87 protein-coding genes, 2 pseudogenes and 1 riboswitch are annotated in these 92,094 nt (G+C 57.2%); of the genes and pseudogenes, 52 read left to right on the top strand and 37 right to left on the bottom strand.

Features of this window, described 5'->3' with window-relative positions; translation table 11 throughout:
• A partial coding sequence (locus LZP73_RS17155) for an integrase core domain-containing protein (RefSeq protein ID WP_234236168.1) occupies positions 1 to 261 on the top strand: 261 nt, incomplete at its 5' end.
• A gap of 172 nt (positions 262 to 433) precedes the next feature.
• On the opposite strand, the gene LZP73_RS17150 is transcribed toward LZP73_RS17155, so the two are convergent.
• Positions 434 to 1,000: a hypothetical protein gene (locus LZP73_RS17150; RefSeq protein WP_234236167.1), complete on the bottom strand. Its 567-nt coding sequence runs from the start codon at positions 998 to 1,000 to the stop codon at positions 434 to 436.
• Positions 1,001 to 1,062: 62 nt separating this feature from the next.
• Entirely contained in the window at positions 1,063 to 1,698 is a 636-nt protein-coding gene (locus LZP73_RS17145; RefSeq protein ID WP_234236166.1) for a hypothetical protein, read from the bottom strand.
• A 1,121-nt stretch (positions 1,699 to 2,819) separates the two neighbouring features.
• Between LZP73_RS17145 and LZP73_RS17140 the strand changes: the two genes are divergently transcribed.
• Positions 2,820 to 3,557 (top strand): class I SAM-dependent methyltransferase, encoded by a 738-nt coding sequence (locus LZP73_RS17140; RefSeq protein ID WP_234236165.1) that lies wholly within the window; start codon positions 2,820 to 2,822, stop codon positions 3,555 to 3,557.
• A gap of 589 nt (positions 3,558 to 4,146) precedes the next feature.
• Positions 4,147 to 4,464, top strand: a complete 318-nt coding sequence (locus LZP73_RS17135) for a hypothetical protein (protein ID WP_234236164.1) — start codon at positions 4,147 to 4,149, stop codon at positions 4,462 to 4,464.
• Between the two features lie 163 nt (positions 4,465 to 4,627).
• Here LZP73_RS17135 and hutI read toward each other — a convergent pair whose 3' ends face one another.
• Positions 4,628 to 5,854, bottom strand: coding sequence for an imidazolonepropionase (hutI, locus tag LZP73_RS17130; protein WP_234236163.1), 1,227 nt, complete (start codon positions 5,852 to 5,854; stop codon positions 4,628 to 4,630).
• A gap of 145 nt (positions 5,855 to 5,999) precedes the next feature.
• Between hutI and hutC the strand changes: the two genes are divergently transcribed.
• The 3 genes and pseudogenes from hutC to LZP73_RS17115 form a co-directional block, all read left to right on the top strand.
• Positions 6,000 to 6,710, top strand: a complete 711-nt coding sequence (hutC, locus tag LZP73_RS17125) for a histidine utilization repressor (RefSeq protein WP_234236162.1) — start codon at positions 6,000 to 6,002, stop codon at positions 6,708 to 6,710.
• A 101-nt stretch (positions 6,711 to 6,811) separates the two neighbouring features.
• Positions 6,812 to 7,168, top strand: a pseudogene (locus LZP73_RS17120) (urocanate hydratase); the annotation flags it as partial.
• Positions 7,161 to 7,811, top strand: a pseudogene (locus LZP73_RS17115) (aromatic amino acid lyase); the annotation flags it as partial. The pseudogenes LZP73_RS17120 and LZP73_RS17115, both read left to right, overlap by 8 nt.
• A 361-nt stretch (positions 7,812 to 8,172) precedes the next feature.
• Here LZP73_RS17115 and LZP73_RS17110 read toward each other — a convergent pair.
• The 3 genes from LZP73_RS17110 to LZP73_RS17100 all read right to left on the bottom strand — a co-directional run bounded on the left by LZP73_RS17110 (position 8,173) and on the right by LZP73_RS17100 (position 10,407).
• Positions 8,173 to 8,445: a hypothetical protein gene (locus LZP73_RS17110; protein WP_234236161.1), complete on the bottom strand. Its 273-nt coding sequence runs from the start codon at positions 8,443 to 8,445 to the stop codon at positions 8,173 to 8,175.
• A gap of 404 nt (positions 8,446 to 8,849) precedes the next feature.
• A complete protein-coding gene (locus LZP73_RS17105; RefSeq protein ID WP_234236160.1) occupies positions 8,850 to 9,464 on the bottom strand; it encodes a hypothetical protein in 615 nt (204 codons plus the stop codon).
• A 316-nt stretch (positions 9,465 to 9,780) separates the two neighbouring features.
• Positions 9,781 to 10,407 (bottom strand): DUF3157 family protein, encoded by a 627-nt coding sequence (locus LZP73_RS17100; RefSeq protein WP_234236159.1) that lies wholly within the window; start codon positions 10,405 to 10,407, stop codon positions 9,781 to 9,783.
• A gap of 291 nt (positions 10,408 to 10,698) precedes the next feature.
• Here LZP73_RS17100 and LZP73_RS17095 point away from each other — a divergent pair, with 291 nt between their 5' ends.
• Complete coding sequence (locus tag LZP73_RS17095) at positions 10,699 to 11,952, top strand: mechanosensitive ion channel family protein (protein ID WP_234236158.1); 1,254 nt, start codon at positions 10,699 to 10,701, stop codon at positions 11,950 to 11,952.
• Positions 11,953 to 11,979: 27 nt separating this feature from the next.
• Here the strand turns inward: LZP73_RS17095 and LZP73_RS17090 are convergent, their stop codons facing one another.
• Entirely contained in the window at positions 11,980 to 12,531 is a 552-nt protein-coding gene (locus tag LZP73_RS17090) for a lysophospholipid acyltransferase family protein (RefSeq protein WP_234236157.1), read from the bottom strand.
• A gap of 111 nt (positions 12,532 to 12,642) precedes the next feature.
• Here LZP73_RS17090 and LZP73_RS17085 point away from each other — a divergent pair, with 111 nt between their 5' ends.
• Positions 12,643 to 13,065 carry a YybH family protein gene (locus LZP73_RS17085; RefSeq protein ID WP_234236156.1) on the top strand — a complete coding sequence of 141 codons (423 nt, stop codon included), beginning with the start codon at positions 12,643 to 12,645 and terminating at the stop codon, positions 13,063 to 13,065.
• Positions 13,066 to 13,084: 19 nt separating this feature from the next.
• Here the strand turns inward: LZP73_RS17085 and LZP73_RS17080 are convergent, their stop codons facing one another.
• Positions 13,085 to 13,849, bottom strand: a complete 765-nt coding sequence (locus LZP73_RS17080) for an NRDE family protein (protein ID WP_234236155.1) — start codon at positions 13,847 to 13,849, stop codon at positions 13,085 to 13,087.
• A 76-nt stretch (positions 13,850 to 13,925) separates the two neighbouring features.
• Entirely contained in the window at positions 13,926 to 15,569 is a 1,644-nt protein-coding gene (locus tag LZP73_RS17075) for a metal transporter (protein ID WP_234236180.1), read from the bottom strand.
• Positions 15,570 to 15,805: 236 nt separating this feature from the next.
• Here LZP73_RS17075 and LZP73_RS17070 point away from each other — a divergent pair, with 236 nt between their 5' ends.
• The 4 genes from LZP73_RS17070 to LZP73_RS17055 all read left to right on the top strand — a co-directional run bounded on the left by LZP73_RS17070 (position 15,806) and on the right by LZP73_RS17055 (position 21,919).
• Positions 15,806 to 16,402 carry a YhgN family NAAT transporter gene (locus LZP73_RS17070; RefSeq protein ID WP_234236154.1) on the top strand — a complete coding sequence of 199 codons (597 nt, stop codon included), beginning with the start codon at positions 15,806 to 15,808 and terminating at the stop codon, positions 16,400 to 16,402.
• A 67-nt stretch (positions 16,403 to 16,469) separates the two neighbouring features.
• The gene (locus tag LZP73_RS17065; RefSeq protein WP_234236153.1) at positions 16,470 to 18,692 is read left to right on the top strand and encodes an MGH1-like glycoside hydrolase domain-containing protein; all 2,223 of its coding nucleotides are present in this window, start codon (positions 16,470 to 16,472) and stop codon (positions 18,690 to 18,692) included.
• Between the two features lie 99 nt (positions 18,693 to 18,791).
• Complete coding sequence (locus LZP73_RS17060; protein ID WP_234236152.1) at positions 18,792 to 19,109, top strand: hypothetical protein; 318 nt, start codon at positions 18,792 to 18,794, stop codon at positions 19,107 to 19,109.
• Between the two features lie 5 nt (positions 19,110 to 19,114).
• A complete protein-coding gene (locus LZP73_RS17055; protein ID WP_234236151.1) occupies positions 19,115 to 21,919 on the top strand; it encodes an immune inhibitor A domain-containing protein in 2,805 nt (934 codons plus the stop codon).
• Positions 21,920 to 21,987: 68 nt separating this feature from the next.
• On the opposite strand, the gene LZP73_RS17050 is transcribed toward LZP73_RS17055, so the two are convergent.
• Positions 21,988 to 22,551: a chorismate--pyruvate lyase family protein gene (locus tag LZP73_RS17050; RefSeq protein ID WP_234236150.1), complete on the bottom strand. Its 564-nt coding sequence runs from the start codon at positions 22,549 to 22,551 to the stop codon at positions 21,988 to 21,990.
• A 139-nt stretch (positions 22,552 to 22,690) separates the two neighbouring features.
• On the opposite strand from LZP73_RS17050, the gene LZP73_RS17045 reads away from it, so the two are divergent.
• Positions 22,691 to 23,092 carry a flagellar basal body-associated protein FliL gene (locus tag LZP73_RS17045; RefSeq protein WP_234236179.1) on the top strand — a complete coding sequence of 134 codons (402 nt, stop codon included), beginning with the start codon at positions 22,691 to 22,693 and terminating at the stop codon, positions 23,090 to 23,092.
• A 49-nt stretch (positions 23,093 to 23,141) separates the two neighbouring features.
• Positions 23,142 to 24,242 (top strand): 23S rRNA (adenine(1618)-N(6))-methyltransferase RlmF, encoded by a 1,101-nt coding sequence (gene rlmF / locus LZP73_RS17040; RefSeq protein ID WP_442800754.1) that lies wholly within the window; start codon positions 23,142 to 23,144, stop codon positions 24,240 to 24,242.
• A gap of 92 nt (positions 24,243 to 24,334) precedes the next feature.
• Here the strand turns inward: rlmF and LZP73_RS17035 are convergent, their stop codons facing one another.
• Positions 24,335 to 24,541, bottom strand: a complete 207-nt coding sequence (locus LZP73_RS17035) for a hypothetical protein (RefSeq protein WP_234236149.1) — start codon at positions 24,539 to 24,541, stop codon at positions 24,335 to 24,337.
• Positions 24,542 to 24,862: 321 nt separating this feature from the next.
• On the opposite strand from LZP73_RS17035, the gene LZP73_RS17030 reads away from it, so the two are divergent.
• The 3 genes from LZP73_RS17030 (at position 24,863) to LZP73_RS17020 (ending at position 27,289) form a co-directional block, all read left to right on the top strand.
• The gene (locus tag LZP73_RS17030; protein ID WP_234236148.1) at positions 24,863 to 25,405 is read left to right on the top strand and encodes a GNAT family N-acetyltransferase; all 543 of its coding nucleotides are present in this window, start codon (positions 24,863 to 24,865) and stop codon (positions 25,403 to 25,405) included.
• Positions 25,406 to 25,463: 58 nt separating this feature from the next.
• Positions 25,464 to 26,309, top strand: a complete 846-nt coding sequence (locus LZP73_RS17025) for a PfkB family carbohydrate kinase (RefSeq protein ID WP_234236177.1) — start codon at positions 25,464 to 25,466, stop codon at positions 26,307 to 26,309.
• A 281-nt stretch (positions 26,310 to 26,590) separates the two neighbouring features.
• Positions 26,591 to 27,289, top strand: a complete 699-nt coding sequence (locus LZP73_RS17020) for an MOSC domain-containing protein (protein WP_234236147.1) — start codon at positions 26,591 to 26,593, stop codon at positions 27,287 to 27,289.
• 33 nt (positions 27,290 to 27,322) lie between these two features.
• Here the strand turns inward: LZP73_RS17020 and LZP73_RS17015 are convergent, their stop codons facing one another.
• Positions 27,323 to 29,239, bottom strand: a complete 1,917-nt coding sequence (locus LZP73_RS17015) for a methyl-accepting chemotaxis protein (protein ID WP_234236146.1) — start codon at positions 29,237 to 29,239, stop codon at positions 27,323 to 27,325.
• Between the two features lie 304 nt (positions 29,240 to 29,543).
• Entirely contained in the window at positions 29,544 to 31,193 is a 1,650-nt protein-coding gene (locus LZP73_RS17010; RefSeq protein ID WP_234236145.1) for an electron transfer flavoprotein-ubiquinone oxidoreductase, read from the bottom strand.
• A gap of 376 nt (positions 31,194 to 31,569) precedes the next feature.
• Between LZP73_RS17010 and moaA the strand changes: the two genes are divergently transcribed.
• The 9 genes from moaA to LZP73_RS16965 all read left to right on the top strand — a co-directional run bounded on the left by moaA (position 31,570) and on the right by LZP73_RS16965 (position 37,657).
• Entirely contained in the window at positions 31,570 to 32,550 is a 981-nt protein-coding gene (moaA, locus tag LZP73_RS17005; protein WP_234236144.1) for a GTP 3',8-cyclase MoaA, read from the top strand.
• 178 nt (positions 32,551 to 32,728) lie between these two features.
• Positions 32,729 to 33,232, top strand: coding sequence for a cyclic pyranopterin monophosphate synthase MoaC (gene moaC / locus LZP73_RS17000; RefSeq protein WP_234236143.1), 504 nt, complete (start codon positions 32,729 to 32,731; stop codon positions 33,230 to 33,232).
• Positions 33,229 to 33,480, top strand: coding sequence for a molybdopterin synthase sulfur carrier subunit (gene moaD / locus LZP73_RS16995; RefSeq protein WP_169564923.1), 252 nt, complete (start codon positions 33,229 to 33,231; stop codon positions 33,478 to 33,480). The genes moaC and moaD overlap by 4 nt, the downstream gene beginning before the upstream one ends.
• 37 nt (positions 33,481 to 33,517) lie before the next feature.
• A complete protein-coding gene (gene moaE, locus LZP73_RS16990) occupies positions 33,518 to 34,003 on the top strand; it encodes a molybdopterin synthase catalytic subunit MoaE (protein WP_234236176.1) in 486 nt (161 codons plus the stop codon).
• Positions 34,004 to 34,148: 145 nt separating this feature from the next.
• A complete protein-coding gene (locus LZP73_RS16985) occupies positions 34,149 to 34,673 on the top strand; it encodes a hypothetical protein (RefSeq protein WP_234236142.1) in 525 nt (174 codons plus the stop codon).
• A 36-nt stretch (positions 34,674 to 34,709) separates the two neighbouring features.
• The gene (locus LZP73_RS16980) at positions 34,710 to 35,387 is read left to right on the top strand and encodes a response regulator transcription factor (protein WP_234236141.1); all 678 of its coding nucleotides are present in this window, start codon (positions 34,710 to 34,712) and stop codon (positions 35,385 to 35,387) included.
• 49 nt (positions 35,388 to 35,436) lie between these two features.
• Positions 35,437 to 36,696, top strand: a complete 1,260-nt coding sequence (locus tag LZP73_RS16975) for a sensor histidine kinase (protein ID WP_234236175.1) — start codon at positions 35,437 to 35,439, stop codon at positions 36,694 to 36,696.
• 35 nt (positions 36,697 to 36,731) lie between these two features.
• A complete protein-coding gene (locus LZP73_RS16970; protein ID WP_234236174.1) occupies positions 36,732 to 37,406 on the top strand; it encodes a TIGR01621 family pseudouridine synthase in 675 nt (224 codons plus the stop codon).
• A gap of 83 nt (positions 37,407 to 37,489) precedes the next feature.
• Positions 37,490 to 37,657 (top strand): YqaE/Pmp3 family membrane protein, encoded by a 168-nt coding sequence (locus LZP73_RS16965; protein ID WP_169564918.1) that lies wholly within the window; start codon positions 37,490 to 37,492, stop codon positions 37,655 to 37,657.
• A 66-nt stretch (positions 37,658 to 37,723) separates the two neighbouring features.
• Here the strand turns inward: LZP73_RS16965 and LZP73_RS16960 are convergent, their stop codons facing one another.
• Entirely contained in the window at positions 37,724 to 39,877 is a 2,154-nt protein-coding gene (locus LZP73_RS16960) for a TonB-dependent receptor (protein WP_442800753.1), read from the bottom strand.
• 185 nt (positions 39,878 to 40,062) lie between these two features.
• On the opposite strand from LZP73_RS16960, the gene LZP73_RS16955 reads away from it, so the two are divergent.
• Positions 40,063 to 40,236, top strand: coding sequence for a DUF2986 domain-containing protein (locus LZP73_RS16955; RefSeq protein WP_442800752.1), 174 nt, complete (start codon positions 40,063 to 40,065; stop codon positions 40,234 to 40,236).
• Between the two features lie 65 nt (positions 40,237 to 40,301).
• Here LZP73_RS16955 and LZP73_RS16950 read toward each other — a convergent pair whose 3' ends face one another.
• Positions 40,302 to 41,363, bottom strand: a complete 1,062-nt coding sequence (locus LZP73_RS16950) for an MBL fold metallo-hydrolase (protein WP_234236140.1) — start codon at positions 41,361 to 41,363, stop codon at positions 40,302 to 40,304.
• Between the two features lie 149 nt (positions 41,364 to 41,512).
• On the opposite strand from LZP73_RS16950, the gene LZP73_RS16945 reads away from it, so the two are divergent.
• Positions 41,513 to 42,124 carry a TetR/AcrR family transcriptional regulator gene (locus LZP73_RS16945; RefSeq protein WP_234236139.1) on the top strand — a complete coding sequence of 204 codons (612 nt, stop codon included), beginning with the start codon at positions 41,513 to 41,515 and terminating at the stop codon, positions 42,122 to 42,124.
• A 2-nt stretch (positions 42,125 to 42,126) separates the two neighbouring features.
• On the opposite strand, the gene LZP73_RS16940 is transcribed toward LZP73_RS16945, so the two are convergent.
• From LZP73_RS16940 to LZP73_RS16915, 6 genes are all read right to left on the bottom strand, one after another.
• Entirely contained in the window at positions 42,127 to 42,384 is a 258-nt protein-coding gene (locus LZP73_RS16940; protein WP_234236138.1) for a putative hemolysin, read from the bottom strand.
• A gap of 46 nt (positions 42,385 to 42,430) precedes the next feature.
• Complete coding sequence (locus LZP73_RS16935; protein ID WP_234236137.1) at positions 42,431 to 43,093, bottom strand: Bax inhibitor-1 family protein; 663 nt, start codon at positions 43,091 to 43,093, stop codon at positions 42,431 to 42,433.
• Positions 43,094 to 43,170: 77 nt separating this feature from the next.
• On the bottom strand, positions 43,171 to 44,007 hold the full coding sequence (moeB, locus tag LZP73_RS16930) for a molybdopterin-synthase adenylyltransferase MoeB (RefSeq protein ID WP_234236136.1): 837 nt from the start codon (positions 44,005 to 44,007) through the stop codon (positions 43,171 to 43,173).
• A gap of 13 nt (positions 44,008 to 44,020) precedes the next feature.
• Positions 44,021 to 45,274, bottom strand: a complete 1,254-nt coding sequence (gene moeA, locus LZP73_RS16925) for a molybdopterin molybdotransferase MoeA (protein ID WP_234236135.1) — start codon at positions 45,272 to 45,274, stop codon at positions 44,021 to 44,023.
• A 159-nt stretch (positions 45,275 to 45,433) separates the two neighbouring features.
• On the bottom strand, positions 45,434 to 46,519 hold the full coding sequence (locus tag LZP73_RS16920; protein ID WP_234236134.1) for an efflux RND transporter periplasmic adaptor subunit: 1,086 nt from the start codon (positions 46,517 to 46,519) through the stop codon (positions 45,434 to 45,436).
• Positions 46,516 to 49,605 carry an efflux RND transporter permease subunit gene (locus LZP73_RS16915; RefSeq protein WP_234236133.1) on the bottom strand — a complete coding sequence of 1,030 codons (3,090 nt, stop codon included), beginning with the start codon at positions 49,603 to 49,605 and terminating at the stop codon, positions 46,516 to 46,518. Before LZP73_RS16915 ends, LZP73_RS16920 begins: the two co-directional genes overlap by 4 nt.
• A gap of 267 nt (positions 49,606 to 49,872) precedes the next feature.
• Here LZP73_RS16915 and ftnA point away from each other — a divergent pair, with 267 nt between their 5' ends.
• From ftnA to LZP73_RS16900, 3 genes are all read left to right on the top strand, one after another.
• Entirely contained in the window at positions 49,873 to 50,403 is a 531-nt protein-coding gene (ftnA, locus tag LZP73_RS16910; protein WP_234236132.1) for a non-heme ferritin, read from the top strand.
• A 241-nt stretch (positions 50,404 to 50,644) separates the two neighbouring features.
• Positions 50,645 to 51,217 carry a hypothetical protein gene (locus tag LZP73_RS16905; RefSeq protein WP_234236131.1) on the top strand — a complete coding sequence of 191 codons (573 nt, stop codon included), beginning with the start codon at positions 50,645 to 50,647 and terminating at the stop codon, positions 51,215 to 51,217.
• Between the two features lie 5 nt (positions 51,218 to 51,222).
• The gene (locus LZP73_RS16900) at positions 51,223 to 51,750 is read left to right on the top strand and encodes a hypothetical protein (RefSeq protein ID WP_234236130.1); all 528 of its coding nucleotides are present in this window, start codon (positions 51,223 to 51,225) and stop codon (positions 51,748 to 51,750) included.
• A gap of 645 nt (positions 51,751 to 52,395) precedes the next feature.
• Here the strand turns inward: LZP73_RS16900 and LZP73_RS16895 are convergent.
• The 4 genes from LZP73_RS16895 to ribB all read right to left on the bottom strand — a co-directional run bounded on the left by LZP73_RS16895 (position 52,396) and on the right by ribB (position 55,997).
• Positions 52,396 to 52,827, bottom strand: a complete 432-nt coding sequence (locus LZP73_RS16895; RefSeq protein ID WP_234236129.1) for a VOC family protein — start codon at positions 52,825 to 52,827, stop codon at positions 52,396 to 52,398.
• A gap of 39 nt (positions 52,828 to 52,866) precedes the next feature.
• Complete coding sequence (locus LZP73_RS16890) at positions 52,867 to 53,319, bottom strand: helix-turn-helix domain-containing protein (protein WP_234236128.1); 453 nt, start codon at positions 53,317 to 53,319, stop codon at positions 52,867 to 52,869.
• A 333-nt stretch (positions 53,320 to 53,652) separates the two neighbouring features.
• Entirely contained in the window at positions 53,653 to 54,120 is a 468-nt protein-coding gene (locus LZP73_RS16885) for a helix-turn-helix domain-containing protein (protein WP_234236127.1), read from the bottom strand.
• A gap of 1,163 nt (positions 54,121 to 55,283) precedes the next feature.
• A complete protein-coding gene (gene ribB / locus LZP73_RS16880) occupies positions 55,284 to 55,997 on the bottom strand; it encodes a 3,4-dihydroxy-2-butanone-4-phosphate synthase (RefSeq protein WP_234236126.1) in 714 nt (237 codons plus the stop codon).
• A gap of 140 nt (positions 55,998 to 56,137) precedes the next feature.
• A riboswitch (FMN riboswitch) is annotated at positions 56,138 to 56,340 on the bottom strand.
• A gap of 318 nt (positions 56,341 to 56,658) precedes the next feature.
• Between ribB and LZP73_RS16875 the strand changes: the two genes are divergently transcribed.
• Positions 56,659 to 58,779, top strand: coding sequence for a S9 family peptidase (locus LZP73_RS16875; RefSeq protein WP_234236125.1), 2,121 nt, complete (start codon positions 56,659 to 56,661; stop codon positions 58,777 to 58,779).
• On the top strand, positions 58,776 to 59,087 hold the full coding sequence (locus LZP73_RS16870; protein WP_326490362.1) for a GIY-YIG nuclease family protein: 312 nt from the start codon (positions 58,776 to 58,778) through the stop codon (positions 59,085 to 59,087). The genes LZP73_RS16875 and LZP73_RS16870 overlap by 4 nt, the downstream gene beginning before the upstream one ends.
• A 35-nt stretch (positions 59,088 to 59,122) precedes the next feature.
• Here LZP73_RS16870 and LZP73_RS16865 read toward each other — a convergent pair whose 3' ends face one another.
• A complete protein-coding gene (locus LZP73_RS16865; protein ID WP_234236124.1) occupies positions 59,123 to 59,872 on the bottom strand; it encodes a DUF4097 family beta strand repeat-containing protein in 750 nt (249 codons plus the stop codon).
• 360 nt (positions 59,873 to 60,232) lie between these two features.
• Between LZP73_RS16865 and LZP73_RS16860 the strand changes: the two genes are divergently transcribed.
• Positions 60,233 to 61,597, top strand: coding sequence for a hypothetical protein (locus tag LZP73_RS16860; protein WP_234236123.1), 1,365 nt, complete (start codon positions 60,233 to 60,235; stop codon positions 61,595 to 61,597).
• 34 nt (positions 61,598 to 61,631) lie between these two features.
• Here LZP73_RS16860 and LZP73_RS16855 read toward each other — a convergent pair whose 3' ends face one another.
• The 6 genes from LZP73_RS16855 to hslR all read right to left on the bottom strand — a co-directional run bounded on the left by LZP73_RS16855 (position 61,632) and on the right by hslR (position 68,849).
• A complete protein-coding gene (locus LZP73_RS16855; RefSeq protein WP_234236122.1) occupies positions 61,632 to 63,524 on the bottom strand; it encodes a M14 family metallopeptidase in 1,893 nt (630 codons plus the stop codon).
• Between the two features lie 199 nt (positions 63,525 to 63,723).
• Positions 63,724 to 64,707 (bottom strand): hypothetical protein, encoded by a 984-nt coding sequence (locus LZP73_RS16850; protein ID WP_234236121.1) that lies wholly within the window; start codon positions 64,705 to 64,707, stop codon positions 63,724 to 63,726.
• A 64-nt stretch (positions 64,708 to 64,771) separates the two neighbouring features.
• Positions 64,772 to 65,491: a hypothetical protein gene (locus LZP73_RS16845; RefSeq protein ID WP_234236120.1), complete on the bottom strand. Its 720-nt coding sequence runs from the start codon at positions 65,489 to 65,491 to the stop codon at positions 64,772 to 64,774.
• 365 nt (positions 65,492 to 65,856) lie between these two features.
• Positions 65,857 to 67,464 carry a phosphoenolpyruvate carboxykinase gene (locus LZP73_RS16840; RefSeq protein ID WP_267960228.1) on the bottom strand — a complete coding sequence of 536 codons (1,608 nt, stop codon included), beginning with the start codon at positions 67,462 to 67,464 and terminating at the stop codon, positions 65,857 to 65,859.
• A 110-nt stretch (positions 67,465 to 67,574) separates the two neighbouring features.
• Complete coding sequence (gene hslO, locus LZP73_RS16835) at positions 67,575 to 68,435, bottom strand: Hsp33 family molecular chaperone HslO (protein ID WP_234236118.1); 861 nt, start codon at positions 68,433 to 68,435, stop codon at positions 67,575 to 67,577.
• A gap of 15 nt (positions 68,436 to 68,450) precedes the next feature.
• Positions 68,451 to 68,849 carry a ribosome-associated heat shock protein Hsp15 gene (hslR, locus tag LZP73_RS16830; RefSeq protein ID WP_234236117.1) on the bottom strand — a complete coding sequence of 133 codons (399 nt, stop codon included), beginning with the start codon at positions 68,847 to 68,849 and terminating at the stop codon, positions 68,451 to 68,453.
• 261 nt (positions 68,850 to 69,110) lie between these two features.
• On the opposite strand from hslR, the gene gspC reads away from it, so the two are divergent.
• The 16 genes from gspC to LZP73_RS16750 all read left to right on the top strand — a co-directional run bounded on the left by gspC (position 69,111) and on the right by LZP73_RS16750 (position 84,743).
• Positions 69,111 to 70,019: a type II secretion system protein GspC gene (gene gspC, locus LZP73_RS16825; protein ID WP_234236116.1), complete on the top strand. Its 909-nt coding sequence runs from the start codon at positions 69,111 to 69,113 to the stop codon at positions 70,017 to 70,019.
• Between the two features lie 18 nt (positions 70,020 to 70,037).
• Positions 70,038 to 72,152 carry a type II secretion system secretin GspD gene (gene gspD, locus LZP73_RS16820; RefSeq protein ID WP_234236115.1) on the top strand — a complete coding sequence of 705 codons (2,115 nt, stop codon included), beginning with the start codon at positions 70,038 to 70,040 and terminating at the stop codon, positions 72,150 to 72,152.
• The gene (gspE, locus tag LZP73_RS16815; RefSeq protein ID WP_326490361.1) at positions 72,145 to 73,716 is read left to right on the top strand and encodes a type II secretion system ATPase GspE; all 1,572 of its coding nucleotides are present in this window, start codon (positions 72,145 to 72,147) and stop codon (positions 73,714 to 73,716) included. Before gspD ends, gspE begins: the two co-directional genes overlap by 8 nt.
• 3 nt (positions 73,717 to 73,719) lie before the next feature.
• Positions 73,720 to 74,943: a type II secretion system inner membrane protein GspF gene (gene gspF / locus LZP73_RS16810; RefSeq protein WP_234236114.1), complete on the top strand. Its 1,224-nt coding sequence runs from the start codon at positions 73,720 to 73,722 to the stop codon at positions 74,941 to 74,943.
• Positions 74,944 to 75,012: 69 nt separating this feature from the next.
• Positions 75,013 to 75,447, top strand: a complete 435-nt coding sequence (gspG, locus tag LZP73_RS16805) for a type II secretion system major pseudopilin GspG (protein ID WP_169564887.1) — start codon at positions 75,013 to 75,015, stop codon at positions 75,445 to 75,447.
• 1 nt (position 75,448) lies between these two features.
• Positions 75,449 to 76,027, top strand: a complete 579-nt coding sequence (gene gspH / locus LZP73_RS16800; protein WP_234236113.1) for a type II secretion system minor pseudopilin GspH — start codon at positions 75,449 to 75,451, stop codon at positions 76,025 to 76,027.
• 4 nt (positions 76,028 to 76,031) lie between these two features.
• On the top strand, positions 76,032 to 76,400 hold the full coding sequence (gene gspI, locus LZP73_RS16795; protein WP_169564997.1) for a type II secretion system minor pseudopilin GspI: 369 nt from the start codon (positions 76,032 to 76,034) through the stop codon (positions 76,398 to 76,400).
• A gap of 79 nt (positions 76,401 to 76,479) precedes the next feature.
• The gene (gspJ, locus tag LZP73_RS16790) at positions 76,480 to 77,184 is read left to right on the top strand and encodes a type II secretion system minor pseudopilin GspJ (protein WP_234236170.1); all 705 of its coding nucleotides are present in this window, start codon (positions 76,480 to 76,482) and stop codon (positions 77,182 to 77,184) included.
• Positions 77,184 to 78,188, top strand: a complete 1,005-nt coding sequence (gene gspK, locus LZP73_RS16785; RefSeq protein WP_234236112.1) for a type II secretion system minor pseudopilin GspK — start codon at positions 77,184 to 77,186, stop codon at positions 78,186 to 78,188. Before gspJ ends, gspK begins: the two co-directional genes overlap by 1 nt.
• A gap of 51 nt (positions 78,189 to 78,239) precedes the next feature.
• Positions 78,240 to 79,424 (top strand): type II secretion system protein GspL, encoded by a 1,185-nt coding sequence (gspL, locus tag LZP73_RS16780; RefSeq protein WP_234236111.1) that lies wholly within the window; start codon positions 78,240 to 78,242, stop codon positions 79,422 to 79,424.
• 1 nt (position 79,425) lies between these two features.
• Positions 79,426 to 79,902, top strand: coding sequence for a type II secretion system protein M (locus tag LZP73_RS16775; RefSeq protein WP_234236110.1), 477 nt, complete (start codon positions 79,426 to 79,428; stop codon positions 79,900 to 79,902).
• 14 nt (positions 79,903 to 79,916) lie between these two features.
• The gene (locus LZP73_RS16770; RefSeq protein ID WP_234236109.1) at positions 79,917 to 80,678 is read left to right on the top strand and encodes a type II secretion system protein N; all 762 of its coding nucleotides are present in this window, start codon (positions 79,917 to 79,919) and stop codon (positions 80,676 to 80,678) included.
• A gap of 224 nt (positions 80,679 to 80,902) precedes the next feature.
• Positions 80,903 to 81,454 (top strand): ADP compounds hydrolase NudE, encoded by a 552-nt coding sequence (nudE, locus tag LZP73_RS16765; RefSeq protein ID WP_234236108.1) that lies wholly within the window; start codon positions 80,903 to 80,905, stop codon positions 81,452 to 81,454.
• A gap of 70 nt (positions 81,455 to 81,524) precedes the next feature.
• Complete coding sequence (cysQ, locus tag LZP73_RS16760; protein ID WP_234236107.1) at positions 81,525 to 82,337, top strand: 3'(2'),5'-bisphosphate nucleotidase CysQ; 813 nt, start codon at positions 81,525 to 81,527, stop codon at positions 82,335 to 82,337.
• Between the two features lie 2 nt (positions 82,338 to 82,339).
• A complete protein-coding gene (locus tag LZP73_RS16755; RefSeq protein WP_234236106.1) occupies positions 82,340 to 82,819 on the top strand; it encodes a GNAT family N-acetyltransferase in 480 nt (159 codons plus the stop codon).
• Positions 82,820 to 82,901: 82 nt separating this feature from the next.
• Positions 82,902 to 84,743, top strand: a complete 1,842-nt coding sequence (locus tag LZP73_RS16750; protein WP_234236105.1) for an MFS transporter — start codon at positions 82,902 to 82,904, stop codon at positions 84,741 to 84,743.
• Between the two features lie 28 nt (positions 84,744 to 84,771).
• On the opposite strand, the gene mnmH is transcribed toward LZP73_RS16750, so the two are convergent.
• The 3 genes from mnmH to LZP73_RS16735 all read right to left on the bottom strand — a co-directional run bounded on the left by mnmH (position 84,772) and on the right by LZP73_RS16735 (position 88,121).
• Complete coding sequence (gene mnmH / locus LZP73_RS16745; RefSeq protein ID WP_234236104.1) at positions 84,772 to 85,878, bottom strand: tRNA 2-selenouridine(34) synthase MnmH; 1,107 nt, start codon at positions 85,876 to 85,878, stop codon at positions 84,772 to 84,774.
• Entirely contained in the window at positions 85,878 to 86,918 is a 1,041-nt protein-coding gene (selD, locus tag LZP73_RS16740) for a selenide, water dikinase SelD (protein ID WP_234236103.1), read from the bottom strand. Before selD ends, mnmH begins: the two co-directional genes overlap by 1 nt.
• A gap of 96 nt (positions 86,919 to 87,014) precedes the next feature.
• Entirely contained in the window at positions 87,015 to 88,121 is a 1,107-nt protein-coding gene (locus LZP73_RS16735; protein WP_234236102.1) for a fatty acid desaturase, read from the bottom strand.
• Between the two features lie 149 nt (positions 88,122 to 88,270).
• Between LZP73_RS16735 and fabR the strand changes: the two genes are divergently transcribed.
• Positions 88,271 to 88,885 carry an HTH-type transcriptional repressor FabR gene (gene fabR, locus LZP73_RS16730; RefSeq protein WP_234236169.1) on the top strand — a complete coding sequence of 205 codons (615 nt, stop codon included), beginning with the start codon at positions 88,271 to 88,273 and terminating at the stop codon, positions 88,883 to 88,885.
• Between the two features lie 74 nt (positions 88,886 to 88,959).
• Here the strand turns inward: fabR and trmA are convergent, their stop codons facing one another.
• On the bottom strand, positions 88,960 to 90,063 hold the full coding sequence (trmA, locus tag LZP73_RS16725) for a tRNA (uridine(54)-C5)-methyltransferase TrmA (RefSeq protein WP_234236101.1): 1,104 nt from the start codon (positions 90,061 to 90,063) through the stop codon (positions 88,960 to 88,962).
• Between the two features lie 157 nt (positions 90,064 to 90,220).
• Between trmA and murI the strand changes: the two genes are divergently transcribed.
• On the top strand, positions 90,221 to 91,033 hold the full coding sequence (murI, locus tag LZP73_RS16720; protein WP_234236100.1) for a glutamate racemase: 813 nt from the start codon (positions 90,221 to 90,223) through the stop codon (positions 91,031 to 91,033).
• On the opposite strand, the gene LZP73_RS16715 is transcribed toward murI, so the two are convergent.
• Entirely contained in the window at positions 91,030 to 91,485 is a 456-nt protein-coding gene (locus tag LZP73_RS16715) for an RNA recognition motif domain-containing protein (RefSeq protein WP_234236099.1), read from the bottom strand. The genes murI and LZP73_RS16715 overlap by 4 nt on opposite strands.
• Between the last annotated feature and the right edge of the window lie 609 nt (positions 91,486 to 92,094).

Here is a 92,094-nt window from a genome sequence, read left to right as displayed (position 1 = left end):
TACCAAATAAAACAGAGCTTAAGTCGACGAGGTAATTGTTGGGATAACGCGCCGATGGAGCGCTTCTTCAGAAGTTTAAAAACAGAATGGGTGCCCTCATCAGGCTACACATGCTTTAGTGAAGCTAGAGCATCAATCACGCAATATATCGTTGGATATTACAGCCAGGTCAGGCCGCATCAATATAATGGTGGTCTGACACCAAGTGAGTCGGAGAGAAGGTTCTGGCTTGCGTATAAAACCGTGGCCAAAAAAGGTTGACCACTACACTATACGGTTTGTCTACTTTGCGGCCGGGAAAGCTGTGGCACTTCTGCTCACCTGAGGCAACTCAGATGGGAATGCACGCTTTTTCAATTTGACTGTGAGCTTTATTTGCGAGTTGTAGTTGCCACAAATGCAAGCTGATACATTTGGTGGCATTTTACGGGATTTACTCGCAAGTGGAGTCCTCGATCCGCAAATTTTCTATACGTGCTTCTTTCATATGAAAAATTATCGCTCCCTTTAAATGCGGAGCTGCAATTTCGTCGCCGAAGTCTGTAGGAACTCCGCAACTCCATCTGTAAAATCTCCTCACATCGTTGAAAATTAGGTGTTTATTATCTTTTTTCGATGGGAGTAGCTGCTCTATTGTGAAATCTTTAATCATGACCCCAGAGTCATCGAAGATGGCAGCTGCAGGACCGGTTTCTTCAGCAACGGGTTTATCAATGGTCAAAACATAACCTGAATTGGCAATTACAAAATTTAAGGGTGAGAAACGGTAGGGCAAGTAGATTGTATGGCTAAATACATAGCCGTTTTCGATTTCCCATTTGTAAATCGCGATACTTGCATTATGGGCTTGAATTTTTGAATCAGGGTAGGAGCCTGATGTCAGACGGGCTATCAAATTACCGTTCTCACTGATTTTGGTGACAGTTTCTTCCACTGGCCATTTGGTTGCCCAAGTTGAAAATGCACATAACATTAGGCTGATAAAGGCTAAAAATTTCATTGTGATATCCCAAGCAATATTGGCGTCTAGTCATCCAGTGAAAGTTAAAGCTACCAAAATATTCAAGACTGTCGAGTGTTTTCCATAGTTGGCTGTCTGGTGCTGGCAAGTCGGGTGAGGATAACCTGGCCCTCAGCCTCAACATTGCGTTGATCCGCAGGTAAGGTTGAGCCATGACAGGAATCAGTCCTGAATTTTCTCATTTTGATTTGAGTGTGGAGATTCTGTTCAGCCAGCCACTTGTTGCTGGCGACTTCTACGAATTCGTATTTTCCTTCAGCACGAGGGCAAATTGAATCTCCAAAACGGATGGATAATTTAGCGCCTTCAAGCACTTCCCTTTCCATTTGAAACCGGGAAAAAGCAATATCTTTATCCACCTCAAATGCAAGATTGAATTCATACGAGGGCTTTTTTTCTCGGTAAATCCACAATGCGGCCAGGTTATACTCTTTGTATTTTTGTGGGATATTTATAGCAACAAGAAAGTTTTCTTCATTTCTGATCGGATTTTCGATTACCAAACCCTCTGGAGAATCGAACTCTTCCATCGGTGAGTATAAAGTGTCTCTATAGATAGCTATATCGGGAAAATCTGTCGGCAGATGGCTGCTAGGTTTAGAGCAGGCAAAAACTGATGTAGCTGTTGTGACCAGCAGCAACATTAAAACTGCTGTGAGCTTTTGTATTCCCTTCATTTCAATCATCCATGCTGTAAGTGATATGTCTTTCATTCTACTGGTATTTGAAAGAGAAAGTCCCTATAACTCTCAGATTTTTTTGCTGATAAATATCCCCTCATTGTTTGTAGCCTTGGGCGTTTGAATCTGCTGCTCAAGAAGAAAAGTGAGGACACCCACAACTCTTTAGCTACTTGGAAGCGTCGGACAAGAGTAAAGACATCCACAATTTTTTAGCGACTCTAAGGCGTCAGTATGCCCCAGATCCCCATCTGGAGTCGTTGAGGATGGCGGGAAAAATTGCGTGGCCTAAGTGGAACGCCAGAACTGGCATTGCTGCGCCAGTGACCGTCGAAAACAAGGATGTTTTCGTCGAGCGGCCAGGGATGGCTTCACAGCGAGTCACTGGTGTAGCAATGCAAAAGCCCACGGCAGGTGATTGTCGACACAATCGCTGGCAGTCATCAGTTGCATCATTGAGAACCTCAGAGATTCAAGCCACTTGCCAAGCGCAACTTGGCCGGGTGTGGGAGAGCAAAGAATAGATAGGACTGCCATCACTTTTGCAGTCTCGTGATCTCCCGGCTGGGTTTTGATGTGTCCTTTTTTGCCTGTCGGGGCTTGCCATGACCACTGCCCGTCGCCAGTTGATTGATGCCGAAAGTACGCCCTTATCCAGCGATTAATCTCTGTGTTTGAAAGGCGCTTCTGTGTGGTGAAGGTGTGGTCACTGGGCGCGGTTGCGGGCACAGGCTGACCTGTGTAACTTACTGATTTCAGTGATTGACAGCATTCCTCACCTTGATTAGAATTCAGCCAATTTCATAGAGGTATCCTTTCATGACTCTTTACGCCTCGGATCAGCGAGTGACCCGAGTGTGCTCCGTACAGTTGCTTGCGATGAAGCCTTGTCCGGAGCCAAACAGGAAAGCCTGAGCTTTCTACCCAGTCATCGCCACGACATGCACTGTTGCCATCCCGCAAGGGAAGGGCGCGTATGTCTTGGCGCAGTCAACGGGGGCCACAGATGAACCTTCATCCGTGGCCCCTTTTCGTACCCGCCTTATGGCGATTCTCAAAAGCGAACCGGGTCCCGTTCGCTTTTTTTATACTTTGAATCCAGTTTTCAGGAGACAGTTATGTCACAAAATATCTATGACAATCAGGGCTTTTTTGATGCCTATGCACAGCTGCCCCGTTCGGTTCACGGGTTGGATGGCGCCCCTGAGTGGTCGGCGCTCAAGGCGATGTTGCCGCCGTTGGAGGGGCGCAGGGTGGTGGATCTCGGCTGTGGCTACGGCTGGTTTTGCCGCGCCGCTAGGGAGCTGGGGGCCGACTCGGTATTGGGGATAGATCTCTCCAGTAAGATGTTGGCCCAGGCGAGGGCAACAACCCAGGATGAAGCGATTGAATACCAACAGGGGGATCTCGATGGCCTTATGCTGGCACCAAAGAGTGTGGATCTGGCTTACAGCTCATTGGCGCTGCATTATCTTGCTGATCTGCGGCCTTTGTTTGCGACTCTGTATCGGGCGCTGAAACCCGGCGGCCGGCTGGTGTTCTCCACCGAACATCCCATCTTTACCTGCTCCCCGAATCAGGGTTGGCTGGTGGATGAGGCCGGCAAGCGTTCCTGGGCAGTCAACAGCTACCAGGCCGAAGGCGAACGTCGAAGCGACTGGATGGCCAAAGGGGTGATCAAATACCACAGAACCTTGGGCACTATGGTCAATGCCTTGTTGCAAGCCGGGTTTGAATTGCGCCAGCTGAACGAATGGGGCCCCTCGGCGCAGCAGATAGCTGCCAACCCCGCCCTGGCCGAGGAAGCTGAACGGCCAATGCTGTTGTTGATTGCAGCCCAGAAGCCAGTTGGTTAAATCCAAGCTGTCTGCATAGGTTAACCAGTGGATGTGCCACCGTGTGTTTCTGTCATAACTGTGTTGCTTGAAGCTGAAAGAGTGAGGGCATCACTTTTTAGCGGCTCTAAGGCGTCAGTATGACCCAGATCCCCATTTGGGGCACTTGGGATGGTGGGGAAAATTGCGTGGCCTAAGTGGAACGCCAGAACTGGTATTGCTGCGCCAGTGACCGTCGAAAACAAGGATGTTTTCGTCGAGCGGCCAGGGATGGCTTCACAGCGAGTCTCTGGCGTTCTAGATATCAGAGCAATGCAAAAGCCCACGGCAGGTGATTGTCGGCACTCTGGTCGGCATATGGCCTGCAGTCATCACCTACTCATTGAAGACAAAGAGTGAGGACGCCTGCAACTCTTTAGCGACTCGATGGCGTCAGTATGCTCTAGATCCCTATCTGGGGCCGTTGAGAAGCTGACAGCATTGGTCCCCCATCATTAGTTTGAAGCATGTCTTGTCGACTGTTCATAAACTGGGCAGCTGAGAGTGCATGCCTGGTTGTTTTATTATGGCCGGCCTCATACACTCCTTGCATCTTAAAAAGGAGTTTATTTTGAATAAGTTAATTACTGCGATAGTCATTTGTTTCTGCATGATGGGCTGTTCTTCGTTGAATGAGGTTCAAGCCGAGGCTAAGCCTGCATCAAGCTATGTTGGTGAAAATGTGAAGATCACGACTTACTCTGGGGAAACCTTCGAGTTTGAAGTTGAAGGTGCAACAGAGCTTGCTGTGTACGGAGAAGGCAAATCCATCAACATGGCTGACATAGAAAAAATGGAAGTCGAGGAGCTGAGTCTACTCAAATCTATATCACTCTCTGGTGGCCTGTATATGTTGTCGGCCGTGGTGATAGCCGTCGCTGTTTTGTGATACAAGATCCAGTCTGCAGCCGTTGAAGGTGTGAGCAGAGCCGGTGAGATAGCAGCCATGCCTAAGAGGAACCCAGCACTGGCATGGCTGCATCATAGGGATAGGGCACCGGGGAGAGCTAAGCCACGCCGTTGGGCGCAGCTTGGCATCCTGTCCTTTGCCATCATTGATGAATGAGTTTGCCGGCTTTGACCACATCCACCAGGGGATTGACCCCGTAGGAATAGGCCAGCTGCGCCGGGGTGGAGATGTTCCACAGGCAGAAGTCGGCCTGCATGCCGACGGCGAGTTGGCCGACGCGCTTGTCTATGCCGAGGGCCTTGGCGGCGTTGCGGGTGACGCCGGCCAGCGCCTCTTCCGGGGTCAGGCGAAACAGGGTGCAGCCCAGGTTGAGCATCAATAGGGTAGAGCAGATGGGCGAGGAGCCGGGGTTGAAGTCACTCGCCAGCACCATGGGCACGCCGTGTTGGCGCAAGAGATCGATCGGCGGCTTCTGGGTTTCCCGCAGGAAGTAGAAGGCGCCGGGGAGCAGCACGGCGCAGGTGCCGCTCTTGGCCAGGGCCTTGACCCCGGCCTCGTCGAGAAATTCTATATGATCCACAGACTTGGCACCCAGGCGCGCCGCCAGCTCTGAGCCGCCCAGGTTCGACAGTTGCTCGGCATGCAGCTTGATCTCCAGCCCTGCTGCCCTGGCGGCACAGAGCACCCGCTCCGTTTGTTCCAGGTTGAAGGCGATGCCCTCGCAGAACACATCCACAGCGTCGGCGAGGTTCTCCTCGAGCACCGCCGGCAGCATCTCGTTGACCACAAGATCCACATAGGCGTCGCTGTCGTGTTTGAACTCAGGCGGAATGGCGTGGGCGCCGAGGAAGGTGGTGACCACCTCCACATGGTGGTGTGTGCCCAGCTCGCGGGCCACCCGCAGCAGCTTGAGTTCCGTCTCTGTGTTCAGGCCGTAGCCTGACTTGATCTCCACTGTGGTGACCCCTTCCCTGGCGAGGGCATTGAGGCGTTGGCGCCCCAGCTCGAACAGCTCGGCCTCGTCCGCTTCGCGGCAGGCCTTGACGGTCGAGATGATGCCGCCACCGGCGCGGGCTATGTCCTCGTAACTGGCGCCCTGGAGGCGCAGCTCGAACTCGTTGGCGCGGTTGCCGGCGAACACCAAATGAGTGTGAGCATCTATCAGCCCTGGGGTGATCCAGCCGCCCTTGCCCCTGTAAACCGGGGTTGCCAACACATCGAATTCCGGCAGTTCGCTCCTGGGACCCAGCCAGGCGATCTTGCCGTCCCTGACCGCGACGGCGGCATCGCTGATGGCACCGTAAGGTGCTGATACCTGTGGACTCATGGTGGCTAAGTTGACGTCGATCCAGACCTGATCCCAAGACATGCTGCTTCCCCTTCAATGAATACTAGATGCAAAATTTGTGAACGACTTGTATTTACTTGTATATACAAGTTAGGATTGTAACCGAGTTCCTGGCGAGATTAAACATATCAGTTTAATCGTCCTGGATGCCAGCATAGGAAAGACCATGGCCACGCCTAAATTTGCCGAGATCAAGCAATACATCATCGCCCGTATCGAGACGGGGGAGTGGGAAGAGAACGCCAGGCTGCCGTCGGAGAACCAGTTCGCCGAGCAGTTCGGCTGCAGCCGCATGACGGCGCGCCGGGCGCTGACAGAGCTGACCGACAACGGCGTGCTGGAGCGCAGTCAGGGGCTGGGCACCTTCGTCGCCGGCCTCAAGTCCCAGTCCTCCCTGCTGGCGATCCGCAACATAGCCGACGAGATCAAGGACAGGGGCCATGGCTACAGCGTGCAGCAACTTGAGCTGGCCCAGGTCGAGGCCAAGACGCCGATCGCCATCGCCCTCGGGCTCGAGGTCGGCAGTCCGGTATTTTATTCTGTGCTGGTGCATTGCGAGCAGGGCGCGGCCTTGCAGCTGGAGGAACGTTACGTCAATCCGGCGCTGATCCCCGACTATCTGCAGCAGGACTTCAGGGTCCAGACTCCCCACGAGTACCTGTCCCAGGTGGCGCCGCTGACCGAGGCGCGCCACACCATAGAGGCGATAGTCGCCAGCGAACAGATACAGAGGCAACTGCAGATCCCGGCCAGCGAACCTTGCCTGCAGATCCTGCGCCGTACCTGGTCACGCCAGGGGGTGGTGAGCTTCGCCCGCCTGGTACATCCGGGCAGCCGTTTCCGTCTGGGCGGCCACCTGACCTTCGGCAAGGGCTGATTCAAACCAGGCCTGCCGAGGGCGGGCCAAACAGAACCCAAGTTAGAGCAATTAAAACAATATGCCCGAGCGCCAGAGGCCGAGGGTAAACACCACAGAGGTTGAAACACGATCCCAGCCGCCGCATCATAGCGCCCCATGGCACCACACTGAGCTGCAAGAGCTGGCTGACCGAAGCGCCGATGCGCATGCTGATGAATAACCTGCACCCGAACGTGGCCGAACGTCCCGAGGACCTGGTGGTCTGCGGCGGCATAGGCCGCGCCGCCCGCGACTGGCAGTGCTACGACAAGATAGTCGAAGTGCTGCAGCGCCTGGAAGACGACGAGACCCTGCTGGTGCAGTCCGGCAAGCCTGTGGGGGTGTTCCGCACCCATGCGGATGCGCCGCGGGTGTTGATCGCCAACTCCAACCTGGTGCCCCACTGGGCCAACTGGGAACACTTCAACGAGCCAGATACGCCATGCCGCCGAAGTGCTGGGCACAGAGGCCAACGGCGTCACGGACAACCCGCTGGTGTTCCAGGACACGGGCGACATCATCTCCGGCGGTAACTTCCACGCCGAGCCCGTTGCCATGGCGGCCGACAACCTGGCGATCGCCATCGCCGAGCTGGGTGCCATCGCCGAGCGCCGCATCGCGTTGCTGATCGACTCCAGCCTGTCCAAGCTGCCTCCCTTCCTGGTGAAGAACGGCGGCGTCAACTCTGGCTTCATGATAGCCCAGGTGACGGCGGCGGCACTGGCGTCGGAAAACAAGACCTATGCCCATCCGGCCTCGGTCGACAGCCTGCCGACCTCGGCCAACCAGGAAGACCATGTGTCCATGGCCACCTTCGCCGCCCGTCGCCTGCGCGACATGAGCGAAAACACCCGTGGGGTGCTGGCGGTGGAACTGCTGGCCGCCGCCCAGGGACTGGACTTCCGTGCGCCGCTGACACCGAGCGTCGCCGTGGCCAGGGCCAAGGCCGAGCTGCGCGAAGTGGTGGCCTACTACGACAAGGACAGATACTTCGGCCCGGATATCGAAGCCGCCACGGATCTGTTGTACACGGCCAGCTTCAACGCCTACCTGCCGGCAGGGGTGTTGCCCAGCCTGTAATTGACAGCCTGGCTCGCGCCGGCATTCAGTGAAATGAAAAAGGACCCCAGGGTCCTTTTTTGTTGCGCCCAGGAAAGGTTGAATCCATGGGTTAGTCACAGAGGCGGGTTTTTGATTTCCACATTTCGTTTGGATTGAAGTCGTGGGCTGCCCGCCCACACCCGGGCAAGGAGGACTGCTCGTCCTATCCTCCTTGCATCCACCATGACGCCCCGACGAAGCGGGCAGCCCCTAGGGCTTATGATGCCAATTGGCTATCGCGTCAGACGCTCATCCCTGATTCGACTGACGCTGCTTCGGCATCCATGCCTCGCCACGCCATTAGCCCCAACGCCCTTCGGCCGCTTCGATGGGGATGGTGTCATCTGCAGGTGTCTTTAAATTTCCATATATGATCACCAAACGGCACTTTTTCTAGAAAATCATCCTCAGCTAATTCATTTAATATGGCATTGGCTTCGTCGACGGAGGGGACTTTACAGCAATCTAGCTCTTTAATATGTTCGATCAAGTCATGAGTGCTGAAAAAACCTTTTTCCCCTTTGGCTTTCTCTTCGCCAGTTTCTTTCCTGTACTCGCTAACATTTGGGATAAGTGCTTTAAAATCACCAGCATTGCATTTTTTAATTTTCATTTTCATTCCTTAAAAATTAAAACTAATAAGGGCTTAAGTGTAGCGCTTGAGGCAGGTTTTTCTTTTGAGGGAAGCTTAGTGCTTTGTCTTGGTCCAAATTTGGCTTGCCTAAGTGTGAGGGCGCGTGATTTGTTTAAAAACTTAGTAGTCAAATGCAGCTGTAGACTACAACTATCCTCATCGGAGTTGTTGAAATAGCTACGGAATGAAAATTCCGTAGCCTCGTCATTACAGGGACGTAGCATCCGTGGTTTACGCCTGTGATGGTAATGCCGCCAATCTGCTGTCGGTGACCTTCTTCGACACTAACCCGCGACCCTTATCGCCGATCGTGGTGGCAGTGTCTCGCCGATGTTTATCCAGCCAGGCGCCCGAGCCGAGTTGCCGCAAGGCGCCCCGGTCTGCTACTTCAGCGTAATGGCCGTCCCGGCGGCTATGCTGGCCTGCACCAGGTCGAACACCAGATCATCGGCTTCCTCGCCCAAGTCGGCCTGGACATCGCCCAGATCGCCCATTTGGTCACCGAGTCTGTCCATCTCGGCGCTCAGCTGGTCCATTTCTGTTTCAATTGCCGTCAGCTGTTGCTCATCCTCCTCCTGCCTCAGGCGATTGTGCAGCCGGCTCATGGCATCGCCGTGGCTGTGCATCTCGTCGCCCAATTTTTGCATCCGCTCACCCTGCTGCTGCATGGGCTGCAATGCGGCCTGCACCTGCGCCAGGATCGCCGGCTCAGTGATTTCATAGCGGGCCTTCCTGGTCTTGACCCACAGATAGTCGCCGTCGTGACGGCTGCGTTCCAGTTGGCGCCATTCGTCGCTGTTGCCGGCACCGACCGTCATGCTGCCATCCGCTTGCAGCAGTACCCAGGAAAAGTGGGGATGCTTGCCTGTCTTGATGACATGCTCCTGGCTCTTGTGCTGCGCCTTGGCCGGCGGTGTTGGGGTTGCGGCGGCTTGCAGGGAGAGGGCGCCGACGGTGGGGAGCATGCAGGCCAGTAACAGGGTCAGGCGGATCTTCATAGTCTATTCCTTTCAGTTTGAGGTTTGCGCCCGGCACTTGCGGCCGCTCGATACGGCTGGTTTGCATCCTGGGCTAATGACAGCCAGGCTGCTGTATCCATTTACAACCTCCATACAGCAGTATCCGTGCCAATGCTGGGTTTCCGCCTTGGCCGCGGCCTCCAGGGGCAAGCTGTCCGCTAGGGGCGGGCCGTCTGCGTCCGCCCAGTGTCCGTAAAGTGTCCGCGGACAGCCAGACTGTCCGTTGGCCGCCATGGGTTTTTAGGATAAAAAAAGCGGACCCTGGGAGTCCGCTGGTCTTGGGTTCCGCCCGGCGCTAGCGGGTTTCTATTTCGGTGATCTTCAGGCTCAGGTGCTGCTTGCGCCATTGCTCAGGGCTGATGCCTTCGACCCAGAACACTTGGCTCTGACGGGTCTGGCCGTTTCTGAGATACGTCTCAGGTACCCGGGTGATGGCGCGCCATACCTCGAGCTTCTCCTGTTTGATGCGCATGCCTTGGTCGTCGAAGAAGCTGGCCTCGACTTCGACTCCTATGACGTGCTCCTTGCTGGAACTGGTCAGGGTGAACACCAGCCCCAGCTCAGCGCCGCGCCATTGGGCCCGTTCGAAGCTGACGCCTATGCCGTCCTTGGCCGTGTGGCCGAGCATGGCGCCGTGGCTCATGGCCTGGGCGGTCAGCTGCTCGCCCGCCGGCATCTCTGGCGTGGCCGCGACCGCTGTGACCTCAGGCATTAGGGCGGTGGTCGGCATCATGGGCTCCGCGGGGCGCCGGGCCGCAGGGGCCTCGATCGCCTGGGTGATGACATACTCCCAGGTGAAGTCGTCTTTCAGGCTCACCACGGCGCCATTTGCCAGTGTGGTGCGGGCAATTTCGTTGGCGGCGAATGCCTGGGATGCGAGTGCGCACCAGATGAGACAGGCGCAGGACAGGATTCTAGTCATATATGTCATCCTCTGACTGGTATGGACAAGTTGATTGGCGCTAGGATAAACAAGTCTGGGGCGGCTTGTCAGGTTAAATGTGCCTTCATGGGAAACTGTCCCATTTGTCGGGGCAGTTTATTCACCCGTGGCCTTGAGGCTAATGCCGCGCCATATCGCTTTGTTCCCTGGGTGGGTGTAATATTGAAACTCTTTTTAAAATAACCACATGTGACATATTTGTTGCCAGTTGCAGCCGGGCTGCCGGCGTCTGGCCGTCGATGGGGCCGTTAATGGATCGCGGGAGCTATTTTGGATACAGATTTAAGACTGGAGATTTCCGCCTGGCTGGCGGGGTTTGGCATAGATAGCCAACCTGCGGATGGGGTGTCGACCTCTGTGATGATCCTGGCCTGTCTTTTGTTGGCCGGGTTGTCCTACTTCATAGTGCGCCGCGGCGTGGTGCGGGCGATGAACCTGGTGATCCAGCGCTCCAGAGTCAATTGGGACGACATCTTCATGCGCTATCGGGTGCTGGAGAAGTTCGCCATGCTGGTGCCTGTGCTGGTGCTGGAACTGCTTCTGCCCATAGCCCTGACCCAGCATAAGCTGGCCAGCTTGCTGGCGGATCGCCTGCTCAGCATCTGGATGGTGGTGCTCCTGGTGCGCGGTTGCTATGCGGCCCTGGATGCGGCCAACGAGGTGGCCGACGTCAATCTGGTCAGTCGCCGTCTGCCGGTGAAGAGTTTCGTGCAGCTGATCAAGCTGTTTCTCTTCTTCATCGGCATCATCATCGCCATCTCAGTGCTGGCGGAGCAGTCGCCACTGATCTTCCTCAGCGGCCTGGGCGTTGCCACAGGTCTGGTGATGCTGGTGTTTCGCGACACCATTCTGGGCTTTGTCGCAGGTATTCAACTGGCGGCCAACCGCATGGTCAGCCGTGGCGATTGGATCCAGATGGATAAATACGGTGCCGATGGTTCGGTGGAAGAAGTGTCCCTGACCACGGTCAAGGTGCGCAACTGGGATCAGACAATCACCATGATCCCCGCCTATGCCCTGGTGTCGGATGCCTTTCGTAACTGGCGCGGCATGTCCGAATCCGGTGGCCGCCGCATCAAGCGCTCGCTCAATATAGACGTCAACAGCATAGCCTTCCTGACCGAGGCGGAGCGGCTCAAACTGGCGAAGATCAATTGCCTCAAAGACTATCTACAGCGCAAGACCCAGGAGATAGAGGCGTCGAATCGCGCCGTGTCGGACTTCGACATGCCGGTGAATGGCCGGCGCCTGACCAATATAGGTACCTTCAGGGCTTACCTGCTGGAATTCCTGCGCCAGCACCCCAAGGTGCATAAGGAGATGACCCTGATGGTGCGTCAGCTGGCGCCGACCACTGAGGGCCTGCCGCTCGAAATCTATATCTTCACCAATGATACCCGCTGGGCGAATTATGAAGACATACAGGCGGATATCTTCGACCATATCTTCGCCATCCTGCCGATATTCGGCCTGCGGCCATTCCAGGTGCCGACCGGCATGGACATGCAGGCCCTCAGGGGATGAGGCTGGGTTCCTCTCGGGCTCAGGCTATCAGGGAATGAAGTCGGGGATCACCTTGGGGTGGCGTCCGGGCACTGAGCGATAGAAGCCGAGGATCTGTTCCATGTCCCTGGCCATGTCGCCGGATGGCAACAGGGGCTCGCTGAGGATCACCGCCTTATGTTTGAAATCCAGTCCCACAGGCACTATGGCGACATTGGCCTTGACGGCGATATGGTAGAAACCCGTCTTCCAGCGTTTCACCGGGCTGCGGGTGCCTTCGGGGGCCAATGCCAGCTTATAATCCGGCTGGTCGGCGAACAGCTCGATCGCCGCATCGACCAGATTATTATTCCTGCGTCTGTCGACCGGGCTGCCGCCTATGGCGCGAAAGAACCAGCCCCAGGGAGGGATGAAGAGTTGGTGTTTGCCGAGGAAATGGATCCGGGTCCCCAGGGCGCCGCGGGCCATGACGCCGACGATGAAATCCCAGTTGCTGGTGTGGGGGCCGACTATGATCAGGTACTGGCGGCGATCGGGCAATTGGCCCTGAATGCGCCAGCCTGTGATTCGCATCAGCCATTGGCAAAATTTTTCAAACATAGTTAACGACTCGCTTGTTGCTCTTCATGATGGCGCTCGCTCCGCTGCTACCCGGGCGTCTGGCGCTGTGGTTGGCTATAGTACTTAGTATTACCGAGTTGGAGAAATTTTATGATTAAAAAAGGGCTTAGCCTGTTATTGCTGCTGTTGGCGTTCGATGTTGCCGCCGGGCCAAGCGACGAGATAGCCGGCTTGCTGACCAGTCAGCAGGCGGCCTGGAATCGCGGGGATCTGGATGCCTATATGCAAGGCTACTGGCATGACCCCAAGCTGAGGTTCGTCTCCAAGGGTCAGTTTTGCTATGGCTGGGAAGAGATGCTGGCGCGCTATAAGGCGCATTACCCCGACAGGACAACCCAGGGTGAGCTGAAATTCAGCCAGCTGGACATCAGGCTGCTCGGCAAGGATGTCGCCCTGGTCGTCGGCCGTTGGGAGCTGGCCCGCATCAAGGATAAGCCCAGCGGCGCCTTTACTCTCTTGATAGAGAAGCTGGATGATCGCTGGGTGATCACCCATGATCACAGCTCGGACTGATCCAGCCGCCTCATCCAAGTCATGGCTGCGGCGGGGCGAGCTGGAAATGCTCCCGCCCCAGCTTGCGGCCCTTGCCATCGTATCTCACCTCGGTGAAGTCTATTCTCCCCTGGACATCCTGCAACACCAGGCTGGTGGAGCGGGTGCCATAGTCCGGATGCTTGATATAGATGGCCGACAGGCGCCGCTCCCATTCCAGATCTATGCCTGTGCTGGGCAGTTCATCATCCCGCGCCCGGGTCTCATCCTGCATCAGCGCCAGCATGGTATCCAGATTGAGCTCATCCCGGCTGCTTATGAGGCGCTCCAGCGCCTGCTGGCCCTTGGCCATCTTGGGCCAGATATCATCCAAGGCACCGTTGCTTATGGCATGAAACCCCGGGCTCAAGGCCTGCATCTGTCCGCTCTGGCTGTTGAAACACTGCAACTGGCCATTGCGGCCAAACACCAGGTTGAAGGGGTTATAGTCTTGGCTATGGGCCAGCAGCCATGTGTCCGTCATGAGGGAAGGCTGGGTCAGGGCCAGGGTGACCAGCTCGCCGCGGCTGCGCATGCCGTCCTGCTGCGCCGGGGCGCGAATATTGGTCAGCGCCGCTATGTCGCCATCGCGATTGACCCCCAGCCAAGTGCCGCCTGCCTGCAGATCCCGACCCGCGAGCAGCCTGTGCTCCGGGGGCCAGAAGTGGGCCGGCGCCGTCGGCCTGTGATGGAATTCATCCCGGTTGGCACAGAGGACGAGCGGATACCTGGGGTGCATCTTGAGGGCGATGAAGAGAATACACATGGTGGCAATGGCCCGGGCTAAGTTAGGAGTTTATGCCTTAACTTAGCCCGTCTGCGTCCAAATGAACAGCCGCAGATCAGTGCCTGTGGCTATCATGCCCCGGATGCTTGGCATCCGCTTCGGTGCTTGGCCCGGCTTGCGTCTGATGGCTATGACTATGGTTATGGCTGTGGCTGTGGCTATGGGAGTGGGCATGGCCTTGCTTATGGCTATGCTGGTGCGGGCCCGTGCCTATCCAGGTGAGGCGGCGCAGGAACTTGCGCGGCCCCAGGCGCAACAGGCTGGCGGCAAACAGGCTGGCCAACAGCAGCAGGCTCGGCAGCTCCAGCAGCGCCGGCAGCCGAGGTGGTGCCTGCCATTGCAGCGAGCTCAACGCCGGCAATGCCAGCAGCAATGCCAGCAGCAGGAATAGCCCAAGTTGCTGTGGCCACCTCAGCAGGCGTAATTGGGTCAGACTGAGCAGCGGCGCCCCGAGCAGTGGCAGCAGCACGGCGACCGGACTCCAGCCGCTGTAGGCCAGTGCCAGCGCCAGTACGGCGGCGCTGAGGTTGCAAAAGCGCATCGGCAGGAAGAGCAACAGCAGGAGCGCGAGCTGCAGCAGGGGCTGGGTCAAGGCCAGTGAGGGGTGACCTATCAGGTTGGCCAGCACCAGGCCGAGCAAGATCCAGGGGGCACTGCGATCCACCAGGTGGGCGAAACCGAAGCGCCAAGCCGAGTCCGGCAGGTTGGTGTGGGGATCGGCCAGGTCGGCCTTGATCCAACTCAGGTAAGCCCCTATGGCGAGGGCCGCCAGCGCCTGGTAGAGGGCGAACCAGGGGCCGAGCAACAGGGCGCTGATGACCAGCGCCTCCGGGCCCAGCAGGCGTTGCAGCCAGCGGCGTCTCAGGCTGGCATCCTTGGGGGTCAGGCCCAAGTGAAATCGGATGGCGGCGGCGCCATAGCTGAGCAAGAGCACGGGCGCCAGCGTGAGTAGCCAGTTGCTCAGTTGCTCTGCGCCTTGGTCGTGGTGGGCATGTTGATGGCCACCCGTGTCCATCAACAGCAAGACGAGCAAGAGGCCTATGCCCAGCAGACTGCCTATGCCCGCCTGATATTCATACTTGCCCAGGCGATCAGGTTCGTGTTGCCCGTGGGGCTGATGCAGCACCACATGCAGAATAGAGCCGGTAACGAAGGCTTGCAGATAGACGGTATTGTCCAGGCTCAGCTGCGACAGGAGTTGCTCACCGGCGAAATAGCCTATCCCCGTCAGCAGGATCATGGCAGTCAACACCAGGCTGGCCCAGCGGGTACCGACCTGGGGCTTGAGCAGCCACCAGATCGCCAGGCCGACGGGCAATCTATGGAGTATGACCCCAAGCGCCAACAGGCTGGAGTTGCCCGCCTGTTGTGCCAGTACCATAGCGCCGCCATCGGTAATGGTATGCAGCAGCAGGCCACCGACGCCCAGCGACAGGGTCAGATTGTGGGTGATCTCCGAATAGCGGTGGAATAGACGTTCGCTGGCGGTGGGCCCCCAGAGGCCCAGTACCACGAAGACGATGGCGACAAATCCACCGTGCTCCAGCAGCTCGGGGAGGATATGCAGCAGCACCAATCCGCCCAGGGAGACGAAGATAAAGCCATCCAATCCCTTCTGCAGCCCGCTACCCGAAGAGAAGTAACGGTAAAACAGGGGACCGAGTAAGAGTGCAATACAGCTGGCGACGAGATAGAGCATGAATTCCAGGGACGAATGTCGAAAAAACGCCATAGTATACCAGCTGCAGCAGAAATGAGCAGTCTTGTCGCTTGAATTTAGTGAATAACTGCAACCCTGTCCGGGCGCTCCCGAGACTGGGCCCCTGTTGGGAAAGTCAGGGCCGGGTCAGGTTTAAAAGGCGTAAATATTCGCCTATGGGAAGATAAAAGGCTATACAATATGGCCTTATGTTGACTCATTCATAGATATTTACCATGGATATACTTTCTGCGGCAGTGATGTTGTTTCTGATCATGGACCCTCTGGGCAATTTACCCATCTTTGCCTCCATCTTGCGTCATATAGATCCCAAGAAGCGCCGCAGGGTGTTGATCCGCGAGCTGTTGTTTGCGCTGGCGATCATGTTGCTCTTCCTCTATGCGGGCGAGGCCATCCTCGACTTCCTCAACCTGAGGTCCGAGTCGGTCAGCATAGCCGGCGGCATCATATTGTTCCTGATCGCCATCAAGATGATCTTCCCCCAGCCGGGCGGTGTGGTCGGCTTGGCGGCGGGCGAGGAGCCCTTCATAGTGCCCATGGCCATCCCCCTGATGGCGGGGCCGTCGATCCTGGCGGCACTGATACTGCTGGCCCACACAGACAGCGGCCGGATGACGGACTGGACCATAGCCCTGGTATCTGCATGGGGCGCCAGTGCCTTTATCTTGATGTTCTACAAGGTGTTCACCCGGGTGCTGGGAGAGAAGGGCCTGACGGCGGTCGAGCGCCTGATGGGCATGGTGCTGGTGATGCTCTCGGTGCAGATGTTCCTCGACGGCGTGTCCAACTACCTCAATTCCCCGCCGCATTGAACAGGTATTGCGTTCACAGGTCTTAGTTAACATAATGCGGATATTGTATCCAATTTAGGTTGCCCCTGTGCTGACTTGTCTCCTCCTCTGTGCCGCTGGCTTGGCCGGCCCTGGGTCTGCCGATTTCGAGGATCTTCTGCCCTATGCCGGGACCCCCACCGCCATGGAACCGAGGGACGCCAACGGCAACCTGCGGCCGGGCGCCGTCTATGTGGATGCCGGCGCCTGGCATGGTTTTCACCTGCCAGACAGCCCGGCCTATTATGGTGGCTTCACCGGCCCGCTGTTTATCGCCCAGGAGTATAGCCTCTACCTGAGCGACGGCCTGCAGCGCCTCAGTCTGCAGGATGCCGACACAGGGCAGGCGCGTGAGCTGGCCTCCGCCACAGGCATTCATATCTATTCCAGGCCCGACGGCTTGTTTCAGCAGTTTGACTGGGTAGATCTCTCGCTGACGCTCGGCCTGAGCTACAGCGACCAACGCAGCGCCATAGTGACGACCAAGCTGCATAACCTGAGCCCTGGAGCCCAAAGTTGGCGCCTCAGCTGGCATGGACAGCCCCTCAGCCAACACCCTGAACTGCCCCAATACAGCTTGATTGCCTCCCTGAGTCTGGAGGGCGACAGCATACGCTGGCGCTTCAATCCCATAAGGGAGCCCTGGCGCATCTTGTTAAGTGATGCGGAATATGAACTGAGTTTCGACACCCATGTGACCCTGAGCCGCCAGGGCAAGTTTGGCTATAGGGCGAGCACAGAGGCGCTGCCACTCGCCGCCGGGGAGAGTGTCAGTCTGATGGCGGCCCATAGGTATTTTCATACCGCCAAGGAGAGCCGGGACTATCTGGGCCGCGACTGGTCCCGCGTCGCTAAGGGATTGCAACAGAATCGCCAACGCTGGCGGCAGAGACTGCAGGGCCTGTCAGGGGCCGAGCCTGCCGCCTATCGCTCCCTGGCGGTGAAGAGCATGTTGACCTTAGTCCATAACTGGCGCAGCCCGGCGGGCGCCATACGCCATGATGCGGTCACCCCGTCCGTGACCTACAAGTGGTTCAATGGGGTGTGGGCCTGGGACAGTTGGAAACAGGTCGTGGCCCTGGCTCACTTCGATACGGCTTTGGCCAAGGGCAACTTGTTGGCCATGTTCGATTATCAGTTCGCTGCCGACGACCCGGTGCGGCCGCAGGATGCCGGCGGCTTGCCCGATGCCGTGTTTTATAACCAAGATGGCGAACGGGGTGGCAGCGGGGGCAATTGGAATGAGCGCAATGCTAAACCGCCACTCGCGGCCTGGGCCGTCTGGGAGCTCTATAGCCGGACGCAGGATCTGGCGTTGCTGCGGCTCATGTACCCCAAGCTCAAGGCCTACCATGAATGGTGGTATCGCAATCGTGATCATGACCACAACGGCTTGGTCGAGTATGGGGCGAACCTGCATCCGGCCCATGTGAAGGAAGGCAAGTTGGATGTCGCCGCCATTATCCAGGCCGCGGCCTGGGAGTCGGGCATGGACAACGCCCCCAGGTTCGATGCCGGCGCGGATCTGCGGGTGTGGGAGAATCGCGATGCCGCCGGCAAGCTGCTGGGTTATTCCCTGTCCCAGGAGTCGGTCGACCTGAACAGTTACCTCTATGCCGAGAAACAGTTTTTGGCCAGGATGGCGCAGCGGCTGACACTGACCGTCGAGGCGGCTGACTGGCTCGCGCAGGCCCAGACCCTGGGGGAGCAGATACGCAGCCGTATGTTCGATGAGGCCAGCGGCTTCTTCTACGATCTCAGGCTGACGTATGGCGGCCCCCAATTGCTCACCTCGGCGGGCAAGGGAGTCGAAGGCTGGATCCCCCTATGGGCGGGCGTTGCATCGCCGGCGCAAGCCAGGCGCATGATAGCCCAAGAGCTGCATCCCCAAAGCTTCGCCACCCGGGTGCCATTCCCCAGCGTCGGCGCCGACAGCCCGAATTTCGCCCCGCGACAATATTGGCGTGGCCCTGTGTGGCTGGATCAGGCATGGTTTGCCCTGCAAGGGCTGGATAGATACGGCTACCGGCGGGAGGCCAGCCGCCTGGCGAAGCAATTGGTTGCACAGGCGCAAGGGGCGCTGGGTGATGCCAGTATCAGAGAAAATTACGATCCTCTTACGGGCGAGGGGTTGCATGCCAGCAATTTCAGCTGGTCCGCCGCCGTGTTCTTGCTGATTTACGAGCGTTGGTTGAAGGAGCGCGACGCGGCGGGCATCAGGCCACAGCCCAAGATGATTGACATAGCCGACACCAAGCTTAATGCCGGCTGAATTCCCCGGCATTAGCTCGCCTATTTAGCCCTAGGGATATTGTGACCCCAGGCTTCTGCTGTTAATGTCTTGGGTTTGCACTGTTAAGGGGACGTGATTGTGAAGCTATTCTATTCAAGCCTGCTTGCCCTGTCGGCTTGCCTGGCGCTCAGCCATTGCGGCTCCGCCGTGGAAGGGGCCCAGATAGCCACCGATACGCAAGTCACAGACGCGATAGTCACAGACAAGGCCCCCATCCAGATAAAGCCTGGATCCTGTGGCGCCATGCCGCCGATAAGGGATACCAGCAAGCTCAAACAAAACCTGATTAAGAAAGGCGTCATCACCAAGGACATGAGCGAGGCGGAGGCGGATGCCAAGGTCGCCGAGTACATACGTCAACGACAGAAAGCCTTCGAATCTTGCAAAAGGAAGTGAACACCATGGTGATTAAAGCTGCAACCTGCGCCGCAGGGTTGGGATTATTGTTGGCCCTGAGTGGCCCGGCCGCGCTGGCGGCACCCATTCAGGGGACACCGGCAGACGCCGGGGTGGTCGATAGAGAACAAGTGCTCTATTGGCTGCTCAAGCGCGGTGAGCTGGCCGCCGATGCCAGCGATGAGGAAAAACAGGCCGCGGTGGCCGCCTTCCTGGCGCGTTCGGCCAAGCCCCAGGCCAAGGGGAACAGGATCGAAGTCGCTTACGAGCAGCAACGCTTCAAGCAAGCCGCCAAGCCCAAGGCGGCGCGGGCACAGGCCTTGAATGCGCTGGCCGATAGCGAGATACATAAGACGGTCAGGGTGCTGGGGGTGTTGGTCGATTTTCCGGATCTGCCCCACGATGACAATCGTCTCTCGGCCGCCGACACTCGCATGTATTACCCTGACTATCCGGCGACCCATTACCAGGGGCTGTTGTTTTCCGGTACTGGCTTCAGCGGACCTTCTGGCGAGACCTTGCTTTCTGGCTATCAATATTACCAGGCCGCTTCCGGACAGACCTTTTCCTTCACGGGTGAGGTGAGAGACTGGGTGCGGGCGGATAATCCTGCCGCCTATTACGGCGGCAACGATCCTGCCAACGATGACAGCGACAAGGCGGCGCAGGAGCTGGTGCTGGAGGCGGTGACCAAGGTGGTCGCCGGCATGTCCGACAGCGAAATCGGCAGCTTCGATGTCGAAGATCCCTATGACATAGACAATGACGGCAATCTGGATGAGCCGGATGGCGTCATAGACCATGTCATGGTGTTCCACTCGAGTGTCGGTGAAGAAGCCGGCGGTGGGGTGTTGGGCAGCGATGCCATCTGGTCCCATAGATTTGTTGTCGGCAATACCCCTGTCAGCATTCCCGGCAGGAGCATCAAGCTGTTTGGTTACACCATACAGCCCATAGATGCGGCGGCCGGGGTCTGTACCCATGAGTTCGGCCACGACTTGGGCCTGCCGGACGAGTATGACACCAGCTATGGCGGCAAAGGCTCACCCGTAGGTTCCTGGTCGCTGATGTCCGGCGGCAGCTGGACCGGGGCCATTCCTGGCTCGGAGCCAAGCGGCTTCAGTCCCTTTGCCCGTTCTTACCTGCAGCAGAAATACAAGGGTAAGTGGGTGAATGAACAAGAGATCCCCTTGGCCAGCCTCAATGGGAGCAGCATGGATCTGGCGCTGAATCAGGCCGTCGACAGCGATGGCGTCAACCAGCTTTCCATCCCCATTCCGGCGGGAAATATCCTCCTGGGTGCGCCCTATGAAGGTAGTTTTCAATACTATTCGGGCCAGGGCAATCTGCTCAACAATGCCATGTCGGTCGAGTTGACCCTGCCGAGCCTGTCACCCCTGACGCTGACCATGAAGGCCCGTTGGGACATAGAGGAAGATTACGACTATATGCAGCTGCTGGTGGATGGCGTCGCCCTCCCCGGCAATCATACCAAGGCGAGCAACACACAGAATGCGGCCCGCAATATCATCACGGGCGCCTCGGCGAAGCTCGCCGAGGCCGAGGCACCCGGCGCCTGGGTCGAGCTGGAATATGATCTCAGTGCCTACGCCGGGCGCACCGTGACACTGGGCATCAAATACCAGACGGATGAAGCCAGCGGCGGCTATGGCATGGCCATAGACAAGCTGCTGATCAGCAACGGCACCGAGCCTGTCTATGGGGACGATGCCGAAACCGGGGATAAGATGACTCTGGTGGGATTCAGCCGTATCGGTGACAGCTTCCCCGGCAAGGCCCGCCGCTACCTGGTGCAGCTGCGCAGCTATCAGGGGATAGACAGTGGCCTGGAAGGCGAGGGGTACGAGCCTGGGGTGTTGATCTGGCTGGAAGACTTGAGCTATTCGGATAACACAGTATCTGAACATCCAGGCCATGGCTTGATCGGCGTAGTGGATGCGGATCAGCATCTGATAGGCACAGCGAGTACCGATGTGCAGGTGCGGGATGCGGCATTGAGCATGAATGATCAAAGTCCCTACAGCGGTGACACAAATCTCAGTGCCGTCAGCCTGTTCGATGACAGCCTGGATTACAGCGCGCCGGCACAAGCCGAATCCGGAATGCAGTTGACCGAGTTGGGACTGACGATGCAAGTCATTGCCCAGGAAGTGGATAACAGCAGCGCCACCCTGAGGGTCGCCAGGCTCACCCCTGTGGGGGAGATAGAGCCTCTGGTGGCCAACATAGTGGTGCAGCAGCTGGCGGGCAAGGTGGACTTCAGCGTTCAGAGCAGCGGCGGCAATGGCGGCAACAGCTATCTGTGGGACTTTGGCGTGCCGGGTGCCGACAGCACACTGGCGAGCCCGAGTTATACCTATAGCGACTCAGGCAGCTATCAGGTGACGTTGGTGGTGACGGATGCCAAGGGCCTGAAAGCCACCGCAGCTGTGACCCTGAATATCGCCATTCCGCCGAGCGCCGCCTTTACCCAGCAAGTCAGCGGTTTGAGTGTCAACTTCAGCAATGCCTCCACCGCCGGGGTCGGGTCTTTGGTTTACCACTGGAATTTCGGTGACGGCCAGAGCAGTGAGCTGGCATCGCCCAGCCACAGCTATAGCGCCGGCGGCACTTATACCGTGACTCTGACTGTGAGCGACAGCCAGAACAATGTGAGCAGCGCCAGCACCCAGCTGAGCCTGGTGGCGCCGGCCGCGCCTGCGGGGTCGGGCGGTGGCGGCAGCCTGGGGGCCTTGAGTCTGAGCCTGTTGGCCCTGCTGGGCTGGCAGCGCCGCCGGAGTCTCGGCTGAGCCTGACTTGGGTCTGGAACACAAAAAAAACGCCCATCAGGGCGTTTTTTTATGGCCTGCACCGCCGGTCATAGCTTGGCGATGGCGGCTTCGGCGGCGGGCAGAAATATCTCACCTACTATGAGCTCATGCCCGCCGTAGGCGAAGTAGCGTCGCCGCCCCCAGAGTGGCTGTGGCTCGCCCTGGGTCATGGATTGGGCCAATAGCGCCAATTTGCTGCAGATGTCGACCCGGGCGAGTTGAATGCGCCCCGGGATGAAGGCATCGCTGCTGTAGAGGAGCTCGCCTAGGGGGCGATTCCCCAGGCCCATGAAGTCATCTCTCTTCAGGGACATCAGCTCGGCCGGGATCAGGGTGCGGGCGAAGACCCAGGGCACATGGTCCAGGCTGAGGAGCACTTCGCGCACCCAAACCTGGGGATGTTGCGGAAATTCTTCGTCTACGGCGCTCAGCAGCCCTTCACCCAACACCCTGACATCGAAGCGGCCGCCACAGGCTTTGAGTTTCTTAGTCAGGCTGCCGGTATCCAGCAGCCAATCCCTGAGGGGCGGCGGGGGGAGTTGACTCCGGCCATCCGGCGAGAACCAGCGGATAGATCCGCCGTAAGGAAAGCTTAAGCTGGTCACATTCATCAAATACTCGTTACAATACACTTAAACCCGGGCAGTCTAACATGCCAGTATCAGGGCAGGTAGATGAGTGGGGCCGGCAGCCTCGGCTGTAGACCAAGTTTCAGAACCATACCCAGAATAAAGGAGTCACACCGTGGCTATGATAAAATGGCTCACTGCGGGCCTGCTCTTACTCTCGAGTGGACTATGCTCAGCCGCCGAAGAGGAAGCGGCATTGGCCGATTATGCCTATTACGGTTTCGAACCCGAGATAGTGACTAACTACATCTCCAACCGCAAGAAGCTGGGGTTTGTTAAGCTCAGTGTCGAGCTGATGGTCAAAGATCCCGAAGACCTGATCGCCATAGAACACCATGATCCCCTGCTGCGGGCGGCGATTGTCGAGATCTTGGGTAATCAACCTGAGGCCAAGATCAAGTCGCTCACTGGACGGGAAGAGATCCGCCGAGAATGCTATGACATGGTCAATCGCCTGATGGAGCAGGAAACCGGCCGCCCCATGATAGTCAACCTCTTGTTTACTACCTATCTCTACGACTAATTTCAGCGGCGGTCGGCAGGGTATTGTCGACGACCGCAAAGCAGAGCCGATGCATACTAAAGCCGCCAATTCCAAATCGAGAACCAACAAGCCAGACAGCGACAAGCGCAAGCGCACCGAGGCCAACAGGTCAGCTGAACCCAAGTCTGGGGCCAAGACACGCCCCAAGATGGCGTCACGGCCCAAGGCCAATCCTAAAACCAAGACCAACAAGGGGCTGCATCCGCGCAATCAGCATAACCAGGGCTATGACTTTCCCGCCTTGATCCAGGCGTCGGGGCCGTTGGCAGCCCATGTCAGGCCCACTTCCTATGGTGAGGCGTCGATAGACTTCGGCGATCCCGCGGCGGTGAAAGCCCTCAATGCCGCGCTGCTCAAGCATAGCTATGGGATACTCGAGTGGGATATTCCCGCGGGTTTCCTCTGTCCGCCTATCCCCGGCCGGGTCGATTACCTGCACTATGCCGCCGACTTGTTGGCCCAGGGGGGCAAACCGCCCAAGGGACAAAAGATCCGCGTGCTGGACATAGGCACGGGAGCCAATGGCGTCTACCCCCTGCTGGGGATCGCCAGTTACGGCTGGCAGTTTGTCGCTTCCGACATAGACGAGATCGCCCTGGCCAATGTCGCGCGCATAGCGACGGCCAACCCCAAGATACAGCCGCGGCTGGAGTTGCGTCTGCAGCGGGAGAAACAGGCCATCTTCGAGGGGATCATAGGCATGGATGAGCGTTTCGATCTCACCATCTGCAATCCGCCTTTCCATGCCTCACAGGCCGAGGCCAGTGCCGGCACCCAACGCAAGCTGGCGAATCTGCGCCATAATCGCGGTGAATCCCGGCCACAGGAGTCCAAGGCAGTGCTGAACTTCGGCGGCCGGCAGGCCGAGCTCTGGTGCGAGGGGGGAGAGCGGCGTTTCCTGCAGCAGATGCTGCAGGAGAGTGCCGGCTTTGGCAGCCAATGCCTCTGGTTCAGCTCCCTGGTGTCCAAGGCTGATAATCTCAAGCCCTGTTACCGACTCTTGGCCAAGCTGGGGGCCAAGGAGGTTCAGACCATGGAGATGCACCAGGGCAATAAGATCACCCGGGTGCTGGCCTGGAGCTTCTTGAGCGAGCCGCAGCGGCAACTCTGGGGCAAGTTGCGCCGATAGCGCCGGGCGTGACTCGCTTCTGAGTGATGGGATGGGCTAACAGCATCTGGCTTGAAAGATGAGGCTTAGAGCTGAGGGATGTATGGCTGGGATCAGCTGTTTTCCAGGGGATTTTCGTCCGAGAGTTTATTCTGCAACAAGGCTTCCAGCAGCTGCATTTCCTGTCTTATCAGGGTGACATAGGCGTCACTGTAATCCAGGCTGTCAAATTCCTTCAGACAGGACTGATATTGTTCGAGCTTCAGCCGCAGGCTGGCCGAACTCTGGGTGAGCAGGTCGATACTGGTTACTGAATCCATTCAAGCATCCTATGGGGAATGTGAGGCAGTCAGTTCCACTGGACCGCCGATAAAACGGGGTAAGTTTATCCTGAGTGCCAGCGTTAGCGCATGGATAAATATAGTACAGCCGTCGAAAAAACCACCACGCCGATATTTTTCACAATGAAAAACAATGTATTGGCAATGTCTGGATTGAACTTTGGTCCGCGAATGGCATCAGATAAGGCACAAGGCCCACACCGGCTTGAGATATGGCTTACAGCCTGGAAAGCCAAAGGCTGACGCTGGCGGATATCCTTGGGTGCGGGTATAGAACAGACAACAGAGGAGACGGATGCCATGCATTACCCGACAATGTCGACCCCGAGGTTAAAGATCCGGGCCTTTACCCAAGCAGATCTGCCGGCCTTTGCCTGCTACCGCGCCCTGCCGGAGGTGGCTAGATTCCAGAGTTGGAGCCAATACAGCCTGGCCGATGCCCAGGCGCTGTTTGTTGCCATGAATAGCGTGCCTTTCGGTACTCTGGGTGCTTGGTTTCAACTGGCACTGGCCGATACGGCGGACCAACTGATTGGCGATCTGGCGCTGCATTTTATCGACGAACAGCAGCTGGAGATTGGTTTCACCTTGGCCCCTGAGTTTCAGGGCCAAGGGCTGGCGACCGAGGCGCTCAACGCCCTGTTGGCATATCTGTTTGAAGAGTGCGGCAAACATAGGCTAGTCGCCATCACGGATGCCGAGAATACCCCCGCCTGGCAGTTGCTGGAGCGGCTGCATTTTCGCCGCGAAGGTCATTTTGTCGAGAATGTTTTCTTCAAGGGCCATTGGGGCAGCGAGTTTCAATATGCCTTGCTGGCGTCCGAGTGGCGAACTTTGACCTAGCCCTGATGGCCTGCTTTCCCTTACCATGAGTCATTCTCAGTCCCTGGAGCGCCGTGACATGGCCAACATCATTCTGCTCGCCAATCTCAACTGTGATCGCATTCTGCTGCTGGATAAACCCCTGGAAAGCGGCGGCAGGTTTCACTATCAGGATGGCGGTCAGCGCCTGGGTGGTGGCGGTGCCAACAGTGGTATCGGCCTGGTTTGGGCCGGTCATAGGGTGGCGCTGGTGAGTCAGGTCGGGCGGGATGCGCTGGGTGACTGGCTGCTGGCCGAGGCCGGCAACCAGGGGCTGGATTGCCGCCTGGTGCCGCGGCATGGGGGCAACAGCAGTGAAATGCTCCTCCTGATGACGCCCGACGGTGAGCGCACCATAGTCAGGCCCCAGCGTCCCAGGTTTGTCTTGCCTGCCGCACCCGAGTGGAGCCTCTGGGATGCCCTCTATATCAATTCTTCGGCCGAGGGCGCGGCGGACTGGGCACGCGATGCCCTGGAACACTGCTTGGTGCTGGCCCAATTGGCCAAGGATGACAGGCCCAGACCCTGCCATATCCTCCTGGCCTCCGGCAGCGATATCCAGGGGCGCTGCGGCGCTTCCTTGTGGGACTATGGCGTGAGCATAGCCGGGGACGGGCTGAGATATTTCATCGTCACTGATGGGGTTAACGGCGCCAGCCTATACCGGGCGACGGGTGTCGAACGTCTGCCTGCTGTGTCCACCCTGGTGCTGGATACCACGGGTGCCGGAGACGCCTATGCCTCGGGCTTGCTCCATGGCCTATGCCATGGCATGGCCATACTCGAGGCCATGGCCGAGGCCGCGCACTGGGCCGCCTGCGCCGTCGCCAGCGTCAGTTCCGTGCCTGGTCCCGAGCTGCAGCTATATCTGCGCAAGCAGGGCTAAGCCTATCTCTAAGCGGCCCCTTTAAATGTTCTCTAAATAGCCACGGGGTCATACAAGTGTCATATCTCAGGCGTAGACTGGCCCCAATAGCTGAGGTGCGCCTCTTAATTGTTATTATCCCTTTATTGCCTTGTTTAGTTTGCCCCGTTACCCCAACGGGGCATTTTTTTGCGTTTTTGTCGGCTCCGGGCGCCAGCTCTGACCTAGCAAAATGCCATAGGCGCAGGGGCAGATTTTGGCTATGATGGCGCCTGTCTCTTCTTTGTTTCGGGAACAGCTATATGGAAAATACCTTGTTAGTGAATCGCTTATCCGGCCTCTATCTGGGAGATAGCCTGGCGTTTCGATCCGAATTGGCCAGTGGCATAGACAACAAGTGGGCGGTGAGCCGGCTGCAGGTGCTGACAGATACTGTCGTTGGCGATGCCCAGGCGGACGCGAGGCATCATGGCGGCCCCGACAGGGTGTTGCATCATTTCCCCAGGGAACATTATGGCCAGTACCGGCGTTGGGATCTGATCACAGATCTGCGGGATGCGCCTTCCATGGGAGAGAACATCAGCACAGTTGGGTTGAACGAGAGTCAGATCCACATAGGGGACATAGTGTCCATAGGTGAGGTCAGGCTGCAGGTGACTCAGCCCAGATCCCCCTGTTACAAATTGAATCTGCAGTTCGGCCACAGGGAATTTGCCCTGGCCATGCAACAGACCGCCATGTGCGGCTGGTTTTACCGGGTGCTGGAACCCGGCACCATAGGGAAGGGAGATGAGATACGCCTGCTCGAGCGCCTGAGTGGGATAAGTGTCGCCGAGGCGATGCGGCTCTACTTCCTGCCTGAGTTCGACGCCAAGGCCTACGAAAAGCTGGCGGCTTGCCCCGGCCTGGCACCCCATTGGGTCAATAGCCTGCAGAAACGTTTGGCAAATCAGGGAATAGAAAACTGGCAGATGCGCCTCTATGGCCCGACGCCCGCTTAGCCGGCATGGGGCGCACCTGCTTGTCCGTGGCTATTACACCTTGAAACGGGCCACCAGCACGTCCAGCCTGTGTGCCAGCTGATTCAGGGATTGACTGGCCTGGGCCGCCGCCTGGGCCGTGTCTGCCGTGCGCTGGGTGATGTCGTTGATCTCTGTGACATTGCGGTTGATGTCTTCCACCACTGTCGATTGCTCTTCGGTCGCCGCCGCCACCTGAATGTTCATGTCACTGATGAGGCCGATACGCTCGCTTATTCCCGACAGCGACTGGCTGGCCTCGTCGACGGCGCTGACCCCTTCATGGGAGCGGCTGCGGCTCTGGGCCATGGCGCTGACGGCGCGTCCCGCTTCCGATTGCAGCTTGTCTATCATGCCCTGGACTTCGTTGGTCGATGCCGCGGTGCGCGAGGCCAGGCTGCGCACCTCATCCGCGACCACGGCGAAGCCACGACCCGCTTCACCGGCACGGGCGGCCTCGATGGCGGCATTGAGCGCCAACAGGTTGGTCTGTTCCGAGATGGCACGGATCACATCCAGAATGCCGCCTATGGACTTGGTATGAGTCGCCAGGGACTCTATCACCTCGCCGACCTGTTCCACGTCCTGGGATAGCCTGTTGATGGTGTCCCGGGCGCGGGTCACCACCAGCTGGCCGCCGTCGGATTCGGTATCTGCATCCTTGGCGGCCACTGCGGCCTGGGCGGCATTGCTGGCGATTTCGTTGACCGTGGCCCCCATTTCGTTGATGGCCGTGACCACCATGACGGTGCGGTCTTTCTGATCGTGGCTGTCTTCCAGCGTCTGTTGCGCCTGGTTGGACACGTCCTTGGCCGAGTTCCCCAGTTGTTCGCTGGTCTGGGCCACTTCTATGACAGTCTCCTGGATCTTGCTGATGAAGCTGTTAAAGCCCTGGGCCAGCTGAGCTATTTCATCTTCGCCATTGACCGGCAGCCGTTGGCGCAAGTCGCCTTCTCCTTCACCTATGTTGCGGAACATCTCGGCAACCCTGGCGATAGGACGGCTGACCGAGCCGGCAACCAGGGTGGCCAAGGCGATGAAGCCGATGGCGATGACCAGGGTCCAGATCAGTATCTGATAGGCGGACTCATTGAGCAGGGCGAAGACTTCGGCGGCCGGCACCTGCGCAACCAGATACCAGTCCATGGAAGGGATATAACTGCTGGCGACCAGCATGTCTTCGCCATCGAGCTGGATCTTGACCAGGTTGAAGTCGCTCTTTTGCAGCAGTTGGGTCGCGTTGCTGCTCTTGTAGAGGCTGTTGAGGCTGGCCTTGCCAACCTGGCGCTTGTCCTGGTGCAGCTTGACCTGCCCCTGGGCATCGACCAGGTAGACGAAACCGCTTTTCTCTATCTTGAAGGAACCCAGCAGGCTGACCATATCGGCCATGGACTTGGCCAGGCCGACCAGGCCACGGCCATTGGGCTGCTGGTAGTTGATGAAGAGCTTGACCTCGCCGTTGGCTTCGGTGAATACGTTGAGCATCCGCTCCTGGCCACTGTTGCGATAATCGAAAAACCAGCCGTCCTGTGCCTGGGTCAAGAGCCGCAGGAAGCCGTCCTGGGTGTAGTAGGCCGCCGTCTGCTTATCTGCATAGGACGCCTGGGCCAACTTGTATTGGCTAACCAGATCACCCAGCTGGCCCGTGACCAGCGCCTCCTGTGCCTGCGGCCTGTTGTTTTCCAGCCAGGCGAGCAGCATGCGGTTGTTGGCCAGTTGCTCGGCGGCATTCATCAGCGGCGCGATTTCCAGCTCTATCTTGTGGCGGATCTGCATCAGCAGGCTGGGCATTTCCGAGTCCAACATGCGTTGTTCGACCACAGATTTTGCGCTGCGCTGGCTGAGAACACCAACCAAGGCGGTCGACAGGAGGACCGCCAGGGTCACTGTCAGCAGAATTTTTTGTTTAATGGTGAGGGTGTTCAAGTTCATAAATGTCAGCCAGTCCGGGTGAATACTCGGTTGAAAAAGTTAACCGCAGATCACTATATCGACAGTTTGCCGCTGAAACTTTAGGGCAAACTGCAGCTATGCAGTCGAGTCGATGAATTAACGCTGTAGAGTATAGGCAGGTATATGAATTTCAGGTTGAAATTTATACTTCTCATTTTGAGGCGGCGATTATGGCGATTTTTTATGCCCAATGCAAGGGGCCACGGGGCGCCATGGGGACAGAAAAAGCCCTGGCATACAAGGACAAGACGCGCCCCGAGGGCGCGTCTTGGCATGCTGCCTACTACATGTTGGGATAGTTGGGGCCGCCGCCACCCTCGGGTGTCACCCAGGTGATGTTCTGGCTGGGATCTTTGATGTCGCAGGTCTTGCAGTGAATGCAGTTCTGGGCATTGATCACGAACTTGGGCTGGTTGGCCTCTTCCACCACTTCATACACACCCGCGGGGCAATAGCGCTGGGCCGGCTCGTCATATTTGACCAGGTTGACCGCTATGGGAATGCCGGCATCCTTGAGGCGCAGATGACATGGCTGATCTTCTTCGTGGAAGGTGTTGGAGAGATACACGGAAGACAGCTTGTCGAAGGTCAGTACCCCATCGGGTTTGGGGTAATCTATCTTGGCGTAGGCATCGACGGTCGCCATCTGGGCATAATCCGGGGTGTTATCCCTGAGGGTGATGGGGAACTTGCCGCCAAACCAATTCTGATCCACATAGTTGAAGGCGCCGCCCCAGAAGGTGCCGAACTTATGCATGGCAGGGCCGAAGTTGCGGGAACGATAGAGTTCCTGCTGCAGCCAGCTCTGTTCGAACCTCTGTTGAAAGCAATTGAGATCTTTGCCGGCTTCCACCCCGACCATCAAGGCCTCGCCCAGGGTTTCGGCGGCGACAATGCCACTCTTCATGGCTGTGTGTGTGCCCTTGATCTTGGCGAAGTTCAGGGTGCCGGCATCGCAGCCTATGATGAGCCCCCCGGGGAAGCTCATCTTGGGCAACGAATTCAGGCCTCCCTTGGTGATGGCGCGGGCACCATAGCTCAGGCGTTCGCCGCCCTTGAGGTACTGGGCGATCACAGGGTGAGTCTTGTAACGCTGGAACTCATCGAAGGGGCTCAGGTGTGGGTTCTGATAGTTGAGATCTACTATCAGGCCGACCGCTATCTGGTTGTCTTCCATGTGATAGAGGAAGCCGCCACCCGAGGCTCCTTGGGTCAGTGGCCAGCCACCCGTATGCACCACCTTGCCCTGTTGGTGCTGTTCCGCCGGTACCTTCCAGATTTCCTTGAAGCCCAGGCCATAATGTTGGGGCGTCTTGCCGTTATCCAGCTGGTATTTTTCGATCAGTTGCTTGCCCAGGTGGCCGCGGCAGCCTTCGGAAAATACCGTGTACTTGGCATGCAGCTCCATCCCTGGCATGTAGCTGTCTTTCGGCTGGCCGTCGGCCCCGACGCCCATGTCGCCTATCAGTATGCCCTTGACGCTATTGTCTTCGTTGACTAAGAGTTCGCTGGCGGCGAAGCCGGGGAAGATCTCCACTCCGAGCGCCTCGGCGCGTTCGGCCAGCCAGCGACAGAGGTTACCTACGCTGATGATATAGTTATGCTCGTTATGCATGGTCTTGGGCACTAAGGCCTGCGGCATCAGCTTGGATTGAGTGGCCGAATTGAGCAGATAGATATCATCCTGGGTCACTTCCGTGAGCAGGGGGGCACCTGTCTCGCGCCAGTCGCTGAACAATTCCCCCAGGACCTTGGGCTCAAACACGGCACCGGAAAGAATATGGGCACCGACTTCCGAGCCTTTTTCAACGACACAGACGCTGATTTCTTTACCTGCATTCTGGGAAATTTGCATTAAACGACAGGCAGTGGCCAGTCCGGCCGGCCCCGCCCCGACGATAACAACATCAAATTCCATTGACTCGCGTTCCATCTGCTCACCTCTTCTTCAACTACCCCCGATTCTAACCGGGTGTTCTAGTATGTTAAAATTTAGTACCAAACGAGTGTTTCTACTTTTGGTTCACCTTACCTCAAAATTAGCTTGTGGCACAGTGGATTCATGCATGGGGCGTTGCAATTCAAATCTGCTTTCGCCGGTCTATTGTCACAGATCCTTAACGCAGGCCGGGCCACTATGTCATTTAGCATGGGCCGACTGTCGTCTGCAGCGGCTTTATGCCTATAATGGCCCCATGGCGTTGCTTCTATATTGTCCTGCATCAAACAGATAGGGATCTCAGGGCGTGGCAATAGTGCTACAGGGTGAGTAGAGCAAGCACTCTCCTCAGGTAATTGGAAAGGTGTTCATGTCGCAACTTCAGGACGGCCTAGGTCGCAAGTTCCATTATTTACGCATGTCGGTCACGGATGTCTGTAACTTCAAATGCAGCTACTGCCTGCCCGACGGTTACCATCCCCAGGGTAAACCCAAGTTCCTGTCTCTGGATGAGATAGAGCATCTGGTGGCGGCCTTCGCGGCCGTCGGCACCCGGAAGATCCGTATCACGGGGGGCGAGCCCACCCTGAGGCGGGACTTCACCGACATAGTGAGGCTGGTTGCCGCTAACGACAAGATCAGCACCCTGGCGACCACCACCAACGGCTATCGGCTGGAGCAAAATGCCAGGGAATGGTATGACGCGGGTCTGAGACGCATCAACGTCTCGGTCGACAGCCTGGACCCCAGGATGTTTTACCGGATCACAGGCGAGAATAAATTCGATACTGTGATGCGCGGGGTAGACGCCGCCCTGGAAGCCGGTTTCGAACGGGTTAAGATCAACAGCGTCCTGCTCAAGGGGCTGAACGACAAGGACCTGCCGCGCTTCCTGCACTGGATTAAACACACCCCCATAGACTTGCGCTTCATAGAGCTGATGGAAACCGGCTTGGGGCGGGACTATTTTAACGCCCATCATCTGGCGGGTGGGGCCATCAAGGCGCGGCTCCTGGCCGAAGGCTGGCAATACCAGACCCCGGCGCCCGACGATGGTCCGGCGCAGAACTTCAGTCACCCGGATTACCTGGGGCGCATCGGCCTCATCATGCCCTACGCGAAAAACTTCTGTGCCAGCTGCAACAGGCTGAGGGTATCGGCCAAGGGCAAGCTGCACTTATGCCTGTTTACCGAAGCCGGGATAGACTTGCGTGACTTGTTGCAGACCAGGGAGCAGCAGGGGGAGCTGATCGAGCGCCTGCATGCCCAGTTGCAGCATAAACAGGCGACCCATATGTTGCACCAGGGGCTCACGGGTGTGACTCAGCATCTCGCCTCGATCGGAGGTTAGGGCAGGAATTGAAACTGAAATTGAATGGCAAGGGGTGTGTCAGACACCCTAGTCCCGACAGGAGGTTAGGGCAGGAATTGAAATCGAAATTAAATGGCAACGAGTGTCTCAATCAACATGAGATTTTAGTCTCGATAGCGCGACATGCCTTGGAATACGAGTGTTAAAGGAAAGCGAAATGACCCAGGAATTTACCCATCTGGATGCCGCCGGCCATGCCCACATGGTCGATGTCACAGCCAAGGGGGTGACGGAGCGTGAGGCGCGCGCCGAAGCCTATATCGACATGGATGCCAGTACGCTGGCGCAGATCCTCGGCGGCAGCCATCACAAGGGCGACGTGTTCGCCACCGCCCGCATCGCAGGTATTCAGGCGGCGAAGAAGACGGCGGATCTCATTCCCCTATGCCATCCGCTGATGCTGACCAAGGTAGAAGTGACACTGGAACCTCAGCCGGCACATAACAGGGTGCGGGTGGCCAGCCTGTGCAAGCTGGCGGGCAAGACAGGGGTCGAGATGGAGGCCCTGACAGCTGTCTCGGTCGCGGCGCTGACCATCTATGACATGTGCAAGGCGTTGCAGAAGGACATGGTGATTTCCCGCATAAGGCTGCTGGAGAAACGGGGCGGCAAGTCGGGGAATTTTCATGCCGACACGGCGGAGGAGAGCAGCAGATCATGATTAAGGTGTTGTTTTTTGCGCAGGTGCGGGAATTGCTCGACACCCCAAGCCTGACCTTGGCCGCGGGTCAAGACACCCGCAATGCCGGGGCGCTGCGGGCGACGCTGGCGGCCAGAGACGAACTCTGGGCCAGGGTGATGGCATCGGAGCGCCTGCTGGTGGCCGTCAACCAGACTCTGAGCGACTGGGATGCCGAGATCCGGGACGGGGATGAGGTCGCCTTCTTTCCGCCCATGACAGGGGGTTAACATGAGCCGGGAGGTTAACATGAGCCGGGAGCTTAGCATGGGAGCCGGGGGTGACAGGTGCCAACAGGGGCAGGATCTCATTCGGGTGCAGCAGCAGGATTTCAGTGTGGCCGACGAATATGCCCGCCTCGCGGAGGATGCGGCCGACGGCGCCCTGGTCACCTTCGTCGGTAAGGTGCGTGATTTCAATGACGGCAGGGCGGTGACCTCCCTGAGCCTGGAACACTACCCAGGCATGACGGAAGGCGTGCTCGAGCGTTTGCTGGCCCAGGCGCGGGCACGCTGGCCGCTGGGGCGGGTGACTGTCATCCACAGGGTCGGCACGCTGGCGCTGGGCGAGCAAATAGTGTTCATCGGTGTCAGCAGCGCCCACCGCCAGGCGGCATTTTCCGCCTGCGAGTTTCTTATCGACTTTCTCAAGACCCGGGCCCCCTTCTGGAAACTGGAGGCGGGTGCGGCGGGGCGGCATTGGTTGGAAGCCAGAGCCACGGATGAGGCGGCGGCGCAGCAGTGGCAGGAATGAGCCATGTGCCCGGCCTTAGGATGATCAAAAATTAATCCTGCCGCCATCCAGGTTTGAGGTTGTTTTTGTTAGACTTGTCAGCGACTGTCAACCCGTCCCGGTATTGATATAAGATACGAGCTTCGAATATTTTCATGGAGGTGTCATGGTGCGTTGGCTGTTAGTGTTACTCATGTTCACCGGCATGGCAGATGCCGCCCCCCCCAGCCTGTACAGCCTCCTGTCCCAGGGACAATATCAGCCGCCCATGCAGGTGATGCTGCAACTGGAGCAGAATTACCCAGGGGTGATCACCCAATTCGACATAGATGTGCAGAATGGCGAGCTCATCTATGAGTTCAACATGCTGGACCCCGATGCCAAGACCACTGTCGGCTTCGCCTTCAAGGCGAGCAACGGCAGCCTGTTGGAGCAAAAAGTCGCTAAGCTCGAGTCCGACGATTTGGAAGAGTTGGCCGCCGTGACCTTGATGCGGCAGAAGCAGCTGAAATTTTCCCAACTCATCACCCTGGCGACCGGGGAGCTGGATGCCTATCTGACCGAGGCACAGTTGGATCATGATCTTGGGATCAGCTATCTCGAACTCAAACTGCTCAGCGCCGCCGGCAGGCATAAGTTGGCGTTCGACATCGCCAATCTGCGGCCCTTGCCGTTACTCAAATGGGACTAGTGCGCCGCTGCGGCGCGAAGGGAGAGAATCGAGCACATGAAAGTACTCTTGGTTGAAGACGACAAGACCACGATCGACTATATAGTCAAAGGTTTCCTCGAGCAGGGCCATAGCATAGACACAGCCAGTGACGGCCATCAGGGCTTGCTGTTGGCGACCGGCGGCCGCTATGAACTTGTGATTCTGGATCGCATGTTGCCCCAGCTCGATGGCCTCAAGCTGCTGGCGGCATTGCGCGCCACCGGCGATCTGACCCCTGTGCTGATCTTGTCGGCCCTCGGCCATGTGGATGAGCGGGTCAAGGGGCTGCGTGCCGGTGGCGATGACTATATGACCAAGCCCTTCGCCTTCTCCGAATTGCTGGTCAGAGCCGAGAAGCTGATGCAGCGCGGCCAGTCGCAGCCGCAGCAGACGGATTTGGCTGTCGGCCTGTTGCAGATGGAGCTGCTGACCCGCAGGGTGACCCTGGAGGGGCAGGAGCTGCTGCTGCAACCCAAAGAATTCCAGTTACTCAAGTATCTGATGGAACATCCCAATCAGGTCATCAGCCGCACCCTCCTGTTCGAGGCAGTGTGGGATTATCATTTCGATCCCAGAACCAATGTGATCGATGTGCATATCGCCAAGCTCAGACGCAAGTTCGAAGAGCTGGGTCATGGTGAGTTGATCGAAACCGTCAGGGGAGCGGGTTATCGCCTACGTCAAAGGCATTAAGCCTTACCAGAGCAGCGCCTGGCGCATTACCATCATCTTTTCTACCTTGGTGACCCTGATCATAGGCGCACTGCTGTTTTCCCTCTATCGTCAGTTGGTGATAGAGCAGCAGTACCAGGTAGCGCAACACCTGGCATCGGAAAAACTCCGTTATCAGCAATTGGCGCTGACGGTAAGCCGGCGCAATTTCGCGGCCCAGATCCGGGCCGCAGATCCCAAGACGGCACTCATCGCCTGGCGCAACAGCGTCGACATGGTCGGTGCCCTGAGCCTGATCCCCGACAACATGCCCCTGCTGCCCCAGACCCGGGACTTCCCGATATTGACGGGGGGCCCGGACAAGCTGCATATACTCACGGGCGGCATAGTCTTGACCCGCTACGGCCCGGTGCTCATCGCCACCCGTACCGACCATCTGGCGACGCTGATAGACAAGTTCATCAATGCGGCGGCGACCGCTGTGATGCTGACCATATTGCTGACCCTGGCACTGGGATACTTGTTCTCCAAGGCCATTCTGCGGCGCTTGGTGCATTACCGGCGCCTGAGCGAGCAGATAGCCAAGGGGCATTATGATACCCGCTTGCCCGAGAGTTGGCGCCAGGACGAGTTCGACATGGTGGCATGCCAGTTCAATCAGGTGCTGGATACCCTGGAGACCAATCTCACCGCGGTGCGCGGCGTCACGGACAACATAGCCCACGACTTGCGCACGCCGTTGTCGCACCTGCGCATCGGCCTGGAACAGTTGCCGCAGAAGAGTGCCGCCGAACGCGCCGACGCCAGCGCGGCACTGATCGAGGAGCTGGATCAATGCCTGGCGACCTTCGATGCCATGTTGTCGCTGACCCGGATAGAGGAGGGCCAGCAGGCGCTGGAGCTGCAGCCCTTGAGCCTGCGCGGCCTGTGTGAAGATCTGGCGGAAATGGCCGAGGCCGTGGCCGAACTCAAGCAGCAGACCCTGGCCCTGAGCACGGGCAAGGATTTTGAGGTGCAGGGCGACAAACATCTGCTGTTTCAGGCCCTGTATAATCTGGTCGACAACGCCATCAAGTACTCGGGCGAAGGCGCCAGGATAGAGATAATCCAGGAGGGGCGCAGGGTCGAGATCCGCGACAATGGCCCAGGGATCCCGGACGATGCCAGGGAAAAGGTATTCGAGCGTCTGGTGCGACTCGATCCCAGCCGGCATCAGCAGGGCACGGGTCTGGGGTTGTCTATGGTGAAAGCCATTCTGGCGCGGCATAATACCCGAATCCTCTTGTCGGATAATCATCCAGGGCTAGTGATCAGCCTGACCTTCCAGTAGCCAGCTCAGATTAGGCAGTTTCTATGCATAGCCCCATGTACCAAATAGTCGCCGACGAAGCCGATTTCGTGGTGATCGACAAGGCCCCCAGGGTGCACTTCCACAGCCAGGACGGCAGTGCCGGCGTGGCCGCCCAATTGGCGGCGGATCTCGGCTATCCCTTGTTTTCCGTGCATAGACTCGACACCCCCACCTCGGGATTACTGCTGTTCGCCAAGTCGAGCGAGACGGCGAGCCGTTTCACCGAGCTGTTCAGCGCCCACCGGGTGCAGAAATATTACCTGGCGCTGGCCAAGGGGAAGCCCAAGAAGAAGCAGGGCTGGGTGATAGGCGACATGGCCAAGTCGCGGCGCAGCATGTATAAGCTGCTGCGCAGCACAGACAACCCGGCGGTGACCCAGTTTTTTTCCCAGTCTGTGGCCGAGGGATTGAGGCTGTATCTGCTCAAACCCCACAGCGGCAAGACCCATCAGCTGCGGGTGGCATTGGCTAGCCTGGGGGTGCCCATACTGGGAGATGCACTCTATGGCGGCGAACCGGCCGACCGCTGCTATCTGCACGCCTATTGCCTGATGTTCAGCTTGGATGGCCGCGAATATCAATACCTGGCGCCGCCGACGGCGGGGGACGGCTTTCGACTCGCCGCGGTCGCCGAGCAGTTGCACCTCTGGCATAGGCCGGCCGAATTGGCGTGGCCGGACAGGCGCTGAACCTTAAAAGAGTTGCATCCGACTGCGCTTACTGCGAAGTTATTGTCTGACAAAGGCAAAATTGCATAACGGAGCATAAAATAATGGATACCAACAAGTTACTGCTGATTATTATTGCAATACTCTTACCCCCTGTCGGGGTGTTTTTAAAGGCCGGTGCGGGCAAAGATCTGGTGATCAACATCATACTCTGTCTGCTGTTTGTCATCCCTGGGGTATTGCACGCCCTGTGGGTCGTGACCCGGGATTAGCCTGCATCCAGGCGATAAAAAAGCGCAACCCAGGTTGCGCTTTGTGTTTCCGGCTCTGCTTGCGGGCTAGAAAGCCAGGCTGAAGCCCAGGTTGAGGGTGCGCCCCATGCCCTTGAAGTAGCGGGCATTGGTGCCGACGGTCTGGGCATGGTAGGTATAGAAATCCTCGTTCAGCAGGTTCTGTATGCCTAGGCTCAGGCTGCCGCCCAGCAGTGGCAGGGCTAGTGAGGCGTCGATACTCGTGTAGCCGTCGAAGTTGGCATACTCGCTGCCATCCGCCTTGTTGAAGTCCCGGTCGAGGAAGACGTTGGCCTGAATGCGGCTCGACATCTGGTTGTCGAAATTGTGGGTCCAGAAGAGGTTGATGCGGTTCGGACTTATGTTGGCCCCGTCGAGATCTGTGTCGAGCCTGCCATCGTCGTTCGAGTCGTAGCGGCCCTGCATCAGTGCCAGGTTCATGCCCAAGTCGTCCTTATCCGTCAGATACGCCGTCAGGCTGGCCTCTATGCCTACCACCAGGCTCTTTTCCCGTTTCACATTGTAGAAACCGTCGGCATTCAATGCCAGACGTGCACCGTAATCCGCCGCCGAGTGGTAATAGGCCAGCTTGGCACTGAAGTATTCGCCCTGATAAGCCGCGCCCAGTTCCAGGTTGTCCGTGACTATCGGGCTCAGCGCCACTGAGTCTGCTATGCCGGGCGCAGTACCGGGGAAACTCTTGCCGTCACGCAATACCCTGCCTATGTCCGGCATGCCGAAGCCCTGGCTGTAGCTGCTGTAGAGCCTCAGGCTCGGGCTGAGGTTGTAGGAGGCGCCGAGGTTGAAGAGCGTCTCGTTGAAGTCGGTGGCGCCGCCTGCTATCTGCTTGTCGCCGTAACCCCAAAGCGTCTTGTAATCGTCCACCTTCAGCCTGGCATGCTCATAGCGTACCCCGGCCGACAGGGTCAGCTCGGCTAGCGGCTCCAGGTCCAGTTGGGCATAGGGGGCGATATTGTCATAGCGGCTTTGGGGCACCCAGGACAGACCTGTGACCACAAGATCTTGCTCCGTGGTGTCACGGAACAGATCCACCCCGTAGGCCAGATCCAGCGGCAAGCCGGCGACAGTCTTGGCAACCAGGGTGGTCTTCAGCCCCCACTTGTTGGACTTGTTGCGCGACTGCTCGTAGAACAGGTTCTCGCCTTGTTTGCCGCTGCCGCACAGGGTCACCCGGTCGCTGCCTTCGAAGGCGGGATCGTAGAAGCTGTCGAAACAGCCACCGCCATAGACGGCTTGGAAGTTCTGGTTGAACAACTGCAGATGCAGCTGCTGGCCGGCGATGTTTGTATGGCTGTAGCTCAGGCTGCTGGTGGTCACCTCGTTGTTGGCGGCCTCCCAGGGTTGCCGCTGCTCTATGGCGCCGGTGGGAATGTCCTGGGCCCTGTCGCCGTTGACGCCGCTCCAGTCACCGTTGTTGTCCATGTCATAGTGGTTCACCATCAGCTCGAGGCGTGAGCGGGCGAAGTCGTGGCCCAGCTTGATGAAGAAATCCTTGCTCTGGCTATCCATGGACTCGCCCTGAGTGGTATCTACCCCTATCACCCTGTCCTTGGCGTCGTAATAGATGCCGTTGTTGCGATAGCCGAGCGAGCCTATGACATCGACCAGCTCTGTCTTTCCGGAGAATCCATAGCTGGCGCCGAAGCTGGTCCCCCTGGAGTTGGCTTTATTGGGGACAGTGACATCCAGGCTGACCTGCTGCTCGCCGTCGGCGCCTGGCTTCCTGGTGATGTAGTTGATGATGCCGCCCTGGGCGCCCATGCCATGCATGGCGTTGGCACCATGGATGATCTCTATGCGCTCTATCATGGCGGGATCCAGGGTCTGGCCCGAGCGGCCGCCGCTGCGCAGCGGGTTGGTCTGAGGCACGCCGTCGATCATGATAAGCGGCGTACGGCCCCGCAGGGTTTCGCCCGAATTGCTCATCTTCTGCCGGCTGGGGGAGAAGCTGGGAGCCAGATTGCCTATGATGGCGGAAAGATCCCTGCCGGTGCGGAACTGCTGCTGCAGCGCCTCCTGATCTATTATGGTCACGGTATTGGGGATGGCACTGACAGGCTTGTCCATGCGACTGGCGGTGACAGTAATTTTTTCCATTTCCTGTGGCTGACTCGCGGCCAAGGCGGGTGGCGCCAGCGCGGCAACGACGGCCAATGCGGTGAATGACATGGTTAACTTCATACAAGATCCCTTGAAGCGCCGGCAATTTACCTCTGTCTCCATCCCGTGCAGGCCATCCATAGGCGGTAAATTTCGGTGCGAATGATAATGATTTTTATTAGCGAGCGGATTGTATGTAGATGCGCAAATAAAGTCCAGCCTTAAGTCCGACTGGAGTTATAATTGCGCCGCCTAAGGTAGGCCGAATGGGACTAAGCATGAACCGCAAGAAGAAGATCAACGACACCCTCAAGAGCAAGGCGAAGAAGGCCAATGCCAAGCTGCATAGCAGCAACAAGCCAAAATACATCTCCAAGGCCGAGCGGGCCAGGCTGGAACTGGACGCCGGGATTGAGGCTCCTATACCTGACCCAGAATAAGACTCAGAACAAAAGTCAGAGCCAGAGCAGAGGGTTATGCCGTCCGGCTCTGGCGGTTGGCCGCATCAGGCCCGGGCCGGAATGCTCACAGGTTCTGGCGCGAACGCCGGCAGCTGACGCTGCCACCAGCCGTGATCCAGCGCTTGGCTCTGTTCCAGCTTGTCCAGCGCTATGGCTTGACCGAATTCCGGGGTCAGCAAGGGCACATCATAGGCATTGGCGGCGGCTTGCAGCCGTTGCAGGGGCTCATACCAGCTATGCAGCGCCAGCGCGAAGCTGCTGTTGTGGATAGGCATGAGATAACGTCCCCTCAAGTCCAGGTGTGCCCGCAGGGATTGCTCCGGCAGCATGTGGATGTCGGCCCATAGCTCGTCATAGGCGCCGGTTTCTATCAGGGTTAGATCGAAGGGTCCCAGCCTGTCGCCTATGCGTTTGAAGCCGTCGAAGTAACCCGAGTCGCCACTGAAGAACAGCTTCAGCGGCGCGGCCTCTATCACCCAGGAGGCCCACAGGGTCTGATTGCCGTCTCTGAGGCCTCGGCCGGAAAAATGTTGCGCCGGGGTGGCGGTAAACTTGACGCCCTGCTGTGTGGTGTCTTGCCACCAGTCGAGGGCGATGATCTTGTCTGCCGCTACGCCCCAGGCGCGCAAATGCCTGTCCACCCCGAGCGGCACTATGAATACCCCGGTGCGCGCATCCAGCGCCTGTATGCTGTGTTTGTCCAGGTGATCGTAATGATCGTGGGAGAGAATGATCCCGGCCAGCGGCGGTATGTCGGCCAGTTCAAGCGGCAGCGAATGAAAGCGCTTGGGGCCGACCCATTGGCTGGGGGAGGCGCGCTCGGCAAACACGGGATCCGTCAGCCAGTAATGCCCCCGGAGTTGCAGCAGGAGGGTGGAATGGCTGATCTTATACAAGGCAGGCTCTGTGCTCGGCTGCCGCGGCAGTCGCAGCCGGCGCACCGGGATCTGCTTACCGGGAGTCTTGTCCACAACCCGGGTCGTGAGATAACGCCAGAGGATCTGCAGCAGCTTGCCGGCGCCACTGTCGACCCGCTCGGCTTCGTTGCGAAAGCCGCTACCCTTGACGTGGGTCCTGTGTGCCTGTGTGCCATGAGATGTCAGCATGATGATACCCTCAATATCCGGATGATAGCCCAGCCTGGATGCTGTCTGTTATCATAAAAGTAAACTACACAGTGTAGTTTACTTGCTGGCGTGTAAAAGTAAACTCCTTAGTGTAAAATATCTCCAGGACAGGCAACCCGGGACATCCCATGATAGACAAGCAAGACGGGCAGACACATTCACAGCGTAAACATGCCGCCATACTGAAGGCCTCGAGGGAGGAGTTTTTGCTCAACGGCTTCGCCGGTGCCAGCATGGACAGGATCGCCGAGCGTGCCTGTGTGTCCAAGCGCACCGTCTACAATCATTTTCCCAGTAAAGATGCCTTGTTCGAGAGCAGTACCCTGGAGCTATGGTCGCGGATCAAGGAGGCGACGACCCTCAAGTTCGATCCCGCACTCAGTCTGGAAAGCCAGTTGAGCCGGATAGCCCACAACAGCTGGGAGCTGTATCGTCAGCGCGAGTTTCTCGAATTGGCGCGGGTGGTGATGGCCGAGTTTATCCGCACCCCGCAGCAGGCGGCGGAGGCGATGGCAAAAATGGCGCAACTGGAGGGCGGACTGGAACCCTGGCTAAAGGACGCGGTCAACAACAGGGCATTGAAGATAGAAGATATAGAGCTGGCGACGACCCAGTTCTGGGGCCTGATGAAAGCCTTCTCCTTCTGGCCGAAGGTGTTTCATCTGGCCGAACATGATGAACGGCGGCAGGAGATAATAGCCGCCAATGTGGAGATGTTTCTCGCCAGATATCGGGCTTAGCGCTAGCTGAGCTTATGATCCCTGCGATAGAGTTGCCACTCCTCGATTTTCTCACCATCGGGTAGGGTACAGATGCCCGTCTCGCCATTGGCCTGAGTCGCCAGGTCCAGAATGCCCCCCAACGCCAGGCAATACTCGGCCGCCGGATTGGCGCGCTTAAGCCCGGGTTTGGTCTCTTCCTGGCTGTCGCAGCCGCCGAGTGTCGCCAGCAAGAGTAACAAGATAGGCGGCACAGCCGCCGCATAAGATTTATCCGGCATTCGCTTTCCTCGGGTTGGCATGCCCTTAATGAGTATCGGCCAAAGGTTATTTTCTGCCAAGAATGCGCAGGATACGCAGGAAGAGGTTGATGATGTCCATGTAGAGGGCGGCGGCGCTGTCTACGGCATTGTCCAGCGTCTTGGGGATCTGGTTGGCGCGGCCCCAGTCATAGCCTATGTAGCCGCAGAAGATGAATACCACTATCCAGTCCAGGATGTCGTGATGCATCTTGAACACATAGATCTCGACTACTTCTATGACTATCACCAGCAGCAGGGCTATCGTCAGGGCGCCGACAATTTTCTGGAAGAAGGCCGGGAACAGACTCCCGAGACACAGCATGCCGACCGTGACCAGGCCGGTGAGCCTGATGGCCTCCACCACCAGGGCGGGATCATAGCGGCTGACCACCAGGTTGATGATGAAGCCGAAGGGCACCACCACCAGGTTATACCCCAGGAAGCTGACGGCGGGTTTATCCGAGCTGCGAAACAGATAGATGCCGAGGAAACAGCAGGCGAAATACCCCAGGAAGAAGACCCAGGGATTCACCCCGGCTATGGCCTCAGGGGCTATGTTGGTCAGCATCCAATAGTTGACCCCAAAGCCCCAGGCCAGTGTCAGGCCTATGATCAGGTTATAGAGGCCGGCACCTATCAGGGGATCTGTGGTGCTGCGACGGTCGAAAACACTTTCTTCGTTATGCATTGGCGTTCCTTCTTTTAGTCTATCCAATTCATCCTGGCTGGCTGGCTGGCTGGCTTTGCTGCCGGCGCCAGGCGTGTCTATGGTTTCGTTGCGTGCCCTTTGTCTTCAGTCCCTCGCACCGGCCGGTCTCTTTTGGCGTACGCTTTGCCACATACCCGGCAGTCGGGCCGCTTGGGCAGCTGCAGCTCGCGAAACTCCATGGTCATGGCATCCAAGAGCAAGACGCGTCCCGTCAGTGGCCTGCCCATATGGGTCAGCAGCTTGATGGCTTCGACCGCCTGCAGGCAGCCTATCATGCCGACCACAGGTGCCAATACCCCGGCCTCGACGCAGCTCAGCTGTTGTTCACCGAACAGGCTGGCGAAACAGTGGTAACAAGGGCTGGCGACTGCTTGCCCCAGCTGGCGGAAGTCGAACACAGTCACCAGGCCTTCCATGCGGATGGCTGCGGCCGACACCAGCGGCAGTTGCCGCCGCAAACAGCTGAGGTTGAGCTGCTCCCGCACCGCCATATTGTCGCTGCAATCGAGCACAAGCTCATGCCCGGCGACCAAGGCATCGAGTTGCGCCTGCTCCAGCCGGGCGTTGATTGTTTCCAGTTGGAGATGGGGGGCGAGCTTGCTCAGGCTGTCCCTGGCCGAGTCGACCTTGGGCCTGCCTATATCCTGGTCGCCATGCAGCACCTGGCGTTGCAGGTTGGAGGCCTCGACTGTGTCGAAATCCACCAGGGTCAAGTGACCCACCCCGGCCACCGCCAGGTATTGTGCGGCGGCGCAGCCCAGGCCGCCGACCCCGAGGATCAGCACCCTGGCCTGCTTCAGCTTCTCCTGGCCGTCGATATCCATGCCCTTGAGGGAGATTTGCCTGCTGTACCTGATGAGTTCGGCATCGCTGAGGATCTCTTGCCCTGTCATGACTCTGTTTCTCTCAACATAGCACAGAGTTGAAAGGTTCGACCCTGACCCTGGCACCTATGGGGGTATCCCCTTGTTCCTGCGCTAAAATGATGAAGCAATTGGCCAGGCTCATGGAGGTCAACATGCCGGAGCCCTGGGCGCCAGTGACTGTGACTTCGAGTTCACCCGTCGCATTGCGGCTCAGGATACCGCGCTGGTATTCGACCCGTCCTGCTTGCTTGCGGATCTGGCTTTTCAGGGTGGCATCCAGCAGCAGTGGCTGGGTCTGGGGCAGGCCCTGCATCTTGTTGAGCAGGGGCCAGACCAGCTTGTAGAAGGTGACCATGGAGGACACAGGGTTGCCCGGCAAGCCGCAGAAGATGGCGTCGCCTATCTGCCCCATGGCGAAGGGCTTGCCCGGCTTGATGGCGAGTTTCCAGAAGCTGATCTGGCCTTCTTCTTCCAGTATTTGTTTGGTGTAATCGGCGGCGCCGACCGAGACTCCGCCCGACGTCAGCACCATGTCGGCCTGGGCCGCGGCGCTGCGAAAGGCCTGGCGCAGCGCCTCGGGTTCGTCGGCGACCACGCCCAGATCCAGCCAGTCGACATCGGCGCGGCTCAACAGCCCCTGGATGGCATAGCGGTTCGAATCGTAGATCTGCCCCGCAGCCAGGGGGCTGCCCAGTGGCCGCAGCTCATCGCCGGTGGAGAAGAAGGCCACAGTGAGGCGGCGATAGACGCGCACCCGGGCCACGCCTATGGTGGCCAGCACCCCCATCTCGGCGGCGTTGATTCTGGTGCCTGCACTGAGCACCTGGGTGCCGGCGGCCACTTCCTCGCCGCGGCGGCGCACATTGGCGCCCCTGGCATGGGGGGCCTCTATCCGGATCCGCTCGCCCTCGACCCGGGTCAGTTCCTGCATCTGCACAGTATCCAGCTCGGGTGGCAGAGGTGCGCCCGTCATGATGCGGATACAGGCGCCTCGGGGGCAAGTGCCGGCATAGGGATGGCCGGCGAAGGCGCTGCCGACCAGGGTGAGGCTGGCCTCTTGTTGCCCTTGGCTGTGGACTAAGTCGTCGAAGCGAAAGGCATAACCGTCCATGGAGGCGTTGTCGAAGGACGGCAGGTCTATTGTGGCGGCCTGATCTTCCGCCAACACCCGTCCCAGGGCCTGGGCCAGCGGCAAGACCTGGGTCTCGGTGAGCGGTTGGACTCTTTCGAGCAGCAGCGGCAGCGCCTGGTCCGGGTGCATCAGGCTGGGTTGAGCGCAGGGATCTGTTGGCATCTGGCTTCCTTGATGGTGGCCGGCGCCCGGGTCATCCCATGGGCGCCGGCGCGATAAATGACTTGAGTCCATTATGCCAGTCTCGTCGAAGAAGACTATGTTCCATAGGCTATTTTTTAGTAACCATGGCCAATGGCCAATGGCCGACACGCTGCGCCGCTAGCCGGCCGAGGACGCTGCCACGGCCGGGGCTTGCAGTTGCACCTGCTGGCCATCCTGCAACGTCTCGGCGCCGCGGACTACCACGCTGTCGGCCTCTGTCAGTGCGCCCTGGACCGCAATCCAGTCACCGGCGCCGTTGCCCAGGGTCACAGGCACCTTCAACGCCTTGGCGTCCTCGTCTATCTTGAACACGAAGGCGCCGCTGGATCTCAATACTATGGCGTCTCTTGGCACCAGGGTGGTGAGTTGCTTGGGGGCGATCGGCAGTGCCAGCGACACCAGCTCGCCGACACTGAAGCCATCCTGGATCTCCAGCGGCAAGTCTATCCTGGCTTCGAAGGTCTGGGAGCGGACATCCGAGACGGGGATCAGGCTGCGGATGCGGGCCTCGAATTCTCCCTTGCTATGATAGATCTGCAGGCTGTCGCCGACCTTGACCCTGCGGCTGTGTTTCAGCGGGGCATGCAGGCGGATTTCCAGCTGCTCGGGATCTGTCATCGCCAGTACGGCTTCGGCGCGGCCTATGTCTTCACCCGCCTGATGCTGCCTGGCCGTGACTATGCCGCCGAAGGGCGCCTTGATCCGGGTGCGACCCAAATCATCTTCTATTATCTTGAGTTGGATCTGCGCCAACTTGAGGTTAGCCGCCGCCATGTCCCTGTCGGTCTCGGCCTTGTCCAGCTCAGTCTGCGAGGCATTCTTGCTGGCGAGCAGCTGCTGCAGGCGGCGGTAATCACGCTCCAGTCGCACCAGGGTAATGCTTTCCCGTTCGATCAGTGCCTCTTGCTCCGCCTGTTGCAACCTCAGACGGCTTTGATCCAGTCGGGCGACCGTCTCGCCGGCCTGCACCCTGGTGCCGGCCTCGGCAACCCATTCGAGGCGGCCATCGACCCCGGCCGTCAGCTCGGCGCTGTTACGCGAGTGGACCGAGCCTATGACCATGATCTTGGGTGACAGGGGGCGATTCTCGACCCGAACCACGCTGACCAGGCGCGGCGCTTCGGCGGCCAGCGCCGGGACGTCGGCACCGAGCAGCAACAGGGAGGCCAGCAGGCCGCGCAGGGGAAAGGAACTGGGGCTCATGGGGTAACTCCTTGGACTAAATCGAGAGACTGTGGCCCGGGCCTGTGGGTCAGGCGCAGCAGGCTCGGCATCAGGACTAAGGTAAAGAGGGCGCTGAAGCTCATGCCGCCCACTATGACGGCGGCCAGGCCGCGATAAATTTCACTGCCGACGCCGGGCACCAGCATGAGCGGCAACATGCCGAAGATGCTGGTCAGTGTGCTCATGTAGACGGGGCGGGCGCGGGTCGCTACCGCCTGATAGATGGCCTGTTCCAAATCCAGGCCTTCGCGGCTGCCTTGGCGGGTTTGGTCTACCAGGAGTATGGCGTTGTTGACCACCAGGCCGAGCAAAATGATGAAGCCTATCATGGTCAGCAGATCCAGGCTCTGGAAGCTGAATAGATTCAGCAGCCGCAGGCTGATGACCCCGCCACTGAGTGCCAGTGGCATGGACAACAGAACCAGCAGGCTGTCTTTGGCCGACTTGAACATGGCGGCCATCAAGAGGAAGAGGATGAGCACGGCCAGCAGGAAGTTGGTGCCCATGTCTGTGATTGTCTGATCCAACTTGTCGGCGCTGCCGCGGAACTTGACGGCGCTGTTTGGCGGCAGGGTCGCCTGCAGATCCTTCAGGGTCTGGCCGCGGAGTATCTCCATGGCCTCATCCAGCGACATATCGTCGGGCGGGAACACCAGCAGGCTGACGCTGCGTTTACCGTTCACCCGCTGCAGCTGAGTCGGGCCTACGGTGCGCTTGAAGCCGGCGAGTTCGCCCAGGGTCTGAATGCCGGCGGAGGCGGTGTAAACCGGGGTGGCGGCCAGCTGCTCGGGCACTGTCCACTTGGGGCCCTTGAGCAGCACGTCCATGCGCTCGTTGCCATCGAAGTATTCGCCGACGAACAGCCCTGAGGTATAGGCGCGCATGGCGTTGGCTATCTGGCTGCGATCGACTCCTGCCTGTGCCAGGCGGCGTTCGTTGGGGACCAGCTGCAGCTCGGGCTGGGCCATGGACAGTCCGGGGATGGGCCGGACCACGGCGCCGGGCAGGGCGTTTTTGATCAGCTCCATGCCGCCGGCGGCCGAGACCATCAGCGCCTCCATGTCCGAGCCCTGCAGATCGATATTGATGGCGCGGCCGCCGTTGAAGCCAAACTGCAGCAGCGAGCCTCTGTTGGTGAAGGCCTGGGTATCGGGCAGGCCTATGAGGATCTCATCGTTCAGCAGCTTGATCATGGCATCGGCCTGGGTGGGATCCTCAGGGTAGATGAAGAGCACGTTGAAGGCCGCATACATGGAGAAGTTGTAGCCATGTATGTAGGGCTGCTTCTCCTTATCGTAATAGGGCTTGAGGCGGGCGATGATGGTATCCCCTATTTCCTTCTCCAGGGTCTTGACGCTGGCGCCGGGTGGCAGGGAAAAGAAGGCGAAGATGCCGTCGGACTTGGCCTGGGGCAAGAAGTCAGGCCTGGGCATGAGACAGGCAGCCAAGGCACCTGCGCCTATGACCAGGAGCGCACACCAGAAAGCGGCTAAGCTGCGGGTCGAGGTCAGGCGCTGGACCAGCAGGGTGAGCCGCTGCCACAGGCGTTCGTTTTCCGGTTTGAGCGGTAATTTGAGCCATAGCAGGCTGAATACTGGGATCAGTGTGATGGCGCTGAAGAAGGAAGAGACCACTGCGACCGACAGGGTCAGTGCCAGATCGGCGAACAGCTGACCTTCGACCCCTGGCATGAAGAGGATGGGCAGGAAGATGGCGACAGTGGTGGCGGTCGAAGCCAGCAGCGCGCCCCTGACCTGGGCCGTGCCTTCGAGTATCGCCAGGGTCTTGCCCTTGCCCTTGCCCTTGCCCTGTTGCAGCAGGCGCACTATGTTTTCCTGCACTATGATGGCCGCATCCAGCACCAGGCCGACGGCAAATGCCAGACCCGCGAGGGAGATCACATTCAGGGTGCGACCCATGGCATCCAGTGCCATGAAGGCGATCAACAGGGCCACGGGTATGGTGGAGGCGATCATCAGGGTCGCCCGCAGGTTTCGCAGGAAGGCGTAGAGTATGATCAGTGCCAGCAACACCCCGATCCCCAGGTTGCCCTTCACCAGCAATATGGCCCGCTTGATATGCACAGAGGCATCGAAGGAGAGATCCATCACGAGTCCAAGCTGCTTGAGACTGGTCTCGTTGAGTTCGGCAATCGCCGCATTGACGCCATCGAGCACGGCCACCGTATTGGCGTCGAAGGTGCCTTCTATCGTCATATAGTAGGCGGGATAGCCGTTGCGTTTGGTGAAGCCCTGTACCTCGGCGTTGCCTATCTCCACCTCGGCCAGCTCGTTCAAATAGACGGGCCGGCCATCGTTGTAGGTAACTATCAGGTTGCCGAGATTCTCCGGGGTATATTGGCCGACGAAGCGCACCGTATATTGGCGCCGGCCGACGTTGGCCGTGCCGCCCGATATATCGGCGGCGCGGGACAGGGTATTGCGCAGCTGATCCAGGCTGATCCCCAGGGCGGCGGCGCGATAGGGATCGAAGCGGATATGCAGCTCCTTGGGCAGGCGGCTCTGCAGCCGCACCGAACCTACCCCTGTTATCTGTCTCAGCCTGGGTTCGACCACATCGTCGATCAGTTTCTGGTATTGGCCGAAATCTGTTGCCGGATTATCGGGTGCCATGCGGATCAGTATGGAGGCCAGGTTCGGGGCGCCGTTGCCGCCGCCGACATTGATGAAGGGCTCGTTGGCGTCCAGTGGTCTCGGCGGGGTCTGATTGAGGGCGTTGATCACATTGATCATCGCCTCCTGCATATTGCTGCCGACTTCGAAGGTGAGGGTCACACCGCCGAAGCCCTGGGAAATGTTCGAGGTCATCTCTATCACCCCTGGCACCCGGCGCAGCACATTTTCCTGGGGTTCTATGATGTTGGACTCCATCTCCTGTGGCGCGGCACTGCGCCAGTTATTGAAGACGGAAATTTGTGGCCTCTGGATATCCGGCAACAGCTGTATGGGTAACTTGGCGATGGCGAGGATGCCGAAAACGGCGATCAACAGCAGGGTGACCAGAGTCCCGGCGGGGTTGCGTGTGCTTATGTTGGTCAAATCCATGGTAAAAGAGTCCGCTTATCCTGTTGAGCCGGTGTTAAGAATGTCGAATTCTAGTGCCTATTGGCGTCGGCTTCTGTCTCTTTTGGTTAGCAAATGTTACAGGAGGCCGGTGATGTGGCCGGCGCCCGGTATCCATGGGTTGCATGAATCCTAATGCGAATAATTTATATTTATCAATCAATTTGTTAGCTAAAGATTGTTGCTTTTACGGCCTGGGTTTATACAATAGTCCCCCTTTGAATGGGCCTAAGGCCGTGAGGATTTATTATGTTGGCACAAGCCATGATCGATAAGTTGAATGAGCAGATCAACATGGAGTTCTTCTCCTCCAATCTCTATCTGCAGATGAGTGCCTGGTGTGAGGATCAAGGCTTCGAGGGCGCTGCCAAGTTTATGCGCAAGCATGCCGACGAAGAAATGGGCCACATGCGTCGCCTGTTTACCTATGTCAGCGAGACGGGAGGCCTGCCCTTGATAGGGGCCATAGCAGCCCCCCAGGCGCAGTACGCTTCCCTGCTGGCACTGGTCGAGCATACCTATGAACATGAGCAACTGATCACCCGCAACATCAATGCCTTGGCCCATGCCGCCTTCAGCAACCAAGATTATTCGACCTTCAACTTCCTGCAATGGTATGTGGCCGAGCAACATGAAGAAGAGAAGTTGTTCAAGTCGATAGTCGACAAGATCCGCTTGGTGGGTGAGGATGGCAAGGCGCTGTTCTTCATAGACAAAGACCTGGCTCAGCTGGCCAACGAGAGCGGCGAAAGCATAATGAATGCCCAGGGCAGCCTCTAGCCGTCCTGAGCAGGATGCAGCAATAAAAAAGCAGCCGAGGCTGCTTTTTTATTTTTTGGGAACAGCCAATACCTGTGGGGATGTGGCAGGGAAAGTCATGGGCCTTCGGCTCCTCAGCTTTTATAGAGCGTCGAACCCATGGGATGCTCACTCCGCCGCCGAACGCAACATTGATAGTCATTATTATTTGCTATAGCATCGGGGTCTTACGCAACGCTGGTTTAAACAAGGAAGATTGAACATGGCAACAAAAAGCGGAAAATATTGGGTTACCTGGGCTAACACCAACGCCAAAAACAGCACCAATATTGATGACCTCGATACCACTTTTAAAACAAACGTAAAGGCATTTAAAAAGGCACTCGAAGATGCTGGCGCGAAAATCGTTATTTCAACCACAAAGCGCAGCAAGAAACGGGCGTACCTGTTCCATTGGTCATGGAAGATATCCCAGGGGAAATGCAAACCCACCGACGCGCCTAAAATGGCGGGTGTAGATATAGAGTGGGATCATGGTGATATTGCAAAAAGCAAAGCTGGCGCCTTAGAAATGGTGAATGGATTTGGCCTTGCCGTGCCGCCTAAAAGCATCAATGCACCATCCTTAACCAGCAACCACATTGATGGCAAGGCAATTGACATGACCATAACCTGGGCTGGAAAGATAAAGGTCAAGAAGAAAGACGGGACTGAGACTGAAGTGACTTACTTCCCTAACGCAAATAACAACCTGGTTCTGCATGCGGTAGGCGATTCTTACAGTGTTAAAAAGCTGAAAACCGACGCTCCTCACTGGTCGCATAACGGAAGGTAATGGATATGCAAATTAAATCATTGATCTTTATGTCATTATTTGTATGCATTGCCAGCTGCAGTACTCAAAACGTCAATGCACTCCCCATAGAGAGTGCTGTTGGCTGGCTGCATGGAAACTGTTTGGCGATTCAAAATGACGCTTTGAAAAGTAACGATCTATTGAATATCGTTTTACTGGAAAATGAACCGGCAAAGGTCGCGGCCAGGATATCGGGAAAAGCGCAAGACGGAACATCTTGCTACGCGCTTATGGAAGATCGTCGGGACATTAATCAAAGCGCCGGCTACACCTTTTACACAGTGAAGGCTGATACAAATATAAATCTGGCCATAGGCATAGTTGCCGCTGCAAAAAACAAGAAGCTTGTGGCCGCGCTAAACAATAACCTGGCAGGATTTACCTATTGTTCAAGCAGCGAGGGCGTCCACTACAGCATGTGGAGCAAGTCACCGTACACCAGTGAAAAACTCTGGAGTGCATATTATTATCTGGGCTACGAAAGCGAAGCCGATTGTCCAGCACTCCAGTAGTTAGCAAAGGGTCAAGTTCAGGGTCTATGTCGATCACTTGTTATCTTGTTTCTGAGCGAACGCAAAAGCCGAAGGAATACACCAGAGAGGGCACTGTTGCGCCTGATATAAGAGCAGTGCAAAAGGTCGCTCTATGACATCCTTGTCATCGCGACATTAGTGCATCCCTGCACGGCACCCACGGTAGGTGATGGGTTGCAAATCCACTTTGCAGCAACACCAGGCTTGTGAGTCACACTTTCTCTGCCGAGAGTTCTATCATTGATGAGCGGCCTTACGGCCGAGACAGTCGTGGGCTTTCTGCCCCCTTGGTTTAAATCCAGAGCCGACCAAGAGGGGATCGACAGCAATCCCCTCTTGCCTCTCGCTCATAAGCTTGAAATCGAAGATTTCATTTGCCCATGCACCTGCGGCAGCACCCATAGGGTTAGCTACTGGCACTGCCTTGTCGCTTGGCCAGGTACGGCTGTGCGAACAGGTATAGACCGGTAAGCAGCATTAAAAACAGTGGCGGGAGTGGCGAGTATGTTATCCACGGAGAGGGCTCGGCAGCATCTACGGCTCTGGCTGTAAAGTTGGCGATCACTGTCATTGTAAACAGGATAGATAGCCAACGGTGGCTTTGGCGGATCCACTGGTTCCAGTTCATATCGAGCTCCTTGATTGCGGCTTGGCTGCAGTTTCTATCATCTTCCATCCGTTGCCGGATGGATCCCGAAAGCCGGCATCCACCCTGCCATAGCGTTCCACGGGTTCCTGGGTAAATTCCACGCCACTCTCTCTCATGCGTGCGTACGCAGCGCGGCAGTCATCCACCGCGAGAACCAGAGGTGGCATGGCACCTTTGGCGACCATTTCATTCAGCGTCTGTGCTGTTGCCGCATCATGCACAGGTGGGCCGGGTTTAAACAAACCCAGCTGAAAAGCCGGCTGCTCTGGATGCTGAACCGTCAGCCAACGATAGTCGCCATTGCGAACATCCGTATGAAGGATAAACCCCAATTTCCCGACGTAGAATGCGAGTGCTTCATCCTGATCCCGCACATACAATCCTGCCGTGTTTACACCTCTAGTCATAGCACCTCTAGTCATAACACCTCCTCCCTTAGATTGGACTCATAGCTTGCCAGCAGACTTAAGTCGGCGCTTCTCCAAAACTGCTATATTGAGGTTCGGGCGATCGACGGCGCGCATGACGCATTCGGGCATGTCTTGGCGTGCGTCTGAAATCGAACTTGCACGCGCTCGAAACTCTCCTGGACTCTCACAGGTAATGTCATTGAAAATGCGCCCAAAGGTGCCGACACTGTTCCAGCCGGTTCGAAAGGCAATTTCGGTAATGGGCAGGTCTGTGTCCCTGAGTAATGCAGTGGCTCGCTCTATGCGGCGTGTGAGCAGGTAACGGTGTGGAGGCAAGCCGAAGGCTTTTTTGAACTCTCGTGAAAAGTGCGCCACTGAAACCGCGCTCACCTGGGCCAGGCGCTCGACCGTCCAATCCTCGTGGGGGGCGCCATCCATGCGATCTTTCGAGCGCAACAATCTTCGCAATAACTCAGGACTTTGACTCATCTCATGCCTAACATTTCAATAGTGCGAATGCGCATCTGTGCATAGCTCCAATGAACACCAAGTTATCACAAGTTACTGTTGTGTAAAGCATTGAATTCGAGCATAGAGCCTTACGGCTAAACACATGCGAGCGCAGACCCTCGTCATGCCAAGGCTCTGCGCAACTTAGAAGGAAACTGGTGTTTTCTGTGGCTATGGCTGCCGCAAATGGGCTTGTTGTCTTATTTTTTGAGCAGGGTTTTGGATGTTTTGTCTTTTCGTCCTAGAAAATGTTGTGGTGTGCAAGGAATATACAAATATATTGACTGAACACCACAGTCACTCGCTATATGTTTATAGCTTCCTACCTAAGCGTTTTTCAATTTGTCTTTTTTCCCAATCAGGACCCAAAAGGTTAAATGTTTCAAACACACACAAGCCATGAATAAGAATGCCAGTCCCCCAGCCCATCGCGGGTAAATGCACCCAGAATTCAGCTGGTGAGTCGAATAAATTAATAATGAGAAAGATAAATAAAACGCCGACGTAAATAGTTAAGTGAGTGTAAAAGCCTTTAATGCCTTGTACGTGCTCAATTGCCTTTTGCTCTGTTAAGTCTACTCTTGATTCAGTGTCCATAGTAATCCCTTCTTGCAATTGGTTAAGTTCAATTTCAAAAACAGCAGCTAAGGAATTCAATGTCTCTAAGCTAGGTGGTTTGCCTCTCTCTACACGCTGAATCGTGCGAGTGTTAAGCCCAGTCAATTGAGCTAAGTGTTCTTGAGACCATCCTCTTTGCAATCTTAGTTTTCTAATGAGCATTAACTTCCTCTGTTCTAGCTATTTAATTCACGGGAAATAATAACCAATAAAAATGAAATCACCACGACAAATACACGGCACGAGCACGACACTCAGCCCAGAAACACATAATACTTGGTCCAGGTGCGCCTTAGGCTGATCTATCTTGTTAGCTGCCTATTACACCCAAAGTATCAATTACTGTTAGCATGACAATAAAACCAATTACAAAAATTAATGTTGTTATACGTAGTTTTTAGTAATATCTTTTGCTCTGAATTTTTAACATATTTCATCTGTGACTTACCAAATGAATCAAAATAAAACATTACATTAAATCGATGATTGAATTCACGATAAGAACCATACTGTCGTTTAAATACTCTTAAAGTTTTACCACCTCGAAGCGCCCATATTTTTCGCTTTATTCTTTGATCAAAGAGTAAAGCGATTAAAGTAAAAATTAACCAAGTAGGAAAAACTAATGCTGGTGTAACCAAAAAGTCCATATTTGAGCAAAACTCCGTAAGGCTGCTAACAGCTGTATAGTGCGCATGCACGACAAATTGATGAACATGCTCAAGTCTGTAACCTATCATCTATTAATAGCATATGGAAAGACAGGACAGGCAAAACAATTTTGAAACCCGAATGCTTCACTAAACACTGAGGTCACAGAAATACACCCTCCCCATCGAAGCGGCCGAAAGGCGTTGGAGCAGATGAGCGTGAGCGAGGCAAGGATGCCGAGCTAGCCTCAGGTGAGCCAGGGACGGCGAATATGAGGTGCTAGCTCAGATGCCCATAAGCCAGAGGAGTTGTCCGCTTCGTCGGGGCGTCATGGTGGATGCAAGGAGGATAGGACGAGCAGTCCTCCTTGCTCGGGTGTGGGCTGAAAGCCCACGATCTTAATCCAAACGCAGTTTGGAACAAGCAAGATGCTAGAGTCTAAGGAGGCCGGATTCAATAAAATCCAGGATAGGCATAACACCGAAGTTATTCGATTAAGTGTTAGTTGCTGCCACAGATGAGAATGTGAAAATCGGGTTGATTAAGGCCAATAAGCAGGTTTTCGGGGGTGGGGGACTGTAGCGATTGATATGCTTTAGTCAAGTGAGCTGACAAAAAATCCCCCGGGATTAGCGGGGGATTTTTTGTCATGGCGGCGTTACTGCGGCGGCTCGCTAGCCGACCTTGGCCAGCAGTGACTCTTGCTCAAGAGGCTTTGCGCTAAGGGCTTCTTGCTCAAGGGCTTCGCGGTAGACCACTATGTCTTCTATGGTCAGCACAGGCATATTGTGCTGGGCGCCGAAGGCGATGATCTCCGGCAGGCGGGCCATGGTGCCGTCCGGGTTGGTGACTTCACACAGCACGCCGGCGGGTTTGAGGCCGGCCAGTCGCATCATGTCTATGGTGCCTTCGGTATGGCCGCGACGGCTGAGTACGCCGCCTGGCTGGGCCCGCAGCGGATACACATGGCCGGGGCGCGCCAGACTGTTAGGGGTGGCATCGTCGGCAATCGCCGCCTTGATGGTGGTGACGCGATCCGCGGCAGATACGCCGGTGGTGACCCCGACCCTGGCCTCTATGCTGACGGTAAAGGCGGTGCCGTACTGGCTGGAGTTATCCTCGACCATGGGCGGCAGGTCCAGGGCTTTGATTCTTTCATCCGGCAGGCAGAGGCAGACTATGCCGCTGCATTCGCGGATGAGCATGGCCATCTGGGCGTTGGTGAGTGATTCGGCGGCGAAGATCAAATCGCCTTCGTTCTCCCTGTCTTCATCGTCGACGACTAGGATACCCTGGCCTTGGCGCAAGGCAGCTAAGCCAGCTTCGACTCTTTCTATGGCGGTGCCGAAGGCGGCGAGCAGTGAGGGGCTGTGTAAAGACTGATCCATGATTAATATCCTCTTTAATACGACATTGGAATTTCCAGGATCAGGGCGTGCAGGAATAGCGCAGCGACGGCCGGGCCGTGTTTGCGTATCATAAGAGCTGGGCAGCCGGGTTGGCCCAAGTGACGGGCTCGGCTGGCATCTCATATTCTCTTCCATCCGGACTCGGTCAGCAGGACTGCTGAGCATTACCGTCGGCTCTGGAATGGCACCCGAGTTTGCGGGTGAGGCACCAGATCTGCTGACCCCAGGCAAGGCCTGGGCGCTCGCGGGCTTTCATGCTGCAGCTTGAGTTGCAGCCTGATTTACCGCCGGTGGGGAGTTTCACCCCGCCCTGAGAATTGTGCTCCAGCAAGTCCGAATGATGTCATTCGGGCAGGATAAAGCGCGCATATGGTGCACCTTATCCTTGGGGATAACAAGGCAAGGGGGACTTTTAATGGCGGTATGGGTTGCCTCGACTGTAATTTCTGCCTGACGGATTGCACTCGGACACCGCCGCCCTCTATCATGGGCGTCATACCAGGGCCATGCGGGCCTCGATGATGAGCAGGGACAGAGGCAAACACTTTGGCCTCAGCTTTGGGGCCGCAACAGGGAAGGTTCAATGAGACGTTACACTAGTATCTTTGTCATATCACTTTCAGTCATATCGGGTGTCATTATGTCCTTAAGCGCTTGCACTACCTCCGGCCCAGCGACAGTGGCCGCTCCCAGGGCGGAACAGAGGCCCCATCCCATGAGTCTGCATGGGGTAACCCGCAACGATGATTACTATTGGCTGCGGGACGATGCCAGGCAAGATGCGGCGGTAATCGCCCACCTGGAGGCCGAGAATCGCTACGCCGACCAGCAGCTGGCGCCCTTCCAGGGGCTGCGGCAACGCCTGTTCGACGAGTTGGTCGGGCGGCTGGAGACAGACGAGTCGAGTGTGCCTTATCATTGGCAGCGGCATTGGTATTATCGCCGTTATCAGACGGGCGGCGAATACCCCCTCATAGGACGCAAGACCAGCCTGGATGCACCTGAGCAGCTGATGCTGGATGTCAATCTGCGCGCCGCCGGGCATGAATTCTATGGCCTGGGAGGGGTGGCTGTCAGCCCCAATGAGCGCCTGCTGGCCTTCGGCGAAGATACCCTCAGCCGGCGTATTTATCAGATCCATTTTAAAGATCTCGACACGGGCGAACTGCTGGGCGACGTGCTCGAAGGCACAGAGGGGCGGGTCGTCTGGGCCAATGACAATCTGCATCTCTTCTACATAGCCAAAGATCCCCAGACGCTGCTGGGGTTCCAAGTGTTTCGCCATCAACTGGGCACCCCCCAGAAGGAAGACGTACTCGTCTATGAAGAGCAGGACGACACCTTCTACATCTCCCTCGGCAAGAGCCTGGATGGCACCCGGCTGGTGCTGCTGCATGAGAGCACCACCAGCAGCGAAGTCTCGCTGCTCGATGCAGATACTCCTCTGGGCGAGTTCAAGCCCTTCCTGCCGCGGGAAGAAGGCCATGAATATTCCATCGCCAAATTGGGCGACGACTATTATGTGCTGAGTAACTGGCAGGCCACCAATTTCCGCCTGCTGAAGGTGACGGCGAGCGACAGTGCCGACAAGTCCAAGTGGCAACAGGTGTTGCCCTATGCGGCCGATGTCCGCATCGAAGACGTCCTGCTGCTCAAAGACTATCTGGTGCTGCAGACCCGCGAGCTTGGCATCAGCCATATCAGGGTGCATCCCCTGGATGGTGCTGCGCCCTTCGAGCTGGAGTTCGACGAGGCCGCCTATGTGCTGGGGCTGGATGTCAACGCCGAACAGGACACGGATAAGCTGAGGATCTATTACTCCAGCCTGACCACCCCAGAGTCCATATTCGAATACGATCTCGGCCGGCCCGGGGAGCGGCGCCTGCTCAAGCAGGAGCGGGTACTGGGCGGCTTCGATGCGCAGAATTATCGCTCCGAGCGCCTGTTCATCCAGGCCCGTGACGGGGTGCAAGTGCCTGTATCTCTGGTGTATCGCAAGGATAAGTTTCGCAAGGATGGCAGCAATCCCCTGTATCAATATGGCTATGGCGCCTACGGCCACACGGTAGAGCCGGACTTTTCCTCCTCCGTCATCAGCCTGCTGGACAGGGGCGTCGTCTATGCCATAGCCCATGTGCGCGGCAGCGAAATGCTCGGCCGTCCCTGGTATGACGCCGGACGCATGTTCAATAAACAAAATACCTTCAACGACTTTATCGATGTGACCCAGGCACTGACGGAGCAAGGCTATGGCGATAAAGGGCGTGTGCTGGCCGCCGGCGCCAGTGCCGGTGGCCTGTTGATGGGCGCCATCGCCAACCAGGCGCCCGAGCGTTATTTTGCCATCGCCGCCCATGTGCCCTTCGTCGACTTGGTCACTACCATGCTGGACGAGTCACTGCCGCTGACCACCAACGAATATGACGAGTGGGGCAATCCCAACGACAAGGCCAGTTTCGACTATATGCTGAGTTACTCCCCCTATGACGGCGTCAAGCGCCAGGCCTACCCGCATCTGCTGGTGACCACAGGTCTGCATGACTCCCAGGTGCAGTATTTCGAGCCCGCCAAGTGGGTCGCCAAGCTGAGACAATACAAGACGGATAGGCATCAGCTGATCTTCAAGATAGACATGGAAGCCGGGCATGGCGGCAAGAGCGGCCGTTATCGCCAATATGAGGACACGGCGCTCGAGTATGCCTTCTTCCTCGGCTTGTTATTCCCGGATAGTGAAGCGGCTCAGGGGGCGAGCCAGGAATGACCTCAGCCGTCTGGTCGCTATACATGATACGTTGCGCCAACGAGCATCTGTATACGGGGATCACCAAGGATGTCGAACGCCGCTTCCTCGAGCATAGCAGTGGCGGGCCCAGGGCGGCCAAGTACCTGCGTGGCAAGGGACCATTGACCCTGGTGTACCGCGAGGCCGTCGGCAGTCATGGCGATGCCCTGCGGCGGGAACTGGCGCTGAAGAAATTGCCCAGGGCCAAGAAACTGGCACTGCTGGGGGGAAGCGTGCCGGCACCCGGCCTAAGGGGTGGGCAGAAGCGAGCCGGTGACCCGGCATAACCGGGCGGCCGACACGCTCTGCGCCGGGAAGTCTGTCAGGGCCTGCTGACGGCGCCCTTTATCTGGTCGAAGCTGACCTTGCCCGAGCCGGCCTCGAGTATGGTCAGCCCCAAGGTGTTGCTGACCTCTATGTTGCCCGAGCCGTCGCGAATTTTGACCTTGCCCTGAATGTCGCGTATGTCCATGTTGCCCGAACCATCGTCTATCTCTATGTCGCCCGTTACCCGACTTATGTCTATGGCGCCCGAGCCATCTTCTATTTCTATGTCACCCGTTACCTGGCTGATGACTATGGCACCCGAGCCATCATCTATCCTGAGGTTGTTGCCACCGACTATCTTCAGTGCGCCCGAGCCATCCTTGACTCTGATGTCGGCGCTCATGCCTGCTATCTCTATGCCACCCGAGCCGTCGTCCAGCTCGAGTGCCATGGCTGCAGGCAGCTGCACTGTCACATCCATGTAGGGAGAGTCGTAGCTGCCGAAGAAGAAGCCCTTGGCCTGTTTAACATCTGCGACCAGTTTGGCCTTGCCGGCCTGGCGCGCTAGGCTGAAGTCGATCTGTGCCTCGTCGTCGCTGTAGATATCGGCCTTGACCAAGATCTGATTCAGCCCCTCGACACCTTGGATCTCCAGGCTGCCGGCACCTGTCCGGGCGGCCAACACATGGATATCTGCGGCGCTCAGCTGCAGCTCGCGCTGCTGGTGTTCGCTGGCCGCGTTGGCGTTGGCCAGGTAAGAACTCAATGCCACTGTTATGGAGGCTAGTATGGCTGGACCTTTCATGGATTATTCCTCTGTATTCTGTGCCTGGCATGGGGCCTGTGCCCACACCCGGGTGTTCCCTGTCGTTTCTTCCTCGGTTAAAGCACAGAGCGTGCCAAGTTGTAACTATATGATTTAACGCTATAAATATTCTTCATCATGAGTATGGTCGCGTTTTAACAAGCTATCCATGGGACAAAAAACCAAGTTTTAGCGAATTTGCCCATCTTTTTTGCCCGAGTCGCCGCCGATCTGCGGCCATGGCGTTCTGTTGACACCAGGCTGCGGAAGTCTTGCGGCTTTTTACATTGGTTGACACTGATTTACCCGCCACCTGGGTCATAGCAGTGCAAATGTAATTAATGGGTTAATGGAGTGATTATGAAAAGAAAAACAGTTTGCGGTTATCTGGCCCTGCCTTTGATCTGTGCCGCCTTGGTCGGCTGTGGCAGCGACAGTGAGAGTGGCAGTTCAGCTGTGGCCTATGTCCAGTACTATAATGCGTCACCCAACAGCAGGGCCACAGCCCTGGTACTCGACGACTATGAGTATGCCGCCATAGACTTTGCCGATGCCATGCCGAGGTATGAGTACAACACAGGCAATACCGAGGTCAGCATCCTGGGGGCGGATGCCGACGCCGATGAGGTGAGCCTGTATTCGGAAACGCTGAACCTGGCCAGCGACAGCAACCATTTGCTGGTGTTATTGGGTGACTATCTGACACCCGAGTTGCTGGACGTCAGCTATTCGCGCGGCGAGATGGACAGGCTCAATGCCGATACAGACAATGACTACAGCAAGATGCAGCTCCTGGCGGTCAACGCCGCAGCGGATGCCGCGGCGTTCGATGTCTATGTCGCACCTGCGGGGGCGGATTTCTCCCAGGCGCAGATGTTGGGCAGCCTGGCCTATAAGGATTACACGGGCGAGCAGATGTTCGATACCGGCGACTATGTCGCTTACCTGACGGAGGCCGGCAGCACCAAGATCCTCTATACCACAGGGATCATGGATTTCAGCAATGAAACCGTCTACAAGCTGGTGATCCGCGCCAGTTTCGGTGCGGGTGAGCTCAAGATCACCCTGGACAGTGTCGACTCCACCAGTACTCCGGTGAACTATGCCGCCCTGGAAGCCGTCGCCGAATACCGGGTCTACAACGGTCTGGCGGATAAGCAGATAGATGTGCGACTCGCCAGCAAGCAGGAGAGCCAATACCTCTATGATGTCGCGCCCGGGGCAGTGACCGACTTCAGCCAGACGGCGTTCGACGATTATGGCATCACAGTGGCCGACAGTAACTCCAAGGCTGGCTTGTTCGATAACCTGCTGGTGACCTTCAATCAGGATGAGAGCAAGTCTGTGTTGATCTACGCCGATGCCGATGGTCAGACCCGGGGCATGGTGATAGCCCATGACTGGCGCCCCAGGGCCTTCGAGTACAAGGTGGATATTGCCAACCTTGCCAGCGACTATGATGACTTGAAGGTGTATTTCGTGCGCGCCTCAGAAACCATAGACACGGCCGCCTACAGCCTGGGGGACTTGGACTTTGCCGAGCAGGCCAGCATCACGCTGCCCGCCGACGACTATGAGATCAACATAGTGCATAAGGCCGACAACGGCACCCTCACCCTGGTATATCAATCTTCGGCCATAGCCCTGGATGGGAGCAGCAATTACAGCCTGGTGCTGACCAGGGACGAGGCCAGTCCTCTGGGGCATAAGCTGGCCTTGCTGTAAGCCGCATCGAGTCCGGCTGCTGGCGCCAGCTTCCTCAACGGGCCTTGAGGACCGGGTAAGTCAGGTACTGGGCATCATAATAGGGGCTGCGCTCATAAAACCAGCGCAGCCTTGCCTTGGGATCGGCGGCGAACTCGGGGTCTGCCAATGCCTGGTCGAACTCCTGTTTGAGGCGGGGATCCTGTGCCAGCATCTTGGCCGCCAGAGGTTCTACCGCATAATCCTCTATATATTCGGTGCGGGTAAACACGGGATTGAACAAGCCCCACTGAAACAGGGAATCCGCTGACTGGGGCTCCAGCAACATGATGGCCAGATCCCCCAGGGGTTGGTCCGTGCTTATCTTCATGGTCCCGGGGACTAAGGTGCGGGTGACCCGGTCGAGTTTGACATCGGCACTGACTCTTTGGTGCCCCTCGTAATCCCGGGGGGCAAATTTGGGCTCGCCCAGACTGTATTGCTGCAATTGCAGCGTCTGCGGCTGGGTCAAGGGCGTCATGCGTATGCCATGCAAGCGCAACTTGGCTATCACCTGGGTCCACTGTGGCGGCACATAATAGGCCGAGGGGCGGACTATCTTGATGTCGGCCACTGTATCACCGAACACAGGCAAGTTAGGGTAGAGCCTGGGGGTGCCGAGCCAGCGCACCACAGGGGCTCCGCTGATGGGGCTCTGCTCCAGGCGATAGTCTATGCCCTTGAAGTCCCAGCCCTGCTCCTGGGGGGCGCTCTTCCAGGTCAGGGTGACCAGCGGCGAGGCGCGGTACTTATCTTCCTGAATGGCCGACTTGAGGCGGGTGGCCTGCGCGCCGACGGTTTTCAGCGTCTGCTCCAGCATGACATAGGTGCCCAGCACCCGCTGTTTGAAGGGCTTGAGGCTATGGTTTTCTATCAGTATGGTGGGCAGATGGCGGGCGTCGCCATAGCCGTTGGAAAACCTCGGGCCGGCGCGCCACAGGGACATGCCCTTAGACAGATCGCCGTTGTCCAGGGCGAAGATGAGCCTCCCAGGTATGTGTCCCTTGGCCGTCAGTGCGGCTTCGACAGCGGGTCTATAGTTATTTTCCAGCCACAGGTAACTCGCCGGACTCAGGCCCTTGGGCAGGTTATAGCCGAAGGTGACATCGTATTGATAGTCTATGCCGTCGGTCACATGCACATCTATGTAGAGCTCCGGCTGCCAGAGGTTGATGGCCGTCAGCATGTGCTGCATCTCCAGGGTATCTGCCTTGGTATAGTCGCGGTTCAGATTGAGGTTGTTGGCCGTGGTGCGCCAGCCCAGTTTCACCGGACCACGCTGGTTGACCCTGTTGTATGCGCCACTGCGCTCGTGGGCGTCGACGCTGAAGATGGGCACCAGCAGCAGGTTGGCCTTGTCGAGCAACCCGGCCTTGTCACCCAACACCAGGTCCCTGAGCAGCATCATGCCGGCATCTTTGCCGTCGATCTCCCCTGCGTGTATTCCCGCCTGGACCAAGACACTGGGCTTGCCGTTGCGTTTCAGACTGACGGGGTCGGCCGCACCCTCGCTCGATGCGACAAGCATCCAGATATCCCGCCCCTGGGGGCTCTTGCCCAGGCTGACCTTCTGCAGCTTGTCGCTCCGGGCGACCAGCTTATCCAGCCAGGCGAAGGTGTCATCATAGCTGGGGCTCTCCAGTCCGCGGCTCTGCTCGAATGGGGTCGCCCAGGCCGCTTCCGGTGCCAGCATCAGGGCCTCACTGGCGCCATGCCACTCTGAGTGCGGCGGCAATATGGCATCATTGGTGAAAGTGGCGTCAGCCAGGGGGGCAGCGGTCTGCACGGTGGCAAGATCCGGCGCCGCCAAGGTTTCCAAGGCCAGGGTTTCCGAGGCCAGGGCCGGGCCAACCGCCGAGATAGAGGCAAGCAGGGTCGCGACCAGGGTGGGGAAGGAGAAGAGGCGCATGGGCAGGTGTCCGGTGATGGCGTTATATTGGATTGATATCTTTCATTAAAAGCACTGAGAGTGCAAGGGAGTCGGCTGGATAATGCGGCTTGAATCGACGCGCCGAATTCAACCTGGGCTTGCAGTGTCCGTTTCCTAAATACCCTATGCCGTACGGGGCGCAGCTTGGTGTCAGCCCATGTGGCAGGCCAAGCAGAGGTTATTGCTTGGATACGGGCTGTGGGGCGGCATGGAGCAAAGGCTGCTTGTAAACCTGGCCCCCTGGTAGCGCCTGGACGGCTGCCGGCTTGGCATCCGGCTGGGGGTTGAGCGCCTGTAGGGTGATGAAGGTATCCCGGGAGTCTTGTTCACTGCTGAAACTCATCCATACCCGCTGGGCACCATCGCCCTGGAATTGGATGCTGAGGTATTGAGGCAATTCCCCCTGTGACGGCTGCTCGACGCGATAATCCTGATCTCGCTTGACTGAGCCGAGCGCAGTGATGAGTGAAGTGACGAAGGCTTGTGCATCGACAGCCGGGTTAACTATGTAGATCACTGCGCTATGCTGCTGGAATTGAATGACGAGGGATTGATTGTATTTGTTCTCCAGGGTGAGTTGATACCAGGAGCATTCGGGTACCGCATAGTCGCGGCTGTGTTTCAGCAATGGCGAAGGCTTGCCATTACCCGGCAGGCGCCTGTTGCGCAAGCCCTCTGTGTTGGTCGGCATGTCGACGCTGCCAATGCAGCACTCGATACTGCCGCTGCTCGTCTGAGTGATTGCCGCCGAAATAGTGGTGGTATCCCGGCCTGATACCAGCACCAGAGAGGCGGGGCCTTGATTGCCCTCGGTCCCGGGCACAGTGACAGTCACAGGCGGCTGCGAGTTGCTCCACACCAGGGTCACGTCGACATTGTGATCGCTGGCCGAGCTGTTGTACAGGAACAGGCAGTACAATTGCCCCGACTTGAGTGTACTGCAGACGGCGGTTTCGCCTTGGCTAAGGTTGATCAGCCGGCCATCGTCCCAATCGATGAGATTGTCGTCTTGGGTGGCGGGCATGGCCCAGGCATCGAGGAAGTCATAGTTGTGGCAGCAGCTCAGCATGCCGGTGGCGGCCAGCCCCAGGGAGAGCCGCAGAAAGGCTCGGCGCGGAATATCAGGTCGCAAGTCATCTTTGGGGGGGATAAGATTTTTCATAAATAAATCAGGCACCTTTTCGATGCCTGATCCATTCATTGGCGCACATTTTCACTGACGTCAGTTACATGTACTGAGCCGCGATGGAGGAGTTGTTTGAATTTTGACCGCTGTCGGCATTCATCCACACCTTTTGCTGGCCATTGCCCTGATCTTGATAGGTGATGGTCTGAGGTGTCGAATCCGACTTCACTATCTGATAAGAGCCAAGGCCGGGCGCGCCTTCTTTCACCGAGCCCGTTGGCACTATCACAGTGGCAGGATCACCGACAGGATTGTTGATGAACACATTCAGGTAGTTTTCGGTGAATTGGGTCGAGATGAACTGAGTCACAGGACTGTTGAGCGTCAATTGGTACCATTGGCTCTTGGGCACGGCATAATAACGGTAACACTTGTCATAATGCTGTTGTTCGCCATTGAAAGGCAAGGACTGATTGTTCAGGCCAGAGGTATTGGTCGGCATACCGACGCTGCCTAACCAAGCGGTCACTTTCGAACCTTGCTGCTGACTGGTAATCGAAATAGAGACCGTTTGGGTATCTGTGCCTGAGACCAGAGCCAGGGCCGCCAAGCCCATGTTGCCCGTGGTGCCTGGTACTGTCACTGTTTTTGGTGGGTAGAGGTTACCAATGTTGACGTTGACCCCTATGTTGGCATCTTCGCCTGCCGAGTTGTAGAGAAAAACCGCGTAAAGCTGTCCCTGCTTCAGATTGGCACAGGTCAAGGTGTCACCACCCGTCAGTGTCGATACTGCACCATCATTCCAGTTTATTTCACTCATGACTAATTCCTTTTGAGTTGTGGACCAGGTAAAAATTCCCATTTTCCGGAAGTTTCAGGTCCGACGTAACACCATGTCACGCTTGCAAGTTTGCTTGAGTTGCCGTCAAGGATTGTGGCCGCAAGACGCTAGCGTGCGGTCAGTCCTTGGACAGAAAAATTGTAGGTAGTAATTCCCGGTTGTGCCGAGTTTTTCAGGATAATTTTCATTCGGCTTAAGTGTCCCGGCCTGGAAAATCCGCACAACCCACTGTTGCAGCGTTAGATTTCAGGATAGATGGGTAAGCTTGTCGATGGACCCGGATGACAGCCATAAAAAATCCCGGCGCTGTGGCCGGGATTGTTAATACTGACTACAGGGCGTGACTAGCGCTTGGGGCCGGCATTTTTGATCGCATCAGACACCTGATACTTGGCGAAGTTGTTACTGAAGGCTTCGGCCAGTTGCTGGGCGTATTCGGCATACAGGGCCTTGTCTTCCCAGGTGTTGATCGGGTTGAGCAGCTGGCTGTCGACGCCAGGGATAGCCACAGGCACAGCCAGGTTCAGTTGCTCCAGGTGCTCTGTCTCGGCGGTTTTGAGCGAGCCATTGACTATGGCATCGACTATCGCACGGGTAGTAGGTATGTCGAATCTCTTGCCTATGCCGTGTGGGCCGCCGGTCCAACCCGTGTTGACCAGATAGACCTGGCTGCCGAAAGAGGCTATGCGCTGCATCAACAGCTCGGCATAGACACCGGCAGGGCGTGGGAAGAAAGGCGCGCCGAAACAGGTAGAGAAGGTCGATTGGATGGCCGATGTCGAGCCTACCTCGGTAGAACCTACCTTGGCCGTGTAACCGGACAGGAAGTGATAGGCGGCCTGTTCCTTGGTCAGGATAGACACGGGCGGCAAGACGCCGGAGACGTCACAGGTCAGGAACACCACAGCATGGGGCTCGGCGCCGCAGTTGTCTTCCTTGCGCTGGGCAATGTGTTCCAGCGGGTAGGCGGCGCGGGTGTTCTCCGTCAGGCTGGCATCCTTATAGTCAGGTACCCGCTTGTTGTCCATGACCACGTTTTCCAGCACTGTGCCGAAACGTATGGCATCCCAGATCACCGGCTCGTTCTTCTGGCTCAGGTCGATACATTTGGCGTAGCATCCGCCTTCTATGTTGAACACCCCACCCGGTGCCCAGCCGTGTTCGTCGTCGCCTATCAGGAAGCGCTTGGGATCGGCCGACAGTGTCGTCTTGCCCGTGCCGGACAGGCCGAAGAAGAGGGTGGTATCGCCATCCGCGCCGACGTTGGCCGAGCAATGCATGGGCAACACGCCTTTGGCGGGCAGCAGGAAGTTTTGCACCGAGAACATGGATTTCTTCATCTCACCCGCGTACTTCAGACCGGCGAGCAGCACCTTGCGTTCGGCGAAGTTGAGGATCACTGCTGCGTCCGAGTTGGTGCCGTCACGTTCAGGCACGCATTCGAAGCCAGGGGCGTTGATGATCTGCCAGCAAGCCTTGTCCCCTTTGTTGAACTTTTCCGGGACTATGAACAGGTTGCGGGCAAACAGCTGGTGCCAGGCGTATTCAGTGGTGACCCGTACCGGCAGGTAGTGGACGGGATCTGCACCGACTTCGAGTTCTGAAACGAATAACTCCTTATCGGCCAGATAGGCCTCGACCCGACCCCAAAGGGCGTCGAATGCACCGGCATCGAAGGCCTGGTTGACCGGGCCCCATTCGATATCATGCTGGGTGCCGGCTTCTTTGACTATGAAACGATCGCCGGGGGAACGGCCGGTGCGGTTGCCTGTGTTGGCTACCAGGGCGCCATCGGCCGTGAGTTGGCCTTCGCCTCGCTGCAGCGCCAGCTCGACCAGCTGTGCCGTCGAACAGTTAAGGTGTACGCGGTGTAGTTCATCCGCCATGAGTAAGGTCTCCATCTTATGTAGGTGAGTATATCGGTCTGCTTGCCGATTTTGGTTTGCGCTCAGGGGCTTCCTGTAGCGAAATTGATTGTAACTTAAGCGGGATGAATGTGTGAGCGGGAAGTTCAGGCGTCATAAAAAAGGACGCCAGATGGCGTCCTTTCAGTTGAGCAAGGTTACTGTTTCGTTGCCGGTGCCGGCGTATCTGCGAAGATACCTTCGACATCTATGCTGTCGAAGGCATAGCGGCTGTTGCAATATTCACAGTCCATGCGGATCTTGCCTTCCTCGGCCAGAATGGCATCTATCTCGGCCTTATCCAGGGTACGTATGGCGGCGGCGCTGCGCTCCCGTGAGCAGCTGCACTTGAAGCTGACCTCTATGGGATCGAACAAGCGCACCTCTTCCTGATGATACAGGCGATGCAGCACTTCTTCGGCTTCAAGGTCGAACAGCTCTGTGGCCTTCACAGTGGCGGTCAGTTGGCTCAAATGGTCGAAGTCCTCGGCGTGATCCGACTCGCTCGGCAGCACCTGCAACAACATGCCTGCGGCCTGCTTGCCGTCGGCAAACAGCCAGATGCGGGTAGGCAGCTGCTCGGACTGGGTGAAATAGTCTTCCAGACAGGCGGCCAGATCTGCCTTATCCAGGGCGACCACGCCCTGATAACGCTCGCCCTGATCCGGCGTCAGGGTGATCACCATATAGCCCTTGCCAAACAATTGTTCCAGACTGGCATCGTCGCTCGGCTCGCCGCTCCAACGCGCCACACCGCGCAGCTGCTGCAGGTTGTTGCCGTTGATCACCGCCAGGGAGACGGGACCATCGCCCTGCAGCTGGACGCTGATGTCGCCGCTGAACTTAAGGGTGGCGGTGAGCAGTGAGGTGGCGGCCATCAGCTGACCCAGAAGGGTCTGCAATACCTTGGGATACGCGTGGGCGGCCAGCATCTGTTGATAGCTTTGCTCCAGCTGCACCAGTTCGCCACGCACATCGGCGTTGTCAAACAGGTAGCGGTGTAAAATATCTTTGCTCATTTGAACTCTCACTGGTTAGATGTCTCTAAAACGTGTCAGCTGTCGCCGTTGTTTCTTGTCCGGCTTATGGTCCGGCGCCGGGTTGTTCAGCATGTTAAGCCGCCTGGCCTCGGCGTTAATCTGGCGTTTGGCCTGACTCTCGGCCGTTTCCTCGTATAAGGTCTGGGCCACGGTGGCACTCTGGCGTTGCTGGGATAAATTCAGTATGACGATCTCTTTTTCGTCATATCCCTGGCGTATCCTGAGCCGCGCGCCTACTTCGGCCAGTTTGCTGGATTTAGTGCGTTGGCCGTTATAGTGTACCTTGCCGCCGTTGATCATCTCTTTGGCTATGGCCCGGGTCTTGTAAAACCTGGCCGCCCAGAGCCACTTATCGAGTCTGATACTTGTGCTATCGTTATGACTGTCGGTCATGGTTCCTCCAACGGGCTCGGGGCGAGTGTCGGTTTGCCGTGGCGGTCAGCGGGTTGTGATTTTCAGTCATGAAGCTCATGCTCTGACGATATCACGCTTCCCATGCCTCGATGGCGCGCAAAGTTAGCATAATTGGTTAAATATCGCCAATGCTAGTGGTGTTATGGGCTTGTTGCGCTAAGCCAGCTAGGTTAGCATGTGGCAGGATTTGTTAAATTATTATAATCAGAACAGAGACCTGTATCGAGGGTCCAAATAAATATGGATATATTAGATAAGATTATCGCCAAAGCTGCCGGGGTCCCCCACAGAGCCTTGAGCCAGATCGTGTTCTGGCTGGGGCTCATTCTCGCCTTGTATCTGGCAGCCCAGATCAGCTGGAAACTCGTCCCCAATTCCCAACGGACAGGCAACTGGTCGCCAAGCCCCCAAAGCGTGGGCCAGGGCACTAAGGTTGACATAGGGGAGGTGTTGCAATTGGGTTTGTTCGGTAAGGCAGGTCAATCCGATAAACCTAAGGTCGAGCCGGTGGAAACTGTGACGGATGCGCCCAAGACCTCGCTGTCGATCCAGCTCACCGGCGTGGTGGCCTCCACCGCCGAGCAGAAGGGCCTGGCGGTGATAGAGTCCGCCGGCAGCCAGGAAACCTATGGCCTGGGGGATAAGATCAAGGGCACTTCGGCATCGCTCAAGGAAGTCTATGCCGATCGCATCATCATCACCAACGCCGGGCGTTATGAAACCCTGATGCTCGACGGCCTCAAGTATACCAGTCAGAGCCAGGTCAACGAACAGTTGCAGCAAGCCAAGGGCAACAGGGTGCAGCGGGTCGATCGCCGCCGCGACAGTGAAGTCACCCAGGAGTTGGCCGAGTCCCGCGAAGAGCTGTTGGCCGACCCGAGCAAGATCACCGACTACCTGGCGATATCCCCGGTAAAACAGGGGGATGAGCTGGTAGGTTACAGATTGAATCCGGGCAAGGATGCGGCGCTGTTCAAGCAAGCCGGTTTTCAGCCCAATGACTTGGCCAAGTCTATCAATGGTTACGATCTGACCGAAATGAGTCAGGCGTTGGAAGTTATGGCACAGTTGGCCGAATTGACGGAAGTGTCCATCATGGTCGAGCGTGATGGGCAACTGGTCGAGATCATGTTTAGTTTGCCGCAATAAAGCAGGGGAAGAAGAAGAATGAACAAGAAAGTGAACCGCCGCAAGCTAATCGCCGCAGTCGTCGCCGGGGCCAGCATGCTCGCCTCGCAGCTGGTGTGGGCCGAGCAATATGCGGCGAACTTCAAAGGCACCGACATTCAGGAATTCATCAACATAGTCGGCAAGAACCTCAATAAAACTATCATAGTAGATCCTACCATAAGGGGTAAGATCAACGTCCGCAGCTATGACTTGCTCAACGATGAACAATATTATCAATTCTTCCTCAATGTGCTGCAGGTCTATGGCTATGCCGTGGTCGAGGTGGATAACAGCATCATCAAGATCATCAAGGATAAGGATGCCAAGACGGCGGCGATCCGGGTTGCCGACGATGCCAAGCCCGGCATAGGCGATGAGATGGTGACCCGCATAGTGGCCCTGTATAACACTGAGGCCAAACAGCTGGCCCCCCTGTTGCGCCAACTCAACGATAATGCCGGCGGCGGTAACGTGGTCAACTATGATCCCTCCAACGTGCTGATGATCTCCGGCCGTGCCGCCGTGGTGAATAAGCTGGTGGAGATAGTGCGCCGGGTCGACAAGCAGGGCGATACCGCAGTGCAGGTGGTGCCGCTGGAATACGCTTCTGCCGGGGAAATGGTGCGTATCATAGATACCCTCTACCGTGCCTCAGCCAACCAGGCACAGATGCCGGGTCAGGCCCCCAAGGTGGTGGCAGATGAAAGGATCAACGCCGTCATCGTCAGTGGCGACGAGAAGAGCCGCCAGCGGGTGGTGGAGCTGATCCATAAGCTGGATGCCGAGCAGGCCAGCACGGGCAATACCAAGGTAAGGTATTTGCGCTATGCCAAGGCGGAAGACCTGGTCGAAGTGCTGACGGGTTTTGCCCAGAAACTGGAAGACAGCAAAGACGGCGGCGCCAAGGCAGGCAATAAGCGTCGCAACGAAATCAACATCATGGCCCATGTCGACACTAATGCCCTGGTGATCAGCGCCGAGCCGGATCAGATGCGTACCATAGAGAGCGTCATCAATCAGCTGGACATACGCAGGGCTCAGGTGCTGGTCGAGGCCATCATAGTCGAAGTGGCCGAGGGCGACGATGTCGGCTTCGGGGTACAGTGGGCAACCACTGCCGGTGGCGGCACCCAGTTCAATAACCTGGGGCCAACCATAGGCGAAGTCGGCGCTGGCGTGTGGAGTGCCAGAGACAAGAAGGCTTCGCAGACCTGTAGCGGTGCCGGCGATAACCAGAATTGTACCAACAACCCTGATACCCCGGGCGATATCACCCTGCTGGCGCAAGCCCTCGGCAAGGTCAATGGCATGGCCTGGGGCCTGGCCAGGGGGGACTTCGGCGCGCTGATCCAGGCGATCTCCAGCGACACCAAGTCGAACGTGCTGGCAACCCCGTCCATCACCACTCTGGATAACCAGGAAGCCTCCTTCATAGTCGGCGACGAAGTGCCTATTCTGACCGGCTCTACCGCCAGCTCCAGCAACAGCAACCCCTTCCAGACGGTCGAACGTAAGGAAGTGGGGGTCAAGCTCAAGGTGGTGCCTCAGGTCAACGAAGGCAACGCGGTCAAGCTGACCATAGAGCAGGAAGTGTCCGGCATCAACGGCAAGACAGGGGTCGACGTGACCTTCGCGACCCGTCGTCTGACCACGACCGTGATGGCCGACTCGGGCCAGATAGTGGTACTCGGGGGGCTTATCAACGAGGAAGTGCAGGAGAGCATACAGAAGGTTCCGCTTTTGGGTGACATTCCCTTCATCGGCCATCTGTTCAAGTCTTCCTCCAGCGGCAAGAAGAAGAAGAACCTCATGGTGTTCATCAAGCCGACCATCATCCGTGATGGCATGACCATGGAAGGCATCGCCGGCCGTAAGTACAACTATTTCAGGGCGTTGCAGCTGGAGCAACAGGAGCGCGGCATCAACCTCATGCCTAATACCCAGGTGCCTGTGCTGCCGGAATGGAGCCAGGAAGCCTATCTGCCGCCGGAAGTGAATAACATTCTCGAGCGCTATAAAGAGGGTAAGGGCCTGGATACCCATATGCGCGAAACCGATCCCGCCTTGAAGGTCATCAACGACACTAAAGTGAAAGATCAGTCCCATGAGTGATATAGAACTAGCCCAAGGCGAGGATCTCGCCGCCGTCAGCAACGAGCTGACGCTGGGGATGGATGCCGAAGGGGATGAAGTATTTCATTCCACCAGCAAGGAACGTTTGCCCTTCGCCTTCGCCCACAGATACGAAGTGGTCTTGTCCAGGGGCGAGCAGGATGCCCTCAGCCTCTTCTATACGGATAATACCCCGGTCGCCGCCCTGCTCGAGGTGCGGCGCTACGCCGGCGTCGAGTTGCCCCTGGTGAAAATTGAGGCCAGTAAATTCGAAGCCAAGCTGACCCAGGCCTACCAGGCCAACTCTTCCGAAGCCCAGCAGCTGATGGAAGACATAGGCAACGAGATGGATCTCTTCACCCTGGCGGAAGAATTACCCCAGACCGAAGACTTGCTCGAAGGCGACGATGATGCACCAATAATCAAGCTTATCAACGCCTTGCTGTCTGAAGCCATCAAGGAAGAGGCCTCGGATATCCATATCGAAACCTATGAGAAGCAGCTGGTGGTGCGTTTCAGGGTCGATGGGGTGCTCAAGGAAGTGCTCAAGCCCAACCGCAAGCTGTCATCACTGCTGGTGTCGCGGATCAAGGTCATGGCCAGGCTCGACATAGCAGAGAAACGCGTGCCCCAGGATGGCCGTATCTCGTTGCGTATCGGTGGCCGTGCCGTCGATGTGCGGGTGTCGACCATGCCATCCAGCCATGGCGAGCGTGTGGTGCTGCGTCTGTTGGACAAGAATGCGGGCAATCTCGACTTGCAACAATTGGGGATGACAGAGAGTATCAGGGTGCAGTTTGACGAATTGATACGCAAGCCCCATGGCATCATCTTGGTCACAGGCCCCACAGGCTCGGGCAAGAGTACTACCCTGTATGCCGGCCTGACAGAGATCAACTCCAAAGACACCAATATCCTCACGGTCGAAGATCCCATAGAGTATGAACTCGAGGGCATAGGCCAGACTCAGGTCAATACCAAGGTAGACATGACCTTCGCCCGCGGGCTGAGGGCCATACTGCGTCAGGATCCCGATGTGGTCATGATAGGGGAGATCCGCGATCTGGAAACGGCGCAGATCGCGGTGCAGGCCTCCTTGACGGGCCACCTGGTGATTTCCACCCTGCATACCAATACCGCCTCCGGCGCCATCACACGTCTGCAGGACATGGGGGTCGAGCCCTTCCTGGTGTCATCCAGTTTGCTCGGGGTCCTGGCCCAGAGGTTGATCCGTACCCTGTGTCCCAAGTGCAAGACGGCCCATGTACCAGACGAGCGTGAGCGCGAGTTGCTGGGGATGGCGAGTGACGATCAGCGCCATATATTCCGTGCCAATGGCTGCAAGGCCTGTGGCAATAACGGTTACCGTGGCCGTACCGGCATACATGAACTCCTGTTGGTGGACGATACAGTGCGTGAGTATATTCACGGCGGTCGTGGCGAGCTGGCGATCGAGAAATACATACGCAAGCGTGTGCCCAGCATCAGGCATGATGGCATGAGCAAGGTCCTGGCGGGGATCACCACTTTGGAAGAAGTGTTGCGCGTCACCCGCGAGGAATAACCCATGCCGGCATTCGAATATAAGGCCTTGGATACCAAGGGCAAGCAACAGAAGGGGGTGATCGAAGCCGATACCGCCAGGCATGCCCGCAGCCAGCTCAGGGAGCAAAGGCTGATGCCTCTGGATATTCAGCCTGTGACCGAGAAGGAAGCGCGGGCCAAGCGTGGCGGCTTCAGCCTGTTCAAGCGGGGGATCAGCGTCGCCGAATTGGCGCTGATCACCCGCCAGATAGCCACCCTGGTGGCGGCGGGGCTGCCGATCGAAGAATCACTCAAGGCGGTGGGGCAGCAATGTGAGAAAGATCGCCTCGCCAGCATGATAATGGCGGTGCGCTCCCGGGTGGTCGAAGGTTATAACCTGGCCGACTCCATGGCGGAATTTCCGCATATCTTCGACGATCTCTATCGTGCCATGGTGGCTTCGGGTGAGAAATCCGGTCATCTGGAAGTGGTGCTTAACCGGCTCGCCGACTACACGGAGCGGCGCCAGCAGCTCAAGAGCAAGCTGACCCAGGCGATGATTTACCCGATAGTGCTGACCACAGTCGCCATAGGGGTGATCTCCATACTGCTGGCGGCCGTGGTGCCCAAGGTGGTCGGCCAGTTCGAACACATGGGGGCCGAGTTGCCCGGCAGCACTCAGTTCCTGATCGCCGCCTCCGACTTCGTACAGTCCTACGGCCTGTTGGTGCTGGCGGCCCTGGTGATCTTCTTCGCCCTGTTCAGACGCATGCTGTTGCAACCTGCATTCAGGATGAAATATGACAGTGCATTGCTGAATATGCCCGTGATAGGTAAAGTCAGTAAAGGGCTGAACACGGCGCGCTTCGCCCGTACCCTGAGCATACTGTCGGCAAGTTCTGTGCCTCTGCTCGACGGCATGCGTATCGCCAGCGAGGTGTTGCAGAATGTCCGGGTCAGAAGCGCGGTGGATGAGGCGACGGCCAGAGTCAGGGAGGGGACCAGCCTGGGAACTGCGTTGACCAATACCAAGCTCTTTCCCGCCATGATGCTCTACATGATAGCCTCGGGCGAGAAAAGCGGTCAGCTGGAGCAGATGCTCGAGCGGGCGGCCGACAACCAGGACAGAGAGTTCGAGTCCAATGTGACTATCGCCCTCGGGGTGTTTGAGCCTATGCTGGTGGTGAGCATGGCGGCGGTGGTGTTGTTCATCGTGATGGCTATCTTGCAACCCATATTGGCGTTGAATAACCTGATCAGTGGTTGAGGCCATAAGCCCTCAACCCAAGCGGCACGCAAACTGAGTAAGACATTATTTTTATTGAGGAAGTAGTAAATGCAAAACGCAAACAGACAGAAAGGCTTTACCCTGTTGGAAGTCATGGTGGTGATAGTGATCCTGGGGATCCTGGCCTCCATGGTCGTCCCTAACCTCATGGGTAACAAAGACAAGGCAGATCAGCAGAAGGCGGTGTCTGACATAGTGGCCTTGGAGAATTCGCTCGACATGTATAAGTTGGATAATGGCATTTACCCCAGCACAGAGCAGGGACTCGAGGCGCTGGTGCAGAAGCCAAGCATCTCTCCCGAGCCGCGTAATTACCGCGAAGGTGGCTATGTGAAGCGTTTGCCACAGGATCCATGGCGCAACGATTATCTGCTGTTGAGCCCGGGCGAGAACGGCAAGATAGACATCTTCAGTGCCGGTCCCGACAATCAGCCGGGCACAGAGGATGACATAGGCAACTGGAATCTGCAGAATTTCCAATAAGATGAATAATTCGCGCCAGGCAGGCTTTACCCTGATGGAAGTGCTGCTGGTGGTGCTGCTGATGGGGTTGACGGCGGCGGCCGTCACCATGTCCATGGGCAACTCAGGCCCCAAGCAGCTGCTGGAGCGGTCGGCGCAGCAATTTATCGCCGCCACCGAGATGGTGCTCGACGAGACGGTGCTGAGCGGCCAGTTTCTCGGCATAGTGGTAGAGAAAGACAGCTATAAATTTGTTGTCTATGACGACGAAGGCAAGTGGCAACCGCTGGAACAGGACAGGCTGTTGGCCGAGAAAACCATGAAGCCTGGGGTCGAGTTGGATCTGGTGCTCGATGGCTTGCCTCTGGTGCAGGAGGATGAAGAAAAGACCTCCTGGTTCGACGAGCCGCTGATCGAGGCAAGCGCGGAGGAGAAGAAGCTGCACCCAGAGCCTCAGGTGCTGCTGTTTCCCAGCGGCGAGATGAGTGCCTTCGAGCTGGCTTTCAGGATGAAGGACGACCAGGGCCGGCTGACCGAAGTGCTGGTGGTGGGCGATGCGCTGGGTCGATTGACCCTGGGAAGGCCAAATGAGCAGGATTAACGGCATGGGCCGGGCGCAAGGCATGACCTTGCTGGAAGTGATAGTGGCGCTGGCGGTGTTTTCCATCGCTGCCGTTTCCATCACCAAGAGCCTGGGGGAACAGATGGCCAACATGCCGATCCTGGAAGAGCGCACCCTGGCCCAGTGGGTAGCGGATAACCAGATGGTCGACGCCAGACTGGATCCCAAGTTTCCCGATGTCGGCAAGAAAGAGGGGCGCAGCGAGCTGGCGGGCAAGGATTGGTACTGGCGCAAGGAAGTGGTTAAGACCACAGATGACAATTTTCGCATGATACGTATCAGTGTCAGCGATGACGAGAGATTGCAACGCATCGTGGCCCAAGTGAGCAGTTATGTGCTTAAGACAGAATAGCCCGGCGCCGGCTAACGCCCCGGCTCACACAGGCAAGCATAGCCATTCCCGGCCACAGGCGGGCTTCACCCTGCTGGAGATGCTGATCGCCATAGCCATCTTCGCCATGCTGGGGTTGGCGGCCAATGCCGTGCTTGGCACTGTGCTGGCCAACGACGAAGTTACCAGGGCTTTCTCTGCCAGGCTCAAAGGCTTGCAGCAGGGATTCGGTGCCATAGAGCGGGATCTGGGACAAATGGTGGCACGCACCCCCAGATTGCTGGAGGGCGGACGCGGCAGCACAGTGCTGCAGAGCGGCAATGACATTCTGGGCTCAGAGACGGAGGCACTGGTGTTCTATCGCCTCGGCTGGTTGAATCCGGACGGCATTTTGCCCAGGGGCAGCCTGCAGTCGGTGGCCTATGTGGTGCAGGAGGGCAGGCTGGAGCGCTGGTATTACCCTTATCCAGAGCCCGAGCTGGGCGCCGAACCTCTGAAGACGTTGCTCATGGATAAGGTGGTGTCGGTCGAGTACTCCTTCTTCATCGACGATAAGTGGGAGCGCAAAGTCGAGGCGGCCCAGCTGCCCAAGGCCATCGCCATGGAAGTGGAGATCGAAGGCCTGGGTAAGATACAACGCAAGTTTCTCTTGCCCGTAGGCGCGAATTTGACCGCGAGCGAGGATCAGAATAATGGCTCGGGCAACGGCTCGAATGCGGGTCAGGGCTCGGGCACAAACAATGGCTCAGGCTCAAGTTCCGGCACGGGCAGGGGCTCAGGCAAGAATGATGGGGGCGGCAGCTGATGCGTCCCGTGACCGCCATGGCGGCTAAACAACGTGGAGTGGCGTTGATCGTGGTGCTGCTGATAGTGGCCATGGTGGCGATCATCGCCACCAACATCACCGGCCGCAATCAGTTGTCCATGCGCCGCACCCTGAATCTGGCCCAATACGATCAGGCCTACTGGTATGCCATGTCTTCCGAGGAGCTGGCCAAGAAGGTACTGAAGCAAGATCTGGACGATGCCGAAGGCGTGGTGCACAGGCAGCAATACTGGGCGTTGGCCGATGTGCAGTTTCCGGCCGAACATGGGATCATAAGCGGTAAGATCAGCGACATGCGCGCCTGCTTCAACCTCAACGCCCTGTCGGTTGCCAGCAAGGAGGTCGAAAATGGCCAACCCAAGCTGCCCCTGGCCGCGAGACAGTTCAAGGCCATGTTGGTTGCCATGGGGATGGATGATTTCGCCGCCGAGCATCTGACTCATACACTGAAAGATTACATAGACGAGGACACTACTGCCGGGGCCTTCGGTGCCGAAGATGCCGAATATGAGTCCCGTGATGTGCCCTACAGGGCGGCGAATACCCTGCTGAATCACCGCAGTGAACTCAGGGCCGTGTTGGGATTTACCCAAGACATATACCTCAAGCTGTTGCCCTATGTGTGCGTCATTCCGGGTGACGACCGGCAGCTGTTGAACGTCAACACCCTGGAAGTCGAGCAGGCTGCCCTATTGGCGGGCATGCTGGAGAATCAGATTTCGGTTGGAGAGGCCGAGAGCATCATCAATCAGCGTCCCGCCAGCGGTTATGAGAAGGCGGAGGCGTTTTTTGAAGCCTCGTCCCTGTCGGGTCTGAAGCTGGATGAACAGCAGAAGTCGAGTTTGGTGGTCGACAGCCAGTACTTTCTGCTGCAAGCCGGCGCCAAGGTCGATGACGCCGTCTTCAGGATGGAAAGCGTGCTCAAGCGCGGTAAGGGCAACCAGATGCAGGTCATCACCCGTCAGTTTGGCGGACAAAAATAATAGCAGACGAACTCGGTAAGCGATGACGCCCGGGTTTGGTGGAGAAATACAGTGACTGAAAGGCTATTTATCCGTTTAGGCAGAACAGCGGAGCAAGCATGCTCCTGGTTGGTCTGGTCTGAGCTGGAACAGGAAATCATTGCTTCGGGTGAATTGGCCGATGCCAATGCCTTGTCGAGCCTGGCCGAGCGCGCGGGCAACCGTCCGGTGGATGTCCTGGTGCCGGCCTCGGCCATGACACTCACTCAGGTTTCTCTGCCGGAGAAGGGTCAACGTCAGGCGCTGCGCGCCTTGCCCTTCATGCTGGAAGAAACACTGGCGGACGATGTGGACAACATGCATTTCGTTGTCGGCCCGCGCAGTGGCGACGACCTGAGTGTGGTTGCGGTTGCCCATCAGCAGATGCAGTCCTGGCTATCCTGGCTGGCGGAGGCCGGGATCAAGGTGAAACGCCTGGTGCCAGATTGCCTGGCGTTGCCCTTGGAGCAGTGCCGCTGGGCCGCGATGCGCTTCGGTGACGACTGCCTGTTGCGTATGGGGCCAGGGACAGGGCAGAGTGTGCCGACAAGCTGGCTGCCTGTGGTCCTGCCAAAATTGTTACCCGCCGATGAGCCTGTGACTGTGGCGGGCTACAGCGAGATGAGCCTCGAGGGCACCCAGATGCAACCCCAGCCGTTGGAGTTGCCCATGCAGGTGTTGGCCAAGGGAATACTCCAGGCGCCGATAAACCTGCTTAGCGGCCTCTATGCGCCCAAGCGTGAATACAGCAAACAGCTGCTGATATGGAAAAATGCCGCTATCGTGTTGGCGCTGGCCCTGGTGTTGGCGCTGGTCAACAAGGGCCTCAACCTGTACCAGGCCAATGGCCAGGCCGCCGAGTTGAAGGCACAGAGCGAGGCCATCTTCCGCCAGCTGGTGCCAAATGGCCGTGCGGAGCTCATGCGTTCCCTGCTCGACTCCCAGTTGCGCAGCCTGCAGGGCGCCGGCAATGGGGCCGAGTTCTTCACCATGCTCCAGGGCCTGGAGCCTGCCTTCAAGCAAGTGCCCGAGCTCAAGCCCAACTCCTTGAGATTCGATGCCGCCCGCAACGAGATGCGTATGCAGGTGACAGCCAAGACGTATGCCCAGATAGAGAAATTCAAAGAGCTGGTCGGCCGACGTTACCAACTGGAGGCGGGAGCCATGAACAGCAGCGAAGATCAGGTGACCAGTACCCTGACCCTGAGGAGCAAGTAAGATGACTGAGTTACGCATCTGGTGGGAAGGCTTGGCCTCCCGTGAGCAGCAACTGGTCGGTTTCGGCGGCGTTTTCCTGCTGATAGCTGTCTTCTACTGGGGGATCTGGACCCCGATAGCCAACGCCGAGGCTGATGCGCTGGCGAGCCTCAAGGCACAACAGCAGACACTCGATTACGTGAAGCAGACGGCCAATAAAATTGCCGGCCTGAAACAGTCAGGCGGCAAGGCTGCGGTGACAGGCAGCCTGAGCACCCTGGTGAATCAGGCCGCCGGCAAGTTTGGTTTGGAGATCACCCGCATGCAGCCCCAGGGGGACAAGATCCAGGTATGGATGGATGATGTGCCCTTCGACGCCTTGCTGGGTTATTTGAATGAATTGGTGCAGCAGCAGGGGTTGTCGCTCGAGAGTGTGGACTTGGCCGAGACGGATACCCAGGGGTATGTCAAAGTCAGGCGTATCCAGTTGTCGTTATAAGTTAGGAAGTTGCTGTGAGTTTACTGAAAAAAATAATACTGGCCGTACTGATTTACTTGGTATTTTTGTTGGCTCTCTTCCCGGCTCATTTGGCCCTGTCGCTGGCGCCCTTGCCCGCGAATGTCGGCGTGTCCGGGGTGAGCGGCAGTATCTGGTCCGGCCGCATCGAGAGCCTGAGTCTGCCGCAGCGCAGGCTGGAACGCCTCAGCTGGGAATTGAGCCCCTGGAGCCTGTTGCTCGGCAAGCTCAGCGCCGAGGTCCAGCTGGGCGACAGAAGTAGCCCGGTCACGGGCAAGGGCTTGCTTACCTGGTCCATGGCTGGACTAAGCGCCACCGGCCTGAGGTTCGAGGCGCCGGATAGCTTCATTCTTGGCCGGGCCAAATTGCCCTTTCAGACCCAGGTGAGTGGTGATCTGAGCCTCTTTGTCGAGACCCTGGTCCAGGGGCAACCCTGGTGTGAGGCCTTGAAAGGCAAAGTGTTCCTCAATCAGACCCAGGTCAACAATCAGTTCGGCGAGTATCCCTTGGGTGATATCGAAGTCGGCCTGGGTTGTGTCGAGGGCAAGGTACAACTGACGCTGGATGAAGCCCATAACCAATTGGGGGTCGCCGGGGTCATACAGCTGGATGAGAATAACATGCTCAGAGTCACGGCCAAGGTGAGGGAAACGGCGGCGCAGCCGGAAGATCTCAAGCAGTCGCTGGCCTTCTTGGGTACCAAGGACAGTCAGGGCTATTACCCCATCAAGTATTCGGGACGCATTCCCGGCCTATAGCCGCATCCTATAAAAAAAGCGCAGCGATGCGCTTTTTTTATGCCTGAGGCTCAGGCTCCGGCCAGGAGGGGGTAGAGCAAGGGTTAAAGTGACCGGGTGGCGCCGTCACTGCACGGCTGGCGTCACAGGGCTGAAACTTGTAAATTCAGGTTGTAGATTAACAACAGGGTAGTAAGATTGTCACTTATCGACATTCACTTATCCTCATCTTATCAGGGGCTGTTATGGCACAGCGGCAGAGAAAGCCGGAAATCTTGCATACAGAAATCGTCGCCAAGAGTCGGTTGTTTCAGATAGAGCAGGTTCACCTTAGATTCTCCAATGACGTCGAACGCTATTACGAGCGCATGAAGGGCGGCGGCCGGGGTGCCGTGATGATAGTGCCCGTGCATGAGGGACAGTTGTTGCTGGCCCGGGAATACGCCGCCGGTACCCATAATTATGAACTGGGTTTCCCCAAGGGTCTGATAGATCCGGGAGAGTTACCCTGTGATGCCGCCAATCGCGAACTGCAGGAAGAAATAGGTTTCGGCGCCCGCAGCCTGACCCTGCTGAAGGAGCTGAGTCTGGCGCCCGGGTATTTTGCCAGCAAGATGCAGATATTTCTCGCCGAGGATCTCTACGAGAGCCGTCTCGAGGGGGATGAGCCCGAACCCATAGAAGTGGTGCCCTGGTCTCTGTCCGAATGGCGAACCCTGCTCGATGAGGTGGATTTCTCCGAATCCAGGAGCGTCAGTGCGTTGTTTTTAGCGCAGAAACATCTAGAACTTAAGTAATGCCTTACTCTCTGGCGTCCTGAGGGATACCGTCCGGAGCTGCGTTAGCGGTACAGCGATTGGAGTTGTTATGAAGCCAGAAGATATAATCGACCGAGTCATAGAGATAGCGACCGAAGCCGGTCAGCGCATTCGTGATATTTACCTGGAGGGCAGTTTCGAGCGGGAACTCAAGGCCGACAATACCCCTGTGACCTCGGCCGATCTCGCCGCCCATGACATCATCTATCGCAGCCTGTCGGCATTGACGCCGGACATCCCGGTGCTGTCCGAGGAGGCGGCCGATATCCCCCTGAATGAGCGCGCCTCCTGGAAACGTTATTGGCTGGTGGATCCGCTCGACGGCACGGGAGAGTTTATTGCCGGCAGCGGCGACTTCTCGGTGATCATCGCCCTGGTCGAACATAACAGGCCCGTTGCCGGGGTGGTGTATGTGCCTATGACTCAGGTTTGCTACTATGCGATTGCGGGCCTGGGAGCCTATAAGCGCACTGATAAACAGGAAGTGCGCATCAGCAGTCGGCAGATAGCCACAGGGGAAGAAGCGTCTCTGAGACTCGCCGTCAGCCGCCGACAGGACCCCCAGTCTGTGCTCAAGTTATTCAACCAGCCGAAATATTGCGAGTTGGTGGTCATGGGCGGTGCCGCACTCAAGAGTTGCCTGGTGGCCGAAGGCCGCGCCGATTGTTATGTGCGGATAGGCCCAACCGGGGAGTGGGATACGGGCGCAGCGCAGATCATAGTCGAAGAGGCGGGGGGACAATTGATGGATATCGAGCTCCAGCCCCTGACCTACAACGAGCGTGAAACCCTGGAAAACCCCAACTTCATAGTGGTCGGCGCGCCGAACCTGGAGTGGGATAAGATACTGAGAGGGGAGTAATTTTGTCGGCGGTCATACTCTCATCCCCGTGCGTTTGCGTGCGTCCCGCCACCCGGGATGAATTGGCGCAGATCTATCGGCTCGAATGCGCCGTATTTGGCGAGCACTGCTACCCGGATTTTTTCTTTCGTCAATCCCTGGATTGCTGGCCTGCGGGCTTGTTGGTGGCCCTGGATGCCGAGCAACGGCTGTTGGGTTATCTCTTGGCCGTGACGGCCGAGCGGCAGGGGCAGTTGTGGATCTTGTCTGTGGCCGTCAGCCCGGAAATGCGCGGCCGAGGCATAGGTGCCGCCCTGGTGCGGGCGCTGCTCCAGGCTGTGCCCGCCGGTGCGACCCAGATCCTGCTGACAGTGGATCCCGCCAATCCGGCGGTGCATCTGTACCTCAGGCTGGGTTTTGTGGAGACAGGTTTCGAAGCCGATTACTTCGGTGAAGGTGAGCCCAGGCTGGTGATGACCCATGGCCTGGACTGTGCAGCATGAGTCCCTATGCCCAAGATTTGGGTTGATGGCAGGACGAGTCTTGGCCCCGGGCTGGCATGAAATCAGGTCATAAGGCAGCGATATGCTACTGAGTAAACGTTTCTTACCCTATTTCGTGACTCAGTGCCTGGGGGCGTTGAACGACAACATCTACAAGAATGTGTTGCTGTTGATGGTGACCTATTCCCAGGTGGGGACTCTGCCCACGGGCGTCGATGTCTTCGTCAACCTCGCCGCCGGGGTTTTTATCCTGCCCTTCTTCCTGTTTTCTGCCCATGCAGGTCTGGTTGCCGACAACCGGGATAAGGCCAAGCTGATCCGCTCCCTTAAGCTGCTCGAGCTGGTGATCATGTCCTGTGCCGCCATCGCCATAGTCAATCACGACTATCTGCAGATGTTGTTGCTCTTGTTCCTGATGGGGACCCAGTCGGCCTATTTCGGTCCGGTGAAATATTCCTTGCTGCCCCAGGCGCTGGCCGAAGACGAACTGGTCGGCGGCAATGCCTGGGTCGAGCTGGGGACCTTCCTGTCGATATTGCTCGGCACCCTGAGTGCCGGTTTCATCGTCGCCAGCGAGCGGGCGACCCTCTGGTCGGCGCTGACTGTGCTGTCGCTGGCATTGATCGGGTACCTGGCCAGCCGTGGCATTCCATCCTTGCCGCCGCCAGGTTCGGTACAAAAGCTAACTTTCACTCCTCTCGCCGGCACCTGGCGTACCCTGAAGCAGGCCCGCAGCACGCCGGAAATCTGGATGGCGATTTTCGCCATCAGTTGGTTCTGGTTGCTGGGCGCCACTTACCTGACGCAATTTCCCAACTTTACCAGATTGCATCTGCAGGCGGGGGCCGAAGTGGTTTCCGTGTTGCTGGCCTTGTTTTCCATCGGCATAGCCCTGGGGTCGCTGCTGTGCAGCCGCCTCTCCGCCGGTCAGGTGGAACTCGGCTTGGTGCCATTCGGCGCCCTGGGATTGAGTCTCTTCGGTGGCGATGTTTATTGGGCGACCCCGGAACCCGCTGCCGGACAGCTTTTCGGCCTGCTGGAATTTGTTGCCACGGCCGGACATTGGCGGCTGATGCTGGATCTGCTACTGGTTGGCGTCAGCGGTGGCCTGTTCATAGTGCCTCTGTATGCCTTCATTCAAGCACGTGCCGCCGCAGGTGAATGTGCCCAGGCGATAGCCGCCAACAACATAGTCAATGCCTTCTTCATGGTGTGTTCCGCCATCTTATCCATGTTGCTGCTCGGGGGGGGGGGCTGGAGCATTCCCGAGCTATTTCTGGCGCTGGCGTTGGCCAATGCCCTGGTGGCTCTGTTTGTCTATGTCAGGATGCCCGAGTTTGCCCTGAGGTTTATCGGTTATCTTGTCAGCCACCTCTGGTATAGGGTCAGCGTCGAGGGCCACGAGTGGCTCCCAAGCAAAGGGGATGCCGGGGTGATGATTTGCAATAGTCGGGATGGGGCCGCTGCCTTGTTGGTGTTACGGGCGTCGGCCCGCAAGATAGCTTTAGTGATCCCCGGATCCAGACTGGGGAGCGCTGCCGCTAATGCCGCTGGAGAGGAGCGCCTCTGGTGTGCGCCGCTTCTGCGCCGTGGCGCCGCCCTCGTCATTCGCTCGTCGCTAAAGGCTGAAGAGCATAGGGCGCTTGAGTCCATCCGTCAGGCCCTGGCCCGGGGCGAGCTGGTATGCCTCTTGTTTGCGGACTGTGAAGATGCGAGCGCCGGGGCGGATGAGCTCTGTCCCGGGATCGCCGACATGCTGGCGCGGGAGTCTGTGCCTGTGTTCTCCCTGTCGCTGCGCATGGCCGGGGAAGCGGATACCCAGGGGCGAGGCCCATATCAGGGCAATGGCCCGGGGCTCGCCTTCGGCGCTAAGATTCGGCTGAGCATCAAACCCGGCGTGCTTGGCGCCGAGCCGGGCCGCTAGCAGTGCAGGCGCCTCTCTGGCTCAGGATTCAGCTGTTGGCCCTTTCATCCAACCATTCATGGATGGCCTGGCGGTCGCCGCTGAAAATGACCCTGGGTTGTTTCTGTTGCAGCTGGTAGAGGTACATGGGGTCGTAGTATTTCTCCAGCAACAGAGAGATCCACTCCAGATGCAGGCTGATATCATTGCGCTGCAATTGTGCCGCCAAAGCCCTGGCGATCAACTGCTGGAACTCGCCATGTAACTTGCCACCGAGACGCTTCTTCACCCCATCGATACTCAGCAGCAGGTATTGGCTGAAGGCCTCGAAACCTGCTTCTTCCCCCAGACGCGCGACATAATCCGCATGCATCCGCTGAACATAGTCGCGCAACAATCTCGGCAGCCTGAGCTCGTCAGACTCTTCCAATACCAGAATGGGCGCGTCTTGCATGCTCTCATAGAAGGGCTTGGGTATGGCATTGCGGCCTATGAGGAAGCTTTCATCCTCCAGCAGCAGGCAATGCCCGTTTCTGTCCTGATGCTTGAGCAGTGCCACGGCCAAGCCGTTTTCGAAGTTGATCTGCGACGGCTGGGGGGTGACATTTTTGCCAAAACTCGAGCCCCTGTGATTGGCTATGCCTTCGAGATCTACGGCTTCGCTGCGCTGTTGCAACAGCTCCGTCTTGCCGCTGCCTGTGATGCCGCTGAGAATACAGATGGGCTTTTGCCTGGGCGCCGCGTCTATCACCTCTATCAGGTATTGGCGCATCGCCTTGTAGCCCCCCTGAATGTAGGGGATGGCCATGCCAGCTTCTTCGAGCCATTGCTGGGTCAGCTGAGAGCGCAGGCCGCCGCGAAAACAATAAAGATAGGCCTGTGGCTTGGCGGCAAAATAGCCCAGCCAGGCATCTATCCTCTGTTGCTTTATCTTGCCGCATACCAGTGAGTGTCCCAGTTCGATGGCGGCTTGCTGGCCTTGCTCCTTGTAGCAGGTGCCTACCTTCTGCCTTTCACTGTCGACCATCAGCGGCAGATTGGTCGAGCCGGGAAAGGCGCCTTTGATGAATTCGACCGGCGCCCTGACATCCATCATGGGGTGGTCGCTCACCAGAAGCTGACGGTATTCGCTGGCCGGAATGATGTTGCGCGTCATCAGATGAGTTCCAGGGTGCTGGCAGATGTGCCTTCGACCAGGCTGCCTATACAGACGGGCGCTATGTCATGCTGTTGCAGCAATGCGATCAGTTCGGCTTCGGCCTCGGCAGAGACAGCCACCAACAGGCCGCCGCTGGTTTGGGGATCGCATAGCAGCGCCTTCTGCTCATCGGTTAACTTGGGTAAGTGCTCGCCATAACTGTCGTAATTTCTATGGGTACCACCCGGGACACAGCCCATGGCCAGATAGGCTTCCGCCTTCGGCAACAGCGGAATGCTGCCCAGTGCCAGCCGGGCCTGCAGGCCGGCGCCGTGGCAGACTTCCAGCAAGTGGCCGGCGAGGCCAAAGCCGGTGACATCCGTCATGGCGTTCACGCCCTTTATCTTGGCAATGCTACTGCCTATGGTATTGAGTCGGCACATGGCGTCTATGGCGATATGGGCATCTTCATCCAGCAGCTTCTTCTGTTTCTGCGCCGTGGTGAGTATCCCTATGCCGATAGGTTTGGTGAGGTACAGCCTGTCACCTGCCTTGGCGGTATCGTTCTGCTTGAGTTCCTTGAGCGGGATTTGCCCCGTCACCGCCAAGCCGAAGATGGGCTCGGGTGCATCTATGCTATGCCCGCCTGCGAGCATGATGCCGGCATCGGCGCAGGCCTGACGGCCGCCATCCACCACTCGTTGCGCCACTTCCGGCGGCAGCTTACTCACGGGCCAACCCAAGATGGCGATCGCCATCATGGGGCTACCGCCCATGGCGTAGATATCGCTGATGGCATTGGTGGCGGCGATGCGGCCGAAGGTGAAAGGATCGTCGACTATCGGCATGAAGAAGTCTGTGGTGCTGATGATGCCGGTTTGGTCGTTGAGTCTGTAGACGGCGGCGTCGTCGCGACTCTGGTTGCCTACCAGCAGGTCGGGATCGGTAAATACGGGCAGTTGTGACGCCAGAATAGTGCTCAGCACCTTGGGGGATATTTTACAGCCACAACCAGCGCCGTGGCTGTACTCGGTAAGTTTAATGCTGGACTCTGACATGATCTCGACGGCCTGTATCTGGAATATTAGGACATCATGATAGTCAGATACGGCCACCATGCAAGCTGGCCGTGGGACTTTAGTTGAAAACCCGGATCAGCAATAGCTCGCCGTCAGCAGTTTCCAGTTCTTCTGCTGGACCAGGAAGCGGGCCTTCAGCTCTTCGACCTGGGTCTTGAGCTGAGCGTCGACCAGCTGCTGCCGCTTGGCCTCGAGCAAAGTTTTCTTGGCCTGATAGTACTCCAGCAAGTGGGTCTTCATCAGCTCATATTCGGCATGAATACGCTCGAGCAGCTCATCATAATTATGCAGATGGGCAATCTGATTCTTGGTATGCAGCAATTGCATCTGCAACCTGGCGCTCTCTATGCGCTCCTGGGGACTGGTGCGTAAATCCTTGGCCAAGCCCAGCCAGGATAAACTCTTGATCAACCATTTGGTTGGATCGTAATGCCACCACTTGATGCCGTTGCGATAATCGTTTTCGAAGATATGGTGGAAGTTATGATAACCCTCACCATAGGTAAACAGCGCCAGAATGCCATTGTCACGGGCGGTATTCTTATCTGTGTACGGTTGTTTGCCCCAGATGTGTGCCAGCGAGTTGATGAAGAAGGTGCAGTGATGTACTACCACCAAACGCAGCAGGCCACCCATAAGCAACATGGAGATGATATCGCCATTGAGCCAGCCGAGGAATGCCGGCAGGCCTATGTTCATCAGCAGTGCCAGCGCCAGGTAGTGCTTATGCTGCCACATGACTATCTTGTCGCTCTGCATGTCGCGGACATTTTTATAATCATGATAGCGCTGGGCCTGATACTCGCGCAGCATCCAACCTATGTGGCTGTACCAGAAACCCATGTTCGCCGAATAGGGATCTTTGTCGTTGTCGTCGACATGCTTATGATGAATTCTATGATCTGAAGCCCAATGCAAGGCACTGTTTTGCAACGCCAGGGCACCGCCGAGGGCGAACAGGAAGCGCACCGGCGCACTGGCCTTGTAGGCCTTGTGTGACCAGAGTCTATGGTAGCCTGCGGTAATGGACAGGCCGCTGGCATAGGCCAGGCCGATGAAGGACAGCCATTCGACGGCATCATAGCCGTCGGTCATTCCGCGCCAGGGTATGAGGACAAGGGTACCGAGAAACGTCACGGCAAAGAGTATGACGTTCAGCCAAATCAAAGGGGGTTTTTTCATTTATGAGTTCCAAATATCGCATTGAGCGTACAACTGTAAGCTAATCTATATCAGCGGCAGCATGGGGTCAAGCGCGTTGGAGATGTGTTTCCGGGGCAAAAGCGGTATTATCCCTGGATTACATTCAGTTATGGATTTTTGTTATGGGCATGGGGATAAGGGCACAGCAGAAAGAGAAAACACGGCGGGCACTCGTCGATGCTGCTTTTAACCAGTTGAGTGCCGAGCGGAGTTTTTCCAGTCTGAGTCTGCGTGAAGTTGCACGGGAAGCCAACATAGCACCTACATCTTTTTATCGTCATTTCAAGGACATGAATGAACTCGGACTGACCATGGTCGATGAGGGCGGGCTGACCCTGAGGCAGATGATGCGCAAGGGCCGCCAGCGGGCAGAGGCCGGCGGCAGCGTGATCCGTATCTCGGTCGACACCTTCATGGAAGTGCTGGACTCAAATCCCAATGTGTTTCGCATCCTGTTGCACGAGCGCTCCGGGACCTCGGCGGCGTTCCGGGCCGCAGTCGAGCGTGAAATAGAGCACTTTATCTCCGAGCTGGCCCACTATACCGAAGCCAGTGCCAACCGCTTGCCGGTGCTCGCCAGGGCGCAGGCCGAAGCCTTGGTCACCCTGGTGTTCAATGCCGGCGCTGCGGCATTGGATATGAAACGTGCCGACAGGAAAGTGCTGGCCGATAACCTGGTGATGCAATTGCGTATGGTCGCCACGGGCGCCGAGGCCTTGCAGCGTAAGCTGGAGCATAGATAGCCATACCCGCTAGTGGAGTAATACCCAATAAAAAAGGCGCCCTATGCGCCTTCTTTATTGGGTCGGTTGCCGGGTCAGCATGGGTGTCGTTCGAGCAACACCCCTGACTCCATATGCTCTGTGTAGGGGAATTGGTCGAACAGGGCGAAGCGGACCACTCTGTGGGTTGCGCTCAGAACCTCGAGGTTATTCCGCAGGGTCGTGGGATTGCAGGAAATGTACAGTATCCGTTCATAGCCTTGTACCAGCGCCAGAGTGTCGGGATCTATGCCGGCTCTCGGGGGATCGACGAAGATGGTATTGCACACATAGCTGTCCAGATCTATGCCATCCAGGCGTCTGAAGCTGCGCTTCTTCGCCATGGCATCGCTGAAGTCTTCCGCCGACATGCGGATGATCTGCAGATTCTCTATGCCATTCACTTCGATATTGTATTGTGCCGCATCGACCGATGGTTTGGCCAATTCGGTCGCCAGCACCCGCTCGAAATTTTGTGCCAGTGCAATCGAAAAGTTACCGTTGCCACAATAGAGTTCCAACAGATCTCCCCGGCTGTCTTGGGTAACATCCAGCGCCCATTCGAGCATCTTGACCGAAACCTTGGCATTGGGCTGGGTGAAGCTGTTTTCTATCTGCTTATATAAGAAGGTCTTGTCATTGACCTCGAGTGACTCAACGACGAAATCCTTATCCAGATCAATTTTTTGCTTACGGGCACGGCCAATCAGGTTGACCTTGAACTCGGCCGATAGTCTCTGCTTCAGGGCATTGGCTTGGGCGCGCCAATCGTCATCCAGCTGTCTGTGATACAGTAAGGACACCAGGATTTCGCCACTGAGAGTGGATAAAAAGTCGACTTGAAACAGCTTGTGACGCAGCGTTGGATTGGGTCTGAGTTCGGCCATCAGCGCCAACATCATTTTGTTGATCAATTCGCTCGCCGGCAGATATTGCTCGCAACGCACCTTGGCGTTGAGCACTTTGTCGAACATGTAGTAGTACAGGTCGTCACCTTCGTGCCAGACCCTGAACTCGGCCCGCATACGGTAATGCGCAGGCTCGGATGCAAACACTTCAATCTCAGGGGGCTCAAACTGGGCAAAGGCTTGCTCAAGCTTAATGCGCTTTTGTTGCAATTGCGCGTCGTAGGTTTGAGGGTCCATTGCTGCTAAATTCATTAGTTGATCCACTTTGACCGGAAATTGGGGCGCAAATATTATACCAGGTGACGCAGATGTCCAGTACCTTAGCTTTTGCGGTTTGGCTTGAGCTATGGGAAAATCGGCCGCAGCCCGGCTGTTATGAGTCGTAGCCGTCTTTTAATGGAGAGATCATTTGTCGCGTCCCATTCTCGTGTTTGACTCAGGTATAGGTGGCCTGTCTGTGTTGCAGGAGATCCGCAAGCAACTTCCCGGCAAGGACTGCTGTTATCTGTTCGACAATGCCAGGTTGCCCTATGGTGCGCTCGAAGAGCAGGAGTTGATCGCCGGGTGCGTGGCGCTGGTCTGTGAGTTGGCGACGCACCTCAATGCCGCTGTCGTCGTCATCGCCTGCAATACCGCCAGTACCTTGGTCTTGCCGGCGCTCAGGCAAAGACTGAGTATGCCTATCGTCGGCGTGGTGCCGGCGATCAAGCCCGCGGCCCAGTTGTCTCAATCTAAGCATATAGGCCTGTTGGCAACCCCCGCCACGGTCAAGCGAGCCTATACCCATGATCTGATAAGACGTTTCGCTCATGATTGTCGGGTGGAGTTGTTTGGTTCGGCGGAGCTGGTGTTGATGGCCGAGCGCAAGGCCGCCAGGGAACGTCTGGATCCTGTTGAGCTGGGCCGAGTGTTGCAGCCGGTAGCTGCCACAGAAATCGATGTCTTGGTATTGGGCTGTACCCACTTTCCCCTGCTCAGGACAGAATTACAGGACTATCTGGGTAACAAGGTGACCCTGCTGGATTCGGGGGAGGCGATAGCCAATAGAGTGAGTCATTTATTGCCGGCCGAAGCGGCCTTGAGTGGGGAAGGTCCCTTATTGCAGGCGTTTTATACCAGTGAGGCACTCACCTCAGGACTGACAGCGACATTGACCGCTCATGGTTTCACTACAATTGAGCGGTTACCACCAGGGTCAATGTCGTCTAGTCGAGCAGATTAATTGTCGCCGTTTCGGTCGGTATCAGAATCTTGGGTCTTGGCTTCCCTGACTTTAAGGGTTCTTTCCTGGAAATTGTAGTCGTTGAGTTTGGACATGGCTTTTTGCGCGCCGGCCTCAGACATTTCGACAAAGCCGAAACCTTTACGACGCCCTGTCTTACGATCCCGCACCAGACGCACCGAATTCACTGGGCCGAATTCATGGAATAAATCCTTAACTTCTCCTTCATGTACCTTATAAGGCAAGTTACCTACATATAAGGTCATGGTTGGACCGACATATTCTTCTTCCTCATCATCTGCCGACTTGGCAGGTGTGAATGCAAAGACCAAGCTGGCTATCACTGCGCCAAGGATAAATCCAACATAGGCGGGCAGGCTTGGGGCGAACTGAAAGATCGCAAAGGCTCCGAGTATGGTGACAATCAATATTATAAGGAATGACTTCTGCATAAGATGATCTCTAATGAAATGAAAATTGATAATTAACTGTTAATGGCAGCTTATATGGTAATGAATTATTTACTTTTAAACCAGAGCGCTGACGAAAAAATGAACTTCAACGGTGTTATTTTGACTTAAAGCGTAATTTTGACAACTCGTTTGGCGTCGAGTGAGCCAAAAAATGTTCGTTATGCCTGAAAATTGGACGTCCGAGCTTTTCATTGAGAAAAAGCCCTTGCGCGGCCGCTGGAACTCCCTATAATGCGCATCCACTGACACGGCAGACAGCGAAACACAAGGCGTTAAGCAAGTAGCGGTGACAGTTCATCGACTGATGTATATCAAGTAGATGGGCGGAAAAGAAGTTGAAAAAACTCCTTGACGCCAACCGGGAAATGCGTAAAATGCACGACCCTGAGCTGATGAAGCATCAGCCTCGACCCATTGCCACGCAGTGAATAAGGTCAACGCTCTTTAACAATTTATCAAGCAAATCTGTGTGGACACTCACAGGTGTTGAGTTAATCGAAACTGCTTAGCCTTAGGGTTGGCAGTCAAAATTTAAATCAATGTAACGATGAGTGTTCATAGCAATATGTACAAAGAGTCAATCGCAAG

Origin of the sequence: Shewanella sp. AS16, assembly GCF_021412365.1 — a bacterium.
Taxonomy (GTDB): Bacteria; Pseudomonadota; Gammaproteobacteria; order Enterobacterales; family Shewanellaceae; genus Shewanella; species Shewanella salipaludis.
Note: the sequence above shows the minus strand (reverse complement) of the source record. Positions and strands in the feature narration are given on the sequence as shown.

Excerpts from the sequence above, each read along its gene's own strand:
- LZP73_RS16950 (WP_234236140.1), bottom strand. The coding sequence starts at position 41,363 with ATGCTGACATCTCATGGCACACAGGCACACAGGACCCACGTCAAGGGT.
- LZP73_RS16900 (WP_234236130.1), top strand. The coding sequence starts at position 51,223 with ATGCAAATTAAATCATTGATCTTTATGTCATTATTTGTATGCATTGCC.
- LZP73_RS16865 (WP_234236124.1), bottom strand. The coding sequence starts at position 59,872 with ATGAAAGGTCCAGCCATACTAGCCTCCATAACAGTGGCATTGAGTTCT.
- LZP73_RS17055 (WP_234236151.1), top strand. The coding sequence starts at position 19,115 with ATGGTGATTAAAGCTGCAACCTGCGCCGCAGGGTTGGGATTATTGTTG.
- LZP73_RS17020 (WP_234236147.1), top strand. The coding sequence starts at position 26,591 with ATGGAAAATACCTTGTTAGTGAATCGCTTATCCGGCCTCTATCTGGGA.
- gspH (WP_234236113.1), top strand. The coding sequence starts at position 75,449 with ATGAATAATTCGCGCCAGGCAGGCTTTACCCTGATGGAAGTGCTGCTG.
- LZP73_RS16775 (WP_234236110.1), top strand. The coding sequence starts at position 79,426 with ATGACTGAGTTACGCATCTGGTGGGAAGGCTTGGCCTCCCGTGAGCAG.
- moaC (WP_234236143.1), top strand. The coding sequence starts at position 32,729 with ATGACCCAGGAATTTACCCATCTGGATGCCGCCGGCCATGCCCACATG.
- LZP73_RS16890 (WP_234236128.1), bottom strand. The coding sequence starts at position 53,319 with ATGAGTCAAAGTCCTGAGTTATTGCGAAGATTGTTGCGCTCGAAAGAT.
- LZP73_RS17150 (WP_234236167.1), bottom strand. The coding sequence starts at position 1,000 with ATGAAATTTTTAGCCTTTATCAGCCTAATGTTATGTGCATTTTCAACT.
- fabR (WP_234236169.1), top strand. The coding sequence starts at position 88,271 with ATGGGGATAAGGGCACAGCAGAAAGAGAAAACACGGCGGGCACTCGTC.
- LZP73_RS16895 (WP_234236129.1), bottom strand. The coding sequence starts at position 52,827 with ATGACTAGAGGTGTAAACACGGCAGGATTGTATGTGCGGGATCAGGAT.
- LZP73_RS16860 (WP_234236123.1), top strand. The coding sequence starts at position 60,233 with ATGAAAAGAAAAACAGTTTGCGGTTATCTGGCCCTGCCTTTGATCTGT.
- LZP73_RS16715 (WP_234236099.1), bottom strand. The coding sequence starts at position 91,485 with ATGCAGAAGTCATTCCTTATAATATTGATTGTCACCATACTCGGAGCC.
- LZP73_RS16885 (WP_234236127.1), bottom strand. The coding sequence starts at position 54,120 with ATGCTCATTAGAAAACTAAGATTGCAAAGAGGATGGTCTCAAGAACAC.
- LZP73_RS16960 (WP_442800753.1), bottom strand. The coding sequence starts at position 39,877 with ATGAAGTTAACCATGTCATTCACCGCATTGGCCGTCGTTGCCGCGCTG.
- LZP73_RS17080 (WP_234236155.1), bottom strand. The coding sequence starts at position 13,849 with ATGTGTATTCTCTTCATCGCCCTCAAGATGCACCCCAGGTATCCGCTC.
- nudE (WP_234236108.1), top strand. The coding sequence starts at position 80,903 with ATGGCACAGCGGCAGAGAAAGCCGGAAATCTTGCATACAGAAATCGTC.
- LZP73_RS16915 (WP_234236133.1), bottom strand. The coding sequence starts at position 49,605 with ATGGATTTGACCAACATAAGCACACGCAACCCCGCCGGGACTCTGGTC.
- LZP73_RS17075 (WP_234236180.1), bottom strand. The coding sequence starts at position 15,569 with ATGCTCTATCTCGTCGCCAGCTGTATTGCACTCTTACTCGGTCCCCTG.
- gspJ (WP_234236170.1), top strand. The coding sequence starts at position 76,480 with ATGCTGATCGCCATAGCCATCTTCGCCATGCTGGGGTTGGCGGCCAAT.
- LZP73_RS16980 (WP_234236141.1), top strand. The coding sequence starts at position 34,710 with ATGAAAGTACTCTTGGTTGAAGACGACAAGACCACGATCGACTATATA.
- LZP73_RS17100 (WP_234236159.1), bottom strand. The coding sequence starts at position 10,407 with ATGACTAGAATCCTGTCCTGCGCCTGTCTCATCTGGTGCGCACTCGCA.
- LZP73_RS16750 (WP_234236105.1), top strand. The coding sequence starts at position 82,902 with ATGCTACTGAGTAAACGTTTCTTACCCTATTTCGTGACTCAGTGCCTG.
- LZP73_RS16875 (WP_234236125.1), top strand. The coding sequence starts at position 56,659 with ATGTCCTTAAGCGCTTGCACTACCTCCGGCCCAGCGACAGTGGCCGCT.
- LZP73_RS16845 (WP_234236120.1), bottom strand. The coding sequence starts at position 65,491 with ATGAGTGAAATAAACTGGAATGATGGTGCAGTATCGACACTGACGGGT.
- LZP73_RS17030 (WP_234236148.1), top strand. The coding sequence starts at position 24,863 with ATGCATTACCCGACAATGTCGACCCCGAGGTTAAAGATCCGGGCCTTT.
- gspF (WP_234236114.1), top strand. The coding sequence starts at position 73,720 with ATGCCGGCATTCGAATATAAGGCCTTGGATACCAAGGGCAAGCAACAG.
- LZP73_RS16970 (WP_234236174.1), top strand. The coding sequence starts at position 36,732 with ATGTACCAAATAGTCGCCGACGAAGCCGATTTCGTGGTGATCGACAAG.
- gspD (WP_234236115.1), top strand. The coding sequence starts at position 70,038 with ATGAACAAGAAAGTGAACCGCCGCAAGCTAATCGCCGCAGTCGTCGCC.
- LZP73_RS17035 (WP_234236149.1), bottom strand. The coding sequence starts at position 24,541 with ATGGATTCAGTAACCAGTATCGACCTGCTCACCCAGAGTTCGGCCAGC.
- rlmF (WP_442800754.1), top strand. The coding sequence starts at position 23,142 with ATGCATACTAAAGCCGCCAATTCCAAATCGAGAACCAACAAGCCAGAC.
- LZP73_RS17105 (WP_234236160.1), bottom strand. The coding sequence starts at position 9,464 with ATGAAGATCCGCCTGACCCTGTTACTGGCCTGCATGCTCCCCACCGTC.
- LZP73_RS16965 (WP_169564918.1), top strand. The coding sequence starts at position 37,490 with ATGGATACCAACAAGTTACTGCTGATTATTATTGCAATACTCTTACCC.
- hslO (WP_234236118.1), bottom strand. The coding sequence starts at position 68,435 with ATGAGCAAAGATATTTTACACCGCTACCTGTTTGACAACGCCGATGTG.
- gspI (WP_169564997.1), top strand. The coding sequence starts at position 76,032 with ATGGGCCGGGCGCAAGGCATGACCTTGCTGGAAGTGATAGTGGCGCTG.
- LZP73_RS17045 (WP_234236179.1), top strand. The coding sequence starts at position 22,691 with ATGATAAAATGGCTCACTGCGGGCCTGCTCTTACTCTCGAGTGGACTA.
- moaE (WP_234236176.1), top strand. The coding sequence starts at position 33,518 with ATGGGAGCCGGGGGTGACAGGTGCCAACAGGGGCAGGATCTCATTCGG.
- LZP73_RS16945 (WP_234236139.1), top strand. The coding sequence starts at position 41,513 with ATGATAGACAAGCAAGACGGGCAGACACATTCACAGCGTAAACATGCC.
- LZP73_RS17050 (WP_234236150.1), bottom strand. The coding sequence starts at position 22,551 with ATGAATGTGACCAGCTTAAGCTTTCCTTACGGCGGATCTATCCGCTGG.
- LZP73_RS17090 (WP_234236157.1), bottom strand. The coding sequence starts at position 12,531 with ATGTTTGAAAAATTTTGCCAATGGCTGATGCGAATCACAGGCTGGCGC.
- LZP73_RS17070 (WP_234236154.1), top strand. The coding sequence starts at position 15,806 with ATGGATATACTTTCTGCGGCAGTGATGTTGTTTCTGATCATGGACCCT.
- hutC (WP_234236162.1), top strand. The coding sequence starts at position 6,000 with ATGGCCACGCCTAAATTTGCCGAGATCAAGCAATACATCATCGCCCGT.
- gspG (WP_169564887.1), top strand. The coding sequence starts at position 75,013 with ATGCAAAACGCAAACAGACAGAAAGGCTTTACCCTGTTGGAAGTCATG.
- LZP73_RS17140 (WP_234236165.1), top strand. The coding sequence starts at position 2,820 with ATGTCACAAAATATCTATGACAATCAGGGCTTTTTTGATGCCTATGCA.
- selD (WP_234236103.1), bottom strand. The coding sequence starts at position 86,918 with ATGTCAGAGTCCAGCATTAAACTTACCGAGTACAGCCACGGCGCTGGT.
- trmA (WP_234236101.1), bottom strand. The coding sequence starts at position 90,063 with ATGAATTTAGCAGCAATGGACCCTCAAACCTACGACGCGCAATTGCAA.
- LZP73_RS17110 (WP_234236161.1), bottom strand. The coding sequence starts at position 8,445 with ATGAAAATTAAAAAATGCAATGCTGGTGATTTTAAAGCACTTATCCCA.
- gspK (WP_234236112.1), top strand. The coding sequence starts at position 77,184 with ATGCGTCCCGTGACCGCCATGGCGGCTAAACAACGTGGAGTGGCGTTG.
- cysQ (WP_234236107.1), top strand. The coding sequence starts at position 81,525 with ATGAAGCCAGAAGATATAATCGACCGAGTCATAGAGATAGCGACCGAA.
- mnmH (WP_234236104.1), bottom strand. The coding sequence starts at position 85,878 with ATGACGCGCAACATCATTCCGGCCAGCGAATACCGTCAGCTTCTGGTG.
- LZP73_RS16735 (WP_234236102.1), bottom strand. The coding sequence starts at position 88,121 with ATGAAAAAACCCCCTTTGATTTGGCTGAACGTCATACTCTTTGCCGTG.
- LZP73_RS16935 (WP_234236137.1), bottom strand. The coding sequence starts at position 43,093 with ATGCATAACGAAGAAAGTGTTTTCGACCGTCGCAGCACCACAGATCCC.
- LZP73_RS17010 (WP_234236145.1), bottom strand. The coding sequence starts at position 31,193 with ATGGAACGCGAGTCAATGGAATTTGATGTTGTTATCGTCGGGGCGGGG.
- LZP73_RS16955 (WP_442800752.1), top strand. The coding sequence starts at position 40,063 with ATGGGACTAAGCATGAACCGCAAGAAGAAGATCAACGACACCCTCAAG.
- LZP73_RS16920 (WP_234236134.1), bottom strand. The coding sequence starts at position 46,519 with ATGAGCCCCAGTTCCTTTCCCCTGCGCGGCCTGCTGGCCTCCCTGTTG.
- moeB (WP_234236136.1), bottom strand. The coding sequence starts at position 44,007 with ATGACAGGGCAAGAGATCCTCAGCGATGCCGAACTCATCAGGTACAGC.
- gspE (WP_326490361.1), top strand. The coding sequence starts at position 72,145 with ATGAGTGATATAGAACTAGCCCAAGGCGAGGATCTCGCCGCCGTCAGC.
- LZP73_RS17015 (WP_234236146.1), bottom strand. The coding sequence starts at position 29,239 with ATGAACTTGAACACCCTCACCATTAAACAAAAAATTCTGCTGACAGTG.
- LZP73_RS17085 (WP_234236156.1), top strand. The coding sequence starts at position 12,643 with ATGATTAAAAAAGGGCTTAGCCTGTTATTGCTGCTGTTGGCGTTCGAT.
- LZP73_RS16870 (WP_326490362.1), top strand. The coding sequence starts at position 58,776 with ATGACCTCAGCCGTCTGGTCGCTATACATGATACGTTGCGCCAACGAG.
- LZP73_RS17145 (WP_234236166.1), bottom strand. The coding sequence starts at position 1,698 with ATGAAGGGAATACAAAAGCTCACAGCAGTTTTAATGTTGCTGCTGGTC.
- ribB (WP_234236126.1), bottom strand. The coding sequence starts at position 55,997 with ATGGATCAGTCTTTACACAGCCCCTCACTGCTCGCCGCCTTCGGCACC.
- moaA (WP_234236144.1), top strand. The coding sequence starts at position 31,570 with ATGTCGCAACTTCAGGACGGCCTAGGTCGCAAGTTCCATTATTTACGC.
- LZP73_RS16985 (WP_234236142.1), top strand. The coding sequence starts at position 34,149 with ATGGTGCGTTGGCTGTTAGTGTTACTCATGTTCACCGGCATGGCAGAT.
- moeA (WP_234236135.1), bottom strand. The coding sequence starts at position 45,274 with ATGCCAACAGATCCCTGCGCTCAACCCAGCCTGATGCACCCGGACCAG.
- LZP73_RS16855 (WP_234236122.1), bottom strand. The coding sequence starts at position 63,524 with ATGCGCCTCTTCTCCTTCCCCACCCTGGTCGCGACCCTGCTTGCCTCT.
- hslR (WP_234236117.1), bottom strand. The coding sequence starts at position 68,849 with ATGACCGACAGTCATAACGATAGCACAAGTATCAGACTCGATAAGTGG.
- LZP73_RS17025 (WP_234236177.1), top strand. The coding sequence starts at position 25,464 with ATGGCCAACATCATTCTGCTCGCCAATCTCAACTGTGATCGCATTCTG.
- LZP73_RS16940 (WP_234236138.1), bottom strand. The coding sequence starts at position 42,384 with ATGCCGGATAAATCTTATGCGGCGGCTGTGCCGCCTATCTTGTTACTC.
- ftnA (WP_234236132.1), top strand. The coding sequence starts at position 49,873 with ATGTTGGCACAAGCCATGATCGATAAGTTGAATGAGCAGATCAACATG.
- LZP73_RS16850 (WP_234236121.1), bottom strand. The coding sequence starts at position 64,707 with ATGAAAAATCTTATCCCCCCCAAAGATGACTTGCGACCTGATATTCCG.
- moaD (WP_169564923.1), top strand. The coding sequence starts at position 33,229 with ATGATTAAGGTGTTGTTTTTTGCGCAGGTGCGGGAATTGCTCGACACC.
- gspC (WP_234236116.1), top strand. The coding sequence starts at position 69,111 with ATGGATATATTAGATAAGATTATCGCCAAAGCTGCCGGGGTCCCCCAC.
- LZP73_RS16905 (WP_234236131.1), top strand. The coding sequence starts at position 50,645 with ATGGCAACAAAAAGCGGAAAATATTGGGTTACCTGGGCTAACACCAAC.
- hutI (WP_234236163.1), bottom strand. The coding sequence starts at position 5,854 with ATGTCTTGGGATCAGGTCTGGATCGACGTCAACTTAGCCACCATGAGT.